Annotated in this window: 86 protein-coding genes and 1 pseudogene (1 of these 87 cut by a window edge); 49 read left to right on the forward strand and 38 right to left on the reverse strand. The window is 50.9% G+C overall.

All coding sequences use genetic code 11. From position 1 onward, the window contains the following. The first annotated feature begins 69 nt into the window (after positions 1-69). From R6H26_RS09585 to R6H26_RS09615, 7 genes and pseudogenes are all read left to right on the forward strand, one after another. Entirely contained in the window at positions 70-639 is a 570-nt protein-coding gene (locus R6H26_RS09585; protein WP_404790229.1) for a DUF4231 domain-containing protein, read from the forward strand. Between the two features lie 194 nt (positions 640-833). Continuing rightward, positions 834-1,589: an alpha/beta fold hydrolase gene (locus R6H26_RS09590; RefSeq protein WP_404790230.1), complete on the forward strand. Its 756-nt coding sequence runs from the start codon at positions 834-836 to the stop codon at positions 1,587-1,589. 26 nt (positions 1,590-1,615) lie between these two features. After that, a complete protein-coding gene (locus R6H26_RS09595) occupies positions 1,616-2,017 on the forward strand; it encodes a hypothetical protein (protein ID WP_404790231.1) in 402 nt (133 codons plus the stop codon). Positions 2,018-2,047: 30 nt separating this feature from the next. Beyond that, positions 2,048-2,281: pseudogene (locus R6H26_RS09600) on the forward strand (DUF1304 domain-containing protein); the annotation flags it as partial. A 171-nt stretch (positions 2,282-2,452) separates the two neighbouring features. Then, on the forward strand, positions 2,453-2,590 hold the full coding sequence (locus R6H26_RS09605) for a hypothetical protein (RefSeq protein WP_404790232.1): 138 nt from the start codon (positions 2,453-2,455) through the stop codon (positions 2,588-2,590). Between the two features lie 100 nt (positions 2,591-2,690). After that, complete coding sequence (locus R6H26_RS09610; protein WP_404790233.1) at positions 2,691-2,942, forward strand: UPF0175 family protein; 252 nt, start codon at positions 2,691-2,693, stop codon at positions 2,940-2,942. Continuing rightward, a complete protein-coding gene (locus R6H26_RS09615; RefSeq protein ID WP_404790234.1) occupies positions 2,935-3,420 on the forward strand; it encodes a DUF3368 domain-containing protein in 486 nt (161 codons plus the stop codon). Before R6H26_RS09610 ends, R6H26_RS09615 begins: the two co-directional genes overlap by 8 nt. Positions 3,421-3,551: 131 nt before the next feature. Here the strand turns inward: R6H26_RS09615 and R6H26_RS09620 are convergent, their stop codons facing one another. Both R6H26_RS09620 and R6H26_RS09625 read right to left on the reverse strand, forming a co-directional pair. Beyond that, on the reverse strand, positions 3,552-3,881 hold the full coding sequence (locus R6H26_RS09620; protein ID WP_404790235.1) for a type II toxin-antitoxin system RelE/ParE family toxin: 330 nt from the start codon (positions 3,879-3,881) through the stop codon (positions 3,552-3,554). Further along, entirely contained in the window at positions 3,871-4,140 is a 270-nt protein-coding gene (locus tag R6H26_RS09625; protein ID WP_404790236.1) for a type II toxin-antitoxin system ParD family antitoxin, read from the reverse strand. Before R6H26_RS09625 ends, R6H26_RS09620 begins: the two co-directional genes overlap by 11 nt. A 339-nt stretch (positions 4,141-4,479) precedes the next feature. Between R6H26_RS09625 and R6H26_RS09630 the strand changes: the two genes are divergently transcribed. Next, positions 4,480-5,523 (forward strand): alpha/beta hydrolase, encoded by a 1,044-nt coding sequence (locus R6H26_RS09630; RefSeq protein ID WP_404790237.1) that lies wholly within the window; start codon positions 4,480-4,482, stop codon positions 5,521-5,523. 34 nt (positions 5,524-5,557) lie between these two features. After that, positions 5,558-5,758, forward strand: coding sequence for a hypothetical protein (locus tag R6H26_RS09635; protein ID WP_404790238.1), 201 nt, complete (start codon positions 5,558-5,560; stop codon positions 5,756-5,758). 34 nt (positions 5,759-5,792) lie between these two features. Here the strand turns inward: R6H26_RS09635 and R6H26_RS09640 are convergent, their stop codons facing one another. From R6H26_RS09640 to R6H26_RS09655, 4 genes are all read right to left on the reverse strand, one after another. Beyond that, a complete protein-coding gene (locus R6H26_RS09640) occupies positions 5,793-6,074 on the reverse strand; it encodes an antibiotic biosynthesis monooxygenase (protein ID WP_404790239.1) in 282 nt (93 codons plus the stop codon). 173 nt (positions 6,075-6,247) lie between these two features. After that, positions 6,248-6,850 (reverse strand): glutathione S-transferase family protein, encoded by a 603-nt coding sequence (locus R6H26_RS09645; protein ID WP_404790240.1) that lies wholly within the window; start codon positions 6,848-6,850, stop codon positions 6,248-6,250. A 290-nt stretch (positions 6,851-7,140) separates the two neighbouring features. Further along, positions 7,141-9,774 carry an alanine--tRNA ligase gene (alaS, locus tag R6H26_RS09650; protein WP_404790241.1) on the reverse strand — a complete coding sequence of 878 codons (2,634 nt, stop codon included), beginning with the start codon at positions 9,772-9,774 and terminating at the stop codon, positions 7,141-7,143. Positions 9,775-9,869: 95 nt separating this feature from the next. Continuing rightward, positions 9,870-15,113, reverse strand: coding sequence for a translocation/assembly module TamB domain-containing protein (locus R6H26_RS09655; protein ID WP_404790242.1), 5,244 nt, complete (start codon positions 15,111-15,113; stop codon positions 9,870-9,872). 384 nt (positions 15,114-15,497) lie between these two features. Here R6H26_RS09655 and R6H26_RS09660 point away from each other — a divergent pair, with 384 nt between their 5' ends. The 5 genes from R6H26_RS09660 to R6H26_RS09680 all read left to right on the forward strand — a co-directional run bounded on the left by R6H26_RS09660 (position 15,498) and on the right by R6H26_RS09680 (position 20,853). Next, complete coding sequence (locus R6H26_RS09660; protein ID WP_404790243.1) at positions 15,498-15,893, forward strand: DUF3110 domain-containing protein; 396 nt, start codon at positions 15,498-15,500, stop codon at positions 15,891-15,893. A gap of 153 nt (positions 15,894-16,046) precedes the next feature. Continuing rightward, positions 16,047-17,552 carry a DUF3084 domain-containing protein gene (locus R6H26_RS09665; RefSeq protein WP_404790244.1) on the forward strand — a complete coding sequence of 502 codons (1,506 nt, stop codon included), beginning with the start codon at positions 16,047-16,049 and terminating at the stop codon, positions 17,550-17,552. Between the two features lie 112 nt (positions 17,553-17,664). After that, positions 17,665-19,914, forward strand: coding sequence for a transglycosylase domain-containing protein (locus tag R6H26_RS09670; RefSeq protein ID WP_404790245.1), 2,250 nt, complete (start codon positions 17,665-17,667; stop codon positions 19,912-19,914). 90 nt (positions 19,915-20,004) lie between these two features. Then, entirely contained in the window at positions 20,005-20,382 is a 378-nt protein-coding gene (locus tag R6H26_RS09675; RefSeq protein ID WP_404790246.1) for a c-type cytochrome, read from the forward strand. 102 nt (positions 20,383-20,484) lie between these two features. After that, positions 20,485-20,853: a hypothetical protein gene (locus R6H26_RS09680; protein WP_404790247.1), complete on the forward strand. Its 369-nt coding sequence runs from the start codon at positions 20,485-20,487 to the stop codon at positions 20,851-20,853. Between the two features lie 107 nt (positions 20,854-20,960). Here the strand turns inward: R6H26_RS09680 and metK are convergent, their stop codons facing one another. Further along, entirely contained in the window at positions 20,961-22,211 is a 1,251-nt protein-coding gene (metK, locus tag R6H26_RS09685) for a methionine adenosyltransferase (protein ID WP_404790248.1), read from the reverse strand. 179 nt (positions 22,212-22,390) lie between these two features. Then, complete coding sequence (locus R6H26_RS09690; protein WP_404790249.1) at positions 22,391-23,179, reverse strand: HAD family hydrolase; 789 nt, start codon at positions 23,177-23,179, stop codon at positions 22,391-22,393. Between the two features lie 316 nt (positions 23,180-23,495). On the opposite strand from R6H26_RS09690, the gene queG reads away from it, so the two are divergent. From queG to R6H26_RS09725, 7 genes are all read left to right on the forward strand, one after another. Continuing rightward, a complete protein-coding gene (gene queG / locus R6H26_RS09695) occupies positions 23,496-24,458 on the forward strand; it encodes a tRNA epoxyqueuosine(34) reductase QueG (RefSeq protein ID WP_404790250.1) in 963 nt (320 codons plus the stop codon). Between the two features lie 48 nt (positions 24,459-24,506). After that, positions 24,507-25,097: a Uma2 family endonuclease gene (locus R6H26_RS09700; RefSeq protein WP_404790251.1), complete on the forward strand. Its 591-nt coding sequence runs from the start codon at positions 24,507-24,509 to the stop codon at positions 25,095-25,097. Positions 25,098-25,286: 189 nt separating this feature from the next. Beyond that, a complete protein-coding gene (locus R6H26_RS09705) occupies positions 25,287-27,356 on the forward strand; it encodes a DNA polymerase III subunit gamma/tau (RefSeq protein WP_404790252.1) in 2,070 nt (689 codons plus the stop codon). A 361-nt stretch (positions 27,357-27,717) separates the two neighbouring features. Further along, on the forward strand, positions 27,718-27,927 hold the full coding sequence (locus R6H26_RS09710; RefSeq protein ID WP_404790253.1) for a hypothetical protein: 210 nt from the start codon (positions 27,718-27,720) through the stop codon (positions 27,925-27,927). A gap of 178 nt (positions 27,928-28,105) precedes the next feature. Next, positions 28,106-28,249, forward strand: a complete 144-nt coding sequence (locus R6H26_RS09715; RefSeq protein WP_404790254.1) for a hypothetical protein — start codon at positions 28,106-28,108, stop codon at positions 28,247-28,249. A 42-nt stretch (positions 28,250-28,291) separates the two neighbouring features. After that, entirely contained in the window at positions 28,292-28,453 is a 162-nt protein-coding gene (rd, locus tag R6H26_RS09720) for a rubredoxin (RefSeq protein ID WP_404791270.1), read from the forward strand. 64 nt (positions 28,454-28,517) lie between these two features. Beyond that, positions 28,518-28,991 carry a pentapeptide repeat-containing protein gene (locus tag R6H26_RS09725; protein WP_404790255.1) on the forward strand — a complete coding sequence of 158 codons (474 nt, stop codon included), beginning with the start codon at positions 28,518-28,520 and terminating at the stop codon, positions 28,989-28,991. A gap of 215 nt (positions 28,992-29,206) precedes the next feature. Here R6H26_RS09725 and R6H26_RS09730 read toward each other — a convergent pair whose 3' ends face one another. The 3 genes from R6H26_RS09730 to R6H26_RS09740 form a co-directional block, all read right to left on the reverse strand. Further along, positions 29,207-29,764 carry a CBS domain-containing protein gene (locus R6H26_RS09730; RefSeq protein WP_404790256.1) on the reverse strand — a complete coding sequence of 186 codons (558 nt, stop codon included), beginning with the start codon at positions 29,762-29,764 and terminating at the stop codon, positions 29,207-29,209. A gap of 63 nt (positions 29,765-29,827) precedes the next feature. Beyond that, complete coding sequence (locus R6H26_RS09735) at positions 29,828-30,334, reverse strand: host attachment protein (RefSeq protein ID WP_404790257.1); 507 nt, start codon at positions 30,332-30,334, stop codon at positions 29,828-29,830. Positions 30,335-30,502: 168 nt separating this feature from the next. Next, the gene (locus tag R6H26_RS09740; protein ID WP_404790258.1) at positions 30,503-31,063 is read right to left on the reverse strand and encodes a sugar O-acetyltransferase; all 561 of its coding nucleotides are present in this window, start codon (positions 31,061-31,063) and stop codon (positions 30,503-30,505) included. A gap of 487 nt (positions 31,064-31,550) precedes the next feature. Here R6H26_RS09740 and R6H26_RS09745 point away from each other — a divergent pair, with 487 nt between their 5' ends. From R6H26_RS09745 to cheB, 8 genes are all read left to right on the forward strand, one after another. After that, positions 31,551-33,971, forward strand: coding sequence for a GH116 family glycosyl hydrolase (locus R6H26_RS09745; protein WP_404790259.1), 2,421 nt, complete (start codon positions 31,551-31,553; stop codon positions 33,969-33,971). Between the two features lie 174 nt (positions 33,972-34,145). Further along, entirely contained in the window at positions 34,146-35,783 is a 1,638-nt protein-coding gene (locus tag R6H26_RS09750; protein ID WP_404790260.1) for a CheR family methyltransferase, read from the forward strand. 158 nt (positions 35,784-35,941) lie between these two features. Further along, positions 35,942-37,072: a response regulator gene (locus tag R6H26_RS09755; protein WP_404790261.1), complete on the forward strand. Its 1,131-nt coding sequence runs from the start codon at positions 35,942-35,944 to the stop codon at positions 37,070-37,072. An 18-nt stretch (positions 37,073-37,090) separates the two neighbouring features. After that, on the forward strand, positions 37,091-38,191 hold the full coding sequence (locus R6H26_RS09760; protein WP_404790262.1) for a chemotaxis protein CheW: 1,101 nt from the start codon (positions 37,091-37,093) through the stop codon (positions 38,189-38,191). A gap of 57 nt (positions 38,192-38,248) precedes the next feature. Continuing rightward, complete coding sequence (locus R6H26_RS09765) at positions 38,249-39,619, forward strand: methyl-accepting chemotaxis protein (protein WP_404790263.1); 1,371 nt, start codon at positions 38,249-38,251, stop codon at positions 39,617-39,619. A 330-nt stretch (positions 39,620-39,949) separates the two neighbouring features. Next, complete coding sequence (locus R6H26_RS09770) at positions 39,950-42,247, forward strand: response regulator (RefSeq protein WP_404790264.1); 2,298 nt, start codon at positions 39,950-39,952, stop codon at positions 42,245-42,247. A gap of 269 nt (positions 42,248-42,516) precedes the next feature. Beyond that, the gene (locus tag R6H26_RS09775) at positions 42,517-42,933 is read left to right on the forward strand and encodes a response regulator (protein WP_404790265.1); all 417 of its coding nucleotides are present in this window, start codon (positions 42,517-42,519) and stop codon (positions 42,931-42,933) included. A gap of 205 nt (positions 42,934-43,138) precedes the next feature. Continuing rightward, complete coding sequence (gene cheB, locus R6H26_RS09780; protein WP_404790266.1) at positions 43,139-44,206, forward strand: chemotaxis-specific protein-glutamate methyltransferase CheB; 1,068 nt, start codon at positions 43,139-43,141, stop codon at positions 44,204-44,206. 20 nt (positions 44,207-44,226) lie between these two features. Here cheB and R6H26_RS09785 read toward each other — a convergent pair whose 3' ends face one another. The 4 genes from R6H26_RS09785 to tig form a co-directional block, all read right to left on the reverse strand. Further along, entirely contained in the window at positions 44,227-45,114 is an 888-nt protein-coding gene (locus R6H26_RS09785) for an alpha/beta fold hydrolase (RefSeq protein WP_404790267.1), read from the reverse strand. 16 nt (positions 45,115-45,130) lie between these two features. After that, on the reverse strand, positions 45,131-46,489 hold the full coding sequence (clpX, locus tag R6H26_RS09790; protein ID WP_404790268.1) for an ATP-dependent protease ATP-binding subunit ClpX: 1,359 nt from the start codon (positions 46,487-46,489) through the stop codon (positions 45,131-45,133). A 35-nt stretch (positions 46,490-46,524) separates the two neighbouring features. Further along, positions 46,525-47,208, reverse strand: coding sequence for an ATP-dependent Clp endopeptidase proteolytic subunit ClpP (clpP, locus tag R6H26_RS09795; RefSeq protein WP_404790269.1), 684 nt, complete (start codon positions 47,206-47,208; stop codon positions 46,525-46,527). Positions 47,209-47,384: 176 nt separating this feature from the next. Continuing rightward, on the reverse strand, positions 47,385-48,911 hold the full coding sequence (gene tig, locus R6H26_RS09800) for a trigger factor (RefSeq protein ID WP_404790270.1): 1,527 nt from the start codon (positions 48,909-48,911) through the stop codon (positions 47,385-47,387). A gap of 592 nt (positions 48,912-49,503) precedes the next feature. On the opposite strand from tig, the gene R6H26_RS09805 reads away from it, so the two are divergent. The 3 genes from R6H26_RS09805 to R6H26_RS09815 all read left to right on the forward strand — a co-directional run bounded on the left by R6H26_RS09805 (position 49,504) and on the right by R6H26_RS09815 (position 53,609). Further along, positions 49,504-50,547 carry an aspartate-semialdehyde dehydrogenase gene (locus R6H26_RS09805; RefSeq protein ID WP_404790271.1) on the forward strand — a complete coding sequence of 348 codons (1,044 nt, stop codon included), beginning with the start codon at positions 49,504-49,506 and terminating at the stop codon, positions 50,545-50,547. A gap of 208 nt (positions 50,548-50,755) precedes the next feature. After that, positions 50,756-51,640 carry a 4-hydroxy-tetrahydrodipicolinate synthase gene (gene dapA, locus R6H26_RS09810; protein ID WP_404790272.1) on the forward strand — a complete coding sequence of 295 codons (885 nt, stop codon included), beginning with the start codon at positions 50,756-50,758 and terminating at the stop codon, positions 51,638-51,640. A gap of 136 nt (positions 51,641-51,776) precedes the next feature. Further along, a complete protein-coding gene (locus tag R6H26_RS09815) occupies positions 51,777-53,609 on the forward strand; it encodes a ribonuclease J (RefSeq protein ID WP_404790273.1) in 1,833 nt (610 codons plus the stop codon). Positions 53,610-53,752: 143 nt separating this feature from the next. Here R6H26_RS09815 and R6H26_RS09820 read toward each other — a convergent pair whose 3' ends face one another. Both R6H26_RS09820 and R6H26_RS09825 read right to left on the reverse strand, forming a co-directional pair. Beyond that, positions 53,753-53,896 carry a hypothetical protein gene (locus R6H26_RS09820; RefSeq protein ID WP_404790274.1) on the reverse strand — a complete coding sequence of 48 codons (144 nt, stop codon included), beginning with the start codon at positions 53,894-53,896 and terminating at the stop codon, positions 53,753-53,755. A 117-nt stretch (positions 53,897-54,013) separates the two neighbouring features. Further along, entirely contained in the window at positions 54,014-55,096 is a 1,083-nt protein-coding gene (locus R6H26_RS09825; RefSeq protein WP_404790275.1) for a Gfo/Idh/MocA family oxidoreductase, read from the reverse strand. Positions 55,097-55,362: 266 nt separating this feature from the next. Here R6H26_RS09825 and queC point away from each other — a divergent pair, with 266 nt between their 5' ends. Next, positions 55,363-56,088 carry a 7-cyano-7-deazaguanine synthase QueC gene (queC, locus tag R6H26_RS09830; protein WP_404790276.1) on the forward strand — a complete coding sequence of 242 codons (726 nt, stop codon included), beginning with the start codon at positions 55,363-55,365 and terminating at the stop codon, positions 56,086-56,088. Next, on the forward strand, positions 56,085-56,906 hold the full coding sequence (locus tag R6H26_RS09835) for a 7-carboxy-7-deazaguanine synthase QueE (RefSeq protein ID WP_404790277.1): 822 nt from the start codon (positions 56,085-56,087) through the stop codon (positions 56,904-56,906). The genes queC and R6H26_RS09835 overlap by 4 nt, the downstream gene beginning before the upstream one ends. A gap of 22 nt (positions 56,907-56,928) precedes the next feature. Here R6H26_RS09835 and R6H26_RS09840 read toward each other — a convergent pair whose 3' ends face one another. From R6H26_RS09840 to hemJ, 3 genes are all read right to left on the reverse strand, one after another. Further along, on the reverse strand, positions 56,929-57,765 hold the full coding sequence (locus tag R6H26_RS09840; RefSeq protein WP_404790278.1) for a hypothetical protein: 837 nt from the start codon (positions 57,763-57,765) through the stop codon (positions 56,929-56,931). Between the two features lie 124 nt (positions 57,766-57,889). Further along, positions 57,890-59,221, reverse strand: a complete 1,332-nt coding sequence (locus tag R6H26_RS09845) for a sensor histidine kinase (protein WP_404790279.1) — start codon at positions 59,219-59,221, stop codon at positions 57,890-57,892. 5 nt (positions 59,222-59,226) lie between these two features. Continuing rightward, entirely contained in the window at positions 59,227-59,805 is a 579-nt protein-coding gene (gene hemJ / locus R6H26_RS09850; protein ID WP_404790280.1) for a protoporphyrinogen oxidase HemJ, read from the reverse strand. A 210-nt stretch (positions 59,806-60,015) separates the two neighbouring features. On the opposite strand from hemJ, the gene R6H26_RS09855 reads away from it, so the two are divergent. Together R6H26_RS09855 and R6H26_RS09860 are read left to right on the forward strand one after the other, a co-directional pair. Beyond that, the gene (locus tag R6H26_RS09855) at positions 60,016-60,720 is read left to right on the forward strand and encodes an ATP-dependent Clp protease proteolytic subunit (protein ID WP_404790281.1); all 705 of its coding nucleotides are present in this window, start codon (positions 60,016-60,018) and stop codon (positions 60,718-60,720) included. 102 nt (positions 60,721-60,822) lie between these two features. Then, a complete protein-coding gene (locus tag R6H26_RS09860; protein ID WP_404790282.1) occupies positions 60,823-61,419 on the forward strand; it encodes an ATP-dependent Clp protease proteolytic subunit in 597 nt (198 codons plus the stop codon). 65 nt (positions 61,420-61,484) lie between these two features. Here the strand turns inward: R6H26_RS09860 and pgeF are convergent, their stop codons facing one another. From pgeF to R6H26_RS09905, 9 genes are all read right to left on the reverse strand, one after another. Then, a complete protein-coding gene (pgeF, locus tag R6H26_RS09865) occupies positions 61,485-62,303 on the reverse strand; it encodes a peptidoglycan editing factor PgeF (protein ID WP_404790283.1) in 819 nt (272 codons plus the stop codon). A gap of 116 nt (positions 62,304-62,419) precedes the next feature. Beyond that, the gene (mtnA, locus tag R6H26_RS09870; protein ID WP_404790284.1) at positions 62,420-63,490 is read right to left on the reverse strand and encodes an S-methyl-5-thioribose-1-phosphate isomerase; all 1,071 of its coding nucleotides are present in this window, start codon (positions 63,488-63,490) and stop codon (positions 62,420-62,422) included. Positions 63,491-63,538: 48 nt separating this feature from the next. Next, complete coding sequence (locus tag R6H26_RS09875) at positions 63,539-64,234, reverse strand: DUF697 domain-containing protein (RefSeq protein WP_404790285.1); 696 nt, start codon at positions 64,232-64,234, stop codon at positions 63,539-63,541. A gap of 101 nt (positions 64,235-64,335) precedes the next feature. Next, on the reverse strand, positions 64,336-66,231 hold the full coding sequence (dxs, locus tag R6H26_RS09880) for a 1-deoxy-D-xylulose-5-phosphate synthase (protein WP_404790286.1): 1,896 nt from the start codon (positions 66,229-66,231) through the stop codon (positions 64,336-64,338). A gap of 123 nt (positions 66,232-66,354) precedes the next feature. Continuing rightward, positions 66,355-66,909, reverse strand: coding sequence for a rod shape-determining protein MreD (mreD, locus tag R6H26_RS09885; protein WP_404790287.1), 555 nt, complete (start codon positions 66,907-66,909; stop codon positions 66,355-66,357). Between the two features lies 1 nt (position 66,910). Continuing rightward, on the reverse strand, positions 66,911-67,648 hold the full coding sequence (mreC, locus tag R6H26_RS09890; protein ID WP_404790288.1) for a rod shape-determining protein MreC: 738 nt from the start codon (positions 67,646-67,648) through the stop codon (positions 66,911-66,913). A gap of 12 nt (positions 67,649-67,660) precedes the next feature. Beyond that, entirely contained in the window at positions 67,661-68,713 is a 1,053-nt protein-coding gene (locus R6H26_RS09895; RefSeq protein WP_404790289.1) for a rod shape-determining protein, read from the reverse strand. Positions 68,714-68,843: 130 nt separating this feature from the next. Next, positions 68,844-69,701, reverse strand: a complete 858-nt coding sequence (locus R6H26_RS09900) for a carbohydrate ABC transporter permease (protein WP_404791272.1) — start codon at positions 69,699-69,701, stop codon at positions 68,844-68,846. A gap of 89 nt (positions 69,702-69,790) precedes the next feature. After that, positions 69,791-70,183, reverse strand: coding sequence for a hypothetical protein (locus R6H26_RS09905; protein WP_404790290.1), 393 nt, complete (start codon positions 70,181-70,183; stop codon positions 69,791-69,793). 289 nt (positions 70,184-70,472) lie between these two features. On the opposite strand from R6H26_RS09905, the gene R6H26_RS09910 reads away from it, so the two are divergent. Next, complete coding sequence (locus tag R6H26_RS09910; protein WP_404790291.1) at positions 70,473-73,001, forward strand: cyclic nucleotide-binding domain-containing protein; 2,529 nt, start codon at positions 70,473-70,475, stop codon at positions 72,999-73,001. A 273-nt stretch (positions 73,002-73,274) separates the two neighbouring features. Here R6H26_RS09910 and R6H26_RS09915 read toward each other — a convergent pair whose 3' ends face one another. The 6 genes from R6H26_RS09915 to R6H26_RS09940 form a co-directional block, all read right to left on the reverse strand. After that, positions 73,275-74,390 carry a response regulator transcription factor gene (locus R6H26_RS09915; RefSeq protein WP_404790292.1) on the reverse strand — a complete coding sequence of 372 codons (1,116 nt, stop codon included), beginning with the start codon at positions 74,388-74,390 and terminating at the stop codon, positions 73,275-73,277. Next, the gene (locus tag R6H26_RS09920; RefSeq protein WP_404790293.1) at positions 74,384-76,642 is read right to left on the reverse strand and encodes an ATP-binding protein; all 2,259 of its coding nucleotides are present in this window, start codon (positions 76,640-76,642) and stop codon (positions 74,384-74,386) included. The genes R6H26_RS09915 and R6H26_RS09920 overlap by 7 nt, the downstream gene beginning before the upstream one ends. A gap of 153 nt (positions 76,643-76,795) precedes the next feature. Continuing rightward, the gene (locus tag R6H26_RS09925; protein WP_404790294.1) at positions 76,796-78,649 is read right to left on the reverse strand and encodes an EAL domain-containing protein; all 1,854 of its coding nucleotides are present in this window, start codon (positions 78,647-78,649) and stop codon (positions 76,796-76,798) included. Positions 78,650-78,997: 348 nt separating this feature from the next. After that, positions 78,998-85,123 carry an AAA family ATPase gene (locus tag R6H26_RS09930; RefSeq protein ID WP_404790295.1) on the reverse strand — a complete coding sequence of 2,042 codons (6,126 nt, stop codon included), beginning with the start codon at positions 85,121-85,123 and terminating at the stop codon, positions 78,998-79,000. Positions 85,124-85,393: 270 nt separating this feature from the next. Then, on the reverse strand, positions 85,394-86,644 hold the full coding sequence (locus tag R6H26_RS09935; protein ID WP_404790296.1) for a methyltransferase: 1,251 nt from the start codon (positions 86,642-86,644) through the stop codon (positions 85,394-85,396). 129 nt (positions 86,645-86,773) lie between these two features. Then, complete coding sequence (locus R6H26_RS09940; RefSeq protein ID WP_404790297.1) at positions 86,774-87,994, reverse strand: hypothetical protein; 1,221 nt, start codon at positions 87,992-87,994, stop codon at positions 86,774-86,776. A 329-nt stretch (positions 87,995-88,323) separates the two neighbouring features. Between R6H26_RS09940 and R6H26_RS09945 the strand changes: the two genes are divergently transcribed. Further along, a complete protein-coding gene (locus tag R6H26_RS09945) occupies positions 88,324-88,680 on the forward strand; it encodes a YkgJ family cysteine cluster protein (RefSeq protein ID WP_404790298.1) in 357 nt (118 codons plus the stop codon). 109 nt (positions 88,681-88,789) lie between these two features. Here the strand turns inward: R6H26_RS09945 and R6H26_RS09950 are convergent, their stop codons facing one another. Next, positions 88,790-89,599, reverse strand: coding sequence for a hypothetical protein (locus R6H26_RS09950; protein ID WP_404790299.1), 810 nt, complete (start codon positions 89,597-89,599; stop codon positions 88,790-88,792). A gap of 302 nt (positions 89,600-89,901) precedes the next feature. Next, on the reverse strand, positions 89,902-91,938 hold the full coding sequence (gene ligA / locus R6H26_RS09955) for an NAD-dependent DNA ligase LigA (protein WP_404790300.1): 2,037 nt from the start codon (positions 91,936-91,938) through the stop codon (positions 89,902-89,904). A gap of 397 nt (positions 91,939-92,335) precedes the next feature. On the opposite strand from ligA, the gene R6H26_RS09960 reads away from it, so the two are divergent. Continuing rightward, positions 92,336-93,280 carry a hypothetical protein gene (locus R6H26_RS09960; RefSeq protein WP_404790301.1) on the forward strand — a complete coding sequence of 315 codons (945 nt, stop codon included), beginning with the start codon at positions 92,336-92,338 and terminating at the stop codon, positions 93,278-93,280. A gap of 196 nt (positions 93,281-93,476) precedes the next feature. Then, on the forward strand, positions 93,477-94,130 hold the full coding sequence (gene upp, locus R6H26_RS09965) for a uracil phosphoribosyltransferase (RefSeq protein ID WP_404790302.1): 654 nt from the start codon (positions 93,477-93,479) through the stop codon (positions 94,128-94,130). 64 nt (positions 94,131-94,194) lie between these two features. On the opposite strand, the gene R6H26_RS09970 is transcribed toward upp, so the two are convergent. Then, positions 94,195-94,626 carry a hypothetical protein gene (locus R6H26_RS09970; protein ID WP_404790303.1) on the reverse strand — a complete coding sequence of 144 codons (432 nt, stop codon included), beginning with the start codon at positions 94,624-94,626 and terminating at the stop codon, positions 94,195-94,197. Positions 94,627-96,974: 2,348 nt separating this feature from the next. On the opposite strand from R6H26_RS09970, the gene R6H26_RS09975 reads away from it, so the two are divergent. The 9 genes from R6H26_RS09975 to R6H26_RS10015 form a co-directional block, all read left to right on the forward strand. Continuing rightward, positions 96,975-101,843, forward strand: a complete 4,869-nt coding sequence (locus R6H26_RS09975) for a beta-ketoacyl synthase N-terminal-like domain-containing protein (protein WP_404790304.1) — start codon at positions 96,975-96,977, stop codon at positions 101,841-101,843. 56 nt (positions 101,844-101,899) lie between these two features. Continuing rightward, complete coding sequence (locus tag R6H26_RS09980; RefSeq protein WP_404790305.1) at positions 101,900-102,556, forward strand: hypothetical protein; 657 nt, start codon at positions 101,900-101,902, stop codon at positions 102,554-102,556. Between the two features lie 53 nt (positions 102,557-102,609). Then, positions 102,610-104,490: an SDR family NAD(P)-dependent oxidoreductase gene (locus R6H26_RS09985; RefSeq protein WP_404790306.1), complete on the forward strand. Its 1,881-nt coding sequence runs from the start codon at positions 102,610-102,612 to the stop codon at positions 104,488-104,490. A gap of 63 nt (positions 104,491-104,553) precedes the next feature. Beyond that, positions 104,554-109,005 (forward strand): PfaB family protein, encoded by a 4,452-nt coding sequence (locus tag R6H26_RS09990; RefSeq protein WP_404790307.1) that lies wholly within the window; start codon positions 104,554-104,556, stop codon positions 109,003-109,005. 11 nt (positions 109,006-109,016) lie between these two features. Then, positions 109,017-110,678, forward strand: coding sequence for a PfaD family polyunsaturated fatty acid/polyketide biosynthesis protein (locus tag R6H26_RS09995; RefSeq protein ID WP_404790308.1), 1,662 nt, complete (start codon positions 109,017-109,019; stop codon positions 110,676-110,678). An 11-nt stretch (positions 110,679-110,689) separates the two neighbouring features. Further along, positions 110,690-111,982, forward strand: a complete 1,293-nt coding sequence (locus R6H26_RS10000; protein WP_404790309.1) for a glycosyltransferase — start codon at positions 110,690-110,692, stop codon at positions 111,980-111,982. Between the two features lie 92 nt (positions 111,983-112,074). Beyond that, on the forward strand, positions 112,075-112,380 hold the full coding sequence (locus tag R6H26_RS10005) for a phosphopantetheine-binding protein (protein ID WP_404790310.1): 306 nt from the start codon (positions 112,075-112,077) through the stop codon (positions 112,378-112,380). 51 nt (positions 112,381-112,431) lie between these two features. Continuing rightward, entirely contained in the window at positions 112,432-114,333 is a 1,902-nt protein-coding gene (locus tag R6H26_RS10010; protein ID WP_404790311.1) for a hypothetical protein, read from the forward strand. A gap of 39 nt (positions 114,334-114,372) precedes the next feature. Then, positions 114,373-115,343: the 5' portion of a glycosyltransferase gene (locus R6H26_RS10015; RefSeq protein WP_404790312.1), read on the forward strand. It continues 223 nt past the right edge of the window; the window shows 971 of its 1,194 coding nt (coding positions 1-971); it begins with the start codon at positions 114,373-114,375; its stop codon lies off the right edge, out of view.

Here is a 115,343-nt window from a genome sequence, read left to right on the forward strand (position 1 = left end):
TTAGTAAATGTGTTGACGGCTATCCTTTAAGGATTCTTGATTAATTCGGTTATTCAAGAGAAGTTGCTAATGAATACCACTAAAGCTAAGAAGGAAAAAGTACGGAATCATGAAATTATTGACTATGTCAATAATTTACAAACGAACAATCTAGGTTTATCTGAATCTGAAATTATCTATTTAAGACTTCGTTGGCTTAAATCATTTTTGTGGATGGATAGAGCTGCAGTTGTCCATAAGTTCATGCATTATTTTATGCGTCTAATAATGGCAGTGGGAGCAGTATTGATTCCTACTTTTGTTAGTGCAAATAATTCAAGACTTCAAAATTATATACTTGCAATTGGATTAATTGTAGCAATATCTACTGCGATAGAAGAGTTATTCCGATATAAAGATTATTGGTACCACTATCGTACAAATGCAGAATTATTAAGATCCGAAGGATGGCAATTTTTTCAACTGGTAGGTAATTATAAAGAGTATTTAAGTCATAAAGAAGCATTCTCATCTTTTGCAACAAGAATTGAAACTATCGCTCAATCTAGCGTTGATTCATTCTTGAGCAAGATAATTCAAGAGAAAGAAAATATAGTCAACAAAAAAATTGCGGCTGCACAAAATAATAAAGATCCCTGATTAACTCGAATTCGTATTGACTACATGCTGTTAGTATGAAAGCTTTAATGTGTCATGATTTAGAGTTATAATTTGTTTTCATTTATGAAGTAAAAGTCACTAAGCTGATATAACTACATCAATTGAAACAAGCAATGAAGTCCGAACCAGGAATAGATATTTAAACTTTCTCTTAAACTGTTTTACAAAAAAATATGCCAAAAACAACCGTTGGTGACATCGACATAAACTACGAAATTCAAGGAAGCGGTTCACCGCTACTCCTAATAATGGGGCTAAGCTTCAGCCTAGCCGATTGGGGTACAGAACTCCCTGCCCTCCTTGCCCCCAACCATCAACTCATCCTCTTCGACAACCGCGACGCAGGCTTAACCAGCCAATCTAAACGCGACTACACCATTGCAGATATGGCAGACGACACCGCAAGTTTGCTAGATGCCCTAACAATTCTCAAAGCCCATATTTTTGGTGTGAGTATGGGCGGAGCCATTGCCCAAGAACTTGCCCTCCGTCAGCCTAGCAAAGTCGATAAACTCATCCTCGGCTGTACCTTTGCAGGTGGTACCTGTAGTCAATTTGGTGATTTCAGCCCCCTTCAAAACGGCAAACTTGAAGACCTACTGTTCACACAAACCTATATTAAGGCCAATGATAAGCTCATCAAAAACCATCTAGCCAAAGCGCAACCCTTGCATAGCAAAGGCGGAGCATTGGAACGCCAACTCAAAGCCCTTTACACTCACAACACCTGTGACACCTTATCCAACATCTCAGCCCCAACCCTCATCATCACCGGAGACAGCGATACCGCCATTCCATCTAGCAATAGCGATTTCTTGGCAAAAAAAATCCCTAGTGTCAATCTAGAAACAATTGCTGATGCTTCCCACGGCTTCACCTTTAGTCATGCAGCCAAAACCGCCCAACTCGTTCACGATTTCTTGAACTAAATTATTTCTTGCAAAGACTGAAAATCATGACAAATCCAAGTGAAGATATTAAAGCTGAGTTTCGAGACTATATCAAAGCTTTTAACACAAAAGATGGTTCCAATTTAACACCCTTCTTTCACAATCCAATTCTTTTGGTCGATCGCGAGAAAGATCCTGTCATCTTGGACGAGAGTATTATTGGAAAACTTAAATCATTTTTTGGATTTAAAAAAGTTTTTAAAGACTTAGAAGAGAGAGGATTTGACCATAGCGAGCTAGACGATGAACCCCAAGTTAAGCTTTTGAGTAAAACCCTAGGGAGCGTTACTGGCAATGCAACACGTTACAAAACAGACCACTCAGTTCTAGAGCGCTTCGGCTACACCTACACGTTTCGTCAAACTTCCAAAGGGTGGAAGATTGTTACTGGCATCATCCATGATTGACTAGGCTTTAACCTCACAGAAGCCACCAAAGCCGCCGCCATAGTAGCCAACGCCGGACTTTATAACGGGTTTATTGCCTCTGGCCTAACCTGGGGCATCCTCTCCGGCCCAAAAGGCTACCCCATCAAAATCTTCTTTTTAACCTGCGTCATCATTGCTGGTCTATTTGGAGCCGTCACCCTAAGGCCCACAACGCTTTTGATTCAAACCTTACCTGGAGTCGCCGCACTCGTCTGTGTTTGGTTATCTAGACCTAGATCGTAGGGCGATTTGAGCATCATTTGAGCGGAAAGCAGAGAATAGGGCAATGCCGATCTCCAAAATGCTAAGCTGAACAAATCGACAAGGAATTGAGCCATAAGTTAAGAATACTCAATACTTAAAAAGTATATCTGCCCACCTCATCCATTCAGTTTAGATGCAGCATCAAATGCTATGAAAAGCTTCTTAGAACTCGAAACTGAAATTAAGCAATTGCCAAAAACCGAAATTCGTCAACTCACAGAGCGGTTACAGCAATATCTAGAAGATAAGTGGGATCGACAAATGGAAACCGATCTCGCTTCAGGCTGACTAGATCTCCTCATCGCCAACGCAGAAGAAGCCATCTCAGCCGATCGCATCAAAACACTGGATGACTTTATGCTAGATCCACCTGCGAGGGAACAAACCAATGCATAACATTACGCTATCCGTACCAGATGAGACCGTTGAAGCGCTGAAAATTCTACCTGAAAATCTCAGTGGCGAAATGCTTTTAGTCGCAGCCGTCAAACTCTATGAATTGGGTCGGCTTTCATCTGGTGCAGCAGCCAACCTAGCAGGCATTCCAAAAGTTGTCTTTTTATCCAAATTGGCAGACTACGGAGTCGATACCTTTCATCTGAGCGAATCCGAGTTGGCAGAGGATCTTGCAAATGCCTGAGGTCATCGCCGACACCTCACCCATTCAGTATCTCTACCAAACCAATCTTCTAGATCTTTTGCAATCATTGTATGGGCGCATCCTCATTCCTCAAGCGGTCGTTGAAGAACTGTCTCAAGGATGCAAACAAGGCGTCGTTTTACCAGATCCTGAACTCATTTCCTGGATTGAAATTCGTAAAGTTTCAACATCCAACCTTATACCGATGGTGCCAAATCTTGGTTTAGGGGAACGAGAAGTTATAAGCTTAGCAATTTCTCTTTCTGATTCTCTAGTTATTCTGGATGATGCTCTTGCCCGAAACTATGCGCTTCAAATGAACGTCGCTCTGACAGGCACATTAGGCGTTCTTTTAAAAGCAAAGCAATCAGGCTACATCAACCAAATTTCCCCCATCGTAGAACAACTTGACACGCTTCGTTTCCGTCTTGCCCCAGCAACCCGAACCGCCATCTTAAAATTAGCTAACGAAGCTTAAATTTTTATCTCATTAATCAATCGCATTTGTTTTTACTACAGCAAGCGATCGCGCTGATGTTCGCGACTGAAACGGCGATCGCGTTCACTTGAGCTGGAGTAGTGGAGATGCGATAGCTCTGTGGCTCATCCTCATTCCGATAAATCATCTCCTTCTAAAAGTGCTTCCAAATCTCTGGCTCCATGTAATACTCGTAAAATATCTACACCATCATCGGTTACACGGTAAAAAATCAGAAAACTTTTGAACCCCTTAATGGCATATTGTCGAACATCAGCCAGTCTAGCGTGAGTAAAGCCGCTCAGCCTTCCAATAGCAGGCATTGTGCCTAAAAAATTAAAGGTATCCTCTGCTGCCATCAAAAAGCGATCGGAAGCATCCAGATTATCCTCTGCGATATAAGTTGCTTGCTCAATTAAATCCTGAATGACGATAGGGCGTTTATTAATCTTAGCCATCATTCAATTTTTGTTGCTGCGCAATCTTTCCTTGTACAGCCAGCCGAATATCTTCCCAGTCTTGAGCAGACATAGACGTTGAAGTCCCAGAATCTAGACCTTCTAACAAAAGAGTCTCCAAACTTTCTTTAGCCTTGCGCTTCTGATCCTGTCGAATCAGATCGCGGAAAAACTCACTAACCGTACCATAACCGCCCGTAGCAACCTGTTCATCGATATAGGCCTTCATCGACTCCGGCAATGAAATGTTAACAGTGCTCATAAAACATTAGTTAATTTAAGTGCCAATGATATTATGACAAAATTTGGCAAAATTTGCCAAGCCAGACAGTCTCAGTTATGCGGATTTAATTTTTAAATGTGCGATCGCTTTGTAGCTCTCACTGCTGAGGGCGATCGTGTCTGTTTCGCAAAAGTAAGCGATTGATGTTCGCGACTGAAACGGCGATCGCTTTGTGCTTTGTTCAAAAGGCGATCGAACTCACGTCGATCCGCGCAAGATTTCGATAAAGTATCGCAAGAATCGGGCGTGTGTTGGTGGGATAGATTCCCTAAAGTAGAGGCATCGAAGAAAAACACCTCTACTCCAAAGAAAACAGCTATGAAATATTCGTTGGTTCCCGCTTCCATTGCTGCCCTATCACTCTTCGGCAGCATCGTTGATTTCAATGCTTTAGCCTTGCAACTCGAATCATCGCCAACAGCGATCGCCCAAACTCAAACGATGGCTAAAGCCTTTTCCTATAAGTCTGGCATCAACCGCGTTACCTTTCAGAGCAACGGTGTGAATCTCGTCGGCAACCTGTATCTTCCTGCTAACTATAAAGCAGGCGATCGACTTCCTGCCGTTATCGTCTCCGGTTCTTGGACGACAGTGAAAGAGCAAATGGCAGGTGAATACGCTCAAAAGCTGGCCGATCGGGGCTTTGCCGCGCTCGCATTTGATTCCCGTTCTTTTGGCGAGAGTGGCGGTAAGCTGCGGAATTATGAGTCTCCCAGTAACAAGATTGCGGATATCAAAAATGCCATTACCTTTCTGCAAACCGTAGATGCAGTGAATGGCGATCGCATTGCAGGCTTGGGCATCTGTGCCGGAGCGGGTTATATGACCGCCGTCGCTGCAGAGGACGATCGCCTCAAGGCATTAATTGCAATTGCACCCTGGATTCACGATTCGGCGATCGTCAACCAAGTCTATGGTGGCGAAGCCAAGGTCAAACAGATGATTCAAACCGGACGGAATGCTGCTGAAAAGTTTGCCAAAACCGGACAAGCAGATTACGTCTTCGCCACGAGCAAAACCGATAAATCGGCGGTGATGTTTGGCGAGATCGACTACTACCAAAATACTGAGCGCGGTGCTATTCCCCAGTGGAATAACCGATTTGCCGTCGCAACTTGGGCAGAATGGTTGACTTTCAATCCCACGATAAAAGCCAATCGAGTCAAGATTCCAACCTTGTTCGTCCACAGCGAAAAGGCTGCAATTCCCAATGGTGCCAAACAGTTTTTTGCAGCTATCCCCACTAAAAACAAGACATTTGTTTGGGCGAACGACTACCAACAATTTGACTTTTACGATCGCCCAGGTGCGATGGACAAAGCGATCGCCCTCACCACCAACCACCTCAAAGCTTCGCTCTAAATCCTTCTCCCCATCCAAAATCGAGGTGTTGTGGTTGGCTTCCGATGCCGTTGAGATTCCTGCAGAATTGCGCGATCGCCTGGAGCGGGTCAGCCGCTCTGCCCGCCAGTTTCCCTATACGTTCTTCGATGCAGAAATTCAGGGCACGATCCACGGCGGCAAATCCGTCGGCTCCAAGCCCGTTGGCTACTATCCTTCCATCTCGATCCAAGCGGCGGGGGCAGAAGTAGCTTGAGTCAGTTCGGGCATCTCTCCTGCCTCTAATCCCGTTATAAAATACCCGCCTCTAACCGATCGAGATAGATAAATTCAGGCAACTTAACTCCTGCTTTCCTCCTAATCTCAACCAATTCAGGCGATTCAAAAAAAGCCCGCGCGTCGCTGATCGAAGTCCAAGCTGAGAAATGAACGATTTTGTTGGGTTCGTTTTCATAATTGAGAACCTGATAGGAACGTTCGCCCGCTTTTTTTCTAATGTCTGCTGCTCGGTCGAATACTGTTTTCCAAGCGAGGTAATCTTCAACTTCATGGATAATCAGAACGTATTGCATATCAGGGTATCTTAAAAGCTCAGGTTATTCAGTAAGGAGAATGAATTGAGGCTAATTTCAGGACTTGTTATCGAGTAACGAATTGAGGCGTCCATCAGCATCGCTCAAAGTAAATAGATCGCGACATTTTTTATCGATATTCTTCCCCATCTAGATCCGTCACTCCGATACCCTTACCTCTCCATTTTTACGTAGCCGGGAATCGACTCAAAATCCCTAAACCACCTTTGAATATTGATATATTCTGAGAGATCGAACCCACCCTCATCGGCGACATGGGTATAAGCGTATAAACTGATGTCAGCAATTGTCGGATTAATACCTAGGAAGTATTTGTTTTCGCTTAGGCGATCCTCCATAATTGCTAAAGCTTTATGACCGCCCGCTTGCTTCGAGCGGTACTCTATTTCTCGATCTTCGGGTAAACCTAGGTACTTGTTAATGTACCTAGCTGTTGCAATGTAGGGTTCGTGGCTGTATTGCTCGAAAAATTGCCATTGCAGAACTTTAGCTCTTTCGTAATTCCCTGACGGCAAAAAAGTTGTGCCTTCTGCTAAATAATTTAGAATGGCATTGGATTCCCAAAGATATTGTTCATTCTCCAGTTTGAGCACTGGAATTCTTGTATTTGGATTCATCTTCTTAAACTCGTTGGAGTGCGTTTCACCAGCCAAGATGTCAACGTGAATCCATTCATGCTCAATGCTAAGAAACTGCATCAGCAACTTAATCTTATAGCAGTTCCCTGATAGCATATCTCCAAATACTGTGTACATGTTTTTTTTCTTTGCGTTCGGTTTTTCTGCCTTTAAGACTTAGAGTATCTCATTTTTGAATCTGGCGATTGAAATTCGCGACGACAAGAACGACGTCTCCCTATGGGGACTCGTCCTCTGAATTTAACCTGCGCAGGCAGGTTTTGTTCCTGTAGCCGCGATTTCAATCGCTAGGATACTTTTGCTAAAGTAAGATACTCTTCTTGGAAGTACTGCTGCACCGTTAGAATCGCTGACGTCGCACTCAAGTGTTAATACCTACTGTCGCTTTTATGCAGCTATTGCATACTTCAACTCAAGCCACTTACGAGCTGTTGCCTTGCTTCCGCTAACGCCTCTGGTAGCTTACTCGGATCGCGCCCGCCCGCCTGGGCTAAGTTGGGTCGCCCACCACCGCCACCACCGCAGATTTTGGCAATACTGCCAATAAACTTCCCTGCCTGCAATCCCTTTTTGTTTGCGGCAGAACTAAAAGCCGCCACTAAGCTCACCTTCTGCGCCTCAGGAGAAGACCCCAACACCACCGCGCCTTCGCCTAGCTTTTGCAGCAGTCGTTCGGCAGCGGCCTGCAGGGAACCGGGGTCGACACCCTCTAATTCCGCTACCACGATCTTAAAATCGCCAACGGTCTCGGCCCCATCGAGGAGCTGGGTAGATTTAACCAGAGCCAGTTCCGACTGAAGGGCTTCGAGCTGCTTTTGAGTATTCTTAAGCTCGGTTTGCAGGTTCGTAACGCGCTCGGTCAGTTCTTCTGGCTTGGCCTTGAAGCGATCGCCCAGTTCCCTCACCACGGCATCGCGGACGTTCAAGTATTCCAGCACCGCTGGCCCCGCAACGGCCTCAATCCGCCGCACCCCGGAGGCAATCCCCGTTTCCGATACGATTTTGAACAGCCCGATCTCGGCGGTGTTGCTGACGTGGGTGCCGCCGCACAGCTCCATGGAAACCCCAGGTACGTCGATGACGCGCACCCGATCGCCGTATTTTTCGCCAAACATGGCAACCGCGCCCTTGGCCCTTGCCTCCGCGATCGGCATCTCGGCAATTTGCGCGTCGTGGGCTTCGGCAATCCAGGTGTTGATTTGGTCTTCAATTTGCTGGAGTTCGGCTGCGGTCAATCCCCGGTTGAAGTTGTAGTCAAACCGCAGCCGATCGAACGCAACGAGCGATCCCGCTTGACCGATCGATTCATCGACGAGCTTCTTGAGTGCAGCTTGAAGCAAATGGGTGGCCGTGTGGTTGGCTTGAGCGCGACGGCGGCACGCGCGATCGATTTGGGCCGTAATGGCATCGCCCAGGCGAAGCGTCCCGCGCTCGACCTGCCCGTAGTGGATGTAGATGCCCGATTCTTTCTTGACATCCCCAACCCGAACCACCACGTCAGCGCCCGATAGATAACCGCGATCGCCCACCTGCCCGCCGGACTCCGCATAGAACGGCGTTCGGTCGAGGGCAATTTGCACCGCCGTCCCAGCTCCAGCTTCTTCCACAGAATGGCCATCGACCAGCAGCGCTACTACCTGAGCCGATGTTGAGGGTTCGATGTAGCCCCGGAATTCCGTCGCATGAATGCGTTCGGCCAGGCGATCGAGGGCACCTTGAACCGTAAGATCGATGGTTTCATGGGCGGCACGGGCGCGATCGCGCTGCTGCTCCATCTCGGCTTCAAAGCCCTTAGCATCCACCTCAAAGCCGCGCTCCGCCGCAATTTCTTGGGTCAGCTCCAGTGGAAATCCGTAAGTGTCGTAGAGGGTGAAAGCATCCAGCCCGGAAACGACCGGGGTTTTACCCTTGGAAGCGCTGGCTAAGATCTCATCCAACAATTTTTCGCCGCGTCCTAGGGTTTTGAGGAACTGGCTTTCTTCGCGCTCCAATTCAGCTTTGATGGCGTTATCTCGACCTCTCACATTAGGATAGGCCGCCTCGGAAAGGGCGATCGCCGTCTCTGCGACTTTGGCAATAAACGCGCCCTCAATCCCGATCGACTGTCCGTGACGCACCACCCGCCGGATCAATCGGCGCAACACGTAACCCCGTCCCGTATTCGAGGCCGTAATGCCGTCAGCAATCATGTGGACGACCGAACGGACGTGATCGCCGATCACCTTGAGCGAAATCTTGGTCTTTTCATCGACTTTGAAGTAGTCAATTCCGGCGAGATCCGCAGCGGTTTTAATAATCGGAAAAATCAGATCCGTCTCGTAGTTATTGGGCACCTTCTGGAGAATCTGGGCCATGCGCTCTAAACCCATGCCCGTATCGATATTTTTGTTTTGCAGCGGCGTTAGGGTACCTTCCGCATCCCGGTTGTACTGCATGAAAACGAGATTGTAGAACTCAATGAAGCGCGTGTCGTCTTCAAGGTCGATATTGTCCTCGCCCCGTTCTGGATGAAAGTCGTAGTACAGTTCCGAACAAGGCCCGCAGGGGCCCGTCGGCCCGGACGCCCAGAAATTATCGTCCGCGCCCATGCGCTTGATGCGGGTGACGGGTACCCCAATCCGATCGCGCCAGATGGCAAAGGCTTCGTCGTCCTCTTCAAAGACGCTCACTACCACTCGTTCCGGCGGCAAGGCAAAGACCTCGGTGGAAAGCTCCCAAGCATAGGCGATCGCCTGTTCCTTAAAATAATCCCCAAAGCTAAAGTTGCCCAGCATCTCAAAAAATGTATGATGCCGCGCGGTGCGTCCCACATTTTCGATATCGTTGGTGCGGATGCATTTTTGCGATGTCGTGGCGCGGGGAAACTCCGCCTCTCGCTGGCCCAAAAAGATCGGTTTGAACGGCAGCATTCCGGCGATCGTCAAGAGCACCGTGGGATCTTCCGGGACCAGAGATGCGCTCGGTAAAATTTGATGTCCCCGCGCCGCAAAAAAGTCTAGGAAGGTCTGCCGAATTCGAGCACCGCTGAGAGAAGAAGCCATAGGAACTTAAAGCAAATTTTCACCTTCTTCCATCATGCCTTGAGATAGGAGGTTTGAGGGACGGACCGATGAAATTTATAGCCCGCTCGGCGAGTTCAAAACCGGAGACGATACTCTAAGATGCCCACGGCATCCCCTTCAAAATTGACCGAACTTCTGACGCGAAGCTGGTCGGTAAAGTCATAGCTCAAATTGAGCTGCGGCGACTCATCCGTATCGGTGACGATCTGAAGCAAAGATACGGAAAAACGATCCGTGATATCGTAGCCAAACTCAGCCCCCAAGTTTAGGGTCGAGCGGGCATTTCGATTATCTCCAACAGGTGTTAGCAGCGGAAACAAGCGGAAGCTGGCCCGACTGCCCAGCACGTCATCTACGAGGCTCTGAAAGCGGTTTAAGAACGCGGAACTTGCAAAATTGACGATCGCCCCCTGAGCGTCCCCGGCTTCCAGAGATTGAGCGATGCCGCCGCTGAGGAGGGCAAGAATTTCATTCTGAGTTCGACCCGGCGTGCTCGTCAACTCAAGGATGTCGCTGAATCGGGTATTGAGCTGGCTGGCTCTGCCCTGGATGTTGGCGCGAACGCGAACGGACTCGATCGAGCCGAGGGTTCCGGCCTGGATATCTTCAAACTCGTTGAGGTTGGTCGCCCGTCCGGCAGCTGCAACTTCGGTTACGGTGGTGCGCAGGCTGAGGTTCAGTAACGGGTCTAAACCATAGGCAGGGGTAAACTGGGCAAAGTTTTCTCTGCGTTCGTCTACCCTAAACAACGTCGTAAATAGATAGACATTCCCCTTCCTAAAGCGGACGATCCCGTTGGGGCGCGGTGCGTCGATGGAGCCGTTGAGATCGACTTGCCCGGACGCGATAAAGCTCAACACTGGCGGCTGCAAAATCCTGATGTTTTCGCCCAAGCGCACTTGCAATCCCTCAAAGGAGACCGATGCAGCTCCCCCTCCAGTGGCGGGCGTCGGGCTCGAAGCTTGAGCGGCAGATGCGGCAGCCAGTAGCACTTCGCCGTTATCGAGCGCCACAAAGCCACCGATGGCGGGGCGGAAGGCGCTTCCGGTGACGTTGAGATCGCCGTTGACTTGCCCCCGGTACAACCCCCTCACATTCAGAGCTGTGTTGTTCAGCGCAACCGAGAGGGGCGTTTCCACCGGAAGCTTTTCATCAAAGATGGGGAGACTGCCTTTCACGATGACTTCGCCTTTGTTATAGCGCCCGCTCAGCTCGTTCGCGGTCAGCCGATCGCTGTTAAATTGGACCGAGCCCGTCACATTCGTCAGCGGCTCCGGGAACGTGGGCGATCGCAGCGTTGCATCCTGAAGAACCAAACCGCCCCGCAGCAAGGGTTTTTCTAGGGTTCCCCTCACCTTCAGATCGAGATTGCCTTTTCCGTCCACCCAGGCCACCTGATCCGAGACGATATTGACGAGCGCTAGGCCCTGGTCCTTGACGGACATCGAAACATCGATTTGGTCGCTGGCGGGCTTGACTGCAGAAAAGGGCAGCGCGTAAGGGACGTTTCCGCTAATTCGGATGGGTTCGGGCGAGTCGATATTTGCCGTGCCGTCAAACACCAGCCGCGCATCTTTGTAATTGAACTGCGTGGAAGCGTTTTGAATCTTAGCGCGGTTCAAGACGCCCTCATCAATGCTGAACTGCCCTTCCACGCTAGGGTTATTCCATCGGCCCACTAGGTTAGCCGACCCGTTGAGTTTTCCCGTGATGTTAACGGGCAGGTCCAACAGATCGGCAATCGAGTCAATTGGCAGTTGTCTGACGACGAGCTGTCCTGCTTGGCGATCGCCGCCCACCCGACCCGTAAAAGAAGCCACGCTTTCACCGCTCGTGAGGGTCAGCGGTTCGACCACCAACCCCGACGGATCCAGACGCCCTTGAGCCACCACGCGATCGATGCGGTAGTCCTCTAAAGTCCAATCCCGACCGGCCAAGTTGAAGGTGCCGCTCAGCCCCGCTCGGGCAGAACCGGAAAATCGAACCTCTCCTGATACAAGGCCCTTAAGATCTTCCCAGCTCGGAATTGCCCCATCGCCGTTTTCCTGTCTGCGCAGGGCTAGGAATTCGTCCACTTCGGCCAACCGCTGAAGCTGCTGCCAAAGCGGCACGTCAGATACGTTAACGGGCGTTGTTTCCACGTTGGTCGCGCTGCCCAAGTTCGGCTCTGCGGGTTTAGGCGCGAGGGCGTTGCTGAAGGATGCGGCCACGCTCAGCAAATCTTCAACTCGGGCTTGGGCGATCGCCAGACGGCCCGATACTTGAGGGTTCGTCAGATCGGTCAGCGTCGCGTCGAGCTGATACTGGTTCTCCCCTTGGACTAAGCGAGCCTGAGTCAGGGTGGCCACGCCTTTGGCATAGCGGAACTGCCCCGTGAGGCGATCGCCCGTAAAGCGACCGTAGCCCGGACGCCCCAATCCAGGTTGCTCTACCACAAACGTACCGTCGGTATCGAGGGTCCGTAAATTTAAAGCCAGCGTGCCCGAAGCGGTCCCCGAAAGCGAGCCGATGTTTTGCGCGATTTGAGGAAACTCGTTGAGGGCCGCGACTGGCACGTCGGTCAAGACCAGTCCGAAGGTGTCCGGGGTAGCGCGCTGCCCCACAATCGTAGCCTTATCCCGCCGAATATCGATGGCGATCGGCAGTTGTCGGGCATCTAGCGCGACCTGGACGCGATCGCGGGTACCGCCGATGTCGAGTGTCAGCCCTTGGGTCGTATTGAAGTCAAATCGTCCCGCCATCAACGGCTCGAAGGCTAGGTCGGAAACCTTAAGATTAGAAATTTCTACATTGCTGGTCAGCCTTGGGGCGCTGAGCGTCCCAGTTAACTTACCATTCAGATCCGCAAGGCCGTAGAGCGGATTCTGCGATAATCCCAGCGCCGAGAGCCGATTGAGTTCGAAGCGTCGCGCCAATAAATCCAGGTTCAGGGTCGTAATTTGCGGGCCTTGCGGGCCTTGAAGCTGCGCGCCTACAATTCCGCGCGCCTCAAATCCAGGCGCAGTCGCCCGATCGACTAAAATCTGCTGTCCGTTCCACCGAATTTGGGCCTTTAAGGGATCTTGCAAAACCGAGAGTCCCTTAGAAAATTGCAAAGCGCCCCGAGCGCGAGCCGTTTGGGTACTAAAGCCAGCTAAAGGCCCCGTAATTGCCAACTGCCCCGCCAGCGCGCCTCTCAGCTCTGGAGAATAACTCGTCAGGTCGATGCCGGGCAGCGTTGCGTCGAGGTTGACCCGCCCGTCGGCGACTAAGCCATTGACTCGGATGCTGCCACCCTTCACTTGGGCGATGACATTCTCTAAGGTCGTCCGGCCTTGGCGGACGATGGCGCGCCCGACCGTCGGGTACGCGCCCCCCGGAGCCTTAAACTGCACGACAGTCCGAATATCGCTGACGGGACCGGACACCAAGGCGCTCCCCCCCACCAGCCCGATCGCAAATCCAGGCGAAGCTCGATAGAGTCGGGCGATCGCGTCCCCCGACAACCCACTCCCTTCAAACTGCGCGTTCAAGATACTTTGGCTGGGTTCGGGCTGGATTTGCAGCGTCGCTCGTCCTGCAATCTTGCCGCCCTCGACGGGTCGAGCGGTAATGTCCGAAACAGTCAGCAAAGACGACGCCAGCCTGAACTGCGCCGACACATCCCGCACTGGAATCCGGTCGAGGGTTGCCGTCCCGATACTCTGGACCGAACCCGTCAGGACGGGCGCGGCGATCGCCCCACCCACCAGAATTTCGCTGGCCTGTACTTGCCCGGCTACCGGAAACGGAAGAGCACCCACCTTCAACGTTTTGAGCGCTGTATTGACCTCAATCGGTTCCGTCTGCGCCGCTAGGTTATACCCGCGATCGGGATCTATGGACCCCCTCGCCTTTACGGGGACGGAGCCATAGCGCGTCGTAACCCCCTCTAGCGTTGCCGTCAGCCCGCTCAAGCGCACCAACCCGTTCGTCTCGAGAAAGGGCTGGGGAATGCCCGGCACCGCCGCATTGACGCGATCGAGCGATGCAACGCCCTGAAGCGAAGGCCGTTGGTTTTTCCGAAGCCGTACCGCAATATTGCCGCCAACGCGCCCGGCACTCACCTGAAGCGGCAATCGATACGCGCGATCGAAGAGGGCCGCCGGAACGTTTTGGGCCTGAATCAGCAGATTGGCAGACTCCAAAGGCAGGCGGACGTTACCCTTGACCGCAGCCTTCCCCCCAGCAGCAAGCGCGCCTTTAAGGTCTAGCTGCATAATCTGAGATGCGCCTAAAAATGCAAGCGTACCGCTCACATCGCGGGCCGTCTGGCGGCGGCTGCGACCGTTGGCCAAAATCAGCTTTTCTGGAACTTGACCTTCGCCTCCCTGAATAAAAGCCTTCCCCTGCACGATCGGCTGCCGATTGGCGGGGACGGCGACGGCAACATCCAGATCGATCTGATTCGCCTTTCCGGCAATAGACTGCTCGATCCATTGCCCTTCAGCTTTTTGCAGTTTGCCCTTACCGCTCAAGCGCAAAGCTTGCTGCGGGGCATAGGCCAGCCGCAACCGACCGTCAAACCGTCCGGTGCTGACGCGAACTGGACTCGGCGGCAGCAGCGGCAATAGCGGAGCCACCTCAAGGTTTTGGGTCTGAGCCGTCAGCTCTAATGTTTGCTGAGGTGGCTTCCAGTTTCCATTCAGGGCCACCCGACCGCCAGAATCGATCCGACTGTCGCCGCGAAAGTCAATATTCCTGTTATTGTCCTTGAACTTTGCAATGGCATTGCTGCGCTGCAAAACTCGAGACGCACCGATGGTCGGGTCGAGCGTCACCGTCGCATCTAACGCTCGGATAGAGTTGAGTTGGATCTTAATCCCACCCGCATCGGCGAGGGGACTCAGCCTCGTGCCGATCCACCGATCGTCGGGACTTTGGTCGAGATAGACGGTAGGGCGATTCAGGATAACGTCTAACCCTAAGGTTCGCGCGAACGGAACCGTCCAAGGATTAAATCGAACCACCACCGATTCCGCAACGGCTCGATCCCGATCCACTACGGTTTTTCCATTAATTTGAGTGGTGTGAGGGGCGATCGTAGAGCGCCCAAACTCGAGTTCGGAGAGAGAATAACGCTTGAGGGGACCTAACTTAACCGGTCTGTTGAGCAACTCCAGCAAACCTTCCTCAATTCTGGGAGAGAGCTCGCGCTCGATAAAAAACAGCCCCCGCCATGCTGCTACCCCGCAAAGGGCACCAAGAACCAGTAGACCTCCTAAAACCGGGCGGCTGAACAAAGCCAGCCCCAGCATTCTAGGTCCCCGCGGAGACGGATCTGGAGAAGAATAAGACATAGCACGCTCTGGTTAAAACAGCGATGGCCAGCCTAACGATTGCTAGACGGGAGTGAGGCAGCGTTCGCTACTGGAGTGAGGAGTCGTACTCTGGGCTTGCTCAGAACTTTAACAAATTTAATTGCTTATAGTCTCACATGACGGAGGCATCTCGGCAAAATGTTACCAATGATAACCTCGAAATTGTTATAACAGGGCCAATGTGAAACAATCTTGGGCTAGAGCGACGCTGTCTTAATATTGGGACATAATTCTGTGAGAACATCTTCCTATCGATAGAATTCGGGTTGGCAATCCCTGGAAATGCCGAATCCGAAATCTGGACTTCATCCAAAGTCTGGGACGTAAAAGGCTCTAAAATGTTCGATTTCCATAAGGGTGGCTATGCGAGTATACGTACTTCTGTTTAACGTCGGCACTGATAATGAAGGCATCCACACCCTGAAGCTGAAACAGCCCGAAACGGAAGACGACTATCAAGATGTGGTGTTAGCTTTTGAAGAGGAGGACGACGCGACGCGCTTTGCGGTTCTTTTAGAGGCCCAAGATTTTCCTGAGGCTGCGGTGGAGGGTATCGACCAAGAGGAGCTAGAGGACTTTTGCGAAAGTTCCGGTCTGGGGTTGCAATATGTCTCTGAGGGCATGTTGGCGGTACCGCCCTCATCCAATGTTGAGGAGACAGACTGGCAGGAGGAGGGCGCGGTTCCCAGGGCGGAGGAACCGGAGTCCGCCATGGCCGACCTTGATGAAATCAAGCGGCGGCTAGAGCGACTGCTATAGATGCACTTCGGCAATCGACGCTGGGGGTGATGTTACAATCGCGACAGATTCAGTCATTTTTAGAGAGCGCGCCAAGTCAAGACGGTGCTTTGCTGAAATGTTTGGGTGTGAGTATGGACGTGTCGACGTTGGGGAATTCCCCACTTTGACTCAATGACTGGAACTTTTTTGATCCTTGCGATCGTTATTTTAGGTGGTGTGATTGCAACGGTCGGCGATCGCATCGGCAGCCGCGTGGGCAAAGCTCGGCTGAGCTTGTTTAACATGCGCCCTAAAAAAACAGCGGTGCTGGTCACGATTTTGACGGGTAGCATCACGGCGGCAACGACCCTTGGGGTTTTGCTCGCCGCCAATAAGGAGCTGCGAGATATCATCTTTCGCACTGAGTCGATCGTCCGTCAAAATCGCAAAGTCAATCAAGAACTCGAGCAGACCCTAGCCCAAAAGTCTCAGATTCAATCGGAACTGTCCGTTTCGCGGGCCGACTTAATTGAGGCCGTGCGGCGACTGCGAGGCGTTAACGATTCCCTCAAGGTGTCAGTACAGCGCCAGAAATTCACTGAAGTAAAGCTCAAGCAGCTCAGATCCCGCTACGATTTTGCCCAAACGACGCTCCGCCGCTTTGGCGCTCAGGCCAAAACGCTGCGATCGCAAATCGGTCAGCTTTCGACCCAGCGGCAGCAGTTGGTGACCCAACGCGATGAAATTCTGGCGCGTCTTAAAGATGCAGATTCTCAGAAACAACAGCTAGAGGCTGCCGCCAGGAAAGCCCAGCAGAGAATCCAAAGCGTCGAACAACAGGTTGCCCAAGCCCGCCAGCAGCTTCAATCTGCCGTCGCGCAACAGGCTAGCCTGCAACGATCGGTCTCGGACGCGCGGGTCCAGTTAAAGCAGGCGGCGGACGAGCAAAATACCCTGCGCCAGCAGCGAGAATCCCTGGGGCGCGAAATTGCCGCCCTCGAAGAAAATCGGCAGCGGCTCTCCGAGAACCTCCGGGTGCTGCTGTTGGGGTTGCGGCGCGGGAATGTCACCATTCGAGCGGGTCAAATTCTTGCCGTCGGCGTGGTTCGAGATATCCGCGACCCCGAGCGGGCGCTCCAGGCCATCAATACCTTACGGCTTCAGGCCCGACGCACTGCCATTATTTTAACCAACCCCCAAAACCTTCCCCCCGACCGACGCGTGGTAGAAATGGCCAAGGAAGACGTAGAGGGGCTGATCCGACAGGTGAGCGACGGAAAAGCTTACGTCGTGCGCATTCTATCCGCACTGAATTATCTGGAAGGAGAAAGCCAAGTCATCGCAGTTCCCCAAGTTGCCCTGAATAGCGAAGTGTTTCCGCCGGAAGCGGTGGTTTCCACCCTTGCCTTAACGCCGTCTAGCCTCACGGACGAGCAAATTTTGGCTCGCATTAACGCGCTCTTTAGTGCGGCCAATCGCCGCGCGATCGAGTCGGGCGTGCTGCCGGACCCGGTTACCGGGACTGTCGGCTCGTTCCGCCAAATTGAGCTGTTTCGGTTTGTCTTGGCGCTCAAGGAACGTAATGACGAAGAACCCATTGAAATTCAGGCCGTTACTTCTAGCCAAGTATTTAGTTCGGGTCCGCTGACGCTGAGCTTAGTGGCGTTGCGCAATGGCAAGCCAATTTTGAAGAGCTGAGCGAATGCCTGAGGAGGCGTTTGACTGGAGGCTCGACCCCGCGCTCGGGCATCAGGAAGAGGCTCCGAATCAGTATGATGAAAGGATTATTCTGTGAATGCCGTAGTTGCGCATGAGCAAACCCAACCCTCCCCGCTCGAAAACTGTCTTGACCAACCTCACGCGGGTGGTCCACAATCTCCAGGAACGCGTTCATTTTTCTAAGCTCGTCCTGCGCAAAGATGCCCGAGTGCCGGAACTCTGGGTGCAGGAGCCTGGGACGGAGGCAGCCAAAATTTATCCGCTCCTGGGCGATCGCTACACGATCGGGCGCAGTTCCAAGAGCAGCGACATCGTCATCCGCAACCCCATTGTCAGCCAGCTCCACGCCACGCTCAAACGCGACCCCAAGCATCGGCGCATCTTTACCATTCGCGACGAGCAATCCACCAACGGTATTTTCCGCAATCGCCGCCGCCTCAAGACTTACGAACTGTCCCACAAAGACGTGTTAACCCTAGGTCCCCCAGACCTAGAGTCTGCCGTGCGCGTTCAGTTTATCGACCCGCCCCCTCTGCCCATCAAACTTTTGCGCTCTGCCCTCTACGGCATCAGCGGTTTATTCGGAGCCGCGACGATTGGTACGGCGATCGCCTGGCACGGGATTCCGGTCAACCCGCTGCCGACCTCCCAACAAGGTCCGGTTGTCGTGCTGGCCAGGGACCAGACGCCGTTGGTCCAGGTGAGGCTCCAGGGGCATGTCGAGCTCAAAAAACTATCGGATTACTCGCCCCACGTCATTCAGGCATTGCTGGCCTCGGAAGACAGCCGTTTTTACTGGCACGCGGGTGTGGATCCCCTCGGTATTTTGCGAGCCATTTTGACGAATGTTTTTGGCGGGAGCCTGCGGGAGGGGGGCAGTACCCTCACCCAGCAGCTCGCCCGCAGCTTGTATCGGGGCTACGTGGGGACGGAAGATTCTTTAGGTCGCAAAGGACGGGAGGCGATCGTCGCTCTGAAGTTAGAGGCATTCTACAGCAAGGATTTTCTGCTGCTGAACTACCTCAACAAGGTCTACCTGGGCGCCTACGCCAGCGGCTTTGAAGATGCCGCTCAGTTTTACTTCGGCAAGTCTGCTAAAAACCTCAGCGTCTCCGAGGCCGCCACCCTGGTGGGCATTTTGCCAGCGCCCAATAGCTTCAACCCGATCCAAAACTACAGCACTGCCGTCGAATACCGAAACCGCGTCATTTCTCGGATGGCAGAACAAGGCCGCATTTCCAATGAAGAAGCCGAACGGGCGCGGCGATCGCGCATCGAAATTAGCCCCAAGGCTAAAGCCCAACTCCAGAGCGCGATCGCGCCCTACTACTACAGCTACGTCTTTGACGAACTAGAACAGCTTTTGGGCAAAGATCTCGCTCAAGAAGGCAACTTTATCGTCGAAACCGCCCTAGACCCCAACATTCAAAGCAAAGCAGAATCATCTCTCAGCAGCACCATCGAGAACGAGGGTGCCGCTTCGGGCTTCTCCCAAGGCGCGCTCGTCACCACCAACTTTCGCACTGGCGAAATCTTAGCCATGGTCGGCGGCAAAGACTATCGCAAAAGCCAGTTCAACCGCGCCACCCAAGCCCTGCGACAACCCGGATCGACCTTCAAGCTCTTTACCTATACAGCGGCGCTGGAAGCCGGTATTTCCCCCAGCGAAACCTTTTCCTGCGCGCCCGTGGATTGGGACGGACAGCTCTTCTCGGGCTGTAGCAATGGAGGAGCGGGAGCGCTGGACCTGACAACGGGGGTCATGCTGTCAGAAAACCCCATTGCTCTGCGCGTCGCCCAACGGGTGGGCCTGAGTCGCATCATTCAAACTGCGAGGCGCTTGGGCGTGCAGTCCACCCTAGAGCCCGTCCCCGGCTTGGTACTGGGGCAGAGCGAGACGACCCTGTTAGAGATGTCGCGGGCCTACGCTGTCGTGGCCAACCAGGGTCGCGAAGATCCGCCCCTAGCGATTCGCAAAATCTTGGATGCGGGAGATTGCAAGTCTCTTCAGGACCTTCAAACCTGTCGGGTCATCTACGATCGCAAACAGGATCTCAAGCAAAGTCTGCAGCCCCTTTCTCAGGAAGTCGCCAATACCATGACCCAGATTCTAACGGGCGTCGTGCGCTCTGGAACGGGACGTGCAGCTGCCCTGGGACTGGGAGAAGCGGGAAAGACGGGCACGACCAACGACAACCGCGATCTCTGGTTTATCGGCTTTATTCCGAACCAAAACCTGCTGACGGGCATCTGGCTCGGCAATGACGACAATCAGCCGACGGATGGCAATAGCGGTCAAGCTGCTGCCCTATGGGGCCGATTTATGAGAACTATTTTGTAAAAACTAAAACTTTGTTAAACGGAGTAAAGAAAAGAAATGTTATATAAAGAGATGTAAGCTTTAACGAGCATGGTTTCTGGGGCACCGATTGTGAAAGAGCAGCCAACGCTCGTCGCTGAAGTCAACATTCAAAAATTAGTGCTGATGGCACTGGCTTTCATTACGATCGCGATCGTTTCAGTAGCTGGAGTTTACTATTGGCAGCACGCCGATCCTTACGTGCAGGCGGTCCAAGCTGTGCGCGGCGATGCGGTACGGGGCAACGCAATTTTTCAGATGAATTGTGCGGGATGCCACGGTACGCTGGCAACCGGAAAGGTGGGTCCTAGCTTGCGGAAGGTGACGAGTCGGCGATCGCAGCTCAGTCTCATCGAGCAAGTTACTAGTGGCAAAACGCCTCCCATGCCAAAGTTCCAAGCGAGTCCTTCGGAAATGGCCGATTTGCTCAGCTATCTCAAAACGCTTTAGGCACTCAGATCGCTTGACAAGCCAGCACCCGTCTTGAAATTGAGGGTTGGGTGCAAACGCTAGAATTGAAGGTAAGTCTTTAACCGCACCCTCGAACGCACAATGGATATGAGTCGCGCAACCTCAAGTGTATTTTGCTGCGCCATTGCCCTTAGTTTGCTATCGTCTTGGCCTACGCTCGCCCAGACTCAAGTCACTCAACCGCAAGTCGTCAGCCCGCCCCCAAGCCCATCTAAAACGGATTTTGAAGGCAATGCATCGCTTTCCCCTAGCGAATTGTTCGAGCAGCACCAGGAAAAGCGCGCGCTCCAGCAAGAGCAATGGCAGCAGAAGCAAGCGCGATGGCAGTACCTACAAGATTTAAAGTTTCAACGGCAATACTTAAAACAACAGCGACAGATCGAGCGTCAGATGGAGTTTAAGCTGCGGGGCAAACAATCCAGCGCCGATCGCCGAAGGGAAGTCGCATGAAAAGGGCGATCGCAAACCGGATCGAAGATCCCAAAATTCAAACGCCTGCCCTTTAAGATAAATCGCAGGCGTTTCCAACTCAGCAATAATCGGCAATCAACAGCGCGTCAGACAACAGCAGCACTTAAAGCTGCCTTTAAAACTGCCGCCTTATCTGTCTTTTCCCACGGCAAATCGAGGTCGGAACGACCAAAGTGACCGTAGGCTGCCACATCCTGATAAAAGCGACCGCCCCGCTCGGAAACCAAGCGACGCAGACCGAAATACTCGATCATCCCAGCTGGGCGCAGCTCGAAATTAGCCTTGACCAACTCCAGCAACTGCTCGTCGCCGATCTTCCCGGTATCGAATGTATCGATAAAAATGCTCACGGGACGCGCAACGCCAATCGCATAGCTGAGTTGAACTTCGCACTTTTCAGCCAATCCAGCCGCCACGATATTTTTAGCGATATACCGACAGGCGTAGGCTGCACTGCGATCGACCTTTGTGGGATCTTTTCCAGAAAACGCGCCGCCTCCATGGCGAGAATAGCCACCGTAGGTATCCACAATAATTTTGCGCCCCGTCAAGCCGGAATCGCCTTGAGGGCCGCCCACCACAAACTGTCCGGTTGGGTTGACTAAAAACTTAGTATCGCTGCCGGGCTTAATAGATAAATCTGTAAAAATAGGTTCTACCACTAAAGACCATAAATCTTCTTTGATTTTGGCTTGAACTGCCGAAGGATCCTTAATCTCGCCAATTTCGGGTGCGTGTTGCGTAGATACCAAAATGGTATCGATGCTAACGGGACGGCCTTCTTCATAAGCGACCGTTACCTGCGTTTTGCCATCGGGACGCAGGTAGGGCAATTGCTGAGTTTTCCGCACGGCTGCCAAGCGCCGCGCGATGCGATGGGCCAAGCTAATAGGCAATGGCATGAGCTCGGGGGTCTCGTTACAGGCAAACCCAAACATGATGCCCTGGTCGCCAGCACCCGTCCGGTCGAAGATTTCTTCGCTGCTTTGTTCGCGGGTTTCATGGGCTGAATCTACGCCTTGAGCAATATCTGGAGATTGCTCGTCTAAGGCTACCATGACCGCACAGCTATGGGCGGCAAAACCATTTACGGAGTCTGTATAGCCAATTTCAGCGATTTTTCGACGGGCTAAATCTACAAAATTGACTTGAGCCTTAGACGTAATTTCGCCAGTGATCAGCACTAAACCTGTATTGACCACCACTTCCGCCGCCACGCGGCTATCGGGGTCTTGCGCGAGCATTGCATCAAGGATCGTGTCGGAAATCTGATCGCAAATCTTGTCTGGATGCCCTTCAGTGACGGATTCCGAGGTGAACAAGTAGCGTTTTGACAAGGTAAAATCCTCTCTTGTAAGTCTGGAAATTGAGATAGTCTCGACAAGTTACCAAATAAGGCCGATCCGTCAAATCGCATTCTTTCGGTTAAGAACGGATTCGATCGGAATGATGTTTCAGCGCGGAACCGAGATTTTTTTTCAGTGTATAGGATTTGGATCGAGACACGTCGAGACACCTATACTCCTTCTCTAAAAACCTGTAAATCCTCGGGCCGATCTAGGATACAGGTCGCTTGAGCGATCGCCACTGGCATTTTCCAGCCCCAAGTCACGCCCACACAGCCAGCACTCCCTGCAGCGCGCGCCATTTTCATGTCTAGCGTAGAGTCGCCTATCATGACTGTCTGTTCGGGAGATACATTGAGTTGGCGACAGATAAGCTCGTACAGCTTAGGGTCTGGCTTACTCATCCCCTCTCCATCATCGCCTTGATAGGCAGCAATACTCGATGAAAGCTGATAGGTTTCGACAAATTCTTTAATATGAGCTGTCGTATCGGCAGACAAAATTCCGAGTTTGAGTCCAGATTGCGCCAACTGAGACAGGCTATCTCCAAGATTAGGCAGCAACGGCGTATGAACTGCCTTAGGCTTGAGGTAGCTTTCAGCTTCTTGAAAGGCCGCTGCGGCGATCGCCACGGCTTCTGCCCAATCTCTTCCAGTTTCGGCAACATAGGCCGCAGCAGCAATTTCATTCTCGCGGCGGCTGCCAACGGCCAGTAGCCCCATGGGGCTTACACCTGAAGCTTCCAACCCAAACGCGAGCAAAAGCGGCTCTTGGACGCCCGGAATTTTTGCATCGACAAGCCTCGCCCGCTTTTGCCCGAGGCTTTTGAGATAAGATTCTACCTCGGCAAGAGTACCGTCTTTATCGAAAACGATGGCCTGGATATTTTCAAAGATTCGATCTCGGCAGCGAAGGGTTGCCACGGTAGAAAATCCTGCGGTATGAGACTGACTGTCCATTGCAGGATATCAGAATCTGAGATCGGCCCGGTATCAGGGCGATCGAACAGCTTTATCTCAGCTCGGGTATGGGGATAAAATTGTCACTCGCGCACCGACCAAATTGTAGAAACAAAGGATAAGGCTGAAGGATAATCGCTGTCTGTGGAAAACGTTATCGCTCCAGCGTGATCGGGTCAATCCTGCGATGAGCGATCGGATGTTAGAAACGGCTGGAATGGCTTGGCTGCAATGGTGGCAACGCCATTTTCCTGCGTGACAAGCGAGAATAAAGTGAGGATGCAAATAAATCTGGATTCAAACTAAAAAATCTATCATGTCGCCGATCGCCCGCGAACCAGAGCTGCCAAATGTTGGGGCCATTAAGCAAAAAGCGCTCGACCTTGGATTTCATAAGGTAGGCGTTTCTTCTATTTCTGACCGGACTGAAGCTGCCCAACAACTTCAACAATGGCTGAATCGGGGCCACCATGCAGACATGGCCTGGATGGCCGATCCGCGTCGGCAAGATATTCGTCAAGCGATGCCTGAGGTCCGCTCCGTGATTTCAGTTGCCCTTAACTACTACACGCCGCACCCTCAGTCGCAGGATCCGAGCAAGGCTAAAATCTCGCGGTACGGTTGGGGGCGGGACTATCATAAGGTTTTGGGGCGTCGCCTTAAGGCGATGGCCGTTTGGTTGGAAACCCGAGGTGATGGCATAAAAGCTCGCTACTACGTCGATACGGGTCCCATTGCTGAAAAAGCTTGGGCGCAGCAGGCGGGGCTGGGGTGGATTGGCAAGCATGGGAATGTCATCACTCGCGAGTACGGGTCCTGGGTGTTTTTAGGTGAACTCCTCACCAACCTAGATCTGCCGCCCGATCGCCCCCATACCGAACACTGTGGCACCTGCACCCGCTGCATGGAGGCCTGCCCCACCCAGGCCATCGCGGAACCCTTTGTGGTAGACGCAAATCGCTGTATTGCTTACCAGACGATTGAAAATCGGTCGGAGCGTATTCCTGAGGCGATCGCCCCCCATCTCCACAACTGGGTGGCGGGCTGCGATATTTGTCAGGAGGTCTGTCCCTGGAACGAACGCTTTGCGCGGGAAACCGATATCCCAGACTTTCAGCCTTACCCCGAAAATCTGGCCCCGCCCCTCGTGGAATTGGCGCAACTCTCAGACTCAGACTGGGATCGGCGCTTTCGGGCTTCGGCGCTGCGGCGGATCCGCCCCGATATGATGCGGCGCAATGCAAAGGCATCGTTACCGGAGACAACATCACAACCATGATGCAATTCGTCTAGAACTTAAGCAGAACTGACTAGGAGATAAATCAGCATGATTGCCGCAAAAGATAATTCCCCACAGCTTACTCCCGAAGAATACTTTGCCTGGGAAGAAAAGCAGCTAGAAAAGCATGAATATATTAATGGCGAAGTCTATGCGATGAGCGGCGGTAGTGTAAATCACGGTCGCATTGCTATCAAGTTTACCGCCATGTTCGATTCTCATTTAGAGAATAGTGTCTGTATAACGGGCAACTCTGACATTAAGATTAATATTGTTGAAACGAAGAACTATACTTACCCTGATGCCAGCGTAACGTGCGACGATCGAGATAAAATCACCGCTCAACATTTTACTTATCCCTGTCTAATCGTTGAAGTTCTGTCCAATAGCACCGAAGCATACGATCGCGGCAGCAAGTTTAGAATGTACCGAAACAACCCTGTCTTACAAGATTATCTATTAGTGAGCTCTACTACCATCGAAATGGACTTGTATCATAAAAAAGATACAGGTGAATGGATCATCGTTAATTACAAAGAAGGCGATACGGTAGAACTCAAAAGTATCAACCTCAGCTTCGCGATCGAGCAAGTTTATCGCGGTCTCGACCTAACCCCAGAATCTGAACCGACCATCTGAATTTTCTCGACACCGAGTACTGGTGCCAAAACTAATACTAAGTCGTCAACTAGTGGAATTGGTGCTTTTGGGCTTCGGCCCTGCGGTGGATCCAATCTGATTATGATGTGGCGCAATGCAAAGGCATCCTTACCGGACGCGACCCCCTACACTAGTAGTTAAAGACGCTTTTCTGAGCACCCCCCGGTGATGAGTTACGAACCCCTTCACCATAAATATCGCCCCCAAACCTTCGCGGATTTGGTGGGACAAGAGGCGATCGCCACCACCCTCAGCAACGCCATGCGCCTGCGGCGGATCGCTCCGGCCTACCTGCTTACAGGCCCGCGAGGGACGGGTAAAACCTCCAGCGCCCGCATTTTGGCCAAGTCTCTCAACTGTATTCGCACAGACGTGCCGACCCCAGAACCCTGTGGTGTTTGTGAAGTGTGCGAATCGATCGCGAGGGGCAACGCCCTAGACGTCATTGAAATCGATGCTGCCAGCAATACGGGCGTGGACAACATTCGGGAACTGATCGAGCGCGCTCAGTTTGCCCCCGTCCAGTGCCGCTACAAAATTTACTGCTTAGACGAAGTCCACATGCTCAGCACGGCTGCCTTTAACGCGCTGCTGAAAACCTTAGAAGAACCGCCCGACCGCGTGGTGTTTATCCTCGCCACGACCGACCCGCAACGGGTGTTGCCCACCATTATTTCGCGCTGCCAGCGTTTTGATTTTCGCCGGATTCCGCTCCAGTCGGCGATCGAGCATTTAACCTACATCGCCCAGCAGGAAAATATTGCGATCGCCCCTACAGCCATCGAACTCGTCGCCCAAATTTCTCAGGGGGGGATGCGGGATGCGGAAAGTTTGCTGGATCAGCTCAGCTTGCTGGCAGGAGAAATCACGGTCGACCGCATTTGGGACCTAGTCGGTTCGGTGCCGGAACGGGATTTGTTGGCGCTGGCAGAGGCGATCGCCACGGCCAACCCAGAAATCATCCTAGAGCGAACCCGGCATCTATTGGATCGCGGGCGGGAACCCCTGACAGTCCTGCAAAATCTGACGGGTTTTTACCGGGATTTGCTGATTGCTAAAACGGCACCCCAGCGCAGAGATCTGGTGGCGCTGACAGCAGAAACCTGGGAAGCCATCTGCCGTTTTGCCCAAACCGTCGACCTCAATACTATCCTGGCCGGGCAGCAGCACCTGCGTACCTGCGAAATTCAGATCAAAAACACGACCCAGCCGCGCCTTTGGTTGGAGGTTACGCTACTGGGACTCATTCCGTTTGCAGCCCCGCAAGCCGCACCGAGTTTGACGCCACCGACGGGGTTTCAGCCTGCTGCGGTCGCATTGCCTTCCCCTCCAGTTCCCCAGCAGATTCCTCAAGCCAATGGCGTGCAGTCTCCCACGTTGACACCAGAGGTTGCAGTCGGTGAAGCGATCGCCTCTACTTCCGCTGGCGTTCGTTCTGAAGTGGAAGCGATCGCCCCGCCGATCCTCGACGACGATGTGTGGCCGACCGACATCGCCGCCCCTGAGGGCGATCGACCCATGGCGAAACCGCCGCTCGCTAGCGCCTCTGAGTCTGCACCCAAGGCCGCTGCCTCTCCACCTGCCATCTACGCGCAAACACCCCCCCCAGTGCAGCCTCCAGTGCAGCCCCAAGCAGCAGAGGTATCGGAACTCAATCTAGTACAGCTCTGGCAGCAGTTGCTCTCCCATCTCAACCGTCCGTCGCGCGCGTTATTGAGCGAACACGGTCAGTTGATTTCGTTTCGGGGCCGGGAAGCACAGATTGGGATTCGGAATGGATCCTTGGCTCGCATCGCCCAAAGCAAACTTCCAGATGTTGAAGCGGCATTTCTGAAGCTGTTCGATCGCAAAGTGGTCGTAAGTTTGCACGTTACGACCGCTGAAGTATCTACAGCTCCCGTTCCCCCCAACCCGGCAAATCGGACGCCACCCGTCCTTCCAGAGCAAAAATTTCCAGCCTCAGTTGCAACTCGCGCTCCAATGCAGGTTGCTTCAGCCGAATCGCCTCCGCTCGCACCGGCACCCCCCGTAGAAACCTTTACCCCGCCGCCCGTGGAGGTCTCTCCCGTTGCGGCACCCGTCTGGGAAACCTTTGATGCCTTGACCCACGCGGCCCGCGATTTCGCTCAGTTTTTTAATGGAGCTTTGGTGAATTTGGAGGGGACGCCAGAGGTAGAGATGACCGCGCCTTTGGCTTTAGAAGAAAAAATAGATAGCCCTGAATGGGATGAACCCTAAAGGTCCGTAAATTAATTTACGTTAACTATGCCCTTTTTTGTCAGGTAGAGAATTCTTGAGGTGTTTGAATCGTTTTAACGAACGAAAAATCAACTTTTTTGCCCTGCGACCAAAATGGAATAAGTCAATCTCTTGACAAAGACTTTCATTCAAGGTTGGCTGAAAACTCATATGACTGCAGCAGTACCTGTCAAAAGTGCAAGTATAATTGGTATGTGCCAATAGAGCTGCAGATCCAAAAAACATGGTTTTGTGCTCGGCGGTTAGCAATCAGCGAACGTGTCTAAAGATATAGCCGCTTGAGCGTGAGTTGTTATTAGGCTTTCACAGTCCTTAAGCAGCGAGAAAGGAGGATTTAGACATGAATGGAAAAACATATCTCCTGATTTCGGCAGCTATTTTTGCATTAATCGCAATATTGCATATTGTTAGGCTAGTCAATCGCTGGTCGATTTTGATTGGGTCGTTTACAGTTCCGCTTTGGGGTTCGTGGCTGGGGTTTATCCTTGCAGCTGCTTTAAGCGTATGGGCTTTTCGTCTGATGGGGAAGTGGAGTTTTAGACACCATTAAAATTCCAATCCACGAAAACGGCTCTCGTAAAAATAGCCCCGCCTGAGCGCGAACGGTCGAGGAGAAGACAGTCATCGAGATCGGATTGCTAAAGCAAGACTGGCGCGCTTTGAGGGCTTAATTTTAGATGCGACCAGTACAGTCGTAAGGTTAGCGAGAAAAATTTGGAGGATGTTTAATGGCTATTTCTAGATGGCTCAACCGTTTATTCCAGCGAATTACGGCAGATTCAGTCAGTTGTGGAACATTAGCACTTTGGGCTGCGGCAATGGGGTTACTCATTGTCGCGATGCAGATCTTTTCCACTAGTAAGGCGCTATAGCTCTTTTTGCCCAAACTGTTGAGTTTTGTTGGAGGCTGAATGATGCGGTACGAATGTGAGAGCTGCGGGTATATTTACGACCCATCGGAGGGCGATCCAGATGGTAATATTGAACCAGGCACTCCTTTTGAAAAGATTCCTGACGATTGGGTTTGTCCTGTGTGCGGTGCCGTAAAAAGTCAGTTTATCCCTTTAGAATCCTGAGGAATCCGCCCGACGAAAGTGCCTGAACTTTTTCACAGTCTTGGGTATTAAAGAGGTGAATTCTATGGATATCGAGCGACTGATCGGGAATTATGCTGCCGGAGAGCGGAATTTTCAGGGTGTTTGCTTGCATCAGGCGAATCTCAGTCAAGCGGATCTCAGTCAAGCCAACTTCAGCCAAGCTGACCTCAGCAGTGCGGATTTGAGCGGGGCAAACTTGAGCGGGGCAAACTTGAGCAACGCCAATCTCAGCAATGCCGACTTGAGCGGGGCCGACCTGCGGAGTGCCAATCTCAGCGATGTAAATCTCATTGGAGCGGACTTAATTCAGGCTAAGTTAGGACGCGCAAATTTGAGTGGGGCGGACCTGCGCGGCAGCAACTTAACGCAGGCTGACTTGACAGGTACTAACCTCAATGAGGCAGAACTGTGCGGTGCCGATTTGACAGGTGCCAATGCGAGCGATGCCGAACTCGAGCGAGCTGCAGCGTGTAGCGGTGTATCTCACAGATGGTTGACTTGGGCGGGGAGTCGTTAGCGCGAGCAAACCGTTCCGCCTCGTACGATTCGATCGCGGTTTTTACAAAATGCGAAAGGGGCGATCGCGGGTCAAACTAGCATTCTGGCTGGCGATCGTTTGCTCGCAGTTGTTAGGCTGCGTCCAAAATCGCGCGTGCAAAGGTGTTCGCAATACTTTGAGCCATTGATCCGCCAGAAACCTGAAGGACGCGTAAGAAGAATAGCCGCAACGCTCTATTTGTCGAGTTTTGCGGCTGCTCTGCGACGGGCCGCTTCTGCTTGCAACTCTTCCACGATGTCCCACGCAACCGCACATTCGCGAGACACTTGGGTCTCCGGGTCGCAGACGATCCGAGCGTGATTGAGCGCTTCTTGAATGCGCAGGGAAAGGGTATCGATCGCGATTTGTTCGCCAACATCCGTTTTCATGACCAGATCGGTGGCTGAAATAATCCCGAGGAGTTCTCCGCGATCGATAACGGGCGCGCGTTGAATGCCACTATCGGCAAAGAGCTGCGCGACTTCTTGGAGGTTGAGTTCGGGGTGCACTTCAATGCAGGGCTGGCGCATGATGTCGCCAACTTTTACCAGCGACGGATCGGTACCGACGGCCATAACTTTATAAACAATATCTCGCTCGGTGACGATCCCATAGCGCGCGGGTTCGTCGGGGCAAACGGCAATGAGAGAGCGAATCTTTTTGTCCTGCATCAGGGCGATCGCCTGAGCCACTGTAACGGTACTGAGGATCGTCAGAACGTTCTCCGTCATGATGTCTTTTGCTTTCAGCACGAGCGACCTCCTAGAAAACCGTTTGCAAAATAAGTTCGTCCATCAACCGGGCTATCTGCGGCATTAAGAATCGGGTAAAACGCGTAAATTTTGGCGCGCCGGAAGCAGTTGCTTGCTGGCTAAATACTCGTGTAAGTCGTGGGTGGAAAGATGGCAGAGATCCTTCCCGAGTTCCTTAATCGTAACGGACTTGCCAAGTTTGGCATTCATAGATTCGCGCAGTACCCCCAGCATCTGAGGTTCGGACGCGATTAGCACGTGGCGAATTTCGTGGGATTCCATCAATGCTTTCATCCGAGCGACGATTTTTTGCGAAAACCGCTGGCCAAACTCTGCTAAATGATTGTCTCGACGATCGTCGTAGCTGTGACTTTGACCGCCGGAGCTGCGGTTACGGCCTGTTTTCGAACTAGCCCATAGGTCCTGCCCCAAAAGCTCGTTCTCTTCGTTAAGGAGTGCTTCTTGCTCGACGAGGTTTGGCCCTGCCTCGAACTCAGGAAAATCAACAGGCTCTAAGATCGAAAATCGTGCTCTAGTTCCATTGAGAACCACCACCAGAGTGCGGTTCATAAAGCACCTCCAAGGCTCTGGTCGTTTCGATCCTAACAACTCCAGCCCAGAAAAATATTAATGTGGCATAAAGCTTAACTCAGAGCTAGCATCCAGAAGAGTTGACCGCCAGACGATCGGAGGTGAGGACTGAGGCAATGGTGAGGATCTCCCTCAAAATCCTTTCAATTACTCCTCAATCCTGCGAATAACGCGGCAGGGATTCCCCACTGCCACCACTCCTGCTGGGATGTCCTTCGTCACAACACTCCCCGCTCCTATGACCGACTTCGTTCCGACGTGCACCCCCGGACAAATAATGGCACCTCCACCCACCCATACATCGTCGTCGATCCTAACCGAACGTCCGAGTTCTAGGCCCATTCTCCGTTCCGTCGCGCTTAACGGATGCGTTGCGGTATAAATCTGTGCGGCAGGTCCGAAAAACACGCTCGATCCGATCGCCACTGGTGCGACATCAAGGACAACGCAGTTGAAGTTGAAAAAAACCTTTTCTCCGAGCGTAATGTTATTTCCGTAATCGCAATAGAAAGGAGGCTCGATCCAACATCCCAATCCCATCGCAGGAATTAATTCCTCGATTAAACGATCGCGCTCTTCTAGTCGATCGGCGCGGGTGTCGTTGAATGCCTTCAACAGCAGGCGAGCGCGTCGGCGCTCGGCGGAGAGTTGCGGGTCGAGAGGGTTATAAAGCTCGCCCTCCAACATTTTTTCTTTTTCGCTTTTCATTCAATTAAAACAATATGGATTAACAATAATCTCGGTATTGCTTGGGCATCGCGCCTGTGAGCTTGCGAAATTGCTCGCGGGAAGTGCAGTGGTTTGCCGCGAGCCACCATCGACGGACCAAGTGACGCGATCGCGGGGTGCGAAGGCTACGCTGATACACCGCTCGGGCATGGCAAAGTCAACGTCACTTACCTCCTCTAAACGCCCGTATTCCACCGTGAGGCCATCCCAAGGTTTGGGCGCGCGATGGATTGGTGGTGGTGGCGATGGAGGTCATAAATCAATCGATTTTAAAGTGATTTGACAATTTTAGCGATTCTCTGCCAATCCTTCTATCCAGAGATGCTTGTGGTTTGGGTAGAAGTGCTTTGGATAGAAGCGATCGGGTTTCGATCTGAATGCCGAGATTTCATGCGGCGTTTGAAACATCAGAAATTGACCGATGGTGTAGGTTCATAAAAGCCCGCATAGCCCCTAAAATTGTGGGATGACAAATCAGCACCCCTCCCCCAACATTCCGTCCTGTGCCTGGAATCGCCCGATCGGCAAAGGCTGGGATAAACCCTATACCGTCCGCTATGCGAGTAACCTAGACGATGGCCCTTGGCATGGAATGCCCCTTGGCGGCTTTGGGGCGGGTTGCTTTGGGCGCAGTCCGCGCGGGGAATTCAACCTTTGGCACATTGACGGTGGGGAGCACGTATTCCAAACCATGCCCGCTTGCCAGTTCAGTCTTTTCGAGCAGGTGGGAGACGCCGCACCCCAAGCTTACGCGCTCTCTACCGAACCCCCTAGAGATGGTACCCTCAGTAGCTGGCAGTGGTACCCGGCGGAAACGGGCGGCACCTATCACGCGCTCTACCCGCGCAGTTGGTTTGTCTACGAAAACGCGTTTCAAGCACAGATAACTTGCGAACAGTTTTCGCCCATCGTGCCCCATAACTACCAAAACACCAGCTACCCCGTTGCCATCTTTGCTTGGACGCTCCGCAATCCCACAACCGAACCCATTACCCTCAGCATTTTGCTCACCTGGCAAAACATGGTGGGCTGGTTTACCAATGCCCTCAAGTCTCCCGACGTAAAAGTGCGGGATGACGGCAGCCCCGAATACGAGTACAAACCTCGCATCGGTGAAAGTGCGGGCAATTTCAATCAGGTCATTGAAGACCGCAGTCGCTTTGGCTGTATTTTGGGCCGCACTTCCAACTCCCTCGATCGCCCCGTAGCCGAAGGGGAAGGGCAGTGGGCGATCGCCACGTTTGCTTCGCCCTACAAGCAAGATACGTTCTACCACAGTCGTTGGAATCCGTCTGGAGATGGCAGCGAACTCTGGTCTACCTTTGCCAAAGATGGCTCCCTAGCGGATGCAGGGGACGAAACGCCAGCGGTTGAAGGGGAGCAGATTGGGGCGGCGATCGCCGTTCGTATCACCCTGGCTCCTGGCGAATCCCAGCAGATCCCGTTTGTCGTGGCGTGGGATTTTCCTATCACTGAATTTGCAGAAGGCGTGCCCTACTACCGTCGCTATACCGACTTTTTTGGGCGCAACGGTAACAATGCTTGGTCGATCGTGCGAGACGCACTCAAACACTACCAAGATTGGCAAATTCAGATTCAGGCATGGCAGCAGCCGATCCTAGACCGAACCGATCTATCGGACGGCTTCAAGATGGGGTTAATGAACGAACTCTACGACCTCACCAGCGGCGGCGCGCTGTGGAGTGCGGGTGACGAGCGCGACCCCATCGGGCAATTTGCGGTGCTGGAATGCTTGGACTACCGCTGGTACGAAAGCTTAGACGTGCGGCTGTACGGCTCCTTCGCCCTCTTCATGCTGTGGCCGGAGCTGGATAAGTCCGTCATGCGTGCCTTTGCCAGGGCCATCCCCACCGCCGACGATCGCACCCGCACGATCGGCTACTACCATACCCTTGGGGTCGAAAGTCCCTTCGCCCTCCGCAAAGCCCTGAATGCAACGCCCCACGATCTGGGCGCGCCCAACGAGCACCCGTGGGAGAAAACCAACTACACCAGCTATCAAGATTGCAACCTTTGGAAAGACTTGCCTGCGGATTTTGTGCTGCTGGTTTATCGGAATTTCTTGCTCGCAAGCAGTACCGATACGGAATTTTTGTCTGAATGCTGGCCTGCGGTGACGGCAGCCTTAGATTACCTCAAAGCTTTTGATGAAGATGGAGACGGCATCCCCGAAAATTCTGGCGCGCCGGATCAGACCTTCGACGATTGGCGGCTGCAGGGCATTAGCGCCTACTGTGGGGCATTGTGGATTGCGGCGTTGGAAGCGGCGATCGCCATTGCCAAGGTCCTCAAGTCTTCAGGGGCGATCGCGGGCGAGGAGATTGCTACCTATCAAACTTGGCTGGCCCAATCGCGGCCCCTGTACCAATCCACGCTTTGGAACGGTCAGTATTACCGTCTCGATAGCGGCAGCGGTTCCGATGTAGTGATGGCCGATCAGTTGTGCGGTCAATTCTACGCGCGGCTGTTGTCTCTACCGGATGTGGTGCCAGAGGATTGCGCTCGCAGCGCGCTAAAAACCGTTTACGATACCTGTTTTCTGGGCTTTAATAACGGCACTTTGGGAGCGGCCAACGGGTTGCGGCCTGGCGGCATTCCCGAAAAGCCGGATGCGACCCATCCCCTTGAGGTGTGGACGGGCATTAACTTTGGCTTGGCGGCCTTTCTGCTCCAGATGGGCATGGGCGAGGAAGCCTTTAAGCTGACGGAGACGGTCATTTCGCAGATCTACGAGAATGGGCTTCAGTTCCGCACGCCTGAAGCCATTACGGCGGAGGGGACATTCCGCGCTTGCATGTACCTGCGACCGATGGCGATTTGGTCCATCTATGGCGTACTGACAGATTTTGCTGAGTTGAGACAGTAGATCGGGCAGGGTGCGAGAGGCGCAAATCGTTCGACGCCGCAGTATTGACGCGGCGATCGATGCGGGCGCTCGGGCTAGCCGCCAGCATTTCGCATTCATTTGTTTTGCGTCAGGTTTCTGCTGCAAGCAGGGCACTCTAGGGAAGCGTATTTTGCTAGAGAGGCTTGAAGCTGCATGAATCCTGCACTGCTAGAAGAATTTTGCCATTTGATTACCGTAAAAACGGGTCTCAAAATCCGCGAACAGGATCGTCTGGCTTTATCTAAATGCATTGCAAAACGGGTTCAAGCCCTTGAATTGTCGGGTGCTGAGGCGTATTACCATCTCTTGCAAGAAGCATTAAGTCAGGCGACCCAGGGATGGGCCAAACATCCAGAGCTGCAAATTTTGGCCCCGGCCATTACCACGGGAGAGAGCTATTTTCTGCGCGATCGCGGCCAGATAGAAATCTTAGAACATCACCTGTTGCCGGAGTTGATTCGGCAGAAACGAGAAGCCTGCCTGAACGGCAGAGGACTGAAACCTGCGCTGAAAATTTGGAGTGCCGGGTGCTCCACGGGAGAAGAAGTATATACCCTCGCCACCCTCGTCAAAAAATTGCTGCCCGACTGGCAGCATTGGAACGTATCGATTCTCGGCACCGATCTCAACCCCGAAGCCATCGAGCGGGCGAAACGGGGGGTTTACAAACGCTGGTCTTTTCGACAGACGCCGCCTGAATTTCAAAAGCAATACTTCCGCGAGCATGCCGACGGGTGGGAAATCGAACCATCGCTGCGAAAATTCGTTCTTTTCCAGCCGATGAATCTGCTCCAGTCGAGAAGCTGGTCGGAAAACCCGCACCTACAAGACATCGATCTAATTCTCTGTCGGAATGTATTTATTTACTTCAAACACGATGCGATCGCGACCATTCTCAAGCAGTTCTATGCAGCGCTGAATCCTGACGGCTATCTCATCACGGGGCATTCAGAATTGCAAGGTCAAGATATGGGACAGTTCAAACTTTTACTATTCCCGGAATCGGTTGTTTACCAGCGCTCCTTGGCAGCAGAACCCATTTCAACGACTTCTGCAACAACTGCCACAACGATCGCAATGCCATCCAACGGCACCGCAACGCCCAAAAAGGCCGATCGACCCACAGCTACTGTAGTTCGGCCCTTGCAAACCCCAATCCGCAAACCCGTCGAACCAGCAACTTCTAAGACTGACCATTCAGTTCGAATCAAAACAGCGTTTCAAGCCAATGCCGATCCGGCAGAAAAACCTGCGGAGATTTTGGAGAAAGTCCGACAGTTACTATCTCAGGGGCGCTACACTGCGGCACTTACCACGACTGAGCCATTGCTGGAGCAAAATCCCAACTGTAGCGAAGTATACTACTTGCGAGCGCAAGCCTACGCCAATCAAGGTGACTTGGCCCAAGCGATCGCAGCCTGCGAGCAATCCCTGCGACTGAATCCCGATTTCTTAGAACCGCTCTATCTGCTCGCCCAAATTGCCGAAGAGCAACAGAACCCGCATCAATGCAAGGCGATATTAAAGAAAATTCTGTACTTAGACCCAACCTCAATAGCAGCCTACATCGATCTGGGAACGCACTATATTAACGAAGGTGAGAGCGCGAGGGCTCAAAAAATGTTTCAAAGTGCCTGGGAATTACTCCAGCCCCTCCCTCCAGAACGACAGGTGTGCTATCGCGGCAATGTGTCTGTACGATCGCTGCAAAACCATCTCAAAATCTTACTTTCAAATAGAAGTCTTCTATCAATTTCATGGAAATCTAAAATAAATAAAAACATACAATGAAATGTTTAAACGTGAAGACAATTTGAGCATACTAAGTTTGGGGTAGTTCGGAATATCTATTTAGAGATGTTGACCGCTTTACCTACAGGAGCTAAATTCTTGTAGCTCGTGCCCCATGCGCCAACATCGATCGTATGTAACGGGGGGAAGCCGGGATTATGCAGTTTCAGGCCGGACAGTTATCAAATCTCATCATTCAGCTGGAGAGAGAACGGTTTACGGGGACGGCTCTTGTAAATGCCGACGTTGGTACTGAAGAAGAAATATCAAAGGTATTTGCCTTTTGGAAGGGGGAGCTTACCTTTGTCGGCGATCGCCTTCCGTCGCCGCTAGAATTTGCAGGTCGTATCAAGCACAAGCTCAATATTACCTTCATGGACTCTGCACTGAAAGTTTTGGAAGGTCGCGTCAAGAATCGAGATTCGGTCCGCGAATTGGTCGATTTTATCAATCGCTTTGGGCTGTTCAAGTGGGAAGATCTGGAACCTTTAATCGAGAGAGATATCGTACTTCAATTAGAAACGTTGCTCGCGCGCTCTGGCGAGGTGGCGCTAGATCGAGAAGTCGATTTCGATTTGAGTTTCGGGCACGACTGCCACGGCTTTCGGTGGGAACTTCTCCGAAAAACATTGGTTCAACGACAGCAGCATTGGCAAGCGCTGTCGCCCTTTACGCCTGCAACCGTTGTCTCTACGAGTGCGGGAACGGGCGTTCTTTCACAGGATATAAAAGCCCATTTGGATACGTGGGTAGACGGACGGCGACCGATCTCAAAAATTGCCGTGCAAACCAACATAGATTCTTTAGAGCTAGCTTATAGATATAGCAAGCTCTTCAAGCAAGGTTGGCTGATTTTCCCCGGTGCAGTTGCAAGCGCACCAGAGAACGCTCGGGTTGAAAGCACTGCCTACCGTCCCGTGCTATTGAGCGTTGACGATAGCCCGATCGTACAGGTTTCGATTCAGCGGGCGATTAGCGATCGCTACGAAGTTCTTTGCGCCAAGAGCGCCGTTGAAGCGCTCAATCTTTTGAACAAACACAAGGTAGAACTACTATTGCTAGACGTGACCATGCCGGATATCGACGGATTGGAACTGTGCCGGACCATTCGCAATATCGGTAAATTCAGGGATCTTCCGGTCATCATGCTGACGGCTAAAGATGGCCTCATCGACAAGGTAAAAGGACAGTTTGCCGGGTCCACTCACTATATGACGAAGCCTGTCGATCGAGAAAAGTTATTGCCCGTGCTGGAAAAATACATTCCCGTCAGAGAAGAAGCTGCCTAAATTATTGCAATAGATATTATGAATACCTCAGATTTTCTGATGTTCCGACTGCGACAGTTGCAGTACGGAATCCCAGTTTCCTACGTGCGCGAAATCTTCCCGTTGCCTGAAATCAACCCGGTTCCTGAAGCCCCCGGCGATATCATCGGCCTTCTGAATTGGCGCGGTAAAGTGTTGCCCGTCATGCACCTCGATCGCCGCCTCGGCTATCCCATGCAATCCTGCCGTCTCAGCGACAGCGTAATTGTTATCGAGTGGCAAGGGCTACAGGTGGGCGTCATTGTCGATCGGGTCGAGGATGTTCTCTCTGTAGAAGAAAGCGCGATCGATCGAGACTTTGCCTATGGGCGAGAGAACCATGTCAATACGGCGTTTCTCGCAGGCGTGGCCAAGCTTGAAACCAAAATGCTTCTGCTTCTGAATGCAGATGCACTCATCCGTCTGGCGGATGAAGTGGCGATTCTCGTCTGGGAAAGCCAACTGCAAGCCCAAGCTGATGGAGGAGCGATCGCCCCAAACGACCGATCTGAGATCGGTGCCGAAGGTCAAATTGCGAGCGAAGCCGAATCGATCGCTACCGATTTTTACGCCCTCTACTGTCCCGACGCCACCGTTGCTGACCGCGCCATCTTTCAACGGAGAGCCGAAGAACTAAAGCAATCCCACGAAGAGGACCGTCGCGCTGAAACCATCCCCATTGCGGTTTTGGGTTTGGGCGGTGAATATTTTGGGCTGAAACTGGATGCCGTGCGGGAGTTTGTCGACCTGCCCAAGGTTCACCCGATTCCCTGCTGCCCAACCCATATTCTGGGCAATCTGAATTTACGAGGAGAAGTTGTCACCCTGATTGATATCAAAACGACTTTGAATCTTAAATCCGATCGACAAGGTAAACCCAAAGTCGCGATCGCCCAGGTGGGAGAAGTGGTTGCGGGCATTGCCATTGACGATGTCTGGGACATTCTTTACATCAACGAGGAAGATTTGCTCAATTCCTCTGGGAGCGAGACAAATCCCTGGATTCAAGGCGTGACCCCCTATCAAAACAAGATGGTAAGCATTTTGAATCTCCCCCATCTGTTTCAATCCGACACCCTTAGTGTCAATGAATCGATTTAATGCCTTCGAGGCAATACCGAGAACCCCCTCTTAACTTAATCCATAGGAACAACAACCATGAAATTTACTATTACAAATCGTCTTCGCTATACTGTTTTTGGTCTAGGCATTTTAGCCATTGGCAATATTGCCCTTCTGGACAGCTCCATTCGGGAAATGAGTGGAGATAGTGCCATAGTCAATAATGCAGGTGTTGTGCGGGGAGCCTCCCAGAGGCTTGTAAAATTGCACTTAGCAGGTAATGTGACTAAAGCAAAAACCGTTCAAACAAAAGTAGCAGATACGCTAAAAGCACTGAGAAATGGAGATGCTAAACTCAATCTCCCTAAGGCGACCGATCCTTCCTTTATTGCTAAGCTTGACGAACTAGATATTCTCTGGAAACAGTTTGAACAGGGGATGGAAGTTGCGATCGGCAATTCCAAAATGAATAATAATTTAGTGGATCTCAGTGAGAAGTTCTTTGAGACAGCCGATCGAGCCACAGCCGCCGCTCAAAAGTATGCTGAATCTCATGTACAACGAACCCGACTATTACAGGTTGTCGTTTTGGGGATGAACCTAGCGGCACTCGCCGGAATTTTTGTCATCGTGCAGCGCGTTGCTAAAACGTTGACGGGTTCGACGACGGCTCTAGCTTCCACGTCTACCCAAATCGCGTCTGCCGTAGAGCAACAGGAGCGCTACTTGTCCGAACAAGCAGCTTCTGTCAACGAAACCACCACCACCATCGAAGAATTAGGTGCCTCTTCTCGCCAAGCTGCCGAACAAGCCGATGCTTCTGCAGCGGGCGCGCAACAGGCGATTTCTATCTCTGGCGACGGTTCTAAAATTGTATCCCGGACGATGCTTGGGATTGGCGACCTCCGCAAGAAAGTAGAAGCGATCGCCGATAAAATCATGCAGCTGAGCGAGCAAACGGCTCAAATTTCCACCATCTCCGACTTGGTGGCCGATATTGCCAATCAAACCAACATGCTCTCTCTCAATGCAGCGGTGGAAGCAGCACGGGCAGGTGAGCAAGGTAAGGGCTTTGCAGTGGTTGCGGGCGAAGTTCGCAAACTTGCAGAACAAAGCAAGAAATCTGCGGATAAGATCAACACCTTGGTTTCTGAAGTCCAAGCTTCCATCAACAGCACCGTGATGGTGACGGATGAAGGTACCAAAACCGCCCAGGAAAGTATTCGCTTGGCAGAGGAAACTGCAGATGCCTTCAATGGCATTGCCAGTTCCATCAACGATGTGTTCTTGAACAGCCAACAGATTGCACTGAGCGCGAAGCAGCAAGCCGTGGCTGTCCAGCAAGCCGTGTCTGCTATGAATGCGATCAACTTGGGTGCAAAGGAAACGTCTGCTGGGGTTTCTCAGGTGAAGGCCGCCACGCAAGATCTAGCCGGTACTGCAAAGGAACTGCAAGCGATCGTTTGAGGAAGAAAGGCCATCCATTGATTGCGATGGCCTTTCCCCTAGAGCCTTACGGTGTAGACACAAGTCTCAAACATCTTGCGCTAGCCCCCCCAACCCCCCAATTCTGGGGGGAGAAATCCGAAAACTAGGGTCAGTTCCCCCCAATATTGGGGGGTTAGGGGGGCGAATGCAGGGTTGAATAGGTTTCCAGAAAGGATGTGTGTACACGGTAGCCTAGAGCCTCGATCGCGAAGCGATCGCCGCATTCTTTCACCATTCTCAAAATTCTTGCAGTTTAGGCCATTCCCCCCGTAAAAAGGGGGCTTTCAACCAGTCTCCAGCGGGTGCGCTATGTATATTGAAGACGAAGAACTACGGAGCTTATACCAGGTCGCCAGTGCCGACCACCTCAATGCGATCGAATCGGGCCTGCTCCACCTCGAAAAAAATCCTCAAGACAAATCTCAACTCGCAACGCTCCTGCGCGCGACGCATTCCCTCAAGGGTGATTCTCGAATGCTGGGCGTGCAGGATGCAGAAACCCTGGTTCACCAGATGGAGGAGTTGCTGAGCGCCGTCGATAAAGGCGAGCAATCGTTCGACCCGTCGATCTGCGATCGCCTTTACAAAGGCCTAGATGCAGTGCGGCGAGTGGCCCGCGAAGCCACCACCGGAGAAGCGGCCAACATCAGCATTTTCCATATCGTGGCCCAACTGATGGGTGCAATGGATGAAGCAGACGCTCCTGCTTCCATGGAGCGCCCTTCAGCAAGCGCGACGCTTGAAGAACCCCTGTTTGGCATCGAAGAAGCCCTTGCTACGCTACCGGAAGCCCCATCGGCATTCGTGCCCCAAGGGCTGTCCGAGTCGATACCAGACCTGCCAAACGACTTCCCGCAGGCCAATGCGGACGCGCAATATACCATCGACACCATTCGGGTCAAGGCGCAAATGCTGGATGGGTTGATGGCCCAGGCAGACGAACTGTCCGTGGCAAAACTACAAATCGCCCAACGGGTCGAAGATATCTCTGAGTTGCTAAACCTCTGGGAAGACTGGACGCGCGAAACGACTCGCTGGAAGCAGCAGCAAGGTCAGGTCGATACTCTGACGGCAATGCAGCAATTTCAGGACCTGAGTCAGAATCGCCTGCAACAGTTGGGAACGATGCTGGCTCAATTGCGATCGCAGACGGCAGAAGATACAACCCGCTTGGAAAGCGTCGCCAACGATCTGGAAACTGGACTGCGCGACCTCCGGTTAATGCCGCTGTCTAGCGTCTTCAGCCTATTCCCCCGCATGGTGCGAGATATTGGGAAGCAGCAAGACAAAGATATTAACTTTCAGATTGAAGGCGGAGATATTCTCGCCGACAAACGTATCCTAGAAGAAATTAAAGATCCCCTCACCCATCTCCTGCGCAATGCCATAGATCACGGGATCGAATCCACCGTAGACCGCCTGGAAAAAGGTAAATCAGGGACCTCCTCCCTCAGACTGCGCGGCTATTCCTCTGGCGATCGCATCGCCATCGAAGTCCTCGACGACGGACGGGGATTAGATGTAGAGGCTATTCAGCGCAGTGCGTTGCGCAAAGGACTTCATACCGAAGCCGAATTGGCAGCCATGACGCCTGGTCAAATTCAGAGTTTGATTTTTGCCCCTGGCTTTTCTACCCGCACCACCGTCACCGAACTCTCTGGAAGAGGGGTTGGCCTAGACGTCGTCAAAGATAACGTCGAACGCCTTAAAGGGGCCATTGAAGTCGAATCGACCCCCAACCAGGGTTGTACGTTCCGGCTCACCGTCAGCAGCAACCTGGCAACCACCCACGCGCTGATCGTCAGCGTCGATCGAACGCCCTATGCAATTCCGCTCGATGCGGTCGAGACGATGCGCTTGGTCTCTCGCAAGGAGCTGTTTAATCTAGAAGGACGCTTAACCCTCAACTGGCAAGACCGACCCATTCCCGTGGCGTGGTTGTCCGACGTGTTGGAGCTATCCGCACAAGTCCCGGTTAATGCCGAAAGCGCTCAATTGTCCTGCGCGATTCTTAAAGTCGGTACAACCTACCTAGGTCTCATTGTCGATGCACTGGTCGATCGACAAACGCTGGTGCTCAAACCCCAGAGTAAATTGCTCAAGCGGATTCGGAATATTTCTGGTGCGACGCTGTTGGGAAGCGGCGAAATCTGTATGGTGCTCAACCCTCAGGATTTGGTCAAGTCTGCCCTTAAGGGAAGCAGTAATGGGGCGATCGCCGAACGCCAAACGCAAGTTCGCACCAAAACCCGCGTGCTCTTAGTGGAAGATTCCATTCCCATCCGCACCCAGGTCAAACGAATCCTCGACGGTGCTGGCTACGACGTAACGGCAGCAGTGGACGGACTCGATGGGTTTAACAAGCTCAGAAGCGGTCAATTTGACGCGGTTGTTTCCGATGTCGAAATGCCCAATCTTACAGGTTTAGAATTAACGGCTCGCATTCGTCAATATTCCGAGTACGACGAACTCCCCGTCATTCTAGTCACCACCCTGGCAAAAGAAGAAGACAAGCGCCGCGGAGCAGATGCAGGTGCCAACGCATACCTCACCAAAGGCGACTTCGATCAAAGTTTACTCTTGAATACCTTAAGGAGGTTCGTTTAGATCCATAACCGCAATTTCACAACCCGTCTTCGCAAAAATCGACTTGAGAGACTGTTTGAGAAGTCTCATTCATCTCTACATCAGCCCCCCGACTCCCAAATTGGGGGGAGATAACCGAAAACTAGAGTCTTTTCCCCCAGGCTTGGAGGGTTAGGGGGGTAAGTGTAATATCTACGAAACTTTTCAAACCAATCAACCCAGCTCCAAACCAGTCCGCCAATCCATCGATTGATTCAAACCCGATTAGATCAAAAGGAAGTATCTCTACCATGACTAAAGCACCTATTAAAGTTGTCCTTGTTGAAGATTCCGTTGTGGCATTGGAAATTCTAGAACGCCTTCTCAAAACCGCTCCTGAAGTAGAAATTGTCGGTACCGCGCGGGACGGCAGAGAAGGGATTAACATGATCCAGAGAACTCAGCCGGACGTGATTTGCACCGACCTGCAAATGCCCGTCATGGATGGATTGGAATTTACCAAAGAAGTGATGAAGCTTTGCCCCCGACCGATTCTCGTGATCAGCAATGCCGTACAACCCGGCGATATCGATAACGTGTACAGTTTGATGCAAGCTGGCGCGCTGGACTTCTTCCCCAAGCCCAACACCGGCGCTCCTACAGATTACGAAAAACTCAAGGGCGCATTGGTAACTAAAATCAAGGTACTGGCCAGCAAGCGGGTATAAGTATTTCGGTAGAAAGGGTAAGTGAATAACTTACCCTTTCTTTTTATAGCCAATAAATCCCCACATCTACGCGAATTTTGTTGTTTTTAGCCGAATGAGTGGGAACGATTAAAGGAGAACGATCGGTCGCCTCGCTGCAAATGGATGCGAACCCCTTCCACCCCGCAAGCATTCGTCAAACACATCTTTAAGTCGCTGATTTTGTATGGCATCCTCTCCCATTAAGGTTTTTTTAGTAGAAGATTCTCCGGTCGCGCTCAAAATTTTAGAGAATCTTTTAGCCGAATCTTCCGATATCGAAATATCAGGTACCGCCCGAAATGGTTTAGAGGCACTCGAACGCATTCCCAAGATAAAGCCGGATGTCATTTGTACCGACTTGCTGATGGGCAAAATGGATGGATTAGAGCTGACGCAACAGATTATGGCTAAATGTCCCACACCGATTCTGATCGTCAGCCAAGCGGTAGAAAGCCATACTTCCGATATGGCGGTTCGCTTGCTAAAGGCAGGGGCCGTCGATATTTTTGCAAAACCTAAATCGGGATTGCAGGAAGATTACAAGCAGGCACAAGTTGCTCTCATCAGTAAAATCAAAGTTCTTTCCGGCGTCAAGGTTTTTACAAAACCCATTAAACCCGCACTCGTCTATCCCAAACCGCCCCAGGTTGCGCAATCCCTTCCGGCTACCATTCCAGGAGCCTACAAAATTCTAGCCATTGGGGCTTCGACGGGAGGACCTCAAGCATTGCAAAAAGTATTGGGACAGCTCCCGGCAAATTTCCCGATGCCCGTTGTTTGCATTCAACATATCAGCGAGGGATTTCTATTGGGTTTGGTGAACTGGATGGATGTAGAATGCGCGTTAACGGTCAAGATTGCAGAAGATAGGGAGTTATTGCAACCTGGATTTGTTTACTTCGCACCCGAACAACATCACTTGATGGTAGACGATCGAGGTCGCTGTTTTTATTCCGCTGCCGCGCCCGTGGGCGGGCATCGCCCTTCCATTGGAACGACATTTGAGTCCCTCGCTTCAGCCTATGGAAAAGGGACGATCGCCGCTTTATTGACGGGGATGGGTCGGGATGGCGCAGAAGGGTTGCACGCGATCGCCCAAAAGGGAGGACTGACCATCGCTCAAGATGAAGCCAGCAGCATTATTTACGGAATGCCCCACGAAGCTGCAAAGTTAGGAGCAGCCCGGAAAATCCTCGATATCGACGCGATCGCCCCGTTCATCCTAAAATCCCTGAGCGACAGACATTTATGACTGAATGGGTTGGCGGTTGCTCATCTCGACCGCTTGGGCGATCGCTCTAAAAACCGCGTCACGCAATTCAAATAGCCCTCAGGATCTTCCAGCATGGGAAAGTGTCCCGTCTGAGGAATCACGCAGAATTCGATCGTCGATTCATTCAGCTCGGCAGCCTGTCGGCCCATTTCAGCGGGAATAATCCGATCGAATTCTCCAGAGACCAACAACGTCGGCACCTGAACCCGAGCAAACTCCTGGGGCATCGTTTCAGCGGCCTGCTTGCTGACCGCCGTAAACATCGTCCCTAAAGCTGCCGCCTCATCCGCCATCAAAAAATCGTCTAAAAATGCCACGCGCTCCGATCTTGGAATCGACCGATGCAAAAAACGCGCCATAAACATCCGATCGATTCCGGGAATTTTGGCCAGCCACTGGGGCCGGAATTTGACCGCATATCCCCCAAACTGGTGAAACTGACCGAACGCCTTCTCATCGTACTCAAAAATTCCATTACAGGTCAGAATTGCTTCGATCGCCTGCTCTGGATAGCGGTTCAAAAATAAAGCGGCGATCGAAGCCCCTGTGGAATGGGCGTTGAGATAAACGGGGCCGAGTTTTAGCTCCGCCAACAACGCAGCTAAATCGTCCGCATAGGTTTCCAGATTGTAATGTTCCCAGGCTGTTTGAGGGGTAATGGAAGCAGTCCGATCGCGTGCGGGTTCTTTGGAGCGACCGAATCCGCGCAAATCGTAGAGCAGGCAATTAAAAACTGGCTTCAGCGCCTCGGCAGTGGAGCGCCAGTACCGCGCAGACCCCGCCCATCCGTGCAAAAACACCATCACGGGTTTTTCAGAAGACATTGGCTCCGATGACGCGATCCACTCGTAGTAGTGTGGAACATCCCGGACCGTTACGTAAGGCATAGCAAAAACTCAACAACTAAGCCGACTCTGGCGTTGGAATCGAAGAAGGATGCATTAATAGCTCGGCAGAAGACCGCTGCTCCACCATCTCCGGCGTGATGACGCAGCGCGTGAGATCTTTACGAGAAGGCAACTCGTACATAATATCCAGCATGAGCTCTTCGACAATAGCCCTCAGCGCCCGCGCTCCCGTTTTGCGGCGGTAGGCTTCGCGGGCGATCGCCATAATGGCATCTGCGTGGAACTCCAGTTGCACGTTGTCCATATTCATCAGCTTCTGATACTGCTTGATCAGGGCATTGCGCGGCTCCGTCAAAATCTTACAGAGCGTCTCCTCATCCAGCGGATCGATGGCAGAAACGACCGGAATCCGACCGATAAACTCGGGAATCATCCCAAATCGCACCAAGTCCTCGGGAGCGAGTTGGCGCAGAGACGTTGCAGCGCGAACCTCCCGAGGCATCAGCTCGCCTTGGACGAAGCCCATGGACTTCCGACCCGTGCGCTGCTCGATGATTTTGTCTAACCCCACAAAAGCACCACCGCAAATGAACAGGATATTGGTGGTATCGATCTGAATGCAATCTTGGTAAGGATGCTTCCGCCCGCCTTGGGGCGGCACGTTGGCCGTCGTCCCCTCTAGCATCTTTAAGAGCGCCTGCTGCACCCCTTCTCCAGAAACATCGCGAGTAATAGAAGGATTCTCGCTCTTGCGTGCGACTTTATCGATTTCGTCAATGTAGATAATGCCGCGCTGGGCTTCTTCTACGTCTAAATCGGCCACCTGAAGCAGCCGCAATAAAATATTTTCAACATCCTCGCCCACGTAGCCTGCTTCTGTCAGCGTAGTGGCATCCGCAACGGCAAAGGGCACGTCGAGCATTTTGGCAAGGGTCTGAGCCAGCAGCGTTTTGCCGCAGCCCGTCGGCCCGATCAACAAAACGTTAGACTTTTGCAACTCGATCGGCTCTTCTGCGCTGCTATCCGCTTCGCCGCTTTGCAGCAAGCTCAGGCGCTTGTAGTGGTTATAAACCCCCACAGATAGAACCTTCTTCGCTTCGTCTTGACCGATGACGTGCTCGTCTAGGTAGTTTTTAATTTCGCGGGGCTTGGGAATCTGATTCAGCGACAGTCTGGACGCAGAGCGCGGCGTAGAGCGACGCCGCTCCACCGCCGCTGCCTCTCGTCGCGCAGTTGGCGCAGCCGCTGGAGCGGAACTGGGTCCCGATTCAAACAGCTCTTCGTCTAAGATTTCGTTACAGAGATCGACGCATTCGTCGCAAATATAGACTCCCGGACCGGCAATTAACTTTCGGACTTGTTCCTGAGACTTCCCGCAAAAGGAACATTTGAGGTGGGAGTCATACTTAGACATAGCCACTGCCTGCTAGACGTCGATAGGTTACTAACTTAGGACCTGACTTGACTGACAAGTTCTTGACGCGTCAAAACTTTATCAATCAAACCATACTTTTGCGCTTCTTCGGGAGACATGAAGAAATCGCGATCCGTATCGGCTTCGACCCGCTCTAGAGGTTGACCTGTATGCTCGGCCATGAGTCGATTGAGCTGGTCTTTGAGATACATGATCTCTTTAGCCTGGATCTCGATATCTCGCGCTTGTCCCTGAGCGCCTCCTAAAGGTTGGTGGATCATGATTCGAGAGTGAGGTAAAGCCATGCGCTTACCAGGGGTACCCGCCGACAGTAAAAAGGCTCCCATACTAGCGGCCAATCCAAAGCAAATGGTGCAAACATCCGGACGGATGTGTTGCATAGTGTCAAAAATTGCCATGCCTGCCGTAATAGAACCGCCAGGAGAATTGATATAGAGGTAGATATCTTGCTCTGGATCTTCGGCATCTAAAAACAGGAGTTGAGCTACAATGGCGTCCGCCACTGAATCGTCAATACCGCGAGAGGCACCATTGCTCCCAAGGAACACAATGCGTTCCCTCAGCAGCCTAGAGTAGATATCAAAAGCTCGCTCACCCCGACCGGATTGCTCGACCACCATTGGCACGATGGCCTGCGGGGGTTGAAAGCGATCGTCATGTCCTGATGAGCGCGTTGCGCGAGAGTCAGAAAAATGCATATGCGCGTCTGCCGTACTGCAAAAGGAATAAGAAAGGGATCGGCTGGGCAACAGCACGAGAACAGGTTTAAGTATGCTGAGCAGAGCTTCATTCACACTTTTCATTCATTATGCCTCAACTGCTGCTCGATCCGCTGGCCCCTCTTAATTGGTTCGTAGGTATCTAAAAGCTAGCACTAGCTTTCTTCCCCAGCCGCCTTCGCTTTGGTCGTACGACGGCGAGGGGACTTTTTGGGTTCTTCTGGCTCCGGTTGGTCGTCTTCGACAACTTCTAGAAGTTCGTCTTCGACAACCTCTGAGGCGGATGTCTCTACGGTTGCCTCGGCAGCGATCGCGGTCTCTTCTGGGACAGGTTCGACTTCAATTTTGTCCACCAGCTCGATCTCAGAGTGCTCTTTGAGCCATGCCACGACTTTTTCCTTGAGCAGCTCGTCTTCAAGAGCGTCTCTGAGGCGATCGCGGTCGATGCTTTTGGGATCGTCAAGCTGCTCGAACACCTCTCGAAAACGCTGCTCCAAGGCTTCTGTTTCCACCTTTAAAGACTCCCGAGCGGCCACTTCAGCCAGCGCCAAGGTTCGTTTTAAGCGTCCGATCGCCTCGTCTCGAAAGCGATCTCTCAGCGCGTCGATCGAATCCGGCGGGAACAGCCGCTTTACGTCCATCCCCTGAGACTGCAAGCGAGCCGCGAGTTGGTTGATTAAAAAATTTGCTTCATTGACGATCGCCGTCTCCGGGAGGTCGACCTCAACTTGCTCGACCAGAGCGTCGATGAGAGCCGTTTCAACGTTCTCATCGGTCTTAGACTGAGCTTCTTTCTGATAGCGCTCTTCTAAAAACTGGCGCAACTCGGCCAAGGTCTCAAACTCGCTGATCTCCTTGACAAATTCATCGTCGAGTTCCGGAAGCTCCTTGGTTTTAATTTCTTTGAGCGTTACCGAAAAAACAGCGGACTTGCCCGCTAAATCTTCCTGAAAATATCCTTCTGGAAACTGAAGCTCTAATTCTTTGGTGTCCTCGGGAGACATGCCAATAATGCCCTCGATAAAGCCAGGGATGAGCTGCCCTTCCGATAGCTCGACTTGAAAATCTTCAGCGCTGCCGCCTTCTATGTCTTGGGGGTCTGTTTTATCTTCGCCTAGAAAATACTGACCTGAAAAATCGATCACGGCAACATCCCCAGCCTCAGCGGCACGACCTTCAACGGGAATGAGCGTAGAACGAGAAGCGCGCTGCTCGTCAATCACGCGATCCACTTGGGCGGGGTCGGGCTTGACCTCTTCCGCAGTTATTTGAAACTCTGTGTAGCGCTTTAAAGTCGCCTTCGGCGGAACGTCGATGCTGGCACTGTAGGTCACTGCAGACCCCGGCTCGAATTGAGTCAACAGCTCGTCAAAGGAAGAGCGAAGCTGGAAATTGCCCAGTGCCGGAATTTCTTCCTGCTCGAGAGCCTCTTTAAAGGTCTTCTCGACTAACTCTTCTAAGGTTGCGGCCTTAAGCTGCATCGCGCCAAAGCGCTGGAGCACGACCTGCCGGGGCACCTTCCCGCGCCGAAACCCTGGGATTTGGGCAGACTTCATGAAGTGGGTGACCGTCTGCTCGTAAGCTTGGCGCGATCGCTCTGGAGAGATTTCGATTTCTAGTCCGATCTGACTGCCAGGAAGCGTTTCCTGGGTCACTTTTAATTGCTCTCGTGTTTTAGACAACGCTCTTCCCTCAAGGTAGACTCAGCTAATAGAATAAATAGAACGCATACGGGCCGCGTCAAACCCAAAGACAGCGGTGGATGCACAACTTTATTTGCGTTTCGCACAATTTTCTATTGTAAACGATCTCTTGCGCATCTCTTGGGGTTGAGTCAACATCGTCAGCATTCGTTGCAATCCCGAGGAGGCCGATCTGAAGGGAGCAAACCGTCGAACGCTCAGAGATAAGTGGTTCGACCCATGAAATTCCATCTTGGTGCTGAGTTTAACCAAAATGTTTGTCCCGCATTGTTCTATCTCTCTAAGGAAACGTGTACAATGAAACCAACATAGAGAGAAAGCTGTTAGCCGTGAGTTAACTCCTGAAACAAGACTTAACTGGCGCAGTTCAGAGTCAATACCAAAATCTTTGGTTGAGTTCAAAAACTAAATCAAAATTTTTTACTGTATCTTTTTTCAGAAACCTTTTTATTGATAGCGTTTGAGTATCAAAAATTTTCTCCTGAGATAAGGGCAATCGATTGCCCTTTGATTAAAACTTATGCTTTGAATTGACTAAAACCTTCTCTTATTTTTTACGGAGGCTATTGGATTGACCCAGTCGTACCGCGTTGCGATTCTAGGAGCTACAGGTGCCGTTGGCGCTGAATTGCTCCAGCTTTTAGAAGCGCGAAACTTTCCCTTGTCCGAACTCAAATTGCTTGCATCAGCGCGTTCCGCAGGGCAAAAAATCGCTTTTAAAGGAGTTTCCCTGTCGGTTGAAGAAGTCACAGAACGCTCTTTTGAGGGAGTTGACTTGGTGCTCGCTTCCGCTGGCGGGACTGCTTCCTCGTTCTGGGCACCGAAAGCCGTCGCTGCCGGAGCGGTGGTGGTGGATAACTCCAGCGCCTTTCGCATGGATCCCCAGGTTCCCCTAGTGGTGCCGGAGGTCAATCCCGAAGCTGCTGCCAAGCATCGCGGGATTATTGCCAATCCGAACTGCACGACTATTTTGATGGCTGTTGCCATTTGGCCGCTGCACCAGCTACAGCCCATTCAGCGGATCGTCGCGGCAACCTATCAGTCGGCGAGCGGTGCCGGAGCGCGAGCTATGGAGGAGCTTAAGGTTCAGGCACAGGCCATTTTGGACGGCAAGACACCGCCCACAGAGTGTTTTCCCTATCCCCTCGCCTTTAACCTTTTTCCGCACAATTCCGACCTCAGCGATAACGGCTACTGTGCTGAAGAGTTGAAGATGGTACGGGAAACCCGAAAAATTTTCGGATTGCCCAACTTACGGGTGTCGGCAACCTGTGTTAGGGTTCCAGTAATGAGGGCGCATTCGGAAGCTTTGAATTTGGAGTTCTCTCAGCCTTTCGCAGTTGAGACGGCACGCAACCTCTTGCAAAACGCTCCAGGGGTAAAGCTCGCAGAAGATTGGAGTCAGAACTACTTCCCAATGCCAATAGAGGCTAGCGGTTTAGATGACGTTCTCGTGGGACGCATCCGTCAAGACCTCTCTCATCCTTGCGGTTTAGAGCTTTGGCTGAGCGGAGATCAAATTCGCAAAGGTGCGGCGCTCAATGCCATTCAAATTGCAGAGCTGTTGGTCGAGCAAAACGCACTCAAGCCTTGTAAGGGTGAGTTGGTCAGCTAAATAAAGTGCTTTGGGCCTTTGCCCGTCGAACCTAACGTGTATGCCGACGCTATCTGCTGATTTTAGAAAGATTTCCGGGAAGTCCTCGAGCGCTCGACTGAGTTTTTCGTATAAACAAAAACCTTATATTTTGTGGGAGTGAGTAAAGTTTGATTCAAATTTTGGATTGTTTACAGCCTTGTCCGTTCGGATTTGGAGTTCAAAGCCTGTGACTCGTTTTGGACGCATTGTAACTGCAATGGTCACCCCCTTCAACGAGTTGGGAGAAGTAGACTATGGCGTAGCAGCCCAGCTTGCCAACCACTTGGCAGATAGCGGTTCTGACGGACTCGTGGTTTGCGGCACGACGGGAGAGTCCCCGACTCTGACCTGGGATGAAGAATATCAATTATTTCAGGTTGTCAAGCAGGCTGTAGCCGGACGTGCTAAGGTCTTGGCAGGAACTGGCTCTAACTCGACCCACGAAGCGGTTGAGGCCACCCGCAAGGCAGCGGCTTTAGGGTTAGATGGTGCGTTACTCGTAGTGCCTTACTACAACAAACCGCCTCAAGAAGGTCTGTACGAGCATTTTAAGGCGATCGCCGCAGCCGTGCCCGACCTGCCCATCATGCTTTACAACGTTCCAGGGCGAACGGGCCAAAACTTGCAGCCAGAGACCGTTGCTCGTCTGGCAGATTTACCCAATATCGCAGCCATCAAAGAAGCGAGCGGCAGTCTAGAGCAGGCCAGCCAAATCCGTCGCCTTACCGTTCCGGATTTTGAGATTTACTGTGGAGATGACGCCTTAACGCTGCCCATGCTGGCCGTCGGCGGGGTGGGGGTTGTCAGTGTCGCCAGCCATTTGGTCGGCGATCGGATGCAGAAAATGGTGCAGCACTTCTTTGAAGGTCGCCCTCAGGATGCTGCCAATATTCACGGTCAACTCATGCCGCTCTTTAAGGCTTTGTTTTTAACAGCCAATCCCATTCCCATTAAAGCAGCGCTCCGCCTCAAAGGATGGGCCGTGGGAAGTACTCGACTACCGCTCCCAGACGTACCGGCAGATGTAGAGCGCGAACTCAAACAGGTACTGACCGATCTGTCACTGTTGTAATCCCCTTCGGGAACGACCTTTCAGTAATATTCCAGTTCCGCCGTGCCTCTGCGTCAGGTTGACGGCATTGCCTCAGCAAAATTTTTTAGAGATCCAATTCATTTACATGCCTAATTTACAAAGAGAATCAAAACCTATGACGACTGCTGCTGCTGCTTCCCCACTCAAAGTAATTCCCCTAGGCGGACTTCACGAGATTGGCAAGAATACCTGCGTATTCGAGTACGAAGACGAAATTATCCTCCTGGATGCAGGGCTTGCCTTCCCCACGGACGGAATGCACGGGGTCAATATCGTGCTGCCGGATATGACCTACCTGCGGGAGAATCAGCACAAGATTAAAGGGATGATCGTCACCCACGGTCATGAAGACCATATTGGCGGTATTGCCTTTCACCTCAAACAGTTTAACATTCCGGTCATTTACGGTCCCCGTTTGGCGATGGCGCTGCTCCAAGGCAAGTTAGAGGAAGCGGGTGTGGCGGGCAAAACAAAGCTGCATACCGTCGGCCCTCGCGAAATCGTGCGCTATGGCAAGCACTTTTTTGTGGAGTTCATCCGCAATACCCACTCGATCGCCGATAGCTTTACGGTGGCGATTCATACCCCCGTCGGCGTGGTGATTCATACGGGAGACTTCAAGATCGATCACACTCCCGTAGACGGCGAATATTTCGACCTCCAGCGCTTAGCCGAATACGGCGAAAAAGGCGTTCTGTGTCTCATTAGCGACTCCACCAACTCAGAGCTACCTGGATTTACGCCTTCAGAACGTTCGGTGTTTCCGAATCTAGACCGCATCTTCAGTCAGGCTGAGGGGCGCTTGCTGGTCACGACCTTTGCGTCTTCCGTGCACCGCATTAACATGATTTTAGAGTTAGCTCAAAAGCACAACCGCGTCGTGTCGGTGCTGGGTCGCTCTATGTTAAACGTGATCGCCCATGCTCGAAATCTCGGCTACATCAAGTGCCCAGACAACCTTTTCGAGCCGCTCCAGGCCATCCGCAACTTGCCCGATCGCAAGGTTGTCATCCTCACGACGGGATCGCAAGGGGAGCCAATGGCGGCCATGTCTCGGATTGCTCGCAAGGAACACCGCCAAATTCAAATCCGCCCAGGCGATACGGTGGTGTTTTCTGCCAATCCCATTCCTGGGAATACGATTTCTGTGGTCAACACGATCGACCAACTCATGATTCAAGGTGCTCGCGTCGTCTATGGCCGGGACAAAGGGATCCACGTCTCCGGTCACGGCTGTCAGGAAGACCAGAAGTTGATGTTGGCCTTAACAAAACCTAAGTTTTTCTTGCCCGTCCACGGCGAGCACCGCATGCTGATCAAGCATTCCGAGACGGCTCAGAGCGTCGGCATTCCATCCGAAAACATGGTGATTATCGACAACGGCGATGTCGTGGAGCTGACCCCAGAGTCCATTCGGCTCGGAAATAAGGTCCCTGCGGGCATCGAACTCATGGATACGGCTGGAATCGTACAAGCCAATGTCCTTCAGGAGCGACAGCGCCTGGCGGAAGACGGGCTGGTAACAGTTGCGGCGGTTATCGGTGCGAATGGCGAGATGCTGACGGCTCCTGAGGTACACCTACGGGGTGTGGTCACGAGCGTAGACCACAACAAGTGGCGGGTTTGGGTAAAAGAATCCATCGAGCTTGCCCTCAAAAACCGCTGGGAACAGTACACCACTAAAGAACAAGACGGCCAGATCGATATTGATTGGGAAGGTTTGAAGACCTATCTAGAGCGCGAGTTACATGGCCTCTTGCGCCGTGAGCTTCAAACGCGAGCCTCGCTCTTGTTTTTAATGCAGTACCCTCAGCAGGCAGAACGGGCGAAGAGTCGAACAGTTGCCGTTCCGACAGCGCAAAATGGAAATGGGAACGGAAATGGGAGCGGAAACGGCACTACAACCCCCACCCGTCGGCAGCGGAGTACCGCGAAGGTTGCGTCTTAGGGCAGCGCAAAGCGTGAAGTTGGGCGATCGCCCAACTTCACGCCTTAGACCCCCCGATCGATATCGGGGGGTAGTTTTTTGTCCGTCAAAAAATCCAGTGGAGGTTGCCCTTCACTGGATAACAGAATTTAAAACGCTACTCGTTAGTGCAGGGCGTAGGCTGAATGGAGAGACCACCAGACAAGGGTCAAAATGGCTCCCAGAATAACGACTGCCGACAGCGTAATAACCAGAGGATTATCCGCACCCTTAAACTTCATGATGCCGCGATCGAAATCCGATGACATGGCTCCGAATCCTTTGAATTGAAACTCGTGAATTAAAACTCGACTGTTCGGCGCTCTCGATCGTCCCTATCGGGATGGAGCGCTGGATCGAACATTACCAATTTAGCCTCATATTCCCTAAATTGCCGTTAAGGGAAGCATTTCTCCATCAAGAGAGCCTGACATCGCCGTACTCCAAAGTTGTCCATCCATGGTCATCTGCTCGATGAGGCTTGCAATTTTTAACGCCTTGAGCGCCTGCTCGCCGCCAATGGAAGGTTGCTGGCCTCCCCGCACGCAGTTGACAAAATGCTCGAGCTCCGCATGAAGAGGTTCGATGCGCTGGGTTGCGACCCGCTCCGTAATACCATCGCTGCGATAAAGACTGCTAGAAAGGGCAACGCTGGGGTGAATTACGTTGGATCGATGGATATGAATCTCGTTGTTTAAAAAGTTGGCCTCTACGAGGGACTGGCGGCAGTGCGCTACGATCTGACGTCGCTTTTGGTGACAGACCTTGCTGGCGGTTAAGGACGCTACAACGCCATTGGCAAAGCCAAGGGTCGCCGTAACGTAGTCCAGGTAGGGGGAACCATCGCTGCGGGTGCCGCAAGCATTCAGCCTCACCAGGGGAGAGTCATTGAGCTCCAGCAGCAGATCGATATCGTGAATCATTAAATCCAACACCACCGAGACATCGTTGGCTCGATTGGAGTAGGGGCTCATCCGATGGGCTTCAATAGCCAGCAGGCTTTCAGCCTTAAGCACTTGGGTGAGTTCTTGGAACGCCGGGTTAAAGCGTTCGATGTGACCGACCTGCAGCAAACACTGCGCGTCGGCGGCTGAGTTCACGAGGGACTCTGCTTCGGCAATGCTGGCGGCGATCGGCTTTTCTAGCAAAACATCGACGCCGGCATCCAAGCAGGCCATACCGACTTCATAGTGCAGGCGCGTCGGGACTGCAATGCAGATAGCATCTACATTAGGCAGCAAATCTCGATAATCCTCGAAAAAGCGAACTCGGTACTGACTGGCAGTTTCAATGCCGCGTTCGATGTTGGTGTCGGAAATGCCCACCAACTCGACATCCTTAAGCAGACTCAAAACTCGAACGTGATGCTGCCCCATATTCCCGACGCCAATGACCCCAATCCGAATCGGATCGAGCTGACCCCGTTGCGAATAGGCTCCCAATGGAGTCGGCGATAAGCGTTTACTCACTCCTCACAACCCTCTACCGTAAAGGACGGTTTCATGATTTGGCGATTTTCCTTAAGATTTTGCCAAAGTTTCAGATCAGATGGATACTAGCACGAGTTATTGCAATTCGTACGTGCAATCCCTTGAATGACCGTTGCTCTGAGAAGGTCCGATCTAGCGATCTCCTCTCTCAGAAGCAAAATTTCCCCTTGAAGTTCCGTTGTTGGTTCCAACTGCGGGGGACAGGTTAGGATGGAGGACGGTTCTGTTAGCGCATGGGCTGCGTCATGACGCACGAGGCATTAAAGGCGGTAGTGTTACTTTCGGGAGGGTTGGATTCCTCTACGGTTCTGTATGAGGCTAAGGCACAGGGGCTGGACTGCTACGCGCTGTCCTTCGACTACGGTCAGCGCCATCGGCAAGAGATGGATGCCGCTGCCGCGATCTCCCGAGCAGCAGGGGTGGCCGATCGCCAGCTCGTGACGTTCGATTTGGGGCAATGGGGCGGTTCCGCGCTCACGGATGCGAGCTTAGAACTCCCGTCAGGGCGATCGCCCTCTGAAATGGCAGCCGACATTCCCATTACCTACGTGCCCGCCCGCAATACGATTTTTCTCAGCTTTGCCCTGTCCTATGCCGAAGCCATCGGTGCTGCCCGCATTTATATCGGTGTGAATCGACTCGATTACTCGGGGTATCCCGACTGTCGTCCTGACTTTATTGCGGCCATTCAAGAGGCATTTCGATTGGGGACCCGCCAAGGCCGAGAAGGGACTCCGATCGAGATCGTCGCGCCCCTGCTCGATCTACGCAAAACGGACATCATTCAACTGGGAAACAAGCTGGGGGTCCCCTGGGCTAAAACCTGGTCTTGCTATAGCGATGGCGGCGGCGTCACTCCGCCGACTGCCTGCGGCGTATGCGATGCCTGTCAATTGCGGCTGGCAGCCTTTAGCGCGCTCGGCCTCGAAGACCCGCTGCCCTACGCGTCGCGGGAGGTACGAGCCGGATGAGCGCAGATAAGGCGATCGCCCCAGATCGCGAGCCTGTCCGATCCGCAGGGACTCCTGCTGGCTATGCCGCCCTCGTAGAGCTGTTTTCGGCCATTCAGGGCGAAGGGCTCAACGTCGGCACCCGCCAGTTATTCGTCCGGTTTGGGGGGTGCGATCTCCGCTGCCGCTTCTGCGATAGCGCCCATACCTGGCAAGCCCAAGCGACCTGCCGCATTGAAGCCACCCCCGGCCAGCGAGACTTTGAAATTTACCCGAATCCGGTTGGAGTGGCGCAGTTAATGACCTGGGTGGAACGCCAATCCGCAGGCAATCTCCACGACAGCCTCAGCCTTACGGGGGGAGAGCCGCTCCTCCACGCGGATTTTCTGGCTGACTTTTTGAGCCAGCTTCGCGATCGCGTCCAGATTCCGATTTACTTAGAAACGGGAGGGCATCGCCCGGACGACTTGGCAAAGCTCCTGCCGTACTTGGCTCTAGTGGGAATGGACATCAAGCTACCCAGCGTCAGCGGGGAAACCCATTGGGAGGCCCATGCAGCTTTTTTGAGAATGTGCGATCGATCTGGCGTCAGCGTATTTTGCAAACTGATCGCATCCCGCGACACGACCCCTGTAGACCTCGAGCGAGCTGCAGAACTCGTGGCACGGGTCAATCCCAATATCCCGCTATTTCTGCAGCCCGTGACGCCTTTAAGCGAAAAAGGACAGCCAGCACCCCCAACTCCCGCACAGGTGCTAGATTGGCAGGCGCAGATGAAACGACAGCTCGCTTCAGTGCGCGTGATTCCTCAGACCCATAAAATGCTCGGTCAATTGTAAAGGCGATTTTGGGCGGTAAAACCTAGCGAACTGGGCCGTTGTACTCGAGGTTGACGCTGCCTGCTGGGTTAACCGTCACCACAGATTCCGTGGGTAACTCAGCGGTACCCGGCGCTCCACCTTTGAACTTGAAAGTAATGCTGCCGTTCGCATTCTTGACAGCAGGTGTCTGTGCGGACGGGCCAAACATCGCCGCTTCGGGGCGGTAGCGGGAGAGCCCGCCATTGGCTTTAATGGCAGCCTGTCGCGCTAAGTTCCGCGCCCTGGCAAAGAAGGCATCTTCCTCTATCCAAGCATTCGTCGAGCGATCGCCTCCCCCCGGTGCTGGCGCAGGCTTAACGTCCGTCGGATTTGAAGTTGACAGGCTCGGACCGGAGGTCGGCGGCTGGCCGGGATTGGGGACGGGGATTTGAACGGGAAGGGTCTGATTCGTCGCGGGTGCCGTAACGGGCAAAGAGCCCGCGCTAACATTCCGCAGCGGACCGTTATAGTCTAATTTTACAGTTCCGCTTGGAGCGACTGTTGCCACAGTCTCGATCGTTGGGTTGGGTCCCCCCGGACTGCTGCCCGTGAACGTGAAGGTGATGCTGCCATCCGCGTTTCTGAGGTACTGAGTTTGAACGGCAGGGCCAAACATGGCCGGATCTGGGCGATAGCGCAACAGCCCGCCATTCGCGGAGATGGCCGCTTGCCGCGCCAAATTTTTGGCGCGATTGATGAAATAGACATCTGGGGAACTGGCTGCTGGGACAGGGCTGGGTGCAGTGGGAGCGGATGGGTTCGTCTGAGCTAGGGCTGGCACGCTGCCAATGCTTAAGACGCCGCCGACAAGGAGTGAGGAAATGACAGATCGACGCATAAAACTTTTAATCCCGTTAGCTTTCAGGTGAATTAATTTTCTTGTCGAGCTTCTTTGCCGGAGGTTCCAGATCGCGCTGCGAACCGAGCATGAGAATATGCTTCGAGCGGAGTATTTATTTAATTTAGGGTTTAAATTCTAATTGTGGCAAGGTGACCTTAAAGGTAGTGCCCTGGCCGAATTTGCTGTCCGCGCGGATTTGTCCGTGATGGGTTTCGCAGATAGCCTTGGCGATCGCCAAACCCAATCCCGTGCCGGAGTTAGAAGCGGGGGTTGGAGGGCTCGTGCGAGGGCGGGCCGGATCGACGCGATAAAACCGCTCGAAGACGTGGGGTAAAGCCTGTTCGGGAATGCCCGCACCCGTATCTTTGACTGAAACCTGAAGGGATCGGTTGAACTGCTCTAATTGGATTCGCACGGACCCGCCAGCGGGAGTGTGCTGCAAGCTGTTACTGACCAAGTTAGAAAACAATCGCGCCAACTGATCGTAGTCCCCTCTCAGCGTAAAGGGCTCGACCCCATTTTCTGCCTCGAGTTCGGCTTCGCCCAAGTCTAGCGTTAACTGAATATTTTTAGCAGATGCGATGGAAGACTGCTCTTCCACAACTTCCATCAACAAGGCATCCAAGGGACAAGGTTGAAGCTGCGGCTGCACCATGCCGCTATCTTGCCGCGCTAGAAACAGGAGATCGTTTACCAACTGGCCCAGACGCCGGGTCAACCGCTCTACGACCTCTAACTGCTGTCGCTGGTCCTTGGGTGTCATCTCCGGGTCGCTCAGGGCAACCTGTACCGTCGTCTGAATCAACGCGAGGGGATTCCGCAGTTCGTGGGAGGCATCGGCAGTGAATTGTCTCAAATACTGATAGGACTCTTGCAGGGGCTGAATCGCGAGGCGGGATAAAAACCAGCCCACTGCCGCCACAAATCCGATCATCACCGTCAGCCCGATCGCTAAATCTAAAAATAGCTCCCGAGTCGGCTTTGCAACCTCAAACCAAGGATGGCTGACCCGCAAATAGCCCAGAATATCGCCGCGATACTCCAAGCGCTGCGTGAGCTGCCGCAGCACGTAATCGGGCCGAATTCTGACGGTTTCGCCGTTCTGAAGGACGCGGATCGGCAGGGCGAGCGGTTCGGCCAGGGTGGACCACAGCGGCTCGCGACGGGGACTGAACCACTCCAGATCGATGCGGTCGTCGTCCACTGCCTCGTCGTTGATGCGGAAACTGGCGTCTACATTGACCTGATAGTGCAGTTCGCGGTCGGGACCGAGGGTGCGCTCTAGGACGAGCGATCGCTCGACCACCTCCACCACGTGATGGAGCGTATCGTCCACCCGCTCGATCAGTGTCTCCCGCACGTACCAATAGAACCCGATGGCAAACAGAATGAGCAACGCCGCCGTGACGGCAGTGTACCAAAGCGCTAAACGTCGTCGAGTTTCTTGAAACATTCAGGTTAAGCCGAAGGTTCGGAGGCGCTTTCGGCCAGCAGTTTTTCTTTGTCTAACCTGCGTTTGCGGGCGTAGAGCTGAATAGTGGCAACCATCGCCACCACCATTCCAAAGATGACCCAGACCGTGATGTCCGTGGGGAAGCTACTCTTAAAAACCACCAACAGCACGATGACCACCAACAGCACCGTAGGCGCTTCGTTCAAAGCCCGCAACTGCTGGCCGCTCCAGCGACAAGTGCCAGCGGCCAATTGCTTCATCAGTCGAGTGCAGTAGTAGTGATAACCCAATAGCAGCACCACAAACGTCAACTTCGCATGGAGCCAACCCTGCTTCAACCAATCCGGCTGAACCACCAGCAGCCCGATCGCGCAGACGACCGTCACCAGCATGCCGGGGGTGGTAATGATATTGAGCAGGCGCTTCTCCATCAACCCGTACTGTTTTTTGAGGATAGATTGTGCGGGTTCTGGCTCGTCGTTGGCTTCTACGTGGTAAATAAACAACCGCACCAGGTAAAACAGTCCCGCAAACCAGACGACAACGCCGATAATATGAAACGCCTTAAACCAAAAATATGCCATGAGGGATCTCAACGCGATTGCTTAGAACAGTCTTGGGTGCCTGGGTCCGGCCTTTGAGCCGATCGCCAGTTAAACTCATTTTTAGCCTTAGCCGTCAAGGGCTGAAACCCGACCCAAAATCGCTCTAATATCTATTGTGCCAGAGTATCCGGCCCGGAAAATTGCTAGAGTGGTGTCAGCAGCATTTCCTATTTTAGGCAGTCGCACGTCATGGAATCACCAATTCAGGCTGTTCAGGCCCCCTACTATGGCGGGGACTCGTATATCAGAACCCCACCGCCCGACCTCCCGTCGCTCTTACTCAAAGAGCGAATTGTATATCTCGGGCTGCCGTTGTTTTCTTCTGACGATGTGAAACGCAGAGTCGGCATGGATGTGACGGAGTTAATTATCGCCCAGTTGCTCTATCTTCAGTTTGACGACCCCGATAAGCCCATCCGGTTTTACATCAACTCCACCGGAACCTCTTGGTACGATGGAGACGCCATCGGTTTCGAAACGGAAGCCTTTGCAATTTGCGATACGCTCCAGTACATTAAGCCCCCAGTGCATACCATTTGCTTGGGGCAGGCGATGGGTACGGCAGCCATGATTTTGTCTAGTGGCGCCAAGGGTTTTCGGGCTAGCCTTCCCCACGCCACCATTGTGCTCAACCAGCCCCGCACGGGCGCGCAGGGTCAAGCCACGGATATTCAGATTCGGGCGCAGGAAGTAATGGTTAACAAGGCTGCGATGCTCAACATCATGTCGCGCAATACGGGCCAGCCTGTCGAAAAGATTGCGAAGGACATGGATCGCATGTTTTACCTGACGCCCCAGGAAGCAAAAGAATACGGGCTCATCGATATTGTCCTAGAAAGCTCTAAGGATGCAGCAGTGCCGCCCGTTTTAGCTGCGGGAGCTGGCATTGGCTAGGGGCAGAACGACGATCGACTGCGTTTGCGATATCCCTCAATACGATTTCAATACGATTTAGAGAAACCAGAAACCTATCTGTACCTATAAGGAGTTCCAGCTATGCCAATTGGTGTACCCAGCGTTCCCTATCGCCTCCCTGGCAGCACCTATGAGCGCTGGATCGATATTTATACACGCCTCAACCAGGAGCGCATCATTTTCTTAGGTCAAGAGGTAACGGACTCGCTGGCAAATTCGATTATTGCTGCGATGCTTTACCTAGACTCCGATGACCCTACAAAGCCGATTTACATTTACATCAATTCCCCCGGCGGATCGGTGACGGCTGGTATGGCGATTTACGACACCATGCAGCACATCAAGTCTGAAGTGGTGACCATTTGCGTTGGATTGGCCGCTAGTATGGGAGCGTTTTTGCTGGCTTCCGGCAGCAAGGGTAAGCGATTGGCGCTTCCCAACGCTCGGATCATGATTCACCAGCCGTTGGGCGGCACGGGCCGTCGGCAGGCTTCGGACATCGAGATCGAGGCGAAGGAGATCCTGAGAATTCGCGATTCGCTCAATCATATCTTGGCCGAGCGAACGGGCCAGCCGATCGAACGAATCGAGAAAGATACCGATCGCGATTACTTTATGTCGGCTCAAGAGGCTAAAGAATATGGCTTGATCGATAACGTCATCGAGCGATCGCTTTAACTTATAGCGGTCTTTTAAAAGGGGATTGACCGAGATTTCGGATTGACAGAACAGTACCCAGTCCCCTAACCAGCCACGCTCGCGATGCCAGACCACTGAACTTGGCGACGACTATCGCGGCGGTAAGAGAAAAATCGCTCTGGATCTTGGTAGGTACAATGCGGGGCGATCGCGATTTGCGCTGGCGCCAACCCTAATTGCTGAAGCTGAATGGCATTGACCCGCCGAACGTCCAGTCGAGCGCGGTCGGCCTTCTCGTCGGCCAAGACAGGCGAGTTGGGTGCTTGCATTAAAGCTCGAACGATCCGTTCGTCTTCGAGTGCTTCATCTCGAATGTCCGGGCTCGCGAGATCGAGGATGCTCTGGCCCACCTCGGCAGCAACTGCCGTCGAAACTTGATAGACTTCTCCAGCAATGGCAGGTCCCATGGCAACGCGAAGGTCTTTCACCTGGCTCCCGTTGGCCAAAAGTTTGACAATCGCCTCCGGTACGATCTTCGCTGCCGTACCGCGCCATCCGGCATGGACAGCCGCAACCCGACCCGTATTCGCGTCCGCAATCAAGACCGGGGTGCAGTCTGCCGAGCACACCCAGACTGCTTCGCAGGGGCGATCGCTGTACAGTCCGTCAGCATCGGGGAAAACAGCCTCTACCTCGTTCTGAGAAGCCGCGTGTTGCAGGATTTCGCTAGAGCTTAGAATCCGATTGCCATGCACCTGTTTGACGCGGAAGGGCTTGGCTTGGGGCTGAATCGCCAGAGTAAGCTCCTGTGGCGTTTGGGGCCAGGATTGCCGAGTAAAAAAGCCGTGGGGCCAAGCTTCTAGCAAGCTACAAGTCAGATAGGTCGTTTCTTGCCAAGTTTGCCAAGTCCACGTAGGTGCCATGTGCTATCCATCAACCGCAGTGCCGATTACGCTGCCCATCGTAACGCGATTGCAACGATATTGCCCAACCGGGTTAGATTCGAGCATTTCGGCAAAATCCGCCCCGCGATCGATGCTTAACCGACGGGTAAATGGGCGAGTTTTTCTTTCAACTCAGCCGGAGCAAACACGCCGTGCTCTGTAATAATGCCCGAAATTAAATGGGCTGGCGTTACATCAAAAGCTGGGTTGTAAAACTCCACGCCCAAAGGCGTGAGTCGCGTCGAACCCATTGTATGAATTTCCGACGGATCTCGTTCTTCAATGGGAATCTGGCTGCCCTCAGAAAGCTCGAAGTCGATCGTCGATAGAGGGGCGGCGACGTAGAACGGAATATTATGGGCCTTGGCACAGAGCGCCACGCTATAGGTTCCAATTTTATTGGCTGCGTCGCCATTGGCCGCAATGCGATCGGCCCCGACCACGACCGCGTCAATCATCCCTAGTTTCATGCAGTGGGCAGCCATGCTATCGGCAATCAACGTGACGGGAATTCCTTCCTGGACGCATTCCCATGTGGTTAGCTTCGCCCCTTGGAGGCGCGGTCGGGTTTCGTCTGCATAGACGCGCTCTAGACGCTCTGCCGCCCAAGCAGAACGCACGACGCCCAGGGCCGTACCGTAGCCTGCGGTCGCGAGCGCGCCGGCATTGCAGTGGGTGAGCAGCCGCAGTTTTTGAGGGGATTGGGGCAGCACCGATAGCCCGTGACGGCCGATATCTTGACAGGTCTGGAGATCTTCAGCGGCGATCGCGTGGGCTTCATCCAGCAACCGGGCCTGAATCTGCTCGACGGAGCCGGGAGTCGATTGCGCGACCTTTATCATGCGGTCGATCGCCCAAAACAAATTAACAGCCGTCGGACGAGTAGCAGCAAGGGTTTGGGCGACCCGATCTAGGGCCTGAAGAAAGAGAGCTCGATCGGTTTGGGTCAGCTCCCGCGCGCCCAAATAGATCCCATAGGCCGCAGCAATCCCGATCGCGGGGGCACCGCGGACGATCATGATCTTAATGGCTTCGACCATATCAGAACAGAGCCTGATTTCAACCACGCTATATTCCGCAGGCAGCCGGGTTTGATCGATGAGCTGGACGCGATCGTCTTGCCATACAACCGGATAAATAGAATTAGTAAACGTCATTGGCTTCACTTAGGATTCACTCAGTAACAGATATAGCGTTCGATCGTAATAAACCCGCTACCCGCCCGTTCCGACAGTACGGCGGTATTTCGTCTCGTAGAAACGCGCGACGGCCTGTCCCAAGGTGTAGAGTAACACCGCGTCGCCGGAAGCGCCGATCGCAGCCCCTATGCCAGGAATCAGCTCTGGCACCGATAGGCCCGTCTTGAGGAGACCGGTCCCGCCAAGAGAAAGTCCGTAAATCGCCAACACTTCCCCGCGTCGGGCAGGTTCGTTTAACGGTAAGTCATAAATAGCTGCAATTCGATAGATCATCTCCGCCTGAAGTGAAGAGAGTGCGGCAATATCAACTGCAAATAGAACGGCTGCCACAGGAGGGAGAATGTTTGTAATTAACCCAACCCCCGCAGCTTTGAGCGTGGTTTCTTGAATGAGTTGCTGGGCCAATTCTGCCCGCGTTTTTTTAGCATGCTGCTGTCGCAAGAGCTGAACGTCCTGGTTTACCTTTGCAACATTAACTTGACCCAGCGCCGCTGCAAACCAGCGTAGCATCGGTAGCTGCGTGACAGAATTCAAAACGGGATTTTCAACCAAGGGCATGACAGCCCGGCCCAACTGCTCGGTATTGCACTCTACAAAATCGTGGGCGTCCTGTTGAAGGTCGTCCGCTGTCTTTGTTGCCTGCTGAACCGTCGAGCGAACGGCCCCGATGGTAGCAGCAGCAAACTGCTCGAAGGGATTTGGCGCGGTCATAGACTTAGATGTAAGGCGATTTCAACCCCTATTCTACGCAATCTGCCGGAGGATTCGAATCGGGCCGGAGATGGCAACCATTTTCGAATGCGCCCGTCGCACTAGCCCACTACTGCAGGGGTTTTACTAAACAGCTTGAGTACCCGCTCTGCAATTTGAGGACTGGTGAGACCTAGGTCGGCCATTGATTCGTTTGGCGCGGCGTGCTCGACCAGAATATCGGGCACCCCAATCCGCGTCACGGGAACCGCAACTTGATGATCCATCAAGGCTTCCATCAAACCCGAGCCAAATCCACCTGCAATACAGCCCTCTTCTAGGGTTACGACCCGGCCAATTTTCTTCGCCAAGGGCACCATCAGTTCGACGTCGATGGGCTTCGCAAAGCGAGCGTTCACGACCGAGGCTCGGATACCGTGTTCGCTTAAAATTTCGGCTACTTGCACCGCTGGATAGACCATCGAACCGTAGGCGACGATCAACAGATCGTCGCCTTGACGGAGCAATTCTGCTTTGCCGATTGGAAGAGGCTCCCACCCTTCTTCGAGGAGGGGCGCGCCATAGCCATTCCCGCGCGGGTAGCGCATGGCAATCGGTCCATCCGTGTAGTTGATGCCGGTCACCAACATGCGCTGGAGTTCGGCCTCGTCTTTGGGGGCCATCAACACCATGTTGGGGATGCAGCGCAGGTAGGCAATGTCATACATTCCCTGGTGGGTAGGGCCGTCAGCGCCTACAATTCCGGCTCGATCCAGACAGAAAAAGACGGGTAAGTTTTGAATGCAGACGTCGTGGATAATTTGGTCGTAGGCGCGCTGCAAGAACGTCGAGTAAATCGCCACCACAGGGCGCATCCCTTCGCAGGCCATTCCTGCTGCCATGGTAACGGCGTGTTGCTCTGCAATCCCGACATCGAAATATTGTTTCGGCAGTTTTGCCTGAAGCTTATCGAGTCCGGTTCCGGTGGCCATCGCGGCTGTGATGCCCACAACGCGGTAGTCGTCTTCAGCAATTTTAATCAGGGTTTCCGCAAAGACCTTGGAATAGCTAGGAGCCTTAGGCGTTTTGGAAGAAAGCGCTTTGCCCGTAGCGAGATTAAAGGGGTTTTGTGCGTGGTAGCCCACCTGATCTTTTTCGGCGATCGCATAGCCTTTCCCCTTCACCGTTGCCACGTGTACCAACACGGGACCGGGATGCTTGTGAGCCTCTTGAAACGTAGAAATCAGCTCTTCTAGATTGTGACCGTCGATCGGACCGATGTAAGTGAAGCCCAGTTCTTCAAACACTGCCCCGACTTTAGATACGGCGAGCCTCTTCATGCCGCCCTTGAGCCGCCCCAGTTCTCCTTTATCGACAAAGGGCAGCTGTTTGAGCTGCTCCTCAATATTTTCAGAGAAAAACTGCATGGGAGGACTCAACCGAATCTTATTGAGGTAACGCGACAGCGCTCCCACGTTTTGAGAAATCGACATGTCGTTGTCGTTGAGCACCACCATCAAATTGGTATGGGGCAAATGCCCTGCATGGTTGATCGCTTCTAGGGCCATCCCGCCCGTCAGAGAACCATCCCCGATGATAGCGACAACCTTGTAGTTGTCCCCCTGGAGATCCCGTGCCAGCGCCATACCCAGTGCGGATGAAATGCTGGTGGAGGCGTGACCCGCCCCAAAGTGATCGAAGGAACTTTCCTTTCGGTTCAAGTACCCCGCAATGCCATTTTTCTGGCGCAACGTATGAAATTGCTTGTATCGACCTGTGATGAGCTTGTGGGGATAGGCTTGGTGTCCGACATCCCAAATCACCTTATCGCGATCCAGGTCTAGGGTTTGATAGAGCGCTAGTGTCAGCTCTACCACGCCAAGACCGGGACCCAAGTGCCCGCCGCTGTTGGCCACAGTTTCAAGGTGTTTGTCTCGAATTTGATGGGCAATCTGCTTCAACTGAGGAATCGTTAATCCGCGCAGTTGATTGGGATGGACAATTTCACTCAGGTGCATAATGGGCGGTGTCTCTGATCTCGACTGGGTCTTGCTACCCTACACTTTAACGGATTTCCGGTTGCACCGCAGACAAGTTCTATAACGATTTTTGTAGTCTTGAAATCGCACATTTGGATGGATTCAGGGATCCATTCTGGCATTGAACCGATCCCACCAGTAGTTGAGGGGAACGTAAAGGAGGGGCGTCCACAGGCTGCTGATAATGGCCGAGCTGAGAGCAGCGCGCTGTAAATTAACCCAGATATCCGCCAGCTCCCAATCGCCGCCGATCGCGAGTTGCCCTGCAAAGATGGTCTCAACCAAGAGAGCCATGATAAATACCAGCAGCAATGTCGAAATAAAATCTTCTGCAATGAGCCGCTGTTTGTCGAGGCTGCTGGTTAAAAAGCCTGCAATTCCCAAGCTCAAAGCATGAGTGGGTTGTGCTGCTGTCAACGCATCCTGGATGAATCCAAGGGCAATTCCCGCAGTCAGACCTTGCCAGGGCAATCGCTTCGCACTCCAAGCGACAACCCATATCAAAAACCAGTTGGGAGACGTATCCAGCAAAACCATCCCTGGAATGCGGTGGGGTTGGAGGATGGCGCAGAACAGGATAGAGCCGACGATCGCGAATGCATTGGTTCGCTGTAGCGGCGATCGCCACCAAGGGGTGGAAGATCTCTGTCTCAACATCTTAGCCATTCACTAACACGCTGACCCATTCCACATGCTCGAGGGGCACGGTAAATTCCACCAGAGCTTGAGGCGTCGGCTGTCGGTCTAGGTCTAACTCCGTAACGCGCCCCACTGCAATTCCCCCTGGAAAGCGGCTGCTGAGGTTGGATGTTACGACGGCATCTCCCTTTTTAACATCGGGCATTTTATCGAAAAACTCTAATACTCCGCGGCGATCCAAGCGTCCGCGCAAAATGCCGACCTGGCGAGTCCGGCTAACTGTAATGCCCACTTGGCTGGTCGGGTCGGTAATGAGCAAGACGCGACTGGTATTGGGCGTTACGCTCATAACGCGACCGACTAGCCCCCCGGGCGCGACCACAACCGCATCGACACGAACGCCCTCTACGCTCCCTTTGCCCAACGTTATTTGCTGCCACCAGTTATCAGCCCCCCGCGACAAAACCGAAGCCGCAATTTTCTTCTGGTTCGGCAAGGGGGCTAAATCCAAAAGCGATTTGAGCGATCGATTTTGGGCTTCTAGTTCCTGAATTTGCTGCTGTAGGGCCTTGGACTGGGCATCCAAAAGCCTTTGCTGCGCCTTTCCATCTGTCTTGAAAGGCCAGACCAACCATCGATTAATATCGGCTACGCCAGCACCCTGCGTAGCCCTAACGACGCCCGCAACGCTTAAAATGAGTAACGCTACCAGCAGCGCAGATCGATAGCGACTCCACCACCGCAAAAGGCTCTTCATTTTAACTCTGGATTAGACGTTGACCGTACCACTACTAAATACACGCGTGAGCTTGTCATAGTTCTCTAGGATGCGACCCGTCCCCAAAACGACACAGCTCAGGGGATCTTCCGCAATATGAACGACGATGCCAGTCTCGTGACTGACGAGTTTATCTAGCCCATTCAATAACGCTCCCCCTCCAGCTAACACAATTCCCCGATCTACGATATCTCCGGCCAGTTCGGGTGGAATGCGCTCTAGCGTTCGCTTCACGGCCTCGACAATAGAAGAAAGCGGTTCCGTCATGCTTTCTCTAATTTCTGGCCCTTTCACCAAGACAGTTCGCGGCAATCCTGACAGAAGGTGCAGCCCTCTTACCTCCATGGTAGCTCCATTGTTGTCGTTGGTCGGATAGGCCGATCCGATTCGAATTTTAATATCCTCAGCAGTGCGATCGCCGATGACGAGGTTGTGAACTTTCTTCATGTACTGCGTAATGGACTCGGTCAGTTCGTCTCCCGCAACCCGCACGGATTCGCTAATCACCGCACCGCCCAAACTCAAGACAGCAACTTCAGTCGTGCCGCCACCAATGTCCACGATCATGCTGCCCGTCGGCTCGTTGACTGGCATCCCCGCGCCGTAGGCCGCAGCCACAGGTTCGTCCACCAGCTGCACTTCCCTGGCACCGGCCTGAGTTGCAGCATCCGTAACCGCGCGCCGCTCGACCCCCGTCACACCGCTAGGAATACCGACGACGACCCGCAACCCTCCGACAGCCCGTCCCCCGTGGACTTGTCGAATAAAATGCTTGAGCATCATTTCTGTCGCTTCAAAATCGGCAATGACACCATCGCGCAGCGGACGAATTGTTGTAATGCGACCGGGTGTCCGCCCCACCATTTGCTTGGCTTCCTCACCGACGGCCAGTGGCTGCTTTGTCTCTTGATCGATCGCCACGACTGAGGGTTCTCTGATCACAACTCCTCTTCCTAGGACATAAACGAGTACGTTAGCGGTACCAAGATCGATGCCAATGTCCCGCGATGTGCGGCCAAGGTTAAAGAAAGAGGGGAATTTCACCAATCGATTCCTCGCGTGGGGTATTTGGTTTGGAAGTTATTTGAAGTCATCGTGCTGGATTTTAGTACGTTTTGTCCAATGCGTCTAGCGACGTACAGTAGCCTCGGATCCTCAAGATAGCCTGATTTTTCTATTGCCGGAGTTGCCCCAGCTTCAAATTGAGGATAGATAATCCGAAGATCATCAGAAACAGCACGAGGCCGATGGCACAGGCATAGCTCATTTCTAGGTCTTGAAACGCGCGCTCGTAGAGATAGTAAACAATTGTTTTAGAGCTATTGAGGGGTTCGCCTTTCGTCATGATGAAAATTTCTTCGAAGACTTTAGTGGCGGAAATCGACGAAATGACGGCGACCAGAAACAAGTAAGGGCGCATGAGGGGAATGGTAATGTCCCAGTGCTTTTGCAACCCGTCAGAGCCGTCGATGGCGGCAGCTTCGTATAAATCTGCGGGAATCCCTTGAAGCCCGGCCAGGTAAATCACCATGTAGTAGCCCAGCCCTTTCCAGACCGTGACGGCCATGACGCTAAAGAGGGAGAGGTCGGGACTGGTGAGCCAGGGAATGCCTTCACCGATACCGAGCCATTGCAGTCCTTGATTGAGGAGACCGTTGGAGGCGTACAGCCATTTCCAAGCGATTCCGGCTACGACCATAGAAATGACGACGGGCGTATAGTAGGCGGTGCGGAACCAGCGAATGCCTCTGAGGTTTTGATTGACGAGGATGGCTAAGCCGAGGGGCAAGCTCACCAGAATCGGGACGACGCAGACCAAATACAAGATCGTATTGCTCAGGGTTTTCCAGAAGACCGGATCGCGCCACAGTTTTTGAAAATTGGCAAGACCGACCCAGGCAGGAGCTTGGGTCAAATCGTATTCAAATCGGGTAAAGCTGAGATAAAAGGCCTGAATCGCAGGCCAAAAGACCGTTAGGGCGAGGACGATCGAGGCTGGTGCCAAAAATAAATAGGGCGTCAGCGATCGCATGACGGCGGCCCCATTTTTACGGGCAGAACCGAACTGTTTTGAGGAATGCGCCATTACCCTTGTAAGACCTTAAGGAATGGAAGAAGTCGTTAAGGTGCTGCATCATTAAACAGCAAAAAGAGTTCTTTGCACACCTGCTTCAGCGTTTCTTGAAATCCCGAAGCAGGGGGATAGGTCCCAGCAAAGGTCCAGTCTCCGACGGTGGAAAACCGCCAGCGCTGATGTCCCAAGGGTCCAAAGCAGGCAGCCTCAATGCCGATCAGGCGCTGCTCGTGAAGCCGCAACTGGACGAGAGTTTGCCCTGCTGGCAGGTTGAGGCCGATATCGAGGGAGTTGGGGTCAATCCACTCCTGGGTATCTGGGTCGTTGGCCCAGGGCTTTAGGTTGGCTTTGACCGTTGGAAACTGCCGCTTAAATAAGTCCACAACGGCAGCGATTTTAGTGGCGGCTTCAGGGCTTGTGGCGCACTCGGCAGCGTTCATCCAGACTGGTTACTCCTTCGGTTGTGGGGTAAATAGAACGGATCGCTTTAGGGATTCTGAATCGATCGCCCCTTGCTTACCCATCTTATTTATTTATTTTGTAATACTCTAACGGTCAAATAGGGATAAAGTTGGATTTCGATCTGGATTCGATCGACTTTTTCCAGGTTCAGACTGTTGAGTTGGGACAAGATTGCAGGTTTTTGCGAGGCTGCTCCGTCCAGATATTAGACAGGGGGATAGCAATCGCCTAGTCTGAGGACAGAGAAACTAGGAGGACTGGTGCATTATGTCCACTCCCACTCTCGCCTTAGTCTGGCTGAAAGAACGCTCGGCGCTCGGCAATTTGCCCGATCGCGTTTTGGAGGCAATGCTGCCAAAGCTTCAATATCGAGACTTTCCCGCCAACCGACGGCTCGTATTGGAAGATACCCTCCCCGATGGACTTTATATTTTGGGCCGGGGGCATCTCGAGCGCTATCGAACGAATCCCAGCGGTCCCGCTTGGGCCATCAGTTTGCTCCCAGGTGCCGTGCTGCATTTGACAGAATTGCTGTTGGAGCAACCCACGCAGGAAACGGTAGTGGCCCTCACCGACTGTCAGTTTTGGTTTATGCCCAAGGCCGATTTTTTGGCGATCGCCGCCCAATTTCCAGAACTCGTCCAAACCGTGTCGCGGCAGTTGGCTGAGGATTTAGCCCTGGTCAAATCCGAACTAGCATTCGAGCAAGAGCGCCAAGCCATCTTGCGGCCCCATCAAGTTTCCAAAGCCAAGCGCGGGATTGTCGGAACCAGTCGCTACGCCAATCGCCTGCGCCAGCAAATTAAGGATGCCGCGCGCGATCGCAAACCCGTGCTGATTTTAGGAGAACCCGGACTCGAAAAAGACAACGCAGCCGCCCTGATTCACTTTGGCTCGCCCTGGCGGCGCGAACCGATCGTTAAGGTCAACTGCGCGACGCTACAGGCGAGCGGCGCGGATCTGTTCGGACGGGTCGGTGGCAAACCGGGGCTGTTGGAAGCATTGGGCGAAGGCACCCTAGTCTTCAACAACCTTCAAGACCTCGCACCTGCCTTATTGCCGCAACTGAAAACGCTGCTCGAGACCGGAACCTATACGCCCATCCAGCGCGACCCCAACAGCACCGCACTCCCCAAAACCAGCAACGCTCGAATCGTCATCGTCACGGAAAGAACCTTTCCTCAAATCGAGCGTTCGATCCCGCACGTCATTAAAGTGCCGCCGTTGCGGGTCCGAAAGACAGATATTAAAGTTCAGGTCGATTACTATCTCGCCCTCATCGCCCAAGCAAAAAGCATTCCCAAACGTAGCGTTACCCCCGAGGCACTACGGAGACTTCAGGCTTATAACTATCCCGGCAATTTAGCCGAGCTGCAAAGCTTGATCGAACGGGCGATCGCCCAATCTCCCGGCACGGACGACCTGACCGATGAAGTTTTCTGGCCCGCTGAAGGCAAAAAACAGCGCTTCCGGCTGAACTTACTGAACGCTTATCCCAAACTCCGCCAGTTTTTACGCAGCGACTGGTGGCCGACCCGCATCAATTATGGGTTTACGCTGAGCGCTTTTGCCATCGTAGTAGCCGTCCTGTTTATCGGCCCTCAAGATCGCCATCATAACGTGGCCCTAAATCTGTTTTGGGCTTGGTGGTGGCCGCTCGTTTTAATTGGATTCCCCTTTGTGGGTCGGGTGTGGTGCTCGATTTGCCCTTTTATGATTTACGGAGAGGTGGTGCAAAAGCTCTCCCTCTGGTTGGTTCCGCGCCAGCTCAAACATTGGCCCAGAGACGAAGCGGATCGCTGGGGCGGATGGTTTTTATTTGGGCTATTTGCCCTCATTTTTCTATGGGAGGAACTTTGGGATTTAGAAAATACGGCCTATCTATCCAGTTGGCTGCTGCTGCTGATCACCGCCGGAGCCGTCATTTTTTCCTCGATCTTCGAACGGCGCTTTTGGTGTCGCTACTTGTGTCCGATTGGTGGCATGAATGGCCTGTTTGCCAAACTTTCCATGACGGAACTCCGCGCGCAGCAGGGCACCTGCTCGGCAGAATGCACGACCTATCAGTGCTATAAGGGTGGCCCCGTTAAAGGAGAGGGTCAAGAGACCGACGGCTGCCCGCTCTATTCCCATCCGGCCCAGCTTGTGGATAATCGCGACTGCGTCCTCTGCATGACCTGCCTCAAGGCTTGCCCCCATCGCTCGGTGGAGTTTAACCTACGCCCGCCCGGCATTGAGTTGTGGACGACCCATCAGCCGCGCAGTCATGAAGTGGCGCTGCTCTTACTACTACTGGGCGGCGTATTCTTGCATCGCCTTCCCGAACTCGAAGCGGTGTCAAACCTCAACTTTCATCTCGCGGAGTTTTGGCCCCATGCGGGAGTGTCGGTGCTGGTGCTGGCGATCGCCGCCTTCATCCCGATTGTGGGCCATGGCTTGTTGCAAATCCTCAGTCCGGGAAAACATCGCCCCTTCCTGGAACTTGCCTATGGATACCTCCCGCTCGTGCTAGGTGCGACCTTGGCGCACTATTTACGCTTGGGGCTAACGGAAGCGGGGCAAGTCTTGCCCGTAACTTGGGCAACGTTAGGCTACGAAGGATCGTTTTTGCCCGCTTACAGCGCTCATAGGACTACGATCGCATTTTTGCAGGCGAGCACCCTAGCGGTCAGCATTTTACTGACTTGGGCGCTCACTCAAAAAATTGGTCGTCAACCCTTTAAAAGCCTTTGGCCGCAGCACCTTACAGCCTTTGTTCTTGGTATCTGTCTGTGGCAAACAATCGTAGGGACTTAAGCGATATTGGCACGCATTAGAACGATCCTAACAATCTGTTCTTCTCAGAGGCTGTTTTAAAAGCCTCGTTCGTCTCTGCATTAGCCCCCCCGCCCCCCAATTCTGGGGGGAGAACGCCAAAAACTAGGATCGTTTTCGAAAACTAGGGTTATTTCCCCCCAGAATTGGGGGGTTAGGGGGGCGAGTGTAATGTCTAAGAAACTTTTCAAACTGCCTCTCAAGTTTCTCATCCAAATAAGGGCTATAATTTCTATGAATTGGCTTGATTCATTCTTATTGCTCTGTTGTAGTGAGGGGGAAAGAAATTAGTAAAGTAAGAGATTCTCCCCAAGCATTCTTATCGCTTTTTATGGTAAATTCACCACCATAAAGCTTGACAATAAAGTGGGTGATGAGAAGACCTAGGCCAGCATCCAACTCTTCATAGAAAGCTTGATTTCGAGGATTATTTAGAGAAACCTTCTGCAGCAAGTCAAAGGGTAACTCGTCAGCTTTAAAGCATATAGAGTACTGAAAAGAATCTTTTATGACATTAGTCTCAACATTGACTGACGAATTCTTCTGAGGTAAAGAAAAAATAAAATCAAGTGATTCCTCAACAATTTTCTTCCAATCATTCGTTGCAATTTTTAATCTTGCATTATTTACATTTACTGTCATTGTTTTGGAGCATTCATATTTCTTCGCCATCTGCATGGCAATCATGAAAACAAAATCACCAGGCCTCATTGTATAAATATTTTGAATGATCTTTAGCGCTTCGGGATTGCGAAACAAAAGTTCCATGTTTAAATACATGAAAACATTTAGTATGGCGCGCTTTAAAAACTTGGCATTAACTTGAATGTGATCGCCTAATTTTTTAATGTCATCAGATTCAATAAAATTAGAATCTTGAACAAAGATTTTTGAAGCTCCTAGGATCTCATCCAAAGGATTAAATATCTTTTCGGAAATAGAGTATGAGAAACTTTCACCTATATTGCTCAGTAGAGCGTCAGTATTTTGAGTGTAAATTTTCTGTTTAGACAATCGAGCTTCAATTGTCGATAATAATTCCTTACGACTAAAGGGTTTGGTGAGATAATCATCGGCCCCTAGGTTCATGCCCTGACGAATTTCCTCCGAAGCTGCCTTTGCAGTCAGAAAAATAAAGGGCGTTAATGCTATTTCTGGATCTTGACGCAGGTTACTGAGGACATCGTAGCCATCTAAGTCTGGCATTGTTACGTCGCATAGAACTAATTCAGGACGATGCTCTTGAGCAAAAGAAATCCCTTCAAAACCATCCTGTGCTGAAAAGACTTCATAATTTTCTGCTTCTAGAAGCTCTACTAAATTTTCGCGCACGTTAAGTTCGTCTTCAATGACAAGAATTTTGGTCACCACTGATATTCCTCATTAACTTGGTCGATCGGGATTGAAACGGTAAACTTTGAGCCAGAGTTGACTTCGCTCTTGAAGGAAATGATTCCTCCTAAAGCATCGACAGATTTTTTGACGATTGACAAACCAATCCCCGTACCTCCTATAGTGCCCACATTAGTAGCGCGATGAAAAAGGTCGAAAAGATATTTTTGGTCTTCTTGAGGAATACCTATTCCAAGATCGACTACTTCTAAGGTAATTTGTCTGCTGTCTACCCGCAGATTGAGATCGATAGGCTTCTGAACTGGAGAATATTTAGCAGCATTTGACAATAGGTTAGAGAGAATATGACGCAAGAGTTTGGAATCAATGACGACTCGCTGTACTCGAGTATCGTGCGTAAAATTGAAAGCGTGATGGTTCTGTTTGGATAATTGAGTTTCTTCAATTAATTGCTGACAGAATTGAACGATGTCTATCTCGGTCGGCTTAATTTTAAGTTTACCTACCTCTCCAGCACCAATGATCAAGACATCTTCGAGTAAGCCATTCATTCGGCGAACGGATTCTTGAATTTGCTTGAGGTACTGTAAAATTTTTTCTGGCGGCCATTTCTGCCCGTAGTGCTCTAACAATTCGCTTGCAGAAAAAATTGAAGTCAGCGGTGTCCGAAATTCGTGAGACACCATAAAAATAAATCTAGATTTAAGTTCGCTTAATTCTTCAACTTTTTCTAAAGCACGTTGAGTCTCAACTTCAGCACGTTTGCGTTCTGTAATTTCAATAGCAACAAAAACAGCAGATCGACCTTGGGCATACTTTTGGCCAATTAGCAAGTAATGTTTCTTATTTCCTTCATCAAACTCAAACTCTAGCTCTTCACTAATGTTATCTTCCGAACCTGCAAAACAGCGTTTAGCAAAGTCAACATAATCTTTAGCTTTAGATTTGTTAAATCCAACTGTTTCTCCCATAAAATCTCTGATATCGAGTTGGAAAGTTTGTGCCATCAACTGGTTCATACCTAAATAACTCAGATCGGCACTCACCCAAGCTACGCATCCTGGAACGGCATCAAGAACCGCTTGAAGCCGATCTTTTGCTATATGAAGTTCTCTTTCGGTTTTTTGTCGTTCTGCCTCGTGAAATTCGCGAATTTTGTTTCCAATTCGCAGTTCTAAGTTAAGTTTCTGCAACTCTGAGATTCTGTCAAAAACTCGGCACTCGAGTTCGATATTTAATTGTTTGAGTTTCTCTTCTGCTTGCTTGCGCTCTGTGATATCTGTAATGCTCCCAACAAAACCCGTCGTTTCTCCATTAGAATTTATAAGAGGTATAACTTGGCCGACAACCCAGCGAATATCCGCTTGAGATCGAATAAATCTAAATTCAAGATGGAACGAGCCAATTCCTTGGATAAAATTTTGGTAAGACCGAACGACTTCTTCTCGATCGTCTGGGTGAACGTGCTCTATCCAATTCTGGCCTAAATTTTCTTCAGATTCTAGGATGCCTATATTTTGTAGGTATGTTCGATCTTCTGGATGGAGACTTTCAGTCCAATTTTGACTTAATCCAGTTTTCGTATCTGTCAAACATAAATTTTTTAAGTAGGTATTGGTATAAATTTGCTTGCCCAACAAGTCAGCTTGAAAAATTCCAATTGGGACGTATTCGCTAAGAATGTGAAAATACTCTTCACTTTCTCTTAAATCTGTTTCCGCTTTTTTTCTTTTATTTTGATCTTTAGCATCAATCTGCTGTAGCCGATCGTTCTGCATTTTCCAGCGATGACAAGCGATTCCATGCCGAATCGTTCGCTGAAGAATTTTAGAGTCCCGTAGTTCTTCTAAGGTTATGTAGTCATAGGCTCCGATGTCAAAAGCAGCTATTGCGATCGCCTCATCCTCGCGATCGACAACGGCAAGTATAGGAATATCGAGTTGCGTTCCAATGCTAGCGACTTTATTTAACCATTCTTCAGATGAAGACGCTTGCTTAACTAAGATGAGACTAATATTAGTTTGACAAACGAGATCGAAAACTTCTTCAATATTAGCCGCCTTATAAATTCCCCAATTGGAGTCAAGTTGACAACGAGTTAGATCGATATCAAATCGATCTGAAGTATTAATTTCAGAAAGATATAAAATCCTAAGTGGATCGCCCTTATCGAGAAAAAGTTTACTTTCTAAGTTCTCAGATATTATTGAATTTGTCTTCAAAGCATTCCATGCATCGATCTCATTGACTTCTATGTCGTTATCCATCATCTTCAACTCGCGTGCATTTGTTGGAGAGGCAATTTTCGATCGGGCAATTTAAAATTGTTTGCTATCAAAATCTTACTCGTTCAACTTTCTTCTCTTGCAACATAAATTTATTTATCAGACAAATTAATATTGGATAGATAGCGTGGAAAAATCTTAAATATTAAATGTTTGACAAGATAATAGGAGTTGCTTTGCAGCTTCTGAGTCCAATGGTTTAGCAAACCAGTAGCCTTGGGCATAATCGCAACCTAACTGTTGCAGTTGTAAAATCTGTTCTGAAGTTTCAACTCCTTCCGCCACCACCATAATGCCCAAACTTTGAGCCATAGAAGTCATTGCTTCAACGATCCGCAGGCCGTCCCCACTGGGCGCAAGGCGGCAAATAAAGGAGCGATCTATTTTGAGTGCATCTACTGAAAAACGGTGTAAGTAGCTTAACGAAGAATAACCCGTGCCAAAATCGTCTATTGTAAGCTGAATATGGCGATCTTTTAGTGCCTTCAAAATTATATTGTTTGATTGGGGATCGTCCATGAGAACACTTTCCGTGATCTCTAGATTTAAATTTTTACTGTCAAAATCCGTCTTTTCAAAAATTTCATCGATCGTATCGATGAGTCCGGGTTGAGAAAATTGTTTTGCTGATAAATTAACGCTGATTTTTAAAGAGAGAGACTTTTGACTGACTTCGCTCGTTGCAGTTGTCTCAAGATCGGTTTTCAAATCCTGAAATTGACGGCAAGCTTCTTCTAAAATCCAATAACCCAGAGGAACAATTAGCCCAGTCTCTTCAGCGACTGGAACAAAGTCGATAGGAGAAATAAGACCGCGCTTGGGATGGTTCCATCGCACTAATGCTTCAAATCCCTCAATCTCACCAGATTTAAGCGATACGATAGGTTGATACTGAAGAAAAAACTCCTTGCGCTCTATTGCTCGGCGTAAGTCTGTCTCTAGCTGCAATCGTTTTTGGGCGTTATTGTATAGATCTGTATTAAAGACATAATATCTAGCCTTCCCCAATGCTTTGGCTCGATACATTGCAATATCTGCATTGCGCACTAAATCCTCTGGATGTCTGACTTCAAAGTTGCCTAAGACAATGCCAATACTAGCGCTCACAAACATTTCATGGAGCTCTATATTAAAGGGAGAAGCTAAAGCACTTTGAAGCTTTTGTGCTAGTTGTTGAGCATCGTCAACCCGTTCGATTGCCTTAAGTATAACAATAAATTCGTCCCCACCAAATCGCGCCAGAGTGGCATTGGAAGGCAAAGAGTTCATAAGGCGATGGGCGATCTCAACGAGCAGTCGATCGCCAACCATATGCCCTAGCGAATCGTTGATGACTTTAAATCGATCGCAGTCCAGAAATAATACTGCAAATTGATAGTTAGTCTCTTGTTTTGCTTTCGCGATCGAGTCCTGTAACTGCTGCATCAGCCACGTACGATTGGGTAAATCCGTTAGTGGATCGTGCCATGCCATGTGCTCCAGCATAGCCTGTGCTTTTCTGCGCTCTATATTTTCCTGTTCCAATGCTTGCGTTGCAGCAGTCAGTTCTAATGTACGCTCTGCTACCCGCTTTTCCAGTTCTATATTCAAGTCCTTTAATTTTGTGCGTGCCGCTTTAATCTGCATGTGATTCTCAATGCGACTCAAAACTTCCATCATTTCAAATGGTTTGGTAATGTAGTCAACTCCCCCGGCTGAAAAAGCTTTCATTTTATCTAAACCGTCGTCCAGAGCGCTGATAAAAATAACAGGAATGTCTTGATGTTGGGAGTCTTTCTTAAGCTGCCGACAGACTTCATAGCCATTCATATCGGGCATGTTGATATCTAGCAAAATCAGATCTGGATGAACGGATTTAACTCCCATTAATGCCGAGGAGCCATTGATTGCTCGTCTTACTTCATATCCAGCTTTAGTTAGAATCGAAAAGAGCAACTCAAGATTCTCGACTCGGTCATCAACAAGTAAGATCTTTCCCTTGAAGTTATTCATCTTTTCGTAAATTGGTTGTAAAATTAGTTGTCAATTAAAAGCCGAACTATTGAATTGTTGTTATTTTGAGCTGTAGCTCGTGTACCTGGTTTTATTAAAAAAATGATAGAGATGATATTTAATCGAATTTTATGAATTTTGGTATTATCTTTTAAAGTACCCAACTTTTAACCAGATCCGACAGCAAATGGAAGTTATTCTTAAAAATTTTTCTACCTTCCTTATCGCTGTAGGAATGAGTATAAACTACTACTCTTTCATTTGATTTTGAGTTTAGGGTCTACAATAGCTAATCTTGTAAAAATACTGTGAAAGAACTAAGGAGGAGGATGTAGCAAGAATAGTATCCTATTTAACAGATTTAGTCTGAACTAGGTTGACAATTCGATCGAAGCGGAAATTTTTGAGCAAGTTCCTGAGGGTACTCGCGATCTCGGGATATTCTTCGCTTATTTGCTCGATCAGCTCTGTGAGTTTAGATTCGTGAAGTTCGGAGGCGGCAAGATTGACTCGATCCAACCATTCTGGAGAGATTTTCTGGAAATCTTCTGATGTGACGGCGTCCAGAAGCGCGTCGGATTCGGTTTCTAACTTCAGCCCGGCAGTCTGCAAATTTGCCTCGCGCAGATAACGCACGCCTAAATGTTTGGCGATCGTTTCAAAAAGTGCCTCTGCCTGAAACGGTTTGTGGACGAAATCGTCAAATCCCATTTCCATGCTTTTCAAGCGAGTTTCCTCAAAGGTATTTGCTGTAATTGCAATGACGATCGGAGGTTGCTGTTGAGCTTGCGCGGCTTGGCGTTTGATCGCTTGCGTTGCTTCGCAACCGTCCATTACGGGCATTTGCAGATCCATCAAAATCAGATGGGGCGAATGGGTTTGCCAAACGGCGATCGCCTCCTCTCCATTTGATGCAACCCGAACCTCGAACCCCACCCCTTCAAGTAACTGCACTAAGACCTGCTGATTTTCCCCTCGATCTTCTGCTACCAAGATTCGATAGACCAATTGGCCGGGTGCCAACCCAGTAATATTACTCAACGATTGAGAAGTTAACGAAACTTTTTCGAAGGCACACACCTGAATATCGAAAGAAAAGCAAGACCCTCGACCCACCGTACTTTTCACTCTAATATCTCCCCCCATTAACCGGACAAAAGTTCGGCTAATGGGTAATCCGAGGCCTGTCCCTTCTTGGGACTTTCGGCCTGCCTCCGTTTGAGCAAAGGCTTCAAATAAATCTTCCAGCTCGTGGGGGGCAATCCCAGGTCCTGTATCTTCCACTTCAAAAAGCAGAGATGTGGCTGTTTGACCTGAAGGACAAATCTTGGTAGTATCCTTTCCGCTGTATTTTTGACTGACCCGGAGCTTTACGCTACCTTGCTGCGTAAACTTAATTGCATTGCCCAAAAGATTAATTAAGACCTGGCGTAACTTCCCGTCATCGGCCTGTATAAATTGAGGGATGTCTTGAGAACATTCGACTTCAAACTTAAGATTTTTCGAAGTTGCCTTCATCAATAGCATTTCATGAATGGACGAGACCAGAGCCTGAAGATCGAAGGTTGTTTCGTGTAGTGTCGTTCGGCCAGACTCAATTTTAGACATCGTTAATACATCGTTGATCAATGTCAGCAAATGTTCGCCACTTCGATTGATGATGTCTAATTTTGCGCGTTGTTCGGGAGAAGTGGACGGATCTCGATGCAGGAGCTGACTGAACCCCAAAACTGCGTTGAGGGGTGTGCGGAGTTCGTGGCTCATATTAGCTAGAAACTCGCTTTTAGCCCGATTGGCTTTTTCCGATGCTTCCTTGGCGCGCTCAGCTTCTTGTTTGGCGATCTGCAACTCTAGCGTCCGGTCTTTCACCTTTTGCTCGACTGAGGCATAAAGCTGAGCATTTTCAATAGAAATAGCGGCTTGAGCCATAAGAAACTGAAGAACCTCTAAGCGGTCTGTTGTAAAAGCATCAGTAGTCAAGTTATTTTCAAGATAGAGAATGCCAACCAAGGTTCCTTGACGTTGAATTGGCATACAAAGAATGGAAAGTGGCTGGTACTGTGCTATGTAGGAGTCCGCAGCAAATCTTGTCTCAGCAGTAGCGTTAGCTAAAACCAAGGCTTGTTGCGTGCGCTCGACGTAATTGAGTACCGACATCGATAGCTTTTGACTCGATTGAGGTTGTGCGTCAAACAATTTGAATCTATCAATATGACATTCATCCTGAGTACAGCGAGCTTTTAAAACGAGGTTCTCTTCTTCTATGAGTAACAGAGAACCTTTCTCAGCACCTGCATTCTCAAGCACGACTTTCATAATTGCGGCTAAAAGCGTATCTAGGTCAATTTCCTGGGAAAGTGCTTGGGATGCTCGCATTATAGATAACCAGTCTAAGGTATCTGCCCTACGACTTAGATGCGTTTCTTCGGAAAAGGTTGTTAGAGTATTGATGCTTAGATTTGATTCAGATTTCTGGAAAAGATCGAGCAAGTCTGGATGGCGTCGTTCTAAATCGCGTAGCTTTGCTTTGGCACCCCAGCGCTCATAGGCATAGTAGGCATTAATGAGATATGTTTGTGCGATTGTTGTTTTGCCCCAGCCTAGATAAAACAAACCTGCAAGCTCGTGGGCAAGGGCTTCTTCGTTGAGGTATTCATTTTCTTGAGCAAGGGCGATCGCTCGATCGTAGGCAGACATTGCTTCAATATATTGACCCAAGACCCTGTGCTGTTCTGCCTGAACCAAGTAATATTTATGCAGAAAATTCATGGGTGCGCTCTCAGCCCACTTTTCCAGCTTATTATTTAGTTGCGCTACTGCTTCTAAAATACGGGATTGTTCGGCTGAGTCTTTCTCTGGGTAGATAAACAATAAAACTAAAAGTTTGTAAAAATAAAAACTGACAGCTACAATCCTGCAAGGAACCGCATCCAGATAATTTTCAGAAAATTCTGCATATTTTAGAGCCTTTGCAAAATCACGAAAAAGACAATAAAAATGTAGCTTATTTAAGTGATATAAAAAGATTGCTTGTCTGTTTTCTGTTTTTTCGAACTTCCTTAAAGTAATTAATTCATTATCTAAATCTTTGTCGTATGTACGATCGCTTGTTGTGTCTCCAATAAGATTTGAAACTGCGTGCCAATTAATCTCATAAAATCTAATAGTAATTTCTTGCTTAAGATTTAACAAACTTTTATGGTAATTTGAAAACTCTTCTTCAAGAAAAATGAGTGACCTCCCGCACCAGAAAGAATGTTCGACATACTCAACTAAGGAAAAGCTTGCATGAACTAAATCTCCGACTTCAAGACTCATTACATAGTTATTGAGCAAGGGATGAAGTGTTTTATTAAGATGATTTTTCCAATAAAAAATAAACGTATTAAATGTAAATATTGAGATTACCAAATCATTTTTATTGTCAAACTTATTACATAAACGAATACCTAGACTTCCAAATTTATAGATAATGTCAATCTCTTTTTCTAGAGTCCATAGAATTACACTGTATGCAATATAATTCCATGAAGAAATAGAACAATTTCCTTTTTCAAGTGACAAATTAATTTGTTTTAAAAGTAATAAGGAAAAGAGACGTGGATTGCATGAGTAGGTGATGGGTAAAAGACGCCCAATAAGATCCATAATGATTAAGCTGTCAGGCTCGGTCATAACGGGCAAATTCAGCAAATCTTCAGAGTCTTTATTTTCTAGCCTAAATTGCGTCTCGTGAAATTGATTTTGGATATCACCCGAGGAAATTTGACCTGGAAAGTTTATTCCAAATTTATCGAGAATTTCTAGGCCAACGGTGACGGCTTTTTGGCTTTGTGCTTGTGCTTTATATGCCTCAATTTTGACCTGATATCCTTTAATTGTATCTGATTTATTTTTGCTGTAAACTATGATCTCATTCACGAAATATTCCATCTGAGTATAATCTCCAAGTAGAAGAGTAGACTCAATTACACCATAATGTAATTCAAGCATTAATTCATAGTTTGTACGCCATCCGTCAGATTCGAGTAATTTTATGCCTGTATGGAAATAATTTGTTGACTCTATATAGGAAGTTGATGTTTGTGCTTTACATCCTGCCAACCAATTCAACTGAGCTAATCGGCTTTTTTCTGAAGTGCTTTTTATATATAAAATACCTTGATTGAGGTGATTTACAATTTCACAAAGTTGTTCGGAGGGAGTAGATGGGGAAAGAGTGCCGAGTAAAAAATGTCCAATAACAAGATGAAGGTTGTTTTTGCTCTCAATAGGAATTAATGAGTAAGCGGCCTGATGGATACGATCGTGAACAAAGCTATAAATGCATTCGTATGAATCGAATTGTAATGTATCTAGAGAACCAGAATCGTGAACTGAAGATCGTTCGCTTGTAGAAGACAAGCTTTCCCGATCGAGATCGTAACTGGCATGAGTAGAAGTAATTAAACCAGCTTGTAATACATCCCAAAGATAAGTACGAACCTCTAGCTGAGAATATCCAGAAACATGCGCGAGAAGTTTGCTTGAAAAAGAAATCCCTTGACAAGAAGCTATTTCCAACAAGTTTTGAGTTTCTGGTGAAAATTTTTGAATTTGCTGAATAATGAGTTCGATGATACTATCGGCAAATGAATCGCTTTGAATCTTAGATAAACTCCATTCCCATACTCGTTGCTCCCAATTAAAAGTAATGAGTTGTCTCTGATATAGAGTTTTGATATATTGGATGTAGAAAAAAGAATTTCCTTGAGTTTTGTTGTAAATCCATTGAGCAAGAGGTTTGCTAAGATGAGAGGGATTTTTAAACGTGTCAAATAATAAATTATTCCATGCATCTAGAGGTGGGGATGTTAAATGGATATCTTGTACAATCGTGGTAGTCTTGCGAATTTTACTAATACTTAACGTTAGAGGATGGTTTGCCTCAACTTCGTTTTGCCGATAAGCTCCGATAATGAGTAAATAGGGATTAGTAGTCTGACTCATTAAAGAGTGAATCAGCTGTAGTGATCCGAGGTCTGCCCATTGTAAATCATCTAAAAACAATACCAAGGGATGTTTACTTTGAGGAAAAATTTGGATGAATTGCTGAAAAACAAAATTAAATCGATTTTGTGACTGAATTGCTTCAAGATTATTCAGTACAGGTTGCTTGCCGATTAGAAATTCTAGCTCTGGTAACACTTCGATCAAAATTTGACCATTTTCACCCAATGCTCCTATGATTTTTTTTTGCCAAACTTTGATTTGAGTTTTACTCTCTGTTAATAGTTGATAAATCAAATCTTTGAATGCATTTACAATGGCTTCTAAAGGACGGTTATTATGAAATTGATTGTATTTTCCACTAATAAAATAGCCTTTCTTCTCTATAACTAATCTTTGGATTTCTTTGACAAAAGAAGTTTTGCCAACTCCTGAATTTCCGGATACCATTACGATCTCTGTCTGTCCATTTTCAACCCGCTCATAAGCCGATCTTAGAGTTTCTAGATCTTTTTCACGACCATATAACTTCTCTGGAATTACTAGACGGTCGCAAAAATCTTGCGATCCTAAATCAAATGTTTTATTGATGCCTTTTAGCCAATTAGCTTGAGAGTGCTCTAGATCTTTTTTTAATCCAAAAGCAGTTTGATAGCGTTCCTCGGGTACTTTAGCTAATAATTTTAGAATGATTTGATTGAGCGATTGAGGTAATGTCGAGTTGAGCTGAAGAGGTGGAATGGGGGAACGAGCAATTTGTTCGTGAATGAGTTCAAGAAGTTCAAAAGAACGAAATGGAAGACAACCGGTAAGTAGCTCGTAGAATGTAATACCTAGTGAATAAAAGTCTGTCCGATGGTCAATACTACGATTCATTCGGCCAGTTTGTTCGGGCGACATATACGCCAATGTTCCTTCTAGTGATTCTGGCCTTTGAATGCTTTGGCTTTCGCTATTCAATCGAGAGGCAATACTAAAATCTGTTAGCTTGATCTCTTGCGTGACAGGATGAATTAAAATATTCTCAGGATTTATATCTTTATGTATTACCTTCGAATGGTATAAACTTTCTAAAGATTGAACTAGTTGAAGGGCGATATGAAAAAAAGTCGAGAGTGAAATGAGCTTAACGGTATTATTTCCGCTCGGTAATTTTCCTTGAGTTAAATCTCTAATGATTTGAGATTTAAGATACTCCTTCAGAGAGATGCCCCCAAAGTCTTCTAAAATTAGCGCAAGTCCATTTTTATGTCGTTCTAACCCATAGGATTTAATTATTCTTGAGTCATTCAGTAAATTAATCACCGTATATTGATGACGAAACTGAGCGAGTTCTTTTATCGTAGGATTTGTGCTTTTAAGCAGCTTAATAACAACCTTCCGACTATCCGACTTTCGTTCGCCTCGATAAACTAAGGTTTTATCTCCGTCGTAAATGAGTTCTGAAATTTCGTAATTTCTCAGAAAGGTTTGAGTACTGCTCATAACCCAGCTTATACCTCAAAAAGATTGAAATATTCTGCTCTCTTTATGGAGCATTCCTTCTATAGTGCCCATTTCAGGTTATAAATAACTCTACCGATCCCACATCTATGAGATAGAAGAACGTTTTATCTCGCATATTTCACTTTGAAAAGCATCAACTTCGAAGCTTGAGCAAAAAATTTAATCTACTGTCTTAGAGCCTATCTAGGGATGCCTTTAGGCTGTGACTGAAGTTTTGCTTGACAAGGAGGGATGTTCCTGAATGGAAAACTATATGCAAACGCCTTCAATAATGCTAGATGGGCATGAGGTTGGGACAATCTGAGTGAGTTCGAAGCCAGCAGCGCTAAAGAGTTCGCGATACTCTGCTTCAGTCCGCTCTCTGCCTCCAGAAAACATCATCAGCATATCTAGATCGAGCCATTTGCTAAAATGCGGTTCGTTACCGACTGGCATTACCATTTCTAAGACTAATAGGCGACTTTTATGAGGCATACTCTTTCGTATAGATTGGAGAATTGAAAGACAAGCCTCGTTATCCCAGTTGTGAATCGTATGAGCGATGATGTAGGCATCGCCATCGGGGGGAACTGAGTGAAAAAAGTTACCAGTTGAGGTCGCACAGCGATGGGCAACTCCTGAAGATTGTAGGAATGCCTTGGCCTCAGAAATAACATGGGGTAAATCAAATAAAACTCCCTTCATGTGAGGGTTTGCATTTAGGATTGCTGCAATAAGAGCACCATGCCCACCCGCCACATCTACAATGGTTTCAATACCTGAAAAATCGTAGGAATGAACGATCGCGGCGTGAGTATTCTTGGCCCATCCTGATATCGCTTTGTCGAACAATTTTCCAGAAGGAGGGTTCTTCTGGAAATATTCAAACGCATTGTTAACTTGATAAAGATGTTGTAGCGGCGGTTGGCCTGTCTTAACAACATGTAGTACGTCTCCCCAAGAATCCCAATGCCACTTATCGCTAAGCATCATACCTAGCTCCCGTAAAGACTTTGGGTGATCGCAGCAAAGGTATTCTGCCATTTCTGTAAGAGAGAAGCATTTAGGAGAAACTTCAGCAAACACACTAACGCTCGCAAGTGCTCTTAGCATTCTATATAAGTTGGGAGCGTAGCTCTCTGTCAATTCAGCTAACTCATCAATACTCTTCGCACCATCTTTAAGCAAATCTGCAATCCCTAGAGTGGCAGCTACATAGATGCACTGTGCGGGCCAGGTGCCTGTCAGCATTTTGACTAACGTCATTTGAGGAGAAGTTTTATGAAGCTCGGCTTGTCGTTCTGGTTCTATTACTCGCTCAACTATGAAATCAATCGTTTGCTGAGACACCCATCCTTTTTCAGCAATTAACCTACCAATCCGAACCGGATTCTGCCGCTGTTCGTTCAACACCAATTCGATTTGATGTGCAGTCAGTAAGTCTGATTCTACGAGGTAATGACCAATAGCTTTTTTGGGAGTATCTCTTAAAGTATCTAACATGTTACCTTTAGTCATCATAAATTAGTGTCGAAGTCTATGAGACTCGCTTGAAATAACTAATTTCAAGCTTAATTCCCATGAAAATCATTCATGAGAATTAAGCTATCTACTGACTCGCGTTACTTATCGCACACAAAATATATGACGTTAGTTCCGCAATGCTAATTCTCGCTCAGGGATAACAACTTTTTCCATCAAATATTCAACAGTTTGCTGTTTGACCCAGCCTTTATCTGCCAAAATTTTTCCTAGAGGGGTGGAAGATGCGGTAAGCTTTTGCTCTTCAATGGCTGCTTTTAGTTGCTCGGTATTGACTAAAGCAGCCTCAAGAAGATAATCACCTAGCTTCATCGATGGATTAGATTTAGATATTGTAGCCGCTTGAGTGCGGGACGAGCTTGAATCATTAAGCCATTGAGACTCTAGATGATTTACAAAAGATGGAGAACTCGCTGTCCCCATCTGGCGCTCTGACTCTATGACTTTTTCTACCAAATACTCAATAGTCTGCTGTTTGACCCAACCTTGACTGGCAACAATCTGACCTAAAGATAGAGGAGTCGATTTTTGTTGTATCAGAGCATGTTGTAGTTGGTGAGAATTTATCAATCCAGATTCAAGCAGATAAGCTCCAATAGGTTTGAAGTTTGTCGGCAAAAATGGTGTGATGTCTTCTATGGAATGAGTTTTTGCATATGCAAACAACTCATCAATAAATTCCGTGAAAACTACGAAAACTTTTTCGATTAGCTCGAAGTAATATTTTCTCTCGGGTTCAGTCACTTTAATACTTTCGATATACTGCTTTGATTTAGGCGAGCAGTAAGTATGTCCTGTATCGACTATTAAATGACTGGCTCCAAAGTATTGATATTCTTCGGGTGCAGTTATATTTTGAAGATCGCGGATGGTTTGTGAAGAAGCAGCCAAGAAAACGTTACCTGTTGACTCTGCTGCTTCGATAACGATCAACCTTTGAATGGGTTTCGCTTCGCAAGTATATTGATGGAGCTGGTGGACTAATCGACGAGAAATCTGTGTTTCTGACCCCCACAAGAACTCTAATGTTTTGCTGAAAAGCTCCGGTTTATTAAAGCCCAACTTTTCTAGATCCTCTAGAAACCACATCCAATGATGATCGTCTTCGTAGGTATGCTTATTAATAATTTTTTGAATTGGGTCATCAGTCGGCTCATCGCGGAAAACCGATCGATTTAATTCCCCAAAGCTCATGATGAAGGGTGCAGCACATGGTGCAAAGGCTAATCTTTGCCTTGGGTTAATGCTCTGGTCGCGTAAATACTCAAAGAATGGTAACTGAGAAAACTCATACTTCTTCTTTTCAATGAATGCAAGTATTTCTTTCATCGATCCCCCTATTGCACTAGATCCACAACGTACATGTATTTCTACACTTACATTGTGAATGATTATTACACAAATGAGTGAGATCGAGCTATGGATTTGGACAGGTTTTGATTGAGATTATTTTTTATTCAGAGAAATACATTTTGCCTTTGTAATTTAAACTACAACTTAATAATTTATTAAGATTGTTGTTTATCGCCGCTTGCTGATTAAGCCGTGATAAGTAGAGCGACAATTACATGCGCGTTGAGGACTCAAGCCTTTGAATGTGCTCGGCTAAAGGATAAGCTTGTAGCGGACGATCGTGGGTTACGGGAGCTGAACGAACGATGGCAACCTGGAAATGCGTGCAAAATTGCGGAGCTTGCTGCCAGCTCGACCCTGGCGATCGCCCGGACCTGCCAGAATACCTTACTGGAGAGGAGCTTGCGCTTTACCTGAGCTTGGTAGGGGAAGATGGCTGGTGCATCCACTTCGATAAATCGACCCGCAAATGCCAGGTCTACGACGATCGCCCCAGCTTTTGTCAAGTACGCCCGGATACCTTCTCGCGCATGTTTGGCATCGAGCCAGAAGAGCTAAACGACTTTGCCATTGACTGCTGTCGGGAACAAATTGAGGGCGTGTATGGCGATCGCAGTTTAGAGAGCATACGCTTTGAGCGGGAAATTGGCTTAACCTTATAAATGAACAGCAGTCTTGAGCAACTGTTCCACGCTAGGCTTGAATTGGCCCTTTTCAGGCATCAGAACTGAGAAATTTTTCGAAAATTTATAGGACTCACGGACAATCATCTTAAGTATTTAAAAATTTTGCTGCTATATTTTTGATGGTATCATTATAATCTAAATTATTGACCAATGAACCATTGCTTCCACTTTTCCCAACAATATTAGGTTCATCAAGCATGTTCTGAAAATTATTTTTTGCAAGATCGTCATAATATGCGTGTTCTAACCAATAGGGCGCACGTTCATTAACTTTCTTGTACGAATATAGTAAATTCTCTTTAAAGAATACCGTATTTGATTTATAGAAATAAGTTGCAACATTATTATTGATATAGTTGGGGTTCTTAAAACCTCTAAATCTTAAAGAAAATAAGTACATGTTACATTTGTACTTAATGTTCCTTGGATCCCACCATCTTTTATATCCTTGAAGTAAAAATCCAGGAGTTTTGAACACATTATCAAACTGAGCATGTTTATTTCTTATCTCCTCAAAATTCTCTACGAATAAGCGTCCAGTTATTTTATAAAAACTTTTGGATTGAGAAAAATATCTACTATTTTTAACAATATACTCCATGATCGTACCCTCTCCAAAGCCTTTTCCATATTTTCGTGCGCCATCGTTTCCATTGAAAATCAGTATTTCTAAATTTTTCCCTTCACTTTCTGCAAATCTAATAAGTTTCTTGAAATCATAAGAAGTGTTATTGTTTTCGCAAAAAACAATTTTTTCAATACTGGTAAATTTAATCCATGAAACAAGACTACATAAATATTGAAATAATCTTTCATCCGGATCTTTGATTGCTACAGAGTATGTATTTCCAACTCTTATAGTTCCTGTCATAACTAAAATTTCTGAAATTTTCATTTTTATTTCACTATTTTTTTAGATAATCACAATGAATTAAAGCGAGCCAACCAGCAACTAAATGAGCAGTGGCTTCTTAAAATGGATTTAAGATCTAGTATGAGTCAACTTGAAATAATACAATTTTATTGCCCTCAACTCTCTATATATTAAAAGTATAGGCAGGAACTTTTTAAAATATTAACTTGACTTTAAGTCATATTGACTCAACTTTAAGTCACCACGCATCTATTAGCACGTATTATAAATCTTCGCCCGAAGGCAATGATTTGAATTTCCCTTATGGTAGATTAGATAACAAATTAGAGCATAGCCTTTCTGGAGAGGAGCGTAAAAAACTGTTCCTCGCTCAACTGTGGAATTCCCAAAGCTTGTGCTTTTTCCAGTTTGGAGCCGGCCTCTTCCCCTAACAGCAGAAAGTCAGTCTTTTTGCTGACCGAGCCAGTTACTTTCCCCCCAGCCCGCTCGATCAGCGCCTTTGCCTCCTCTCGTTTCAAAGTAGGTAGCGTACCTGTAATGACAAAAGTTTTACCAGCTAGCGGTTGCGGGCCGTCGGGATGAGCGCGCTCTGCGGACAACTGCAAGCCTGCGGCTTTGAGCTGCATCACGAGCGTTTGATTGGGGGGCAGCCGAAACCATTCATACACCGACTGGGCAATCTCTGGGCCAATTCCATACACTGCACTAATTTCATCCACCTCAGCTTTCCCGAGCTGCTCGACGCTTAAAAAAGCCTCTGCCAAAGCTTGAGCTGTAACGCTCCCCACATGGCGCAACCCCAAGCCGTAGAGCACCCTAGACCAAGGACGCGTTTTAGAAGCATCGATCGCCTTCATTAATTTCTCCGCAGATCGCCGTCCCATGCGCTCGAGGTTGACAAACTGCTCTGCAGTGAGGGTATAAAGATCGGCTACGGAATGGATCAGACCTTGCTCGATCGAGCGATCGACAATTTTTTCGCCCATACCGTCAATGTCCATCGCCCCTCGGCTCACCCAGTGAACGAGCGCTCCCTTTAAAATGGCCGGGCAGAGGCTATTGACGCAGCGGGTTACAGCTTCATCGGTAGGCTGTACTGCAATTTCTCCGCAAACGGGGCAGTGGGTGGGCATTTCAAAGGGTTTGGCCTCCGCAGGGCGCAGTTCCTTTAAAACCCTAACCACTTCAGGAATGATTTCTCCTGCTTTACGCACCACAACCGTATCGCCAATCCAAACGTCTAACTCGGCAATGCGATCGCGATTGTGGAGCGTGGCCCGCGAGACAGTGGTACCCGCCAACTGCACGGGTGCGAGTTCTGCGACGGGTGTTAGAGCGCCCGTGCGGCCCACGGATACCGCAATATTTTTGACCTGAGTGGGGGCTTCTTCTGGAGGGTACTTCCAGGCGATCGCCCAACGGGGTGCTTTTTGAGTGAAGCCGAGCTGGCTTTGTAAATCCAAGTCATTGAGCTTGATGACAACGCCATCAGTCAAGTAAGGGAGGTCAAGGCGGCGCAGAGACCAGTCTCGATAGTAGGTTTCGACGTCTGGCAAAGACGCGCAGCATTCTCGGTTGGGATTAACGCGGAAGCCTATTTTTTGTAGCAGCGCCAAGCTCTGCCACTGCGTGGAGGGGAGCGACAGATCGGAGGTTTCCTCGGAAATATGGAGCGTATAGGCAAAAAAGTCGAGCTGGCGCTGAGCCACAATGCGCGAGTCGAGCTGGCGGAGGGTTCCGGCGGCGGCATTGCGAGGGTTGGCAAAAAGAGCGTCGCCCGCCTCCTCGCGCTCGCGGTTAATCTGAGCAAAGATATCTAGCCCTAAAAAAGCCTCCCCGCGCACCTCAATCCAGGCAGGCGGATGCGCTAAATTCAGGCGGAGCGGAATTGCGCGAATTGTACGCGCGTTAGGCGTAATGTCTTCTCCCCTGACGCCATCCCCCCTCGTAACGCCCCTGACCAGTAGGCCATTTTCGTAAGTCAGAGCTAGAGCAGAGCCGTCAATTTTGAGTTCGGTCACGTACTCAATTTGCTTCGGCACATCGGGTTCTAGCCGCCGCCAGCGCTCGTCCCAAGCGTGCAGGTCGGCCAGATCGAACGCATTTTCTAGGCTGTAGAGTGGAATGCGGTGGGCGACGGCATTGAACCTCTCGACGGGCTTTTCGCCGACGCGCTGAGTGGGGCTGTCGGGAGAGATTAAGTGGGGATGGGCAGCCTCTAAAGAGACTAATTCTCGATAAAGCCGATCGTAAACGGCATCTTCCATCGTGGGAGCATCTAGGGCGTAGTAGGCGTAGCTTGCCGCCTGAAGCAAACGGCGCAGTTCCGTCAGTCTAGATTCGATACTCGTGGATGCCACGGCATTCCTCCAATAGGTCCATTTTCTAATTTACAGCGATCGAACCCCGCTGGATGCGTACGTTCCAAGGGCTTGACACCGCTCGATCCGTTCGCCCATCCGATATCGCTCGGTCGGCATTGCTCGCGTTTGATGGGAGAGACTTATCCTGCGGCAAAAATCCCATTCTTTCAATGCAGTAGAAACCTATGTTTTCTAGGTTTCTCTTTCCTCCGAGGAAATACGGATCTTTTTATTATTTATATAAATAAAAAATAGTTTTGTCTGCGTCAATTAATATTGACAGAAAAATAAAGACTTTTATTCGGAAATAAACTTTAAACGGGCACTCTAATGAAGAAGCTAAACGCCCTATCGTTTAACTCCTCTTCCCCATTGCATTGCGATCGCATACAGTATGGATTCATCAGACAGCCTGATTCAATTAGATCGCCATAGGTTTGTTCGTGGCAGCGAAACCCTAAACTTTGGCTCAAACCAGAGTTTAGAGCATCGCGTCGATCTTTCAGAAATAGAAATTACTCAAAGCCTTTGTACAGAGGCATCTTCGAACCTTGAAAAGCATGTCGTTTTGGATAAACACCAAGAGTTTTATCTCCTGCAAGACCTCCAGACAGAGCTTTTTCAAATTTGGGCGCTGAAGGCCGAACTGCCCATTTTTAAGTCTACCAGCTGGCGCGCGGCCTATCGAGCTTGGTTAGATCTGCGCTCAAATCAAGGCCACAACGAGGGCAGCCAGAACCGAATCAGGACCGTTCGAGCCTCTCAATCGACCGTCGACCTGCACGATTGGGTCGATCGGCATCGAGACAACCCTCAGTTCGGGCAGCTCGTCTATCGCCGCGATCGCACCGTTGAGGACTTTCTGCAATACGCGGTCCAGCTCTCGGAAGAGGTCGCCCTTCGATGGACGCCAGGCGATTCTGCTGGAATATTGACGTTAGAACTCATCAGTCGCCGCCAGCATCGCTTGGCAAAATGGGTAGAGCCACAACCGCAAACGGCGATCGCAGCGGCCTTGCATTGCGCCATCGAGATGTTCCACCAACATTGGGCCTATAGCCCCTATCGCTTCAATAGCGAACACCTAGCCAGATTGGTGACAACAGGGCACTGCGGCTCTTTTCAAACCGACGACCTTCTCGCGTCTTGGCGTCAAACCGCCTCGAACGACGGGCCTGAAATGGGACTCCCAGAGATTTTAGAATTTAACCTCGAAGCGGAATCTCTCTTCGCGGCAGCGATAGCGACGCACCAAAAGTCTTTCCAAGATGCATCGGATTTTTTACCCCCTAACCTGACGCACCAAAGCGCAAATCGATCGAAAAAAAGTGGACTCTAGATGTTTAGATCTAGAATCCACCTGCCGATTCTTGTAGAGAGGAGAACACGATCTCTATAAAGCTCAGAATAACTTTATTGAAAAAGATTGTCAATAAAATAAATTTAGCTCGCTTTCGATCGAACGAACTCCGGCGTAGGATAATGCAGAGGTTGCCACTAATGGCACCATTTCAACAGCAGTACCCGAGCAGCCTATGGCCCTACAGTTGCGAATCTTCGTGCCACCCCATCCGCTTATCAAGCATTGGTTGGCGATCGCTCGCGATACACACACGCCCGGCGTGCTGTTTAGAACGGCGCTTAAAGAACTCGGCTATTGGCTGACCTACGAGGCCATGCGGGGCGACTGGATTCCGACAGAGGATACGATCGTCGAAACGCCTTTAGGGCCGACACCTGCAACCCTAGTTTCCCCTACAATACCCATTGCACTAGTGCCAATTTTGCGGGCAGGGCTGACTCTGCTGGACGGAGCGCAGGCGGTAATGCCGAGGGCTTCTACCTATCATTTAGGGCTAGTCCGCAATGAAGAAACGTTGCAGCCATCTTGCTATCTTAATAAATTGCCAAAGGCTTTAGACCCCCAAACGCGAATTTTAATCTGCGAACCGATGCTCGCAACGGGCGGCTCCATCATGATGGCGATGGAAGAGCTGACGCGCCGCCAGGCAAATCCCAGCCTGATTCGCATCATTTCCGTGGTTGCAGCTCCCCCAGCCCTCAAGCAATTGGCAGAGACTTACCCTACGCTTGAGATCTACACAGCCACTATTGACGAGATCGTGAACGAAGACGGGTTTATCGTTCCGGGACTGGGAGATGCGGGCGATCGCGCTTTTGGCACTTGATCGGGCAGAGCTTTGTCGCTCGAGTTATTTTTAAAATCTGAACTTCTAAAATCTAAAACTGAAGCTAATTTTCTGGCGCCCTAACCCGTACGTTCGCTCGGCGACCGATAGGGCGACGGATCCGATCTCCAGAAGGGCCGGAAACCTTGGAGCGATCGATAGCCGTCAAATGCTGCCATTCGGAGGCAGGTGCAAGTGACGCACTCAGGCCGTCGTTCGAGTCTTGACAGACGAGCATCCACATTTTTCCGTGGTCGGGACAGTGAAACGCCTCAATCCATCTGTTTTTATCCGCATTCTGATGCGGAGCAACAGCTTTCTTTTTGTCCGAGGTTGCACCTGCCTCGCGAGAGGAAGCCCATGAGTTCTGCTTGGGATCGCTTATTTTTACATCGAGGAGGTAGTGTTTGACACCTCCTAGCCGCCAGAGACGCTGGGTGCAATGGGGACAGTAAAATCTTTGGACCTTATTGCGACTGCTTCTTTTCCCTGTCATTTGAAGTTCCTCCTTAATAGAGAACTAGACGGTCAACTATACGGCCAATAGCACAAAACCATTTCTTCAAAGAACTAGATATTGAAGGTTGTCAGCTAAGGTAATTCTAAAGTAGTACCCCTGAAATAGTTTTGAATGGTGCCTTTCAGCTTAAAGCCGTATGGGAAATATCAAAAAAACATACAAGAATTCATCTAGCCAGTTACTCCAGATCTTTCGAAAGGCCCTTGGGCAGAGCCTTAAGATAAATTTCTTCGCGGGTCCAAGACTGTTTTAGTCTCTTAGGACAGCGATGGCGGGAATTTACATTCAAGCAATACTTTGGTATTAGTTTATACAAAACTTGCATAATAAATGGAGTGTAGATTGCGAGCGCGAACTGCAAGCAGTGTTTGGGTTCGGTTCCTCAGTCGATATCTAATCGATATTTATGGATTTAAACCTCAGGGGGCCCCAGCTCGAAAGCAAATAGAACTCCCCAACCTCACCATACATAGAACATTATATTTTCAAGGTATGGAAAAATTCAGTTTTCTGAAGCTAGCTTGGGAAGGTTGGTGTTTGTAAGAATAGAGAACTCAAAATTTCTAAATTTGCCATTTGCACCTAAGCAGGTGTAGGGTGAGGCAAAGAGACCTTTATTCCTTTTGGTAGATATAAATATCTTCATTCTTTTGGTGCAAACGCCCTAAGGATTGAGTTTGCATGCATTAAGAGGCTTAAGCTCGGTGCGGTGCAGCATAGAATTGAAGTCAGTCGAAAAATTGCTTCTAATATAAGACTAAGTTACAGAACTGTGATCCAAATTACATACTTTAAAGATGGACTCCTCTATATTGGCCTAAGGTAAACCTTGAAACTTTCTTTAAAGTTCTCTGTTCGAGCTTTGCGTTCCTTTCTACGATCTACATCATTGTTCTTGCTAGGTCAACTTTTTAATGTACGGAAGGCTTGCGTCTAGAGCTTGATACAAGGCCGTCAATTTAAAATTTTGAACTCAGAAGACGCCAGAGAGTGCACTGAGACAGATTTTGAAGAAGCTCCCGGAAAGCCGGAAAGATCGATTCAATCCTTCGATATATAGTATGCCTGGAATTTTTCTGAGCTTATTTTGAATAAGAAGGGGTTTGTTACCTATGGCGAACTGGTCTTTGATAGATTTCTACTAATTTCAGCTTCAATCGCCGCTTCCTGCTGCTGCGTTTGAAGCTGAGAGATGCTTGAAGAAGCAGTCTCTGAGACCATTAGGGGGGTTAATACTGCATTAAGCCGGGTTACTGGAGAAGTGTCTTCGGTATTGAGTGCATGTATTTATTTGTCGGGTTTTGCTTTTTCAGAATTAGCTAGCTCGAATTGTCATCGTACTGTTTATATTTTCTGCTCTCCAAATGGTAGAGTCGTATTCTCCTACTCAATTTTTTTACTATGAGGAAAATCAACTTACCACCTATAAAAAGATATATGGAGGACTTTATAATGGTGAACCGTTTTAGGCACGAAAAACATCCAACCTTTCTCGCCTGTTGCATTAAAAACTAGTATATTAATGGCAGCGATCGACGAGCGCATCACCAACCTATTCGCGATCGTCGATAAATATAGATCGAGATAGATCGAGCAACTCGAAAGAATTTTATAGCTCAAAGCTATGGCTTCTATAAGAAGTATTACTAGTTGTTATCGCAACCCATTCAAAAAATTTTTAAGCTGTTAGCGTGTTTCCCCTTACTGTCGCCATTCTCAAGCGATCTAGCCCTTCCGATAACCAAGGTTTTGGATTCTTGATACCTATCGCAGAGATCGAGCGATTTTAAAAGATCGGCCATTGAGTCAATCTTAAGCCGATCGAAAAGCACCGCCCAGCCGGCAAGCGAGAACGGTGCTTTAATCCCCCAGAAAGGAGGCTGCCACGATTATGGCATTATTTATTGGATTTCCATACGTTCTAAGCTTTGTTAATAATTTTTCCTCTAAGTGGTTAGAGCGTTTTACTATAGCGCCCGCCGCTGCATGGCAGCAGCAAAGAGAACGCTTGAAAGAACCGCTCGCATGCCTTCCGCCAATCTCTTTTAAGGATTCGGCAAAAGATCGGCGTGGCATAGCCGATAGGCACAGCCTGCGCAAGCGAGTGCGGGTTTGGCTGGCTAGGGCTGTAGATAGTGAAATGAGCTGCCTAATCCCTGATTCGATCGGGGTTTAGCTAATTTTAGGCAGCAGAGGTACCGCTCTATCTGCCGATAGGGGCCGATAGTGTCAATGTCGCCACAAAAAATTGCAGAGTTGAAGCCCATGCGTTCGCAAGAACTTGGGGCCAGGGTTCGCTCATCGAAGCGATGAGGATCAAACTTATGTCTTCTACTCGTATTCTGTCCGAGTTGAAATGCTTGAAGTCTCAGATAGGCAAGTGCGAAGAGACCGTAATCGAGTTAATACAGGCGAAGAAAACCATGACTCCCGAATCGATTTATTCCGGTCAGGTTAACCGACAATTGAAACAAACGCCCATTGCCATTGTCGGCATGGCTTCTCTATTTCCGCAAGCCGACAACTTGCAGGAGTACTGGGAAAATATCCTGCATGAGGTCGATTGCATTGCTGAAGTGCCTCCCTCGCGCTGGAATGCGGAAGATTACTACGATCCAGACCCCAACGCTCCAGACAAGACTTACAGTAAGCGCGGCGGTTTTATTCGCGAGCTCGACTTCAACCCTATGGAATTCGGGTTGCCGCCCAATTTGCTGGAAGTTACCGACATTTCCCAGTTGCTGTCGTTAGTGGTGGCCAAGCAGGCATTGGAAGATTCGGGATACGGCGAGTCGAGCAATTTTAACCGCGAGCAAGCGGGAATTATTTTAGGCGTGACTGCCGGTCGTCAGTTGGCGACGCCCTTATCCACTCGACTGCAATATCCGATTTGGGAAAGGGTCCTCAAGCAGAGCGGGTTGTCCGAATCGGAAACGCAAGCCGTTATCGAAAAAATTAAGCTGGCTTACGTGGAGTGGAACGAGAATGCCTTTCCGGGACTGCTCGGAAATATCGTGGCCGGACGCATTGCGAATCGGTTGGATCTCGGTGGGATGAACTGTACGGTCGATGCTGCTTGCGCCAGTTCTCTGGCGGCGTTCAAAATGGCCATTAGCGAATTGACGGACTATCGCGCCAATTTAATGCTGACGGGCGGGGTGGATACGGATAATAGTATTTTGACTTACCTCTGCTTTAGTAAAACGCCCGCGCTCTCGAGAACTCAGCAATCTAGACCCTTCGACGCGCAGTCAGACGGCATTTTGCTGGGAGAAGGCATCGGGATGGTCGCGCTGAAGCGCTTGGAGGATGCCGAACGAGATGGCGATCGCATTTATGCCGTCATTAAGGGTATTGGCACCTCTAGCGACGGACGCTTTAAGAGCATCTACGCACCCCGCGTGGAGGGTCAGGTGAAGGCGTTGGAGCGGGCCTACCAGGATGCGGGATTCGAGCCGGCGAGTATGGGTTTAATCGAGGCCCACGGCACGGGAACCGTTGCCGGAGATCTGACGGAATTTGAAGCGCTGAAGCAGTTTTTTAGCGATCGCCAGTCGGCCAAACAGTCCATTGCCTTGGGGAGTATCAAATCCCAGATCGGGCACACCAAGGCGGCAGCGGGTGCTGCCAGCGTTATTAAAGTCGCGTTGGCCCTGCACCACAAAATCCTACCGCCTACGATCAATATCGAAGCGCCCAATCCGAAGTTAGATCTCGATCGATCGCCGTTTTATTTGAATACGAAGGCGAGACCTTGGATTCGTTCGCCGGAGCAGGGACCGCGACGGGCTGGCGTCAGTTCCTTTGGGTTTGGCGGCACGAATTTTCACATGCTGCTGGAGGAGCATGGGGGCGATCGCAACCGCAACCGTCCGGCGCTATCCGCACAGCCCTATCGCCTTCACCGGAGACCTGCATCGGTCGTGCTGTGCGCCTCCACCCCCGCTCGACTGTTGGCCGAATGTAAGGCTGCGTTGGAACAATTCCAATTAGAGACGGGCAAGACTGCTTATTCGGCCTTTGTGGAAGCGTGCCAATCGGCTGAGATTCCCGAAGCCAGCGCCCGACTGGGATTTATTGCCGAGTCCCTAGAGGAAGCCTGCCACAAACTGGCGATCGCGATCGATTGGCTGGAGAAGCAGCCGGATGTATCGGCGTGGGAGCACCCAAAGGGAATTTACTTCTGGGAAACGGGCTTGAACCTCAAGGGAAAAGTAGTGGCGCTGTTTTCCGGACAAGGTTCCCAGTACCTCAATATGGGGCGGGAGCTGGCCATGAACTTTCCTGAGATACAGCAAACCTATAGCGCCCTAGATCGCCTGTATCTCCAGCAGGGCGAAACGCCCATCTCTGAGGTCGCGTTTCCACCCCCCGTCTTTACGGAAGAGGCCCGCATGCCTCAAGTCGAACGGTTGCGCCGCACCGAGTACGCTCAGCCTGCCATTGGTGCCTTGAGTGCCGGGTTGTTCAAAATTCTAGAGCGGGCTGGATTCAAACCCGACTTTGTGGCGGGTCATAGTTTTGGCGAGTTGACCGCGCTTTGGGCGGCAAAGGTGCTCAGCGATGAGGATTACTTTGCCTTAGTGCGGGCGAGGGGGCAAGCGATGGCGACGCCGCCCGCAACTGATGCCGATGCGGGGGCCATGATGGCTGTCAAAATGGCGTCGAGTCAAGTGGAAGCGATCGTCCGAGATTTGCCGCAGGTGGCGATCGCCAATTTGAATTCACCGCAGCAGGTGGTCTTGGCGGGAACCCGCTCGGCCATCGAAACGCTCCAGCAGCAATTACAACGCCAAGACAAAATGGCGACCCTCCTTCCGGTGGCGGCTGCCTTCCATACGCCGCTGGTCGCCTACGCTCAAAAACCCTTCGCTAAGGCTATCGAGGCGGTTCGGTTCGGGCCGCCCCAACTGCCGGTGTATACCAATGCGACGGGGCAGCGCTATCCAGACGATCCGACTGCGATTCAGAAAATTCTCAAGGATCATTTGTTGAATCGGGTGCAGTTTCAGCGGGAGATCGAAACCATTTATGCCGAGGGTGGCTACTGTTTTATCGAGTTCGGCCCCAAGGCGACCCTGACCCATCTGGTCAAAGAAATTTTAGGCGACTCTCCCCATATTGCAGTGGCGCTCAATGCCAGCTCGCAGCACGATAGCGATCGCCAGTTGCGCGAAGCGGTTTTGCAATTGCGGGTTGCGGGTTTGACCCTCGGCAGTATCGATCCTTATGCGCTGGCACCGTCGCCGACAGCCGTTGCTAAACCCAACAAGGCGTTGAACGTGCGCTTGAGCGCGAGCAACTACGTCAGCGAGAAAGCCAAACTGGCTTTCGAGAAAGCGTTGCAAAACGGACGACCCGTGAAGGCAGCCAACTCCGCAGAAGCAGCGCGGCCTTCCGCGCCCGCGCCAACCGCTTCTAAACCGGAACCTGCCGTGGTAGCGCGGTCGATTGCAGATCGAGCGCCACCAGCCTCTCGTCCGACGAACGGCTTTCCCCCCCCTGCTGTGTCTCCCTCCCATCAGCCCCCCCCTGAAATGGAATCGCAGATTATGGCTCACTCCTCTTTAGACGGTTCTCGCCTGTTTCAGCACTTAGACGACAGTCTGGCCCAGCTGCGCCAGCATCAGAGCGAAACGTTGCAGGTCCACGCCCAGTACCTCAACCACCAGATGGAATATGCCAAACTTTTCTGGAGCTTGGCCCAGCAGCAAGGCACGCTCTATGCCAATTTTGCCAAAGGGGGCGGTCGCGAGATCGACGCCGCGCAGTTGACGGTGTTGCAGAGTTTGGATCGCAATCTGACGCATTTCCACGAGCATCAGACCCAAACGCTGGAACTGCACGGGCGATCGCTGGATCGCCAAACTGAGTACGCTCGCAGTCTCTTTCATCTGGCAGAGTTCCAATATCGGGCGCTCCTGGGGAATAGCTCGGCACACCCGCCGACGGAACCCTTGGAGGATGGGCTTCCCGTGGCCTTGCCCTCAACGCCACCAGAATCTCTCCTCGTGCCGCCAACCCCGGAACGCCCTGCTGCTCCAACTGTCAATACATTCGAAACAGTCGGATCGGGGGCATTCCCGCTGGAACCTTCTCGTAACGGCAAATCGCACGATGGCAGCGAGTCATACAACGATTCAAACAATGGTGCAAACAATGGTGCAAACAATGGTGCAAACAATGGCGCGGCGATGCCAGCCCTCGCTCGACAGGAGAGTCCCGCACCAGCGCTCGAACTCGACCCACCCCAGCCCGCTGCTGCAACGTCCAGTCCCGCACCAGCGCTGGCAGTCGATGTCGCCGAGTTCGAATCCGTCCTGCTGGCGATCGTGAGCGAGAAGACGGGATATCCGAGCGAGATGCTGGAACTCGAGATGGACTTGGAAGCGGATTTGGGTATCGATTCGATCAAACGCGTCGAAATCCTGGGCGCTTTGCAGGAACGCTTCCCCAGTTCGGTCCAGCCGAATTTAGAGGACTTGGCAGAACTCCGCACCCTCGCGCAAATTGCGGCTTATATGGCGCAACTGTCAGCGGGACGCTCGCAGCCGGAGGGTAGCCCCATTCGGCAGGAGCAGGAGACCCGCGAACCTGAGAATCTAGAGCCTCCCGCACTCGATCCGCTCGAGAATGGCAACGGGAATGGATCTCGTCCAAGCTATGCCGTAACGGCACCGCCAGAATCGCGGAATGGGTCGCACCGCGAAACGGCTACCGCCACTGCGATCGCGCCCCATCTCGACACAGCCGTGTCGCTGCCGGAGTTGGACTTGGCCCATCCTTTAGCGCTCCATTCGCCCTCAAATTCCACCCCAACCGTTGCGGATCTCGATACCGATCTCGATACCGACATCGACGTCAAAGCCTTGGCTCAGAGCTTGCTGGCGATCGTGAGCGAGAAGACGGGCTATCCGGTCGAGATGCTGGAACTCGAGATGGATATGGAGGCCGATTTGGGCATCGATTCGATCAAGCGCGTTGAAATTCTGGGCGCCGTGCAAGAGCGATTTCCTAACCTCCCCCAGCCCAATCTGGAAGACTTGGCCGAATTGCGCACCCTCGGACAAATTGTGGATTTCCTCGGCGATCGCACCGCGGAAAAAAAAACGACTATCTCGGACCTGAACATTCCAGATCTGACTCTCCCAGATCTGACTCTCCCAGAACCGATTGCCAGTCTCCCGAGCTAGTTCCTTCCATTCGGCGGGGTGTCGTCCGGCTGAGACCTCTCCCCGCACCGGACTGGTTGGCGTTTCCCGCTCCCGTCGTTTGTTTGCTTACGGACGACGGTTCTGCGACAACCGCACGACTGGCAGACGCCCTCGCCCAGCAAGGTACGACGGTCGTCGTATTAAGTTTCCCCCTTGCGTTGGTTCCCCACCGCTCGTCTCTTCCAGAAGGTGCGGTTCGGGTCGAACTCGCAGACCTGACCGAAGCCCATCTCCAACACCAACTCGCAACCCTGATGTCAACCTACGGCCCTATCGATACCTTCATCCACCTGCATCCGCGATCGCCCCTACTGTCAGGGGACGATCGCGCCTCTGCAAAGGCGGAAAAGACCCTTCTCCAGCAGGTCTTTCTGCTAGCGAAGCATCTGAAGCAGCCGCTCGCGACGGCGGCTCGGACCCGCCGCAGTTGCTTTCTGAGTGCGGCTTGGTTAGATGGAACTTTTGGGTTGAGCCGTCAGGGCGACTTTAGCGCGATCGCAGGGGGGGTATTCGGGTTGACGAAGTCCCTCGCGCGCGAATGGCCTGCTGTGTTTTGTCGAGCCATCGATTTCAGTCCCGAGCTGGAGACCGATCGGGTCGCGCGCGCCATCCTGGCCGAACTGCACGACCCCAACTTGGCGATCGCCGAGGTCGGTTACAGTGCTGCAGGGCGAGCGACCCTAACTTGCTAAGCACGCTTTCAGAACGCTTTCAGTCACTGGACGCAATGGATCGAGATTGATTTATGACCTCCACCTTTAACATCGAACCCTCTTCTGTTTTTTTGGCCAGCGGCGGCGCTCGCGGCATTACGGCCCAGTGCGCGATCCGTCTGGCCCAGGACTATGGAGGCCGCTGGATTTTATTGGGCCGCTCGGAGATCGCCGATTCGGAACCCGATTGGGCTGCGGGTTGCTTCGACGAGGCCGAACTGAAGAAACGGATTTTGGAACACTTTAGGGCACAAGGTCTCAAACCGACGCCCAAGGAAATCCAATCAAAATTTAAAGCAATTTCGAGCCGCAGGGAAATTCTCAATACCCTCAGAGAAATCGAGGCAGTGGGAGGGCAGGCAGAATATTTGAGCGCGGACGTGACCGATTTAGAATGCCTGCGCGCTCGAGTGGCTGCTGTCATCCATCGCTGGGGACCGATCTCGGGAATTTTGCACGGCGCTGGAAATCTGGCGGATAAGGCGATCGAAAAGAAGACCGTCGAAGATTTCGAGACGGTCTATGCAGCCAAGGTACAGGGGTTGGAAAACCTATTGCAGTGCGTCCCCGCAGAGCAGCTCAATTATTTGGTGCTGTTTTCTTCCGTCGCGGGCTTTTACGGCAATGCCGGGCAGACGGATTATGCGATCGCCAACGAAATTCTCAACAAATCGGCCCATCGGCTGAAGGGGCAGCATCCAAACTGTCACGTCGTGGCCATCAACTGGGGACCCTGGGACAGCGGCATGGTGACACCAGAACTCAAAAAAATCTACGCCGAACATAATGTTGAGGTCATTCCAGTGGCAGCAGGGACTCAACTGCTTTTTCAGGAGTTGAGCGGCCACAATTGCGACATTGCTCAGGTCGTCATCGGGAATCCCTTACCCTGCCCTCAGCGCGCGCCAGAACCCGAATTGCAGACCTATCGAATCCGCCGACATCTCACACTCGCAGACAATCCGTTTCTGTTCGATCACGAAATTGCGGGTTACCCAGTGCTTCCCGCAACTTGCGCAATGGCCTGGATGATTAATGCCTGCGAGCAGCGCTATCCCAGCTATCGATTTTTTAGCTGCAAAAATTTCAAAATTTTAAAAGGAATTCCCTTCGACCAAACTCTGGCCGATGAATATATTTTAGATCTCAAAGAAATTGCTAAAACTGACACTCAATTCATAGAATTTGAAGCCAAAATTTGGAGCAAAACGACTGCTGGTAAAACTCACTATCATTACACTAGTCAAATTCAGTTGCTGAAACAGGGTTTGGTTGCTCCCACCGAAACCCTGTATGAACAGTTGCATTCCCCACTGCATTCGCCCCCCCAACCCCCCAATTCTGGGGGGAGATCGACCCGAGATGTTGGATTTCTCCCCCCAGAATTGGGGGGCTGGGGGGGCCAGTGTAATGTCTTCAACACCGATGAAGGCTTGAATCTTACTCCCGATCGGTTGCTTGAAATCCCCATTGAATCCTTCTACCGCACGGGAGACTCGGGCTTATTTCACGGCCCCGCATTTCAGGGCATCGATCGCATTATCCACATCGACCTGGAAGGCATTACCGCCCAAGCAACCTGGAAAAGCCTTGCGGAACGCGAACAGGGACAGTTCCCTATTCAAACGGTCAACCCCTACATTGTTGACCTCAGCATGCATCCGCTCTGGGTTTGGACGCAGCATTTCCACCAAAAAGCGTGCTTGCCTGCCGAGGTGGGACAGTACGAGCAGTTTGCAGAAATCCCAACTGACAACCCCTTTTTTGTGACGACAAAAATCAAAGCGCTGACCGAAACCAGCGCAACGGTCAATCTGACGATCCATGACGGCAAAAGTTTAATTTACGCGCGCATGACTGGTGCTAAGGCCACGCTGATAAAGATGAATTTATTGCGTCAAAAGCAATCTTGAACATTCTCGCTATAAAATTCTCGCTATTTTATAAATTTTATTTAGAAATTGAAGGGAAAAATCGTGGAGAAGTTGGCAATTATCGGCATGGATGCGGCGTTCGGAGCTTTTCGCACTTTGGATGCCCTCGAGCGCAGCATTCATTGCGGAACGCAGCATTTTGTTCCTTTTCCGTCCCACCGCTGTCAAGATGCAAAAGATTGGCAGCGGTCTTCCTTATGTTCTGACGTTGAAAGCGGCGATCGCCCTGAGGGAGCCTACCTCGACCGCGCCGATATCGACCTGTTCGGGTTTGCGGCGCGATCGAGCGATCTGCTTGAATTCTCGCCTTCGCAAAAATTGCTGCTCGAGGTTGCCGAAGCAGCCTTAAAAGATGCGGGTATCGGTCGGGGGAAAACGGTTGCCATTCTGATTTCAGCCGAACATCAGCCGATGGTGCCGATCGCGCCAGATCGAGACGATCGCGCCTATGTCGACGCGATCGCCAAGACGCTAGCCCAGCGCATTGCCGCGAGGTGGGGCTTGACTTGCCCGGATTTTACCCTCATCGCAGGCGAAAGCTCGACCTTTAAGGCGCTAGAACTCGCCCAAACCCTCCTGCACTCTGCCCAAGCCGATGCGGTGCTGATCGGCGCGGTCGATTTATTGGACGGCATCGAGCCGAATCCAGTACGTTCCGCCACCGCCGCCACCGATCCGGGCGCGCGCACGCTCAGCTACGACCGCAATGCCCGCAGCGTTGCTCCGGGAGAGGGTGCGGGCGCGGTGGTGCTGAAGCGCCTCGACAAAGCCCGAGCGGACCGCGATCGAATTTACGCGGCGATCGAGACGATCGCCTGCGTGCAGGGAAGCGCTACAGCTCGATCGGAGGCGATTGCCCAGGTCTGTCGCATTGCCTTCGAGCAGGCGGATATCAAACCCGAACAGATCGGTTACGTGGAAGTGGTCGGGAGCGGCATCGAAGCCGAGGATATTGCGGAGATTCGAGGGCTGACCGCAGCGTATCGCACGACCTCACCCCAGCTCAGCTGTGCGGTCGGCAGTGTTAAGGCAAATATCGGCCATACCCGCACGGCTTCGGGAATCGCGAGCGCGATCAAAACGGCGCTTTGCCTGTACCATCAATACCTTCCCGTTACCCCTCAATGGACCGCGCCCAAACAGCCGGAATTGTGGGAATCCAGTCCGTTTTACATTCCGACGCGTTCTAGACTCTGGTTGATTCCGCCCAATGCTTCGCGTCGCACTGCTGCCATCAACGGCATCGGCCAAGACAACAGCTACGCCCATATCTTGCTGTCGGAAGAACCCAGCGCGAAGGATCTGCGGAGTCCTTATCTAGAACAAATGCCGCTGCACTTATTCCCGCTGGCCGGGGGCGATCGCTCGGCCTTGCTCGCGCAACTCGAAACCCTGAGCGCTGCGGTCGAGAATGCCGACTCCCTGACTCAAGCTGCCAGTCAAGCGTTCGATCGATTTCGGCAGCAATCTCAAGCGCCCTACGCAATCGCCATCTTGGGACGCGATAAAGCCGAAATCTGCCGCGAAATTCAACGTGCGCAAACCGGGATTCCCCAAGCTTTTGACAAAGGCAGCGAATGGAAGACACCGCTGGGCAGCTACTTTAGTCCCAATCCCCAGGGACAGCGCGGGGGCGTTGCCTTTGTCTATCCCGGCGCGTTTACCTCCTACATGGGATTGATCGACAGTATCAACCGACTGTTTCCGCGAGTAATGGATTCCTTGGCGGTTTTTAATGCGAGCGATCGCATGCGACAGTTGATGGATATTGCGACCCAGGAAGTCTATCCCAGAACCCGCGAGAAACTAACTGCGCGGCAAATGGAGCAGTTGGAACTGAAACTCCAAGATGATGCCACGACGATGTTGCTCTTCGGCACGGGTGCGGCGGTCTTTTTTACGACGATTTTGCGGGAGTATTTTCGCCTCGAACCCCAGTCAGTTTTTGGCTATAGCTTGGGGGAATTCAGCATGATGTACGCGCTCCAAGTTTGGTCGAGCGCTGACGAAATTGCCGAACGCCTCCATCGCTCGCCGCTGTTTAAAACCCGCTTGTCTGGCCCGAAGGAAACCGTGCGCGAGTTTTGGGGACTGCCTCTGGAGGAAACGCCGCACCAGAAAGAGTTTTGGGGCACCTACGTCCTCCTCGCCGAACCGACTGCGGTCCGGGAGGCGATAGCTGCGCACCAAGAGTCCGCGTCCGAACCAAAAGTCTATTTAACTCACATCAATACCCCCACTGAGGTGGTCGTTGCTGGAGATGACGAAGCTTGCCAGCGCGTCATTAAAGCGCTCAATTGCGACTATTTCCCAGCGCCTTCCAAGCACGTCCTCCACTGTGAGGCCATGAGTTCGGAATTTTCCGAACTGTCGGACTGGTTTACCTTACCCCTACAGCCAGTCCCCCAGCTCTCGTTTTATACGGCGGCGACCTACGGGCAGACCTGCTTGGATAGCTCGGCGATCGCCAAGAGCATCGCTCAAGCCCTCTGCCAGCCCTTAGATTTTCCGCGTTTGATCCGCCAAGTCTACGACGATGGCGCTCGGGTCTTTATCGAACTCGGGCCTGGGGGCACTTGCTCGCGGTGGATCCGCGAGACCCTGAAGCAGGAAGACCACGCCGCTATTACCTTCAACACCCGAGGCGTTGACGACCACACCTCTACCCTGAGGGCATTGGCCAAACTCGTCAGCCATCGCGTTTCCCTGGACTTGGCTTGTCTGTACGAACCGCTTGCACAACCCCACCCCATCCCCGAGAAAATCCTGGTTGAAGCAGGTACTTCGGGTCGACAATCCTCCCCTGGGTTACCCTCCCCACGAAAGCCATCGTTGCCGCCTAAATTTCCTGTCCGAGGAGACTTAGTTTTCAGAACTCCTGCACGGCAAAGTACAAAACAAGTCCATGCCAAGACTTCAAATTTTTCGACGGCAGGCGCGCCGTCGGTGTCCACCGAAACCCTGACCAAAGCATCTGAAAACCTGCATTCCTCTCTGCATTCGCCCCCCCGACCCCCCAATTCTGGGGGGAGATCGACCCAAGATTTCGGATTTCTCCCCCCAGAATTGGGAAGTCACTTCCGTGGGCGGGTTCCCCGACTTGAGGAAAGTGGCGTGGGCTGGGGGGGCCAGTGTAATGCCTCAGGACACCGTCATCCCCATGCTTCTTTTTTAGACTTGCGGCAGGAATCCTTGCGGCAAATGGGTCAACTGATCGAACGACAAATGGCAACGGCCAAAACCCTGTTGTTGGACGCACCCCCCGCACCCAACCCGTCCCCGACGGTTCTGCGCCCCGCTCAAAGTCCCGCTGTCCTAGACGAAGCGGCAGTCCTGGAATTTGCAACGGGAACCTTGGCGTCTGTCTTCGGTCCAAGCTATGGCGAAGCCGATACCTACCCCAAGCGCCTTCGCCTGCCAATGCCGCCCTATTTATTCGTCAGTCGGGTAACGCAGTTGCATGCCGAGCGGGGACGGTTCGAACCGTGCAGTATCGAGACGGAATACGACATTCCCGCCGATGCGTGGTATGCCGTAGATGGTCGAGTTCCCGCGTCAATTTTTGTCGAGGCCTATCAGAGCATCATCCTGTTGCTCAGCTATTTGGGCGTCGATTTTGAGGCGAAGGGAGCGCAAGCCTTCCGCGCCCTAGACACCACCCTAGAATTTTTAGGCGACCCGCCCCGCGCTGGGGAAACCTTTCGGTGCTGGGTTCGGATTCGTTCCTTTACCCGCAGTAGCGGCATGCTCCTGTGCTTTTACGACTGCGAGTACTTTGCGGGCGATAGCTACGCACCAAGAGTCCGCAAATTCCTGACCGTCCAGGCCGGCGCGGGTATGTTTCCCGAGCAAACCCTCAAGAAGTCGGCGGGCATCTCCCTGCCTAAATTGGCACTGGCAGCCCGCAAAAATCCGCAAAAACCGCAATTTACGCCCCTATTGACCTGTCCTAAAGTGTCCTTTCACGAGCGAGATTTGCTCCGGCTTGGAACGGGCGATCTGGCCGCCTGCTTTGGCGAAACCTATGCCGCCAGCCAGCAGCAGAATCCATCGTTGCGATTGCCAGCTTCGGCCTTTCGCGCGATCGACCGAATTCTGGCGGTCAGCCCTAAGGGCGGTACGTGGGGGTTGGGAATGCTCGTGGCAGAAAAAGATTTGCATCCAGAGCATTGGTATTTCAACTGCCACTTCAAAGACGATTACTGCATGCCCGGAACCGCCATCGGCGAAGGAGCAATGCAATTGTTGCAATTTTATGGGTTGTTTCTGGGGCTGCAAGTTCGTACCCGCCAAGGGCAATTTCGCCCCATCCCGCACCTCATCCAAACCACTCGCAGTCGCGGGCAAGTCGTTCCCCTGCATGGCAAGTTGATTTACCAGCTAGAAGTGTTTGAAATCGGTCTCGAACCGACGCCTTTTCTCAAGGCCAAAGCGTTCGTCAAGCTGAGAGATAAGACCATTGCATCGATCGAAAATCTGGGAGTTCAGTTATGAGAGAAGGCAGCATGACGAGTATTACAGGCCCGATCCGGCGCGATCGCCCCTCTACCGTTCCCGCCGATCTAAACCGCAATGCGGCTAGCAAAACCGATCCGGCTTGGACAGATCCCGCGCAACAGATCGCCTTCGATCCAGCAGGGATTCAAGCAAAATTAATGCGTTTAGAATTGCCTTGCCACTTGGTTGAGGTGGATGGACGCTTGGGCATCACCCATGACAAAGTGTTTTCGCCCCCGGCAAGATCGGTCGAGACTCTGGCCAGCTTGCCGCCTTTGCTGCCCCAACAACTGGGCGATCCGACATTTCAAACCTTTCACGGGGTGAAATATGCCTATGCCACTGGCGCAATGGCCGGCGGCATCGCCAGTGCCGACTTAGTCATCGCCCTCGGCAAAGAGAAGATTTTAAGTTCCTTCGGGGCGGGCGGCCTACCGCCAAACCGGATCGAAGCAGCCATTCATCGGATCCAGCAGGCGCTCCCGGTCGGCCCTTACGCTTTTAATTTGATTCACAGTCCCAACGATCCGGCAATGGAACGGCGCGCGGTCGATTTCTACATCAACAATGGCGTGAAAACCGTAGAAGCTTCCGCTTTTCTGGACTTGACGCCCAACATTGTCCGCTACCGGGCCGCAGGACTCAGCCTCGATAGCGCAAACCGCATTCAAATGCGCCATAAAGTTATCGCTAAAGTCTCGCGCCGCGAAGTTGCGGCGAAGTTCCTCCAACCCGCTCCAGCCAAAATCCTGCGGGAGTTGGTCGGGCAGGGACTCATCACCGAACAACAGGCCGCTCTTGCCGAACGAGTCCCGATGGCTGACGATCTCACCGTCGAAGCGGATTCCGGCGGCCATACCGATAACCGACCGCTGGTCTGCTTGCTTCCGTCTCTGATCGCGCTGCGCGACGAGATTCAAGCAAAGTACGCCTATGCCAACCCAGTGCGCGTTGGGGTTGCGGGCGGTATCGGCACGCCGCAATCCGTCCTAGCTGCGTTCGTGATGGGGGCGGCCTACGTGGTCACAGGCTCGATCAATCAGGCTTGCGTGGAATCGGCAGCCTCCGACCACACGAAAAAACTCCTCGCACAAGCGGAAATGCCCGATGTAATGATGGCTCCGGCGGCAGACATGTTTGAGATGGGCGTAAAACTGCAAGTTCTCAAGCGGGGCACGCTTTTCCCGGTGCGGGCGCAGAAACTCTACGAACTTTACAAAACCTACGACTCCATTGAAGCCATTCCGACTAAAGAGCGAGAGCAATTAGAAAAACAGATTTTCAAGAAAGAACTAGACGCCATTTGGGAAGAAACGGTTGCCTTCTTCCAGCAGCGCGATCCAGAACAGTTGGAACGGGCGATCGCCAATCCCAAGCGCAAGATGGCCCTGATCTTTCGCTGGTATCTGGGGCTATCTTCCCGCTGGTCCAATACCGGAGAGCAGGGACGAGAAATCGACTACCAAATCTGGTGCGGCCCAGCCATGGGCGCATTCAACGACTGGGCGCGCGGCACCTACCTCGCCGAACCCCAAAATCGCCGCGTCGCCGACATTGCCGACCACCTGATGGCCGGGGCTGCATTTTTATATCGCCTTCAAAGTCTGAGTCTTCAGGGGTTGCATTTACCCGCATCCTACTGCCAATACCGTCCGGCACCCTTTGTCTGAGGAGTTGTCAAATGAATGAATTCGCCCCAATTCTCTGTTTGGCATTGTTCTGCCTATTGCTGGTGCAATTGCCATTTCTGCTCGCCTTTGCGTCCGCCGTGGGCAAATATGTGAGCGCGGCGAGATCGCCCCAGGCTGCCAAAGCTGCGCTCGAGGCCCCTACACCCCCGATAACGGTCGTTTTGTGCGTGCGCGGTGCCGACCCGTTTTTGCCCGCCTGTCTGGAGGGATTGTTAAATCAAGATTATCCAGACTACCGCTTGCGGATTACGATCGACAGTCCGGACGATCCGGCTTGGGCTGTCGTCGAACGAACGGTAAAGGGGCATCCTGCTGCGGTTCAGGTGAGTTCTCTAAAGGACAGACTGTTAACCTGCTGCCTGAAGTGCAGTTCGCTGGTTCAGGCTCTGTCCGATTTAGATCCAGACTGTCAGGTCGTTGCCATTTTGGATGCCGATGTCGTTCCCCATCGGACCTATTTGCGCGAATTGGTCGCGCCCTTGGCGGATAGCCGGATTGGCGTGGCTTCTGGGAACCGCTGGTATGTTCCCGTTTGGAACCAATGGGGGTCTTTGGTTCGGTATGTATTTAACGCCTCGGCAGTGATGCAGATGCATGCCTACAAGATGCCCTTTGGCGGTGCGATCGCCTTTAAGGCAGATATCCTGCGCCGCTCTCCTCTATTGGAGCGCTGGAGCCGCTCCCTCACGGATACTCCCGTTCTGGCTGGCGTATTTCGCGAGCAAGGGTTAGGTGTCGCATTCGTACCTTCCCTCATGATGGGGAATTTTGAAAGCTGCGAACTTCCAAGCTTCATTAGCTGGATGAAACGACAACTTCTGATGGTGCGGCTCTATCACCCGCCCGCAAAATGGTGGGCGATCGTAGCCCACGGAACCATCATTTCCACGATCCCAGCGCTGTCCGTCGGTTTGCTCCTGGCTTCTGCTTTTACAGGGCAATGGGGCGCATTCGCGGCGATCGCCATTGGAATCATCGTCTACGGACTCGGATCGCTCTCGATTCTCGTCGTTTTAGACGATTGCGTCCGCAAAGTTCTCAAAACTCCCGGAGAAAAGCCCGTTCCAGCCTTTTCTCCCGCAAATCTCGCCCAGATTCTATTGGCGATTCCCCTCATGCAGTTCGTCTATCCCCTTGCCCTGTATTCCGTCATGCTGATGCGCGATGTCCGTTGGCGCGGCATTCGCTATGAAGTCAGAGGACCTTGGGATATCAAACTGGCTGAATATCAGCCCTACAGTCCCACGCAACAGTTTGCGAATTCAAATACCTCGGTCTTCTAAAGCAGAGCGTCCTAATTTTGCTCGACCGCCGATTTATCGATATCACCCGCCCGCAAACCCTTTATTTCAACTCATCTCAATTAGCAAGAATTATGAAGATCGAATCGAATCCCGATGCAATCCCTCGAGAGCCTGAATCTTCGGAAGCCATTCAAGCCTGGCTCATCCAACAGCTTGCCGAACAATTGCAAATAGAACCCAATCGAGTAGATGTCCGAGCGCCGTTTGACAGTTACGGCCTGGATTCGTCTCAGGTTTTCATTATTGCCAGCAAAGCCGAGAAAGCATTTGGATTCGAACTATCTCCAGTTCTGGTGTGGCACTACCCTACCGTTGAATCGCTGTCCCGTCGGCTAGTCGAAGAATTTACCGTAGCAGAGCAGGTTTTTGAAATTTGACTGGTTCGCAGAAACAACGGAAGCCCTATTTCTAAATGAGAGGTTCAAGTCGTGAACGTATCCGAGCTAATGACCGACCTGATGCAGAAAGGCGTTCGATTTCAAGTCAACGAAAACAAAATCAAAATTAGCTCTGCCCGAGCGGTATTGACGGAGGATATTCTGGCACGGTTAAGCGAATACAAACCCGAAATTCTATCGTTCTTGCGCCAGCAGCCCGAGGAGTCCATTGCTACTGAAACTGAGGGACCCGAAACTGAGGGACTCAAAAATGACGGGCAAATCCCTAGCCTAGACACCATCGGTCGGTTGATTAGCGGGCTCGTCCGTCCGGAGGCTTGCGGCGACTATCGATCGCCCACGATCGATGCTGTAAATATGGCTCAAAAACTAGCCGTCGCGTTTAGACCCATCGCTCAGAACCAAACCAAACCAGAGCTTCAGACCTTTAGCTATGAGTTAGAACGCACCCTCAAAGCTTTGGGCGTTAGAGTTGTTCCCTGGCAAAAGGCGACTAAGGCATATGCCTACGATTTTAAAATACCCATTTTAGGCTGGAAAATAACGCTTAAAAAGAGATTTGTTAAATCGGAAATTAATGCGGTTGTCGATATCGACAAAAAACCTTCCATCTCGAGCAAGGCTCGAATTATTTTAGCCGAACTATTTTACTTGTCCTACGTACGCTCTTTTGCGCGCGGTAAGAAGATGTCGGTTTCGAGGATTGCGATGCTAACGGGGTGGGCAGAAGATCGCGTTGCTTTGCAACTAGAGAACCCAACAGAGACTCAGGTTATCTCGCTCACCGAATTCGATCGAGAGCTCGCTAACGATCGGGTACCCTATCAGAAAAAGATCGGGATCGGCCTCAATACCTTAGTCAGAACGTTTTCAGAAATTGCGATTGGAGTTTCAAAGGACGAACTTTCAATCCTGAACATGAATCTTTCCGACTCTACTTTTTCAAGGTCTCGGCTTGAAGATTTTGTCCTCAATTCATTAATTCCCAAGGTATTTGTCCCCATTCTTCCCCTTTCGATTAGCCGCTTTGAATGCGGTCAATTCGACCCTCAAGCGTCGTCCTATGCCAAGTGCTTGGTTTCGCTAGGGCAGGGGCTATCCGCGACGGGGTTGTTTCCCTCCGGCTCAAAATTGAGCCAGGTCGTTAAAAGACCGTCTCATCGCGATTTGGTGGATGTCTTGGTGAATGGGAGAACGGGAGTATCCTACGGATTTCTCGCCTATGCCGAGCCGCCTCAATATTTTGGAAGTTCAGAAATTACCGAAGCAGAATGGAACGATCTGCTGCCCGTTGAAGGGTTCGGTGTCGGCGAAGTTCGACAGAATAAAGCCGAACGATGGTATATCAAAACCGTTGCTGGTGCGGAAGGTGGCTATTGCTTTAAGCAGATCCCGGATATTTGGCTGGTAAGTTCCCGTTCCGGTTCCGACAAGACTGGCCTCAGTCTCGATCGCGACGTTACCCGCATTGGGTTGAAGAAAGGATTGTTTTTCCAGATTCCTCAGGGAATCGATCCCGAACGCATGGATATCAAGCCTTCCTACGATATCTACGTCATGCTGGCGATCGCCCTTTCTGCAGCTTTATACATCCCGGAACTCATCGAAAACGGTTGTCCGATGGTTCACTTTCACGGATACCCCTCCTCGAAGTGGTTCGAACCCGGCGAGTATTGCACGGGTGCCAGCAATCCTTCAGTCCCCTGCGGTACTTACGAGTCCGGCGTGTTGAACTTTCTCGGACTCGCCCGAGTTGCAACTCACGCTCGCGAGCGGATCGATCTCATTACTTCGATCGAACCCGACCACGGGACAAACGCGATCGCCTCCAATCTCGACTATTTACTCGATCGCTTAAAGACGGGATGCGCGACTGGAGATATCCAATTAGGCGGGAAGCATTTTGCTTCCCTTGCAGAGATTTCGATATAAAGCACGACTCGATCGCCACCAAAACAAATGAGCAAACAAATGAGCAAACAAATTCACTTTGTAACCTTTGATGCTGGAGGCGGACATCGTACGGTCGTTGAAGCCTTAACGGTTGAGATCTCTCGACAATATCCTTCCTGGACGGTACGCACCCTTAACATCTCTAAGACTATATTTGACCCGATCGACCCGTTTTATCGATTGACAGGCCGACAAGGGGAAGGATTTTTCTACAACAACTTAATCATTGCAAAGGGGTGGACTTGGATCTACCCCCTCACCATGTTTCTGGCCCGACTCAGGATTTGGGGCCTGTATCCAATTGCGCGCAAGCGCCTCCAGCAATACTGGCTAGATCGACAGCCCGATATCGTGGTGTCTACGATTCCGCTTTACAACAAGCTCCTGTGGGATAGCTTGAAGTCGGTCAACCCCAACACTCCCTTTGTAACCCTGCTGTCAGACCTTGCCGATACTCCGCCCCATCATTACATCGAGCCGAGCATCGACCAATTTGCGATGTGTCCTACGGCAGAGGCCGTGCGGCAAGCAGAGGATATCGGAGTCGCACCCGAAAAGATTTTTCGAACGTCGGGAATGTCCCTTCTACCCAAGTTTTACGACAGCACTCTTCTCGATATTCCAGCGGAACGGCAACGCTTGGGACTCGACCCGGATCGCTTGACGGGCTTAGTCTTCTTTGGCAGTCAAGGATCTGATGTCATGCTGGCGATCGCCCGCAGCCTAGAGCGCTTGCATCGAGACGTGCAGCTTATTTTTCTATGCGGACACCATCAAAAAGTGGTTGCTTCTCTCCGTCATGCTTCAACGCAGCTCGTTCGGCACGTAGAAGGGTTCACGAAAGATGTTCCCTATTTCATGAAACTTTCTGACTTCTTTATCGGCAAGCCAGGCGCCAATAGCGTGAGCGAAGCGGTTGCAATGCACTTGCCAGTCATTGTGGAATGCAATCGACACGCGGTAGCCCACGAACTGGCAAATGCGGACTG

Origin of the sequence: Altericista sp. CCNU0014 (genome assembly GCF_044923475.1) — a bacterium.
Classification (GTDB): Bacteria; Cyanobacteriota; Cyanobacteriia; order Thermosynechococcales; family Thermosynechococcaceae; genus JAAURS01.

Excerpts from the sequence above, each read along its gene's own strand:
- R6H26_RS09715 (WP_404790254.1), top strand. The coding sequence starts at position 28,106 with ATGGCTATTTCTAGATGGCTCAACCGTTTATTCCAGCGAATTACGGCA.
- R6H26_RS09945 (WP_404790298.1), top strand. The coding sequence starts at position 88,324 with ATGGCAACCTGGAAATGCGTGCAAAATTGCGGAGCTTGCTGCCAGCTC.
- R6H26_RS09835 (WP_404790277.1), top strand. The coding sequence starts at position 56,085 with ATGAGCGCAGATAAGGCGATCGCCCCAGATCGCGAGCCTGTCCGATCC.
- R6H26_RS10000 (WP_404790309.1), top strand. The coding sequence starts at position 110,690 with ATGAATGAATTCGCCCCAATTCTCTGTTTGGCATTGTTCTGCCTATTG.
- R6H26_RS09690 (WP_404790249.1), bottom strand. The coding sequence starts at position 23,179 with ATGGACAGTCAGTCTCATACCGCAGGATTTTCTACCGTGGCAACCCTT.
- R6H26_RS09900 (WP_404791272.1), bottom strand. The coding sequence starts at position 69,701 with ATGCGATCGCTGACGCCCTATTTATTTTTGGCACCAGCCTCGATCGTC.
- R6H26_RS09920 (WP_404790293.1), bottom strand. The coding sequence starts at position 76,642 with ATGATGGATAACGACATAGAAGTCAATGAGATCGATGCATGGAATGCT.
- cheB (WP_404790266.1), top strand. The coding sequence starts at position 43,139 with ATGGCATCCTCTCCCATTAAGGTTTTTTTAGTAGAAGATTCTCCGGTC.
- R6H26_RS09820 (WP_404790274.1), bottom strand. The coding sequence starts at position 53,896 with ATGTCATCGGATTTCGATCGCGGCATCATGAAGTTTAAGGGTGCGGAT.
- R6H26_RS09910 (WP_404790291.1), top strand. The coding sequence starts at position 70,473 with ATGTCCACTCCCACTCTCGCCTTAGTCTGGCTGAAAGAACGCTCGGCG.
- R6H26_RS09705 (WP_404790252.1), top strand. The coding sequence starts at position 25,287 with ATGAGTTACGAACCCCTTCACCATAAATATCGCCCCCAAACCTTCGCG.
- R6H26_RS09620 (WP_404790235.1), bottom strand. The coding sequence starts at position 3,881 with ATGATGGCTAAGATTAATAAACGCCCTATCGTCATTCAGGATTTAATT.
- R6H26_RS09640 (WP_404790239.1), bottom strand. The coding sequence starts at position 6,074 with ATGCAATACGTTCTGATTATCCATGAAGTTGAAGATTACCTCGCTTGG.
- R6H26_RS09700 (WP_404790251.1), top strand. The coding sequence starts at position 24,507 with ATGATTGCCGCAAAAGATAATTCCCCACAGCTTACTCCCGAAGAATAC.
- R6H26_RS09815 (WP_404790273.1), top strand. The coding sequence starts at position 51,777 with ATGACGACTGCTGCTGCTGCTTCCCCACTCAAAGTAATTCCCCTAGGC.
- pgeF (WP_404790283.1), bottom strand. The coding sequence starts at position 62,303 with ATGGCACCTACGTGGACTTGGCAAACTTGGCAAGAAACGACCTATCTG.
- R6H26_RS09985 (WP_404790306.1), top strand. The coding sequence starts at position 102,610 with ATGACCTCCACCTTTAACATCGAACCCTCTTCTGTTTTTTTGGCCAGC.
- R6H26_RS09765 (WP_404790263.1), top strand. The coding sequence starts at position 38,249 with ATGAAATTTACTATTACAAATCGTCTTCGCTATACTGTTTTTGGTCTA.
- R6H26_RS09860 (WP_404790282.1), top strand. The coding sequence starts at position 60,823 with ATGCCAATTGGTGTACCCAGCGTTCCCTATCGCCTCCCTGGCAGCACC.
- R6H26_RS09605 (WP_404790232.1), top strand. The coding sequence starts at position 2,453 with ATGAAAAGCTTCTTAGAACTCGAAACTGAAATTAAGCAATTGCCAAAA.
- R6H26_RS09645 (WP_404790240.1), bottom strand. The coding sequence starts at position 6,850 with ATGTACACAGTATTTGGAGATATGCTATCAGGGAACTGCTATAAGATT.
- R6H26_RS09740 (WP_404790258.1), bottom strand. The coding sequence starts at position 31,063 with ATGAAAAGCGAAAAAGAAAAAATGTTGGAGGGCGAGCTTTATAACCCT.
- R6H26_RS09785 (WP_404790267.1), bottom strand. The coding sequence starts at position 45,114 with ATGCCTTACGTAACGGTCCGGGATGTTCCACACTACTACGAGTGGATC.
- R6H26_RS09940 (WP_404790297.1), bottom strand. The coding sequence starts at position 87,994 with ATGAAAGAAATACTTGCATTCATTGAAAAGAAGAAGTATGAGTTTTCT.
- R6H26_RS09905 (WP_404790290.1), bottom strand. The coding sequence starts at position 70,183 with ATGAACGCTGCCGAGTGCGCCACAAGCCCTGAAGCCGCCACTAAAATC.
- R6H26_RS09660 (WP_404790243.1), top strand. The coding sequence starts at position 15,498 with ATGCGAGTATACGTACTTCTGTTTAACGTCGGCACTGATAATGAAGGC.
- R6H26_RS09735 (WP_404790257.1), bottom strand. The coding sequence starts at position 30,334 with ATGAACCGCACTCTGGTGGTGGTTCTCAATGGAACTAGAGCACGATTT.
- mreC (WP_404790288.1), bottom strand. The coding sequence starts at position 67,648 with ATGAAGAGCCTTTTGCGGTGGTGGAGTCGCTATCGATCTGCGCTGCTG.
- R6H26_RS09770 (WP_404790264.1), top strand. The coding sequence starts at position 39,950 with ATGTATATTGAAGACGAAGAACTACGGAGCTTATACCAGGTCGCCAGT.
- clpX (WP_404790268.1), bottom strand. The coding sequence starts at position 46,489 with ATGTCTAAGTATGACTCCCACCTCAAATGTTCCTTTTGCGGGAAGTCT.
- queG (WP_404790250.1), top strand. The coding sequence starts at position 23,496 with ATGTCGCCGATCGCCCGCGAACCAGAGCTGCCAAATGTTGGGGCCATT.
- dxs (WP_404790286.1), bottom strand. The coding sequence starts at position 66,231 with ATGCACCTGAGTGAAATTGTCCATCCCAATCAACTGCGCGGATTAACG.
- R6H26_RS09755 (WP_404790261.1), top strand. The coding sequence starts at position 35,942 with ATGCAGTTTCAGGCCGGACAGTTATCAAATCTCATCATTCAGCTGGAG.
- R6H26_RS09655 (WP_404790242.1), bottom strand. The coding sequence starts at position 15,113 with ATGTCTTATTCTTCTCCAGATCCGTCTCCGCGGGGACCTAGAATGCTG.
- R6H26_RS09680 (WP_404790247.1), top strand. The coding sequence starts at position 20,485 with ATGGATATGAGTCGCGCAACCTCAAGTGTATTTTGCTGCGCCATTGCC.
- mreD (WP_404790287.1), bottom strand. The coding sequence starts at position 66,909 with ATGTTGAGACAGAGATCTTCCACCCCTTGGTGGCGATCGCCGCTACAG.
- R6H26_RS09630 (WP_404790237.1), top strand. The coding sequence starts at position 4,480 with ATGAAATATTCGTTGGTTCCCGCTTCCATTGCTGCCCTATCACTCTTC.
- hemJ (WP_404790280.1), bottom strand. The coding sequence starts at position 59,805 with ATGGCATATTTTTGGTTTAAGGCGTTTCATATTATCGGCGTTGTCGTC.
- R6H26_RS09725 (WP_404790255.1), top strand. The coding sequence starts at position 28,518 with ATGGATATCGAGCGACTGATCGGGAATTATGCTGCCGGAGAGCGGAAT.
- R6H26_RS09975 (WP_404790304.1), top strand. The coding sequence starts at position 96,975 with ATGTCTTCTACTCGTATTCTGTCCGAGTTGAAATGCTTGAAGTCTCAG.
- rd (WP_404791270.1), top strand. The coding sequence starts at position 28,292 with ATGCGGTACGAATGTGAGAGCTGCGGGTATATTTACGACCCATCGGAG.
- R6H26_RS10005 (WP_404790310.1), top strand. The coding sequence starts at position 112,075 with ATGAAGATCGAATCGAATCCCGATGCAATCCCTCGAGAGCCTGAATCT.
- R6H26_RS09710 (WP_404790253.1), top strand. The coding sequence starts at position 27,718 with ATGAATGGAAAAACATATCTCCTGATTTCGGCAGCTATTTTTGCATTA.
- queC (WP_404790276.1), top strand. The coding sequence starts at position 55,363 with ATGACGCACGAGGCATTAAAGGCGGTAGTGTTACTTTCGGGAGGGTTG.
- R6H26_RS09775 (WP_404790265.1), top strand. The coding sequence starts at position 42,517 with ATGACTAAAGCACCTATTAAAGTTGTCCTTGTTGAAGATTCCGTTGTG.
- R6H26_RS09610 (WP_404790233.1), top strand. The coding sequence starts at position 2,691 with ATGCATAACATTACGCTATCCGTACCAGATGAGACCGTTGAAGCGCTG.
- R6H26_RS09665 (WP_404790244.1), top strand. The coding sequence starts at position 16,047 with ATGACTGGAACTTTTTTGATCCTTGCGATCGTTATTTTAGGTGGTGTG.
- R6H26_RS09925 (WP_404790294.1), bottom strand. The coding sequence starts at position 78,649 with ATGAATAACTTCAAGGGAAAGATCTTACTTGTTGATGACCGAGTCGAG.
- R6H26_RS09855 (WP_404790281.1), top strand. The coding sequence starts at position 60,016 with ATGGAATCACCAATTCAGGCTGTTCAGGCCCCCTACTATGGCGGGGAC.
- clpP (WP_404790269.1), bottom strand. The coding sequence starts at position 47,208 with ATGCATTTTTCTGACTCTCGCGCAACGCGCTCATCAGGACATGACGAT.
- R6H26_RS09970 (WP_404790303.1), bottom strand. The coding sequence starts at position 94,626 with ATGACAGGGAAAAGAAGCAGTCGCAATAAGGTCCAAAGATTTTACTGT.
- R6H26_RS09935 (WP_404790296.1), bottom strand. The coding sequence starts at position 86,644 with ATGATGACTAAAGGTAACATGTTAGATACTTTAAGAGATACTCCCAAA.
- R6H26_RS09595 (WP_404790231.1), top strand. The coding sequence starts at position 1,616 with ATGACAAATCCAAGTGAAGATATTAAAGCTGAGTTTCGAGACTATATC.
- R6H26_RS09875 (WP_404790285.1), bottom strand. The coding sequence starts at position 64,234 with ATGACCGCGCCAAATCCCTTCGAGCAGTTTGCTGCTGCTACCATCGGG.
- R6H26_RS09625 (WP_404790236.1), bottom strand. The coding sequence starts at position 4,140 with ATGAGCACTGTTAACATTTCATTGCCGGAGTCGATGAAGGCCTATATC.
- R6H26_RS09615 (WP_404790234.1), top strand. The coding sequence starts at position 2,935 with ATGCCTGAGGTCATCGCCGACACCTCACCCATTCAGTATCTCTACCAA.
- R6H26_RS09845 (WP_404790279.1), bottom strand. The coding sequence starts at position 59,221 with ATGTTTCAAGAAACTCGACGACGTTTAGCGCTTTGGTACACTGCCGTC.
- R6H26_RS09590 (WP_404790230.1), top strand. The coding sequence starts at position 834 with ATGCCAAAAACAACCGTTGGTGACATCGACATAAACTACGAAATTCAA.
- R6H26_RS09670 (WP_404790245.1), top strand. The coding sequence starts at position 17,665 with ATGAGCAAACCCAACCCTCCCCGCTCGAAAACTGTCTTGACCAACCTC.
- R6H26_RS09760 (WP_404790262.1), top strand. The coding sequence starts at position 37,091 with ATGAATACCTCAGATTTTCTGATGTTCCGACTGCGACAGTTGCAGTAC.
- alaS (WP_404790241.1), bottom strand. The coding sequence starts at position 9,774 with ATGGCTTCTTCTCTCAGCGGTGCTCGAATTCGGCAGACCTTCCTAGAC.
- upp (WP_404790302.1), top strand. The coding sequence starts at position 93,477 with ATGGCCCTACAGTTGCGAATCTTCGTGCCACCCCATCCGCTTATCAAG.
- R6H26_RS09750 (WP_404790260.1), top strand. The coding sequence starts at position 34,146 with ATGAATCCTGCACTGCTAGAAGAATTTTGCCATTTGATTACCGTAAAA.
- R6H26_RS09585 (WP_404790229.1), top strand. The coding sequence starts at position 70 with ATGAATACCACTAAAGCTAAGAAGGAAAAAGTACGGAATCATGAAATT.
- R6H26_RS09840 (WP_404790278.1), bottom strand. The coding sequence starts at position 57,765 with ATGCGTCGATCTGTCATTTCCTCACTCCTTGTCGGCGGCGTCTTAAGC.
- R6H26_RS09745 (WP_404790259.1), top strand. The coding sequence starts at position 31,551 with ATGACAAATCAGCACCCCTCCCCCAACATTCCGTCCTGTGCCTGGAAT.
- R6H26_RS09995 (WP_404790308.1), top strand. The coding sequence starts at position 109,017 with ATGACGAGTATTACAGGCCCGATCCGGCGCGATCGCCCCTCTACCGTT.
- R6H26_RS09950 (WP_404790299.1), bottom strand. The coding sequence starts at position 89,599 with ATGAAAATTTCAGAAATTTTAGTTATGACAGGAACTATAAGAGTTGGA.
- R6H26_RS09960 (WP_404790301.1), top strand. The coding sequence starts at position 92,336 with ATGGATTCATCAGACAGCCTGATTCAATTAGATCGCCATAGGTTTGTT.
- R6H26_RS09930 (WP_404790295.1), bottom strand. The coding sequence starts at position 85,123 with ATGAGCAGTACTCAAACCTTTCTGAGAAATTACGAAATTTCAGAACTC.